Origin of the sequence: Mesorhizobium sp. YM1C-6-2 (assembly GCF_003666685.1) — a bacterium.
GTDB lineage: Bacteria > Pseudomonadota > Alphaproteobacteria > Rhizobiales > Rhizobiaceae > Mesorhizobium_K.
Genome location: NZ_RCIZ01000006.1, coordinates 227,245 through 337,011, shown reverse-complemented (window position 1 = coordinate 337,011; position 109,767 = coordinate 227,245). Strand labels below are relative to the sequence as shown.

115 protein-coding genes, 2 tRNA genes and 1 riboswitch (2 of these 118 cut by a window edge) are annotated in these 109,767 nt (G+C 65.0%); of the genes, 60 read left to right on the top strand and 57 right to left on the bottom strand.

All coding sequences use genetic code 11. The annotated features are described in order from the left end of the window. From D8676_RS17605 to rpe, 7 genes are all read left to right on the top strand, one after another. Nucleotides 1–860, top strand: the 3' portion of a protein-coding gene (locus D8676_RS17605) for a phosphoribulokinase (protein ID WP_121582382.1). Its footprint begins 13 nt before the window's first position; the window shows 860 of its 873 coding nt (coding positions 14–873); the start codon falls outside the window, past its left edge; its stop codon occupies nt 858–860. A 64-nt stretch (nt 861–924) separates the two neighbouring features. Further along, the gene (tkt, locus tag D8676_RS17600; protein ID WP_245426874.1) at nt 925–2,895 is read left to right on the top strand and encodes a transketolase; all 1,971 of its coding nucleotides are present in this window, start codon (nt 925–927) and stop codon (nt 2,893–2,895) included. Nucleotides 2,896–2,898: 3 nt separating this feature from the next. Then, nucleotides 2,899–3,978: a class II fructose-bisphosphate aldolase gene (gene fba / locus D8676_RS17595; protein ID WP_121582380.1), complete on the top strand. Its 1,080-nt coding sequence runs from the start codon at nt 2,899–2,901 to the stop codon at nt 3,976–3,978. Nucleotides 3,979–4,009: 31 nt separating this feature from the next. Then, nucleotides 4,010–5,467 carry a form I ribulose bisphosphate carboxylase large subunit gene (locus D8676_RS17590; RefSeq protein WP_121582379.1) on the top strand — a complete coding sequence of 486 codons (1,458 nt, stop codon included), beginning with the start codon at nt 4,010–4,012 and terminating at the stop codon, nt 5,465–5,467. Between the two features lie 179 nt (nt 5,468–5,646). Continuing rightward, nucleotides 5,647–6,066 (top strand): ribulose bisphosphate carboxylase small subunit, encoded by a 420-nt coding sequence (locus D8676_RS17585; protein WP_121582378.1) that lies wholly within the window; start codon nt 5,647–5,649, stop codon nt 6,064–6,066. Nucleotides 6,067–6,072: 6 nt separating this feature from the next. Continuing rightward, on the top strand, nt 6,073–7,014 hold the full coding sequence (gene cbbX, locus D8676_RS17580; protein WP_183097132.1) for a CbbX protein: 942 nt from the start codon (nt 6,073–6,075) through the stop codon (nt 7,012–7,014). Further along, nucleotides 7,011–7,697, top strand: coding sequence for a ribulose-phosphate 3-epimerase (gene rpe / locus D8676_RS17575; protein WP_121582377.1), 687 nt, complete (start codon nt 7,011–7,013; stop codon nt 7,695–7,697). The genes cbbX and rpe overlap by 4 nt, the downstream gene beginning before the upstream one ends. Nucleotides 7,698–7,773: 76 nt before the next feature. On the opposite strand, the gene D8676_RS17570 is transcribed toward rpe, so the two are convergent. Continuing rightward, nucleotides 7,774–8,154, bottom strand: a complete 381-nt coding sequence (locus D8676_RS17570; protein WP_121582376.1) for a cytochrome c family protein — start codon at nt 8,152–8,154, stop codon at nt 7,774–7,776. 349 nt (nt 8,155–8,503) lie between these two features. Between D8676_RS17570 and D8676_RS17565 the strand changes: the two genes are divergently transcribed. The 4 genes from D8676_RS17565 (at nt 8,504) to D8676_RS17550 (ending at nt 11,280) form a co-directional block, all read left to right on the top strand. Then, nucleotides 8,504–8,713, top strand: a complete 210-nt coding sequence (locus D8676_RS17565) for a hypothetical protein (protein ID WP_121582375.1) — start codon at nt 8,504–8,506, stop codon at nt 8,711–8,713. Nucleotides 8,714–8,761: 48 nt separating this feature from the next. Beyond that, the gene (locus tag D8676_RS17560; RefSeq protein ID WP_121582374.1) at nt 8,762–9,757 is read left to right on the top strand and encodes an ABC transporter substrate-binding protein; all 996 of its coding nucleotides are present in this window, start codon (nt 8,762–8,764) and stop codon (nt 9,755–9,757) included. Between the two features lie 67 nt (nt 9,758–9,824). Next, nucleotides 9,825–10,571, top strand: coding sequence for an ABC transporter permease (locus D8676_RS17555; RefSeq protein WP_183097131.1), 747 nt, complete (start codon nt 9,825–9,827; stop codon nt 10,569–10,571). After that, nucleotides 10,540–11,280: an ABC transporter ATP-binding protein gene (locus D8676_RS17550; RefSeq protein WP_121582372.1), complete on the top strand. Its 741-nt coding sequence runs from the start codon at nt 10,540–10,542 to the stop codon at nt 11,278–11,280. Before D8676_RS17555 ends, D8676_RS17550 begins: the two co-directional genes overlap by 32 nt. Nucleotides 11,281–11,344: 64 nt before the next feature. Here D8676_RS17550 and D8676_RS17545 read toward each other — a convergent pair whose 3' ends face one another. Next, nucleotides 11,345–11,698, bottom strand: coding sequence for a hypothetical protein (locus D8676_RS17545; RefSeq protein ID WP_121582371.1), 354 nt, complete (start codon nt 11,696–11,698; stop codon nt 11,345–11,347). A 740-nt stretch (nt 11,699–12,438) separates the two neighbouring features. Between D8676_RS17545 and D8676_RS17540 the strand changes: the two genes are divergently transcribed. From D8676_RS17540 to pqqE, 7 genes are all read left to right on the top strand, one after another. Continuing rightward, complete coding sequence (locus D8676_RS17540; protein WP_121582414.1) at nt 12,439–14,292, top strand: methanol/ethanol family PQQ-dependent dehydrogenase; 1,854 nt, start codon at nt 12,439–12,441, stop codon at nt 14,290–14,292. Between the two features lie 216 nt (nt 14,293–14,508). After that, nucleotides 14,509–15,009 carry a c-type cytochrome, methanol metabolism-related gene (locus D8676_RS17535; RefSeq protein WP_245426868.1) on the top strand — a complete coding sequence of 167 codons (501 nt, stop codon included), beginning with the start codon at nt 14,509–14,511 and terminating at the stop codon, nt 15,007–15,009. Nucleotides 15,010–15,011: 2 nt separating this feature from the next. Further along, the gene (locus D8676_RS17530) at nt 15,012–15,869 is read left to right on the top strand and encodes a substrate-binding domain-containing protein (RefSeq protein WP_183097130.1); all 858 of its coding nucleotides are present in this window, start codon (nt 15,012–15,014) and stop codon (nt 15,867–15,869) included. A gap of 412 nt (nt 15,870–16,281) precedes the next feature. Then, nucleotides 16,282–17,220, top strand: coding sequence for a pyrroloquinoline quinone biosynthesis protein PqqB (gene pqqB, locus D8676_RS17520; protein ID WP_121582413.1), 939 nt, complete (start codon nt 16,282–16,284; stop codon nt 17,218–17,220). A gap of 26 nt (nt 17,221–17,246) precedes the next feature. Then, complete coding sequence (pqqC, locus tag D8676_RS17515) at nt 17,247–17,975, top strand: pyrroloquinoline-quinone synthase PqqC (protein WP_121582412.1); 729 nt, start codon at nt 17,247–17,249, stop codon at nt 17,973–17,975. Next, nucleotides 17,972–18,268: a pyrroloquinoline quinone biosynthesis peptide chaperone PqqD gene (pqqD, locus tag D8676_RS17510; protein ID WP_121582367.1), complete on the top strand. Its 297-nt coding sequence runs from the start codon at nt 17,972–17,974 to the stop codon at nt 18,266–18,268. The genes pqqC and pqqD overlap by 4 nt, the downstream gene beginning before the upstream one ends. Then, on the top strand, nt 18,265–19,425 hold the full coding sequence (pqqE, locus tag D8676_RS17505) for a pyrroloquinoline quinone biosynthesis protein PqqE (protein ID WP_121582366.1): 1,161 nt from the start codon (nt 18,265–18,267) through the stop codon (nt 19,423–19,425). The genes pqqD and pqqE overlap by 4 nt, the downstream gene beginning before the upstream one ends. On the opposite strand, the gene folP is transcribed toward pqqE, so the two are convergent. Beyond that, the gene (gene folP / locus D8676_RS17500) at nt 19,414–20,193 is read right to left on the bottom strand and encodes a dihydropteroate synthase (RefSeq protein ID WP_121582365.1); all 780 of its coding nucleotides are present in this window, start codon (nt 20,191–20,193) and stop codon (nt 19,414–19,416) included. The two genes, pqqE and folP, sit on opposite strands and share 12 nt — an antisense overlap. Before the next feature lie 159 nt (nt 20,194–20,352). Here folP and D8676_RS17495 point away from each other — a divergent pair, with 159 nt between their 5' ends. Beyond that, a complete protein-coding gene (locus D8676_RS17495; RefSeq protein WP_147448214.1) occupies nt 20,353–20,886 on the top strand; it encodes a BA14K family protein in 534 nt (177 codons plus the stop codon). An 82-nt stretch (nt 20,887–20,968) separates the two neighbouring features. After that, entirely contained in the window at nt 20,969–21,259 is a 291-nt protein-coding gene (locus D8676_RS17490) for a hypothetical protein (RefSeq protein ID WP_147448213.1), read from the top strand. A 39-nt stretch (nt 21,260–21,298) separates the two neighbouring features. Here D8676_RS17490 and thrS read toward each other — a convergent pair whose 3' ends face one another. Both thrS and D8676_RS17480 read right to left on the bottom strand, forming a co-directional pair. After that, nucleotides 21,299–23,296, bottom strand: a complete 1,998-nt coding sequence (gene thrS / locus D8676_RS17485; RefSeq protein WP_121582362.1) for a threonine--tRNA ligase — start codon at nt 23,294–23,296, stop codon at nt 21,299–21,301. A 193-nt stretch (nt 23,297–23,489) separates the two neighbouring features. Next, a complete protein-coding gene (locus D8676_RS17480; RefSeq protein WP_121582361.1) occupies nt 23,490–23,675 on the bottom strand; it encodes a YegP family protein in 186 nt (61 codons plus the stop codon). A gap of 333 nt (nt 23,676–24,008) precedes the next feature. Here D8676_RS17480 and D8676_RS17475 point away from each other — a divergent pair, with 333 nt between their 5' ends. After that, complete coding sequence (locus tag D8676_RS17475; RefSeq protein WP_147448212.1) at nt 24,009–24,332, top strand: hypothetical protein; 324 nt, start codon at nt 24,009–24,011, stop codon at nt 24,330–24,332. A 33-nt stretch (nt 24,333–24,365) separates the two neighbouring features. On the opposite strand, the gene yidD is transcribed toward D8676_RS17475, so the two are convergent. After that, nucleotides 24,366–24,716 carry a membrane protein insertion efficiency factor YidD gene (gene yidD / locus D8676_RS17470; protein ID WP_121582359.1) on the bottom strand — a complete coding sequence of 117 codons (351 nt, stop codon included), beginning with the start codon at nt 24,714–24,716 and terminating at the stop codon, nt 24,366–24,368. A 141-nt stretch (nt 24,717–24,857) separates the two neighbouring features. Between yidD and D8676_RS17465 the strand changes: the two genes are divergently transcribed. Beyond that, entirely contained in the window at nt 24,858–25,898 is a 1,041-nt protein-coding gene (locus D8676_RS17465; protein WP_121582358.1) for an LLM class flavin-dependent oxidoreductase, read from the top strand. Between the two features lie 33 nt (nt 25,899–25,931). Here D8676_RS17465 and D8676_RS27365 read toward each other — a convergent pair whose 3' ends face one another. Beyond that, nucleotides 25,932–26,099 (bottom strand): hypothetical protein, encoded by a 168-nt coding sequence (locus tag D8676_RS27365; RefSeq protein ID WP_183097129.1) that lies wholly within the window; start codon nt 26,097–26,099, stop codon nt 25,932–25,934. Nucleotides 26,100–26,196: 97 nt separating this feature from the next. Here D8676_RS27365 and D8676_RS17460 point away from each other — a divergent pair, with 97 nt between their 5' ends. Beyond that, the gene (locus tag D8676_RS17460) at nt 26,197–27,099 is read left to right on the top strand and encodes a LysR substrate-binding domain-containing protein (RefSeq protein ID WP_121582357.1); all 903 of its coding nucleotides are present in this window, start codon (nt 26,197–26,199) and stop codon (nt 27,097–27,099) included. Here D8676_RS17460 and D8676_RS17455 read toward each other — a convergent pair. Further along, a complete protein-coding gene (locus tag D8676_RS17455) occupies nt 27,096–27,542 on the bottom strand; it encodes an iron-sulfur cluster assembly scaffold protein (protein ID WP_121582356.1) in 447 nt (148 codons plus the stop codon). The genes D8676_RS17460 and D8676_RS17455 overlap by 4 nt on opposite strands. A 214-nt stretch (nt 27,543–27,756) precedes the next feature. On the opposite strand from D8676_RS17455, the gene folE reads away from it, so the two are divergent. From folE to D8676_RS17440, 3 genes are all read left to right on the top strand, one after another. Next, nucleotides 27,757–28,398: a GTP cyclohydrolase I FolE gene (gene folE, locus D8676_RS17450; RefSeq protein WP_121582355.1), complete on the top strand. Its 642-nt coding sequence runs from the start codon at nt 27,757–27,759 to the stop codon at nt 28,396–28,398. A gap of 88 nt (nt 28,399–28,486) precedes the next feature. After that, the gene (gene hisI, locus D8676_RS17445) at nt 28,487–28,945 is read left to right on the top strand and encodes a phosphoribosyl-AMP cyclohydrolase (protein ID WP_121582354.1); all 459 of its coding nucleotides are present in this window, start codon (nt 28,487–28,489) and stop codon (nt 28,943–28,945) included. 81 nt (nt 28,946–29,026) lie between these two features. After that, nucleotides 29,027–29,998 (top strand): patatin family protein, encoded by a 972-nt coding sequence (locus D8676_RS17440; RefSeq protein ID WP_121582353.1) that lies wholly within the window; start codon nt 29,027–29,029, stop codon nt 29,996–29,998. Nucleotides 29,999–30,042: 44 nt separating this feature from the next. On the opposite strand, the gene recJ is transcribed toward D8676_RS17440, so the two are convergent. The 5 genes from recJ to D8676_RS17415 form a co-directional block, all read right to left on the bottom strand. Beyond that, nucleotides 30,043–31,827 carry a single-stranded-DNA-specific exonuclease RecJ gene (gene recJ / locus D8676_RS17435; RefSeq protein ID WP_121582352.1) on the bottom strand — a complete coding sequence of 595 codons (1,785 nt, stop codon included), beginning with the start codon at nt 31,825–31,827 and terminating at the stop codon, nt 30,043–30,045. Between the two features lie 25 nt (nt 31,828–31,852). After that, nucleotides 31,853–32,260 (bottom strand): hypothetical protein, encoded by a 408-nt coding sequence (locus D8676_RS17430; protein ID WP_147448211.1) that lies wholly within the window; start codon nt 32,258–32,260, stop codon nt 31,853–31,855. A 90-nt stretch (nt 32,261–32,350) separates the two neighbouring features. Continuing rightward, nucleotides 32,351–33,658: a homoserine dehydrogenase gene (locus D8676_RS17425; protein ID WP_121582350.1), complete on the bottom strand. Its 1,308-nt coding sequence runs from the start codon at nt 33,656–33,658 to the stop codon at nt 32,351–32,353. Between the two features lie 44 nt (nt 33,659–33,702). Further along, nucleotides 33,703–34,920 (bottom strand): LL-diaminopimelate aminotransferase, encoded by a 1,218-nt coding sequence (locus D8676_RS17420; protein ID WP_121582349.1) that lies wholly within the window; start codon nt 34,918–34,920, stop codon nt 33,703–33,705. An 81-nt stretch (nt 34,921–35,001) separates the two neighbouring features. Then, complete coding sequence (locus D8676_RS17415; RefSeq protein WP_147448210.1) at nt 35,002–35,355, bottom strand: hypothetical protein; 354 nt, start codon at nt 35,353–35,355, stop codon at nt 35,002–35,004. Between the two features lie 86 nt (nt 35,356–35,441). Between D8676_RS17415 and phaC the strand changes: the two genes are divergently transcribed. The 3 genes from phaC (at nt 35,442) to D8676_RS17400 (ending at nt 39,007) form a co-directional block, all read left to right on the top strand. Continuing rightward, nucleotides 35,442–37,274, top strand: coding sequence for a class I poly(R)-hydroxyalkanoic acid synthase (gene phaC, locus D8676_RS17410; protein WP_121582347.1), 1,833 nt, complete (start codon nt 35,442–35,444; stop codon nt 37,272–37,274). 209 nt (nt 37,275–37,483) lie between these two features. Continuing rightward, on the top strand, nt 37,484–38,641 hold the full coding sequence (locus tag D8676_RS17405; RefSeq protein ID WP_121582346.1) for a YcbK family protein: 1,158 nt from the start codon (nt 37,484–37,486) through the stop codon (nt 38,639–38,641). A 291-nt stretch (nt 38,642–38,932) separates the two neighbouring features. Continuing rightward, nucleotides 38,933–39,007: transfer RNA gene (locus D8676_RS17400), tRNA-Glu, on the top strand. 290 nt (nt 39,008–39,297) lie between these two features. Here D8676_RS17400 and D8676_RS17395 read toward each other — a convergent pair. Next, nucleotides 39,298–39,558 (bottom strand): hypothetical protein, encoded by a 261-nt coding sequence (locus D8676_RS17395; protein WP_121582345.1) that lies wholly within the window; start codon nt 39,556–39,558, stop codon nt 39,298–39,300. Nucleotides 39,559–39,831: 273 nt separating this feature from the next. On the opposite strand from D8676_RS17395, the gene D8676_RS17390 reads away from it, so the two are divergent. Together D8676_RS17390 and D8676_RS27360 are read left to right on the top strand one after the other, a co-directional pair. Continuing rightward, nucleotides 39,832–40,071 carry a hypothetical protein gene (locus D8676_RS17390; RefSeq protein ID WP_121582344.1) on the top strand — a complete coding sequence of 80 codons (240 nt, stop codon included), beginning with the start codon at nt 39,832–39,834 and terminating at the stop codon, nt 40,069–40,071. Nucleotides 40,072–40,525: 454 nt separating this feature from the next. After that, nucleotides 40,526–40,921 (top strand): STAS/SEC14 domain-containing protein, encoded by a 396-nt coding sequence (locus tag D8676_RS27360; protein ID WP_183097128.1) that lies wholly within the window; start codon nt 40,526–40,528, stop codon nt 40,919–40,921. 248 nt (nt 40,922–41,169) lie between these two features. Here D8676_RS27360 and D8676_RS17380 read toward each other — a convergent pair whose 3' ends face one another. From D8676_RS17380 to D8676_RS17370, 3 genes are all read right to left on the bottom strand, one after another. Next, nucleotides 41,170–41,409: a hypothetical protein gene (locus tag D8676_RS17380; protein WP_245426867.1), complete on the bottom strand. Its 240-nt coding sequence runs from the start codon at nt 41,407–41,409 to the stop codon at nt 41,170–41,172. Between the two features lie 121 nt (nt 41,410–41,530). Beyond that, complete coding sequence (locus D8676_RS17375; protein ID WP_121582342.1) at nt 41,531–41,974, bottom strand: pyridoxamine 5'-phosphate oxidase family protein; 444 nt, start codon at nt 41,972–41,974, stop codon at nt 41,531–41,533. Nucleotides 41,975–42,320: 346 nt separating this feature from the next. After that, nucleotides 42,321–42,405, bottom strand: a tRNA-Leu gene (locus D8676_RS17370). Between the two features lie 344 nt (nt 42,406–42,749). Here D8676_RS17370 and tig point away from each other — a divergent pair. Continuing rightward, nucleotides 42,750–44,234: a trigger factor gene (tig, locus tag D8676_RS17365; protein WP_121582341.1), complete on the top strand. Its 1,485-nt coding sequence runs from the start codon at nt 42,750–42,752 to the stop codon at nt 44,232–44,234. 51 nt (nt 44,235–44,285) lie between these two features. Here the strand turns inward: tig and radC are convergent, their stop codons facing one another. From radC to D8676_RS17350, 3 genes are all read right to left on the bottom strand, one after another. Then, entirely contained in the window at nt 44,286–45,047 is a 762-nt protein-coding gene (radC, locus tag D8676_RS17360) for a DNA repair protein RadC (RefSeq protein ID WP_121582340.1), read from the bottom strand. Between the two features lie 124 nt (nt 45,048–45,171). Then, the gene (map, locus tag D8676_RS17355; RefSeq protein ID WP_121582339.1) at nt 45,172–45,996 is read right to left on the bottom strand and encodes a type I methionyl aminopeptidase; all 825 of its coding nucleotides are present in this window, start codon (nt 45,994–45,996) and stop codon (nt 45,172–45,174) included. A 128-nt stretch (nt 45,997–46,124) separates the two neighbouring features. Further along, nucleotides 46,125–46,388: a DUF982 domain-containing protein gene (locus tag D8676_RS17350; protein WP_121582338.1), complete on the bottom strand. Its 264-nt coding sequence runs from the start codon at nt 46,386–46,388 to the stop codon at nt 46,125–46,127. A gap of 85 nt (nt 46,389–46,473) precedes the next feature. Here D8676_RS17350 and D8676_RS17345 point away from each other — a divergent pair, with 85 nt between their 5' ends. After that, on the top strand, nt 46,474–47,055 hold the full coding sequence (locus tag D8676_RS17345) for an NUDIX domain-containing protein (protein WP_121582337.1): 582 nt from the start codon (nt 46,474–46,476) through the stop codon (nt 47,053–47,055). Between the two features lie 64 nt (nt 47,056–47,119). Here the strand turns inward: D8676_RS17345 and D8676_RS17340 are convergent, their stop codons facing one another. Then, entirely contained in the window at nt 47,120–47,305 is a 186-nt protein-coding gene (locus D8676_RS17340; protein WP_121582336.1) for a hypothetical protein, read from the bottom strand. 277 nt (nt 47,306–47,582) lie between these two features. On the opposite strand from D8676_RS17340, the gene D8676_RS17335 reads away from it, so the two are divergent. Further along, a complete protein-coding gene (locus tag D8676_RS17335; RefSeq protein ID WP_121582410.1) occupies nt 47,583–48,026 on the top strand; it encodes a hypothetical protein in 444 nt (147 codons plus the stop codon). A 50-nt stretch (nt 48,027–48,076) separates the two neighbouring features. On the opposite strand, the gene D8676_RS17330 is transcribed toward D8676_RS17335, so the two are convergent. Next, a complete protein-coding gene (locus tag D8676_RS17330) occupies nt 48,077–48,655 on the bottom strand; it encodes a GDYXXLXY domain-containing protein (protein ID WP_121582335.1) in 579 nt (192 codons plus the stop codon). Then, on the bottom strand, nt 48,652–49,773 hold the full coding sequence (locus D8676_RS17325) for a DUF2157 domain-containing protein (protein ID WP_121582334.1): 1,122 nt from the start codon (nt 49,771–49,773) through the stop codon (nt 48,652–48,654). The genes D8676_RS17330 and D8676_RS17325 overlap by 4 nt, the downstream gene beginning before the upstream one ends. 226 nt (nt 49,774–49,999) lie before the next feature. Here D8676_RS17325 and D8676_RS17320 point away from each other — a divergent pair, with 226 nt between their 5' ends. Beyond that, entirely contained in the window at nt 50,000–50,140 is a 141-nt protein-coding gene (locus D8676_RS17320) for a DUF1127 domain-containing protein (RefSeq protein WP_121582333.1), read from the top strand. A 309-nt stretch (nt 50,141–50,449) separates the two neighbouring features. On the opposite strand, the gene D8676_RS17315 is transcribed toward D8676_RS17320, so the two are convergent. After that, nucleotides 50,450–51,061 (bottom strand): hypothetical protein, encoded by a 612-nt coding sequence (locus D8676_RS17315; protein ID WP_245426863.1) that lies wholly within the window; start codon nt 51,059–51,061, stop codon nt 50,450–50,452. A 76-nt stretch (nt 51,062–51,137) separates the two neighbouring features. Between D8676_RS17315 and trmFO the strand changes: the two genes are divergently transcribed. After that, nucleotides 51,138–52,562, top strand: a complete 1,425-nt coding sequence (gene trmFO / locus D8676_RS17310; RefSeq protein ID WP_245426861.1) for a methylenetetrahydrofolate--tRNA-(uracil(54)-C(5))-methyltransferase (FADH(2)-oxidizing) TrmFO — start codon at nt 51,138–51,140, stop codon at nt 52,560–52,562. Here the strand turns inward: trmFO and D8676_RS17305 are convergent, their stop codons facing one another. From D8676_RS17305 to yajC, 4 genes are all read right to left on the bottom strand, one after another. Beyond that, nucleotides 52,563–53,420 carry a phytoene/squalene synthase family protein gene (locus tag D8676_RS17305; protein WP_121582331.1) on the bottom strand — a complete coding sequence of 286 codons (858 nt, stop codon included), beginning with the start codon at nt 53,418–53,420 and terminating at the stop codon, nt 52,563–52,565. It lies immediately after the preceding gene. After that, the gene (locus tag D8676_RS17300; protein ID WP_121582408.1) at nt 53,404–53,793 is read right to left on the bottom strand and encodes an Mth938-like domain-containing protein; all 390 of its coding nucleotides are present in this window, start codon (nt 53,791–53,793) and stop codon (nt 53,404–53,406) included. Before D8676_RS17300 ends, D8676_RS17305 begins: the two co-directional genes overlap by 17 nt. An 8-nt stretch (nt 53,794–53,801) precedes the next feature. Next, the gene (secDF, locus tag D8676_RS17295) at nt 53,802–56,354 is read right to left on the bottom strand and encodes a protein translocase subunit SecDF (RefSeq protein ID WP_121582330.1); all 2,553 of its coding nucleotides are present in this window, start codon (nt 56,352–56,354) and stop codon (nt 53,802–53,804) included. An 85-nt stretch (nt 56,355–56,439) separates the two neighbouring features. After that, complete coding sequence (gene yajC, locus D8676_RS17290; RefSeq protein WP_121582329.1) at nt 56,440–56,775, bottom strand: preprotein translocase subunit YajC; 336 nt, start codon at nt 56,773–56,775, stop codon at nt 56,440–56,442. Nucleotides 56,776–56,957: 182 nt separating this feature from the next. On the opposite strand from yajC, the gene D8676_RS17285 reads away from it, so the two are divergent. Further along, nucleotides 56,958–57,836 (top strand): ATP-binding protein, encoded by an 879-nt coding sequence (locus D8676_RS17285; RefSeq protein ID WP_121582328.1) that lies wholly within the window; start codon nt 56,958–56,960, stop codon nt 57,834–57,836. Here D8676_RS17285 and D8676_RS17280 read toward each other — a convergent pair. The 3 genes from D8676_RS17280 to D8676_RS17270 all read right to left on the bottom strand — a co-directional run bounded on the left by D8676_RS17280 (nt 57,826) and on the right by D8676_RS17270 (nt 61,366). After that, complete coding sequence (locus D8676_RS17280; RefSeq protein WP_121582327.1) at nt 57,826–58,497, bottom strand: HAD hydrolase-like protein; 672 nt, start codon at nt 58,495–58,497, stop codon at nt 57,826–57,828. The two genes, D8676_RS17285 and D8676_RS17280, sit on opposite strands and share 11 nt — an antisense overlap. Before the next feature lie 3 nt (nt 58,498–58,500). Next, complete coding sequence (locus D8676_RS17275; protein ID WP_121582326.1) at nt 58,501–60,504, bottom strand: acetyl/propionyl/methylcrotonyl-CoA carboxylase subunit alpha; 2,004 nt, start codon at nt 60,502–60,504, stop codon at nt 58,501–58,503. 82 nt (nt 60,505–60,586) lie between these two features. Continuing rightward, nucleotides 60,587–61,366, bottom strand: a complete 780-nt coding sequence (locus tag D8676_RS17270) for a YbaY family lipoprotein (protein ID WP_183097127.1) — start codon at nt 61,364–61,366, stop codon at nt 60,587–60,589. Nucleotides 61,367–61,522: 156 nt separating this feature from the next. Here D8676_RS17270 and D8676_RS17265 point away from each other — a divergent pair, with 156 nt between their 5' ends. The 8 genes from D8676_RS17265 to gcvP all read left to right on the top strand — a co-directional run bounded on the left by D8676_RS17265 (nt 61,523) and on the right by gcvP (nt 69,875). After that, nucleotides 61,523–62,650: an S-(hydroxymethyl)glutathione dehydrogenase/class III alcohol dehydrogenase gene (locus D8676_RS17265; RefSeq protein WP_121582324.1), complete on the top strand. Its 1,128-nt coding sequence runs from the start codon at nt 61,523–61,525 to the stop codon at nt 62,648–62,650. 94 nt (nt 62,651–62,744) lie between these two features. Beyond that, a complete protein-coding gene (locus D8676_RS17260; protein ID WP_121582323.1) occupies nt 62,745–63,539 on the top strand; it encodes a hypothetical protein in 795 nt (264 codons plus the stop codon). Beyond that, nucleotides 63,539–64,018 (top strand): YaiI/YqxD family protein, encoded by a 480-nt coding sequence (locus D8676_RS17255; RefSeq protein WP_121582407.1) that lies wholly within the window; start codon nt 63,539–63,541, stop codon nt 64,016–64,018. The genes D8676_RS17260 and D8676_RS17255 overlap by 1 nt, the downstream gene beginning before the upstream one ends. Nucleotides 64,019–64,055: 37 nt before the next feature. Continuing rightward, nucleotides 64,056–64,739, top strand: a complete 684-nt coding sequence (locus D8676_RS17250) for a DUF1345 domain-containing protein (protein ID WP_121582322.1) — start codon at nt 64,056–64,058, stop codon at nt 64,737–64,739. A 143-nt stretch (nt 64,740–64,882) separates the two neighbouring features. Further along, nucleotides 64,883–65,266: a helix-turn-helix transcriptional regulator gene (locus D8676_RS17245; protein ID WP_121582321.1), complete on the top strand. Its 384-nt coding sequence runs from the start codon at nt 64,883–64,885 to the stop codon at nt 65,264–65,266. Nucleotides 65,267–65,343: 77 nt separating this feature from the next. Then, nucleotides 65,344–65,430, top strand: a riboswitch (glycine riboswitch). Nucleotides 65,431–65,577: 147 nt separating this feature from the next. Continuing rightward, nucleotides 65,578–66,678 (top strand): glycine cleavage system aminomethyltransferase GcvT, encoded by a 1,101-nt coding sequence (gene gcvT, locus D8676_RS17240; protein ID WP_121582320.1) that lies wholly within the window; start codon nt 65,578–65,580, stop codon nt 66,676–66,678. Nucleotides 66,679–66,684: 6 nt separating this feature from the next. Beyond that, entirely contained in the window at nt 66,685–67,053 is a 369-nt protein-coding gene (gcvH, locus tag D8676_RS17235) for a glycine cleavage system protein GcvH (RefSeq protein ID WP_121582319.1), read from the top strand. A gap of 11 nt (nt 67,054–67,064) precedes the next feature. Further along, complete coding sequence (gene gcvP, locus D8676_RS17230) at nt 67,065–69,875, top strand: aminomethyl-transferring glycine dehydrogenase (RefSeq protein WP_121582318.1); 2,811 nt, start codon at nt 67,065–67,067, stop codon at nt 69,873–69,875. 72 nt (nt 69,876–69,947) lie between these two features. Here gcvP and D8676_RS17225 read toward each other — a convergent pair whose 3' ends face one another. After that, entirely contained in the window at nt 69,948–71,099 is a 1,152-nt protein-coding gene (locus D8676_RS17225; RefSeq protein ID WP_121582317.1) for a GGDEF domain-containing protein, read from the bottom strand. Nucleotides 71,100–71,364: 265 nt separating this feature from the next. Between D8676_RS17225 and D8676_RS17220 the strand changes: the two genes are divergently transcribed. Then, on the top strand, nt 71,365–73,086 hold the full coding sequence (locus D8676_RS17220; protein ID WP_121582316.1) for an HAD family hydrolase: 1,722 nt from the start codon (nt 71,365–71,367) through the stop codon (nt 73,084–73,086). A gap of 46 nt (nt 73,087–73,132) precedes the next feature. Here the strand turns inward: D8676_RS17220 and D8676_RS17215 are convergent, their stop codons facing one another. The 8 genes from D8676_RS17215 to cpaB form a co-directional block, all read right to left on the bottom strand. After that, the gene (locus D8676_RS17215; RefSeq protein WP_121582315.1) at nt 73,133–73,603 is read right to left on the bottom strand and encodes a tetratricopeptide repeat protein; all 471 of its coding nucleotides are present in this window, start codon (nt 73,601–73,603) and stop codon (nt 73,133–73,135) included. A 227-nt stretch (nt 73,604–73,830) separates the two neighbouring features. Beyond that, nucleotides 73,831–74,796 (bottom strand): type II secretion system F family protein, encoded by a 966-nt coding sequence (locus D8676_RS17210; RefSeq protein ID WP_121582314.1) that lies wholly within the window; start codon nt 74,794–74,796, stop codon nt 73,831–73,833. 1 nt (nt 74,797) lies between these two features. After that, nucleotides 74,798–75,751 carry a type II secretion system F family protein gene (locus D8676_RS17205; protein ID WP_245426859.1) on the bottom strand — a complete coding sequence of 318 codons (954 nt, stop codon included), beginning with the start codon at nt 75,749–75,751 and terminating at the stop codon, nt 74,798–74,800. Nucleotides 75,752–75,753: 2 nt separating this feature from the next. Beyond that, nucleotides 75,754–77,169, bottom strand: a complete 1,416-nt coding sequence (locus tag D8676_RS17200; RefSeq protein ID WP_121582313.1) for a CpaF family protein — start codon at nt 77,167–77,169, stop codon at nt 75,754–75,756. After that, nucleotides 77,166–78,377, bottom strand: coding sequence for a response regulator (locus D8676_RS17195; RefSeq protein ID WP_121582312.1), 1,212 nt, complete (start codon nt 78,375–78,377; stop codon nt 77,166–77,168). Before D8676_RS17195 ends, D8676_RS17200 begins: the two co-directional genes overlap by 4 nt. Nucleotides 78,378–78,395: 18 nt before the next feature. Next, on the bottom strand, nt 78,396–78,668 hold the full coding sequence (locus D8676_RS17190) for a hypothetical protein (protein WP_121582311.1): 273 nt from the start codon (nt 78,666–78,668) through the stop codon (nt 78,396–78,398). Nucleotides 78,669–78,672: 4 nt separating this feature from the next. After that, nucleotides 78,673–80,049, bottom strand: a complete 1,377-nt coding sequence (locus D8676_RS17185) for a type II and III secretion system protein family protein (RefSeq protein WP_183097136.1) — start codon at nt 80,047–80,049, stop codon at nt 78,673–78,675. A gap of 102 nt (nt 80,050–80,151) precedes the next feature. Continuing rightward, entirely contained in the window at nt 80,152–81,081 is a 930-nt protein-coding gene (gene cpaB, locus D8676_RS17180) for a Flp pilus assembly protein CpaB (protein WP_121582309.1), read from the bottom strand. Between cpaB and D8676_RS27055 the strand changes: the two genes are divergently transcribed. From D8676_RS27055 to parE, 3 genes are all read left to right on the top strand, one after another. Then, on the top strand, nt 81,071–81,274 hold the full coding sequence (locus D8676_RS27055; RefSeq protein ID WP_147448209.1) for a hypothetical protein: 204 nt from the start codon (nt 81,071–81,073) through the stop codon (nt 81,272–81,274). The genes cpaB and D8676_RS27055 overlap by 11 nt on opposite strands. Nucleotides 81,275–81,288: 14 nt before the next feature. Continuing rightward, a complete protein-coding gene (locus tag D8676_RS17175; protein WP_210210733.1) occupies nt 81,289–81,876 on the top strand; it encodes a YoaK family protein in 588 nt (195 codons plus the stop codon). 90 nt (nt 81,877–81,966) lie between these two features. Next, the gene (gene parE / locus D8676_RS17170) at nt 81,967–84,036 is read left to right on the top strand and encodes a DNA topoisomerase IV subunit B (RefSeq protein ID WP_121582307.1); all 2,070 of its coding nucleotides are present in this window, start codon (nt 81,967–81,969) and stop codon (nt 84,034–84,036) included. Nucleotides 84,037–84,042: 6 nt separating this feature from the next. On the opposite strand, the gene D8676_RS17165 is transcribed toward parE, so the two are convergent. Continuing rightward, nucleotides 84,043–84,813, bottom strand: coding sequence for a pyrroline-5-carboxylate reductase (locus D8676_RS17165; RefSeq protein ID WP_121582306.1), 771 nt, complete (start codon nt 84,811–84,813; stop codon nt 84,043–84,045). Between the two features lie 209 nt (nt 84,814–85,022). Between D8676_RS17165 and D8676_RS17160 the strand changes: the two genes are divergently transcribed. Continuing rightward, on the top strand, nt 85,023–85,784 hold the full coding sequence (locus D8676_RS17160; RefSeq protein ID WP_245426871.1) for an alpha/beta hydrolase: 762 nt from the start codon (nt 85,023–85,025) through the stop codon (nt 85,782–85,784). Nucleotides 85,785–85,907: 123 nt separating this feature from the next. Further along, nucleotides 85,908–86,810 (top strand): DMT family transporter, encoded by a 903-nt coding sequence (locus D8676_RS17155; RefSeq protein ID WP_121582304.1) that lies wholly within the window; start codon nt 85,908–85,910, stop codon nt 86,808–86,810. A 168-nt stretch (nt 86,811–86,978) separates the two neighbouring features. On the opposite strand, the gene D8676_RS17150 is transcribed toward D8676_RS17155, so the two are convergent. Beyond that, nucleotides 86,979–88,100, bottom strand: coding sequence for a DUF2336 domain-containing protein (locus D8676_RS17150; RefSeq protein WP_183097126.1), 1,122 nt, complete (start codon nt 88,098–88,100; stop codon nt 86,979–86,981). A 155-nt stretch (nt 88,101–88,255) separates the two neighbouring features. On the opposite strand from D8676_RS17150, the gene D8676_RS17145 reads away from it, so the two are divergent. The 3 genes from D8676_RS17145 to D8676_RS17135 all read left to right on the top strand — a co-directional run bounded on the left by D8676_RS17145 (nt 88,256) and on the right by D8676_RS17135 (nt 90,002). Then, nucleotides 88,256–88,708, top strand: a complete 453-nt coding sequence (locus tag D8676_RS17145) for a MaoC family dehydratase (protein WP_121582302.1) — start codon at nt 88,256–88,258, stop codon at nt 88,706–88,708. Then, a complete protein-coding gene (locus tag D8676_RS17140; protein WP_121582301.1) occupies nt 88,708–89,589 on the top strand; it encodes a CoA ester lyase in 882 nt (293 codons plus the stop codon). Before D8676_RS17145 ends, D8676_RS17140 begins: the two co-directional genes overlap by 1 nt. Nucleotides 89,590–89,675: 86 nt before the next feature. Next, on the top strand, nt 89,676–90,002 hold the full coding sequence (locus tag D8676_RS17135; protein ID WP_121582300.1) for a hypothetical protein: 327 nt from the start codon (nt 89,676–89,678) through the stop codon (nt 90,000–90,002). 41 nt (nt 90,003–90,043) lie between these two features. Here D8676_RS17135 and D8676_RS17130 read toward each other — a convergent pair whose 3' ends face one another. Then, entirely contained in the window at nt 90,044–90,628 is a 585-nt protein-coding gene (locus D8676_RS17130; RefSeq protein ID WP_121582299.1) for a nitroreductase, read from the bottom strand. 216 nt (nt 90,629–90,844) lie between these two features. Here D8676_RS17130 and D8676_RS17125 point away from each other — a divergent pair, with 216 nt between their 5' ends. Continuing rightward, complete coding sequence (locus D8676_RS17125; RefSeq protein WP_121582298.1) at nt 90,845–91,828, top strand: hypothetical protein; 984 nt, start codon at nt 90,845–90,847, stop codon at nt 91,826–91,828. A gap of 182 nt (nt 91,829–92,010) precedes the next feature. Here D8676_RS17125 and D8676_RS17120 read toward each other — a convergent pair whose 3' ends face one another. From D8676_RS17120 to D8676_RS17110, 3 genes are all read right to left on the bottom strand, one after another. Then, complete coding sequence (locus D8676_RS17120) at nt 92,011–92,343, bottom strand: hypothetical protein (RefSeq protein WP_121582297.1); 333 nt, start codon at nt 92,341–92,343, stop codon at nt 92,011–92,013. 86 nt (nt 92,344–92,429) lie between these two features. Then, a complete protein-coding gene (locus D8676_RS17115; RefSeq protein WP_121582296.1) occupies nt 92,430–92,810 on the bottom strand; it encodes a RidA family protein in 381 nt (126 codons plus the stop codon). Nucleotides 92,811–92,835: 25 nt separating this feature from the next. Next, complete coding sequence (locus tag D8676_RS17110) at nt 92,836–93,429, bottom strand: TetR/AcrR family transcriptional regulator (protein ID WP_121582295.1); 594 nt, start codon at nt 93,427–93,429, stop codon at nt 92,836–92,838. A 190-nt stretch (nt 93,430–93,619) separates the two neighbouring features. Between D8676_RS17110 and D8676_RS17105 the strand changes: the two genes are divergently transcribed. Then, nucleotides 93,620–94,444 carry a sulfurtransferase/chromate resistance protein gene (locus D8676_RS17105; protein ID WP_121582294.1) on the top strand — a complete coding sequence of 275 codons (825 nt, stop codon included), beginning with the start codon at nt 93,620–93,622 and terminating at the stop codon, nt 94,442–94,444. Then, a complete protein-coding gene (locus D8676_RS17100) occupies nt 94,441–95,691 on the top strand; it encodes a chromate transporter (RefSeq protein WP_147448208.1) in 1,251 nt (416 codons plus the stop codon). The genes D8676_RS17105 and D8676_RS17100 overlap by 4 nt, the downstream gene beginning before the upstream one ends. Nucleotides 95,692–95,883: 192 nt before the next feature. On the opposite strand, the gene D8676_RS17095 is transcribed toward D8676_RS17100, so the two are convergent. Beyond that, nucleotides 95,884–96,273 carry a BA14K family protein gene (locus D8676_RS17095; RefSeq protein WP_121582293.1) on the bottom strand — a complete coding sequence of 130 codons (390 nt, stop codon included), beginning with the start codon at nt 96,271–96,273 and terminating at the stop codon, nt 95,884–95,886. Nucleotides 96,274–96,498: 225 nt separating this feature from the next. On the opposite strand from D8676_RS17095, the gene D8676_RS17090 reads away from it, so the two are divergent. Beyond that, on the top strand, nt 96,499–96,819 hold the full coding sequence (locus D8676_RS17090) for a cytochrome c (RefSeq protein ID WP_121582292.1): 321 nt from the start codon (nt 96,499–96,501) through the stop codon (nt 96,817–96,819). 89 nt (nt 96,820–96,908) lie between these two features. Here the strand turns inward: D8676_RS17090 and D8676_RS17085 are convergent, their stop codons facing one another. The 4 genes from D8676_RS17085 to D8676_RS17070 form a co-directional block, all read right to left on the bottom strand. Then, nucleotides 96,909–97,703 carry a xanthine dehydrogenase family protein subunit M gene (locus D8676_RS17085; RefSeq protein ID WP_121582291.1) on the bottom strand — a complete coding sequence of 265 codons (795 nt, stop codon included), beginning with the start codon at nt 97,701–97,703 and terminating at the stop codon, nt 96,909–96,911. Nucleotides 97,704–97,819: 116 nt separating this feature from the next. Then, nucleotides 97,820–100,162: a xanthine dehydrogenase family protein molybdopterin-binding subunit gene (locus tag D8676_RS17080; protein ID WP_121582290.1), complete on the bottom strand. Its 2,343-nt coding sequence runs from the start codon at nt 100,160–100,162 to the stop codon at nt 97,820–97,822. Nucleotides 100,163–100,301: 139 nt separating this feature from the next. Then, nucleotides 100,302–100,799, bottom strand: coding sequence for a (2Fe-2S)-binding protein (locus D8676_RS17075; RefSeq protein ID WP_121582289.1), 498 nt, complete (start codon nt 100,797–100,799; stop codon nt 100,302–100,304). Between the two features lie 149 nt (nt 100,800–100,948). Continuing rightward, a complete protein-coding gene (locus D8676_RS17070; protein ID WP_121582288.1) occupies nt 100,949–102,451 on the bottom strand; it encodes an ATP-binding protein in 1,503 nt (500 codons plus the stop codon). A 234-nt stretch (nt 102,452–102,685) separates the two neighbouring features. Here D8676_RS17070 and D8676_RS17065 point away from each other — a divergent pair, with 234 nt between their 5' ends. After that, nucleotides 102,686–103,726: a zinc-dependent alcohol dehydrogenase family protein gene (locus tag D8676_RS17065; protein WP_121582287.1), complete on the top strand. Its 1,041-nt coding sequence runs from the start codon at nt 102,686–102,688 to the stop codon at nt 103,724–103,726. A 61-nt stretch (nt 103,727–103,787) separates the two neighbouring features. Here the strand turns inward: D8676_RS17065 and D8676_RS17060 are convergent, their stop codons facing one another. Both D8676_RS17060 and D8676_RS17055 read right to left on the bottom strand, forming a co-directional pair. Next, a complete protein-coding gene (locus tag D8676_RS17060) occupies nt 103,788–104,273 on the bottom strand; it encodes a MaoC family dehydratase (protein WP_121582286.1) in 486 nt (161 codons plus the stop codon). Nucleotides 104,274–104,366: 93 nt separating this feature from the next. Then, nucleotides 104,367–105,659, bottom strand: coding sequence for a DUF445 domain-containing protein (locus tag D8676_RS17055; protein ID WP_121582285.1), 1,293 nt, complete (start codon nt 105,657–105,659; stop codon nt 104,367–104,369). A gap of 210 nt (nt 105,660–105,869) precedes the next feature. Between D8676_RS17055 and rirA the strand changes: the two genes are divergently transcribed. Next, a complete protein-coding gene (rirA, locus tag D8676_RS17050; RefSeq protein ID WP_121582284.1) occupies nt 105,870–106,334 on the top strand; it encodes an iron-responsive transcriptional regulator RirA in 465 nt (154 codons plus the stop codon). Here rirA and D8676_RS17045 read toward each other — a convergent pair whose 3' ends face one another. The 4 genes in view from D8676_RS17045 to D8676_RS17030 are tightly spaced (at most 10 nt apart) and all read right to left on the bottom strand, a layout consistent with a single transcriptional unit that may run on beyond the window. Then, entirely contained in the window at nt 106,335–107,126 is a 792-nt protein-coding gene (locus D8676_RS17045) for a heme ABC transporter ATP-binding protein (RefSeq protein ID WP_121582283.1), read from the bottom strand. A gap of 7 nt (nt 107,127–107,133) precedes the next feature. Beyond that, nucleotides 107,134–108,240: an iron ABC transporter permease gene (locus D8676_RS17040; protein ID WP_121582282.1), complete on the bottom strand. Its 1,107-nt coding sequence runs from the start codon at nt 108,238–108,240 to the stop codon at nt 107,134–107,136. Nucleotides 108,241–108,243: 3 nt separating this feature from the next. After that, nucleotides 108,244–109,140: a hemin ABC transporter substrate-binding protein gene (locus D8676_RS17035; protein WP_121582281.1), complete on the bottom strand. Its 897-nt coding sequence runs from the start codon at nt 109,138–109,140 to the stop codon at nt 108,244–108,246. A gap of 10 nt (nt 109,141–109,150) precedes the next feature. Next, on the bottom strand, nt 109,151–109,767 hold the 3' portion of the coding sequence (locus D8676_RS17030; protein ID WP_121582280.1) for a ChuX/HutX family heme-like substrate-binding protein. Its footprint extends 439 nt past the window's final position; only the last 617 of its 1,056 coding nucleotides appear in the window; its start codon lies off the right edge, out of view; the stop codon is at nt 109,151–109,153.

Here is a 109,767-nt window from a genome sequence, read left to right as displayed (position 1 = left end):
ATCCCATCATCTCGATCACCGGCTCCTCCGGCGCGGGCACGACGTCGGTCAAGCGCATCTTCGAGCAGATCTTCCGGCGCGAGAAGATCGAGGCCGCCTTCATCGAGGGCGACGCCTTCCACCGCTACGACCGCCAGGCGATGAAGGATAAGGTCGCCGAGGAGGAGAAGAACGGCAACCCCAACTTCACCCACTTCAACGCCGAGGCCAATGAGCTCGAAATCCTGGAATCGGTGTTCGAGGAATACGGCCGCAAGGGGACCGGGCGCACGCGCACCTACGTCCACGACGACGAGGAGGCGAAGCTGCTCGGCACGCCGCCCGGCAAGTTCACGGAATGGCGCGAATTCCCCGAAAGCCAGTTGCTCTTCTACGAAGGGCTGCACGGCTGCGTCGTCACCGACAAGGTCAACCTCGCCAGATACGCCGATCTGAAGATCGGCGTCGTGCCGGTCATCAATCTCGAATGGATCCAGAAGATCCATCGCGACCGCTCGACCCGCGGCTACTCGACCGAGGACGTGATGGACGTGATCCTGCGCCGTATGCCGGACTACACGCGTTTCATCGTCCCGCAGTTCTCGCAGACCAACATCAACTTCCAGCGCGTGCCGATCGTCGACACGTCAAACCCGTTCATCGCGCGCTGGATACCGACGCCCGACGAGTCGATGCTTGTCATCCGCTTCGCCAATCCGCGCGGCATCGATTTTCCCTACCTGCTGTCGATGATCAACAACTCGTTCATGTCGCGGGCGAACTCCATCGTCGTGCCTGGCAACAAGCTCGACCTCGCCATGCAGCTGATCCTGACGCCGCTGATCCTGCAGCTGATCGAACGCAAGAACCGAGTCTCGTGAGGAGGACGTCGTGAGCCAAGCCGCCATCAGAGAAGCCGCCCTCCCCGCCGTGTCGGAGCGCGACATGGCCAATGCCATCCGCGCACTGGCGATGGACGCCGTGCAGAAGGCGAACTCCGGCCACCCCGGCATGCCGATGGGCATGGCCGATGTCGTGACCGTGCTCTTCGGCCGCTTCATCAGGCTCGACCCGTCGCAGTCCGACTGGCCCGACCGCGACCGCTTCGTGCTGTCGGCCGGCCACGGCTCGATGCTGCAATATGCGCTGCATCACCTGCTCGGCTACGAGGACATGCCGGTCGAGGAACTCAAGCGCTTCCGCCAACTCGGTAGCCGCACCGCCGGCCACCCCGAGCGTGGCCATGCGCTGGGCATCGAAACGACCACCGGCCCGCTCGGCCAGGGCATCGCCACCGCCGTCGGCATGGCGCTCGCCGAGCGTATGCTAGCCGCACGCTTCGGTCCCGGGCTCGTCGATCACCACACCTATGTGATCGCCGGCGACGGCTGCCTGCAGGAAGGCATCAGCCACGAGGCCATCGACCTGGCCGGGCATCTCCAGCTCAGCCGCCTGATCGTCTTCTGGGACGACAATTCCATTTCCATCGACGGACCGACCTCCATCTCGACGTCGATGGACCAGCCGGCGCGCTTCAGGGCCGCCGGCTGGCACGTCGTGGAGATCGACGGCCACGACATGGAGGCCATCGCCACGGCGATCGAAGCTGCGCAACGTTCGGACAGGCCGTCGCTGATCGCCTGCAAGACTGTGATCGGCAAAGGCGCGCCGAATCTCGGCGGCTCGGAAAAGACGCATGGCGCGCCGCTCGGCGACGCCGAGATCGCCGCGACGCGCGAAAACATCGGCTGGCCGCATGCGCCTTTCGACGTGCCGCGCGAGATACTCTCTGCATGGCGTGAGGCGGCCGCGCGCGGCAACGCTGCACGGCGTGCCTGGGAACAGCGGCTTTCCGTGTCACCGCATCGCGACGCCTTCACCAGAGCGATGGCCACCGAGCTGCCGACCTCGTTGTTCGAGGCGCTCGAGGCCTTCCGCAAGGAGCATGTCCAGAAGGCCACCAAGGTCGCCACCCGCAAGGCGTCCGAGATGGCGCTCGAGGTGATCAACGCAGCGACCGACCTCACCGTCGGCGGCTCGGCCGATCTCACCCATTCGAACCTGACGATCACCAAGGGCATGAAGCGCCTCGCGCCCACCGACTTCGCCGGCAGCTATGTCCACTACGGCATCCGCGAACACGGCATGGCGGCAGCGATGAACGGTCTCGCGCTGCATGGCGGCCTCATCCCTTACGGCGGCACGTTCCTCTGCTTCGCTGACTACGCACGCGGTGCGATCAGGCTCTCGGCGCTCATGCAGCAGCGGGTCATCTATGTGATGACGCACGACACCATAGGCCTCGGTGAGGACGGCCCCACGCACCAGCCGATCGAGCATCTAGCGATGCTGCGGGCGACACCCAACCTCAACGTCTTTCGCCCGGCCGACATCATCGAGACGGCGGAATGCTGGGAGCTTGCGCTGAAGAGCGAGGACCGGCCGAGCGTATTGGTGCTCTCGCGGCAGAACCTGCCGATGCTGAGGCAGGCGCACACGCCCGAGAACCGCTCGGCGCGCGGCGCTTATGTACTGCGGGAGGCGGATGGTCCCCGCGCCGCGACGCTGATCGCCACCGGCTCCGAGGTCGAGATCGCCGTCGCTGCGTCCGACATCCTTCGCGAGCAATATCAGATCGAGACGGCGGTGGTCTCGATGCCCTGCTGGGAGCTCTTCGAGGATCAGGACATCGACTACCAGCGCCACGTCCTGGGCTCCGCCCCGCGTATAGCCGTGGAAGCGGCGGCTCGCCTCGGCTGGGACCGCTGGATCGGCGAGAACGGCGCCTTCGTCGGCATGACCGGCTTCGGCGCCAGCGCGCCGGCGCCGGATCTCTACCGGCATTTCGACATCACGCCGGAAGTGGTCGCCGCCAACGTCCTGCTCAACCAGCCAGCCGCAATCCGGGAGGACTGAACCATGGCCCGCATCACCCTTCGCCAGCTTCTCGACCACGCCGCCGAGCACGGCTACGGCGTGCCGGCTTTCAACATCAACAACATGGAACAGGGCCTCGCCATCATGGAGGCGGCCCGGGCATGCGATGCGCCAGTCATCATCCAGGCCTCGCGCGGCGCCCGCTCCTACGCCAACGACATCATGCTCGCCAGGATGATGGAGGCGCTGATGGAGATGCATCCGGGCGTCCCGCTCTGCATCCACCAGGATCACGGCAACGACGAAGCGACCTGCCTGTCGGCGATCCGCCACGGCTTCACCTCGGTGATGATGGACGGCTCGCTGGAGGCTGACGCAAAGACGCCGGCGAGCTACGACTACAATGTGGCGATCACCGAGCGCGTGGCCCGCATGGCGCACTGGGTGGGCGTCTCCGTCGAGGGCGAGCTCGGCGTGCTCGGCTCGCTGGAGAGCGGTCACGGCGAGGCCGAGGACGGCCATGGCGCCGAAGGCGTGCTGTCGCGCGATCAACTCCTCACCGATCCCGACCAGGCGGTCGACTTCGTGCTGCGCACGAAGGTCGACGCCTTGGCAATCGCCTGCGGCACCTCGCACGGCGCCTACAAGTTCACCAGGCTGCCGGATGGCGACATCCTCGCCATGGACGTCATCGAGGCGATCCACGAGAAGCTGCCGAATACGCACCTCGTCATGCACGGCTCGTCCTCGGTGCCGCAGGAACTGCAGGACGTGATCAACAGGTTTGGCGGTGAGATGCCCCAGACCTGGGGCGTGCCGGTCGAGGAGATCGCGCGTGGCATCCGCCACGGCGTCCGCAAGGTCAACATCGACACCGATTGCCGCATGGCTATGGCCGGCCAGTTTCGCCGCGTCGCCATGGAAAACCCGGCCGAGTTCGACCCGCGCAAGTTCCTGAAGCCGGCGATGGATGCGCTGCGCGATCTCTGCCGCGACCGCTTCGAGCGCTTCGGCACGGCAGGCAACGCCTCGAAGATCAAGGTCATCCCGATGGACGAGATGGCGAAACGCTATGCGGCCGGCAAGCTCGACCCGCAGATCGCAACGGCGAAGGCCGCCTGAGCGGCGCCGACAACCACGAAAGGACCAAGCCATGACCAAGTCTGAGACCGTCACCGGCGCCGCCCGCTACAGGTCCGGCGTCATGGAATACAAGAAGATGGGCTACTGGGAGCCCGACTATGAGCCCAAGGACACCGACGTCATCGCGCTCTTCCGCATCACCCCGCAGGATGGCGTGGATGAAATCGAAGCCGCGGCGGCGGTGGCCGGCGAAAGCTCGACCGCGACCTGGACGGTCGTCTGGACCGACCGGCTGACCGCGAAGGAGAAGTATCGCGGCAAGGCCTACCGGGTCGATCCGGTGCCCAACGCGCCCGGCCAGTACTTCGCCTACATCGCCTACGACCTCGATCTGTTCGAACCCGGATCGATTGCCAACCTGACCGCGTCGATCATCGGCAACGTCTTCGGCTTCAAGCCGCTGAAGGCGCTGCGGCTGGAGGACATGCGCCTGCCCGTCGCCTATGTGAAGACGTTCCAGGGTCCGGCGACGGGCATCGTCGTGGAACGAGAGCGGCTCGACAAGTTCGGCCGGCCGCTGCTCGGCGCCACCGTCAAGCCGAAGCTCGGCCTTTCCGGCCGCAATTACGGCCGCGTCGTCTACGAAGCGCTGAAGGGCGGGCTCGACTTCACCAAGGACGACGAGAACATCAACTCGCAGCCCTTCATGCATTGGCGCGAGCGCTTCCTCTACTGCATGGAGGCGGTGAACAAGGCCCAGGCCGAGACCGGCGAGATCAAGGGTTCCTATCTCAACGTCACCGCCGCCACCATGGAGGACATGTACGAGCGCGCCGATTTCGCCAAGGAGCTCGGCTCGACCATCGTCATGATCGATCTCGTCATCGGCTACACGGCGATCCAGTCGATGGCCAAGTGGGCGCGGCGCAACGACATGATCCTGCATCTCCATCGTGCGGGCCACTCGACCTACACGCGCCAGAAGAGCCACGGCGTCTCGTTCCGCGTCATCGCCAAGTGGATGCGGCTCGCCGGCGTCGACCACATCCATGCCGGCACCGTCGTCGGCAAGCTGGAAGGCGATCCGGCCACGACCAAGGGCTACTACGACATCTGCCGCGAGGATTTTAACCCCATGCGGCTGGAGAACGGCGTTTTCTTCGACCAGCACTGGGCCTCGCTCAACAAGCTGATGCCGGTGGCGTCGGGCGGCATCCACGCCGGCCAGATGCATCAACTCCTCGACCTGCTCGGCGAGGATGTCGTGCTGCAGTTCGGCGGTGGCACCATCGGCCATCCGATGGGCATCGCGGCAGGCGCCACGGCCAACCGTGTCGCGCTGGAGGCGATGATCCTCGCCCGCAACGAGGGCCGCGACTACGTGCGCGAAGGGCCGGAGATCCTGAACGCCGCGGCCCGCCACTGCCTGCCGCTCAAGCAGGCGCTCGATATCTGGAAGGACGTGACCTTCAACTACGCCTCGACCGACTCGCCTGATTTCGTGCCGGTCGCAACGGCGGCTGAATGAGGAGGCCAATATGCTTTTGTTGATCTTCACTTTCGGCTTGCTGTTGCCGCTTACCCTCTACCTCGGGGCAGAGCCCCGCCGACCCGCTCCTCTCCGCATCCGGGGTCTATCCCCGGAGGGAGAGAGAAAACGGTCGAGCGCGAAGCTTCATCGCCCCAACCATTGAACGGAGAGCCACCATGCGCATCACCCAGGGAGCCTTTTCCTTCCTCCCCGACCTGACCGACGACCAGATCCGCGCGCAGGTCCAGTACTGCATCGACAATGGCTGGGCCGTCAGCCTGGAGTTCACCGACGACCCGCATCCGCGCAACACCTACTGGGACATGTGGGGCCACCCGATGTTCGACAATCCTGACGCCGCGGCGCTGATGATGGAGCTCAACGACTGCCGCAAAGTCTACGGCGAGCGCTACATCCGCGTTGTCGCCTTCGACGCCTCGCATGGCTGGGAGTCGGTGAAGCTCTCCTTCATCGTCAATCGGCCTGCCGAGGAGCCGGGCTACCGGCTCCAGCGGCAGGAGGCGGCGGGACGGGCCATCCGCTACACCACCGTGCCTTACGCGGCCGACAAGCCGACAGGCGCGAGATACGGGTAACCACCGATGACCGCCGTGAGCACGATGGAAACGGAAACGCCGGAGCCAATCCCCTCCGTTATCGACCTGCGCGAGGAATTCGAAACCTCCGGCGTCAAGGAGGTTCTCGCCGAACTCGACCGCGACCTGATCGGCCTCGCCCCGGTGAAGAAGCGCATCCGCGAGACGGCGGCGCTTCTTCTGGTTGAGCGCGCCCGCCGCAGCATGGGCCTCGCCCACGAGGCCCCTACCCTCCACATGAGCTTCACCGGCAACCCCGGCACCGGCAAGACGACGGTGGCGCTGCGCATGGCCGATCTGCTCCACCGCCTCGGCTACATCCGCAAGGGACATCTGGTCTCGGTGACGCGCGACGACCTTGTCGGGCAATATATCGGCCATACCGCGCCGAAGACGAAGGAGATCCTGAAGAAGGCGATGGGCGGCGTGCTGTTCATCGACGAGGCCTACTACCTCTACCGCCCGGAAAACGAGCGCGACTACGGCCAGGAGGCGATCGAGATCCTGCTGCAGGTGATGGAAAACCAGCGCGACGACCTGGTGGTGATCCTCGCTGGTTATGCGCAGCGCATGGACCGCTTCTTCGAGAGCAATCCCGGCTTCCGCTCGCGCATCGCGCACCACATCGACTTCCCCGACTACACCGACGACGAACTTCTCGGCATCGCGGAAAAGATGCTCGACCAGCAGAACTACCGGCTCGATCCCGTCGCGCAGAAGTCGCTCGCCGACTACATCGCCCGCCGCCGCACGCAGCCGCATTTCGCCAATGCCCGCTCAATCCGCAACGCACTCGACCGGGCGCGGCTCAGGCAGGCGAACCGGCTGTTCGAAACCGCCAGGGGTCCGCTCGACGCAGCCGCGCTGTCGACGATCGCGGCGGAGGACATCACCGCCAGCCGGGTGTTCTCGATCGGCACGGGCAAGAGCAAAGGAGAAGCCAAATGAGCCCGAAGACAATCATCGCCCCATCGATCCTGTCGGCCGATTTCTCGAAACTCGGCGACGAGGTCGAGGCCGTTGCCGCGGCGGGAGCTGACTGGATCCATCTCGACGTGATGGACGGCCATTTCGTGCCCAACATCACCTTCGGCCCGCCCGTCATCAAGGCGATCCGCAACCGCACGACCAAGGTGTTTGACTGCCACCTGATGATCGCGCCAGCCGATCCCTATCTCGCCGCCTTCGCCGACGCCGGGGCCGACATCATCACCGTCCATGCCGAAGCCGGACCGCATCTCGACCGCTCGCTGCAGACGATCAGGGATCTCGGCAGGAAGGCCGGCGTCTCGCTCAACCCTGCTACGCCGGAAAGCGCCATCGAATACGTGCTCGACCGCCTCGACCTCATTCTTTTGATGACGGTCAATCCGGGTTTTGGCGGCCAGGCCTTCATCCCTGCAGTCGTCGACAAGGTGAAACGTGTGAAGGCGCTCGTCGGCAAGCGGCCGATCCACATCGAGATAGATGGCGGCGTGACGCCGGAGACCGCGCCTCTGGTCAGCGCCGCCGGCGCCGACGTTCTGGTGGCCGGCTCGGCAGTCTTCAAGGGGGGCGGAGAAACCGCCTACCGCAAGAATATAGCCGCGATCCGCACCGCCGCGGACGGTGCGTTCAGCAAGGCTGCGTGAACGCTGGTTGTGCCGGCAATCTTCGCGGGAAGAGCAGCCGGGCAGTTCTTTTTTTGCCGAACTGCCCGGGAATGGCCTACTGCGAGAACTGTTCCAGATAGGCGATGACGTTGGCGATCTCGTCATCCTTCTTGAGGCCGGCGAACACCATCTTGGTGCCCTTCACCACAGCCTTCGGATCACGCAGGTAGGACGTCAGAGTCGCTTCGTCCCAGGCAAGTCCGCCCTCTCCGGCCTCGATCATCGCCTTTGAGTATTTGAAGCCTTCATGGGTTCCCGCGGTCCTGCCCACGACACCCATCAGCGATGGCCCGATCTTGTTCTTGTCTTCGTCAGCGACATGGCAGGCCTTGCACTTGGCAAAGACTTTTTCACCGGCAGCCGCATCCTGTGCGGCAGCCTGGCCCGCGGCTAGGGGGACGAAGGCCAGGGCAGCGAAAACGGCAGTGAAGCGCATGATATCTCCTCGATTGATCCTCACGGTGCCCTGAGTGATCTTGCCCGTGCCGATGCTCGACCCGCCGGCGCAGGCATTAAGCGGGGGCGCCGTTCCCGGAAGGGATTGCGGAGCCTGCATGGCAGCGAAGCTAGATGGCAAACCGGGAATGTCAACTATACGAAAGGTGCTTTGGCCGATGCGCGACACCGGGCCGCGCCAGCCATATTGTTGACCTTGATAGGCCGAGCGCGTAGCCTTTCGTGATCGGTTTTCTGCTCGGGCACCTGCAGGAATCCGCGAACCAGCAAAGGCCCGGCACTGCCGGAATACACCGGCTGGATGTCGTTGGGCGACAGCGGGGTGCCGAATGGGTTTCGTCGATCTCATCCTCACGGTCTGCCTGATGGCGGACCCGCAGAAATGCCGGACCGAGCATCTCTATTTCGAGAGCCGGGGCTCGCTTTCCCAATGCATGTTCCTCGCTCCGCCGGAAATCGCCAAATGGTCCCAGGATCACCCGGCCCACAAGGTCGTGCGCTGGAGGTGCGCCTATCCCGATAATGGACGGGACATCTGAGGTGCCCGGACAAAGGGGGTGCGCCCAAGGGGGCGTCGGGGGAGAAGCATGACGATTTCCAGGCGTGACACGATCCGGCTGGGCGCGCTCGCGGCTTTGGCCGCGGCGATGCCGAACGGCCCCGCACGCGCCGCCCCCCGGGTCCGCATCGGCACCCTCAAATTCGGTACCGTAAGTTGGGAACTCGACACGATTAGGCATCATCGGCTCGATGTCGCCAACGGCATCGAGCTCGACATCGCCTATTTCGCCGGCGAGGACGCGACGAACGTCGCGCTACAGGCGGGTGGCGTCGACGCGATCGTGACCGATTGGCTGCTGGTCTCCCGCCTGCGTTCGGAGGGCGCGGACCTCACACTCGTCCCCTATTCGACGGCCGTCGGCTCGATCATGGTCAAGGAAGGATCCCCCATCCGAATGCTTGCCGATCTCAGGCAAAGAAAGATCGGCGTCGCCGGCGGGCCGCTCGACAAGAGCTGGCTGCTGATCCAGGCGCTCGCCAGGCGAGATCACGATCTCGACCTGCCGGCCGAAAACGAGATCGTCTTCGGCGCCCCGCCGCTGATGTCGGAAAAAGCCATGCAGGGCGAACTCGATGCGGTGCTGAACTTCTGGCATTTCTGCGCACGGCTCGAGGCCAACGGCTTTCGCCGCGTGACCGGCGCCGGCGAGGCTGCCCGCGCGCTTGGCGCGTCGGGGCCTGTATCGGCGCTCGGCTATGCCTTCCACGAAACCTGGGCAGATAAAAACCCCGAGGCGGCAGGCGGTCTCGTCAGGGCATCGGCGCAGGCCAAGGACCTGCTTGCCAGGTCGGATGACGAGTGGCTGCGCCTCGCCCCGCTCGTGCGCGCCGAAGGCAAGGAACTCGAGACGCTGCGCGACCGCTACCGTGAAGGCATTCCCAGGCGTCCGATAGGCGAAGAGGAGGCCGATGCCGGCAAGCTCTATCGGGTGCTGGCGGGCATCGGCGGCGAGAAACTGGTCGGAAGCGCGCCTGACATGGCGCCGGGCACCTTCTGGCAAGGGCCCGCCGATGGCGGCTGAGGAGGTTGGCTCACACAATTCCCGGGCAGCACGGACGGCGGTCCGCCGGGGCCTGGCGCCGCGCCTGATGCCCGCGATAACCGTGGCGGCCTCGCTGCTCGGATTTTGCCTGCTGTGGGCGCTGGCTGCGCAGGCATGGCCGAGCCGCGCGCTCCCCTCGCCCATCCAGGTCTGGCAGGTGCTGGTCAGGGAGGCGGCAAGCGGCGAGCTCCCGTTCCATCTCAGCGTTACGCTCGCCCGCGTGGCGGCGGCCTACGTGCTTGCCATGGTCATCGGATCGGTCGTCGGCATCCTGCTCGGCATCCATCGCCGCGCCGACCGTTTCTTCAACCCTTGGGTCATCCTCTTCCTCAATATCCCGGCGCTGGTGATCATCGTGCTCGCCTATATCTGGTTCGGCCTCACCGAGGCGGCGGCGGTCGGCGCGGTTGCGGTGAACAAGATCCCCAACGTCGTGGTGACGATGCGCGAAGGCGCCCGTGCGCTCGAGCCGCGTTATCAGGAAATGGCGGCCGTCTATCGCTTCAGCACGCTCGATCGCATCCGCCACATATTGCTGCCGCAACTGCAACCCTACTTCGCCGCCGCCTCGCGATCGGGCATAGCGCTCATCTGGAAGATCGTCCTGGTGGTCGAGCTGCTCGGCCGCTCGAACGGCGTCGGCTTCCAGATCCATCTCAATTTCCAGCTCTTCGACGTCGCTGCGATTCTCGCCTATACCTTGGCCTTCGTGGCGATCATGCTCCTCATCGAACTGCTTCTGGTGCAGCCCCTTGAACGACATGCATCCCGTTGGCGGCAGCGCCCCGCTTAGGGTCGACATCGCCGAAAAGACATTCAGCTCGGCGGAAGGCGTCTCGCTCACGGCGCTGCAAGGCCTGTCCTTCGAGGTCCGCCAGGGTGAGTTCGCCTGCCTGCTCGGACCGTCCGGCTGCGGCAAGACGACGACGCTGCGCATCCTGCTCGGCCTCGACAAGGAGTTTTCCGGCTCCTTCCAGCTTCCCGAAGGCGGCTCAAACCGGATCGCCGCCGTGTTCCAGGAACCGGTCCTGCTGCCCTGGCGCACGGTCGAGCAGAACGTCCGCCTCGCCCTGCCGCGAAGCGAAAGAAACGCCGACCTCGGCCAGTTGTTCGACAGTCTCGGCCTCGCCGGCATGCTTCCGCTGTTTCCTGCCGAGCTTTCGCTGGGTCTGGCGCGGCGGGTGGCGCTCGCCAGGGCATTCGCGACCCGGCCGGCAATGCTCTTCCTCGATGAGCCCTTCGTCTCGCTCGACGAGAAGACCGCCGAGCGCCTGCGTCATCTCCTTCTGTCTGTATGGTCCGCGCGGCCGACCACCGCTTTGATGGTGACGCACAATCTGCGCGAGGCGCTGATGCTGTCGGATCGAATCGTCGTGCTCTCGCCACGCCCGGCGCATGTGCAAGGCGTGTTCGACATTCGGCTGCCGCGCCAGTATCGCAACACCCAAGTCATGAGCGACCTGCTGAGGTCGTTCCACGAGAAATTCCCGGACGTCGACTGAAGTCCGGAACCACCCGTTCCGGGGTCGTGCAGAAACGCGGCCGATCCGTCCCAGCCAGAAAGAATCAGAAGCAGCGTATCTCGGCTTCCGCCTGCGCCCGCCGCAAATCAGAGCCCGCTGCCCTCGCCGGGGCGGTCTCGCGGAACAGGCTGGCGGCTTCGCCTGTCGTCAGCGCCATGCGCCGGAAGGTCTCGGCGCTTTCGTAACGCTCATAGGGAACGATGGAGGCGATCACGTCTATCGAGCAGGAGCAGCGCCTGAGCGTCTCGCGCGTCTGGCCGTTGGAGCGCATGCAGCCGAGCACATAGTCGACCACGACGTCCGTCGGGTAGTCCGCGACCGCAGCCGCCGGCCCCGCGAGCGGCACGATCGCGGCAAGGCACAAAGAGAGTTTGGCAAGTGCTGCCGGTCTCATCATTTCAATCCTCCGATCCGGTCGAGCCTATCACGAACTCCCGGCCTGTCACCCCGTTCGATCGGGTGGCGAGTCGGGGCTCGGCCATTAGACTAAAGGAGCAATGCCGCGGTCATCCGGCAGGACTCGTTCACGGAAATTCCGTGCGGCGTCGCTGCGACGCGAGGGCGATGCTGCTCTTGCATGGACGGCAAACTCGTTACCTGCTTTCCTGTCAACGGCGACGCATAGGATGCTCGTATGCTTCCCGGCCAGGATGTCATCCAAGATATGGCAAGTTGATTTTGGATATTATCCGTCAGCAATGATGCATTCGTCACTTGATAAATAAAACCAAGTGATCGTTTCGGTCGAAACAATATTACGTTGATTGAAGTTTTCGATATTTCCATCTTTATATTGCAACGCAACAACGAAAATGGTGCGACGCACAAAGAGCGCAGAAGGTTTTTGCTTGCTTACCGCATTTTATTGGCATAGCCTTCCAATGTTTCCGGCTTCAAGGGCGTCACTGTCTTAGGGAGCGGTGACTGTCTTTCGTAGGCCAAGTGAGGTGGGCAGTAACGGTGCCCTCTGCTCACCTGGCTTAGGTCGTGACACGCTGCCGGAAATACTTCCCACCACATGAATCGCTTGGGCAAGCCCTTGTGGGGCTCAGCAATCGATTCCTGATTGTGAACCTCGGGAGGATATATATGCGTGTATTCAGGAAGACCATCTGCATCCCAGTGGCCGCGGCGTTGATGACTTGCGCCTCGGCTTTTGGGGCGTGGGCCAATGACGACCTCCAAGCACTTGCCTCGGACTCCAAGAACTGGGCGATGCCTACGGGTGATTATGCCAACACCCGCTATTCGAAACTGAATCAGATCAACAAGGACAATGTGAAGAATTTGCAGGTCAAGTGGACATTCTCCACTGGCGTGCTGCGCGGCCATGAAGGCGGGCCTCTGGTGATCGGCGACGTGATGTACGTCCACACGCCGTTCCCGAATATCGTCTACGCCCTCGATCTCAACAACGACGGCAAGATCCTCTGGAAATACGAGCCCAAGCAGGATCCGAACGTCATTCCGATCATGTGCTGCGATACAGTCAATCGCGGCGTCGCCTATGGTGACGGCAAGATCATCCTGAACCAGGCCGACACCACCGTGACCGCGCTCGACGCCAAGACAGGCAAGGTTGCCTGGCAGGCGAAGAACGGCGAAGACATCGCCGGCGGCAAGGGCGAGAGCGGAACTGCCGCTCCGATGGTCGTCAAGGACAAGGTGCTCATCGGCATTTCCGGTGCCGAATTCGGCGTCCGCGGCCACATCTCGGCCTACAACCTGAAGGACGGTTCGCTTGCCTGGCGGGCTTATTCGACGGGACCCGATGCAGAAACCCTGATCGATCCCGAAAAGACGACCCACCTTGGGAAGCCGGTCGGTGCGGACTCGGGCCAGAACACCTGGGAAGGCGAGCAGTGGAAGACCGGCGGCGGCACGACTTGGGGCTGGTTCGCCTATGACCCCAAGCTGAACCTCGTCTACTACGGCACGGGCAATCCATCGACATGGAACCCGGTCCAGCGGCCCGGCGATAATCGCTGGTCGATGACCATCATGGCCCGCGATGCGGACACCGGCATGGCCAAGTGGCTGTACCAGATGACCCCGCATGACGAGTGGGACTTCGACGGCGTCAACGAGATGATCCTCGTCGACGGCATGCAGGTCGACGGCGCAGCCCGCGACGTTCTGGTCCACTTCGACCGCAACGGCTTCGCCTACACGCTCGACCGCGCAAACGGCGAACTGCTCGTCGCCAAGAAATACGATCCGACTGTGAACTGGGCGACGGAAGTCGTCATGGACAAGAACAGCGATCAGTATGGTCGCCCGCAGGTTGTTGCCCAGTATTCGACCCAGCAGAATGGCGAGGACGTCAACACCACCGGCGTTTGCCCGGCGGCGCTTGGCACGAAGGATCAGCAGCCGGCGAGCTATTCGCCGAAGACCGGTCTCTTCTACGTCCCGACCAACCACGTCTGCATGGACTACGAGCCTTACAAGGTCAGCTACACGGCCGGTCAGCCCTATGTGGGCGCGACGGTGTCGATGTATCCGACTCCGAACAGCCATGGCGGCATGGGCAACTTCATCGCCTGGGATGCGGCCAAGGGTGAGATCGTATGGTCGAAGCCCGAGCAGTTCTCGGTCTGGTCGGGAGCCCTGTCGACCGACGGCGACGTCGTGTTCTACGGCACGCTGGAAGGCTACATCAAGGCAGTCGATAAGGACGGCAACGAACTCTACAAGTTCAAGACCCCGTCCGGCATCATCGGCAACATCAACACCTTCGAGCACGGCGGCAAGCAGTACATCGCCGTTCTCTCGGGCGTTGGCGGCTGGGCCGGCATCGGTCTCGCCGGCGGCCTGCTCCAGGCCGAAGGCGCTGCCGCATGGCAGCAGGCGGTTGCGGGTCAAAACGCCCCGTCCGACGAAGCGGCAAGCATCTCCACGGCCGGCCTCGGTGCGGTCGGTGGCTATGCCGCTCTTGCCGACTACACGACGCTGGGCGGCCAGCTCACCGTCTTCGGCCTCCCGGATTGATCCGGCGGCCATAGGCAAGCCTTCGCCTCGTTGAGGCGAAGGCGACAGGAAACGAGGGCCCGGACGCTCCGGGGAATCCCGGCCGGGCTCTCGATTTCGCCGCGTCATCACACAACTGTAAACGCCGCATCCCGACCGCAAAGCTGTGTCCGTGGCGAAATGAGGAAATGAGAAGAGGTCCGTATGTCCGTCAGTAAAGCAGTCCGGGTTCTTGCCATGACCCTTTTGATAGGCCCCGCCATCGCCACCGGCATTGCGTCGGCCCAGGACAGCAAGGAAAAGGCTGCCGCCGTCACCGACGAGGACGGCAAGTATTTCGACGCCGACGGAACCCCGACCTACAAGATTCAGGCGGACGGCACTGTCGACTGGTACACTTTCAGCGGCTACCGCCGCTACCACTCCGACTGCCACGTCTGCCACGGCCCCGACGGTGTCGGCTCGAGCTACGCGCCAGCGCTCGCCACGTCGCTGAAGAACATGGATTACGGCACGTTCCTGTCGATCGTCGCCGAAGGACGCCAGAGCGTCGGCGGCGGCAAGGAAAACGTCATGCCGGCCTTCGGCGACAACAAGAACGTCTATTGCTACATGGACGATCTCTACATCTATCTGCGCGCGCGCGCCGTCGGCGAGATCCCGCGGGGCAGGCCTCCGAAGAAGGAGGACAAGCCCCAGGGGGCCAAGGACCACGAAGCCTCGTGCATGGAAGGATGACCATGACCCTTCGGCGCTCCCACATCGGATTGCTGGCCCTGGTCTTCGCGGTCGCGGCGGCGCCGTCCGCTGCCCTTGCACAGGGCGCCGGGCTCGGTGCCGCGGGCGAACTCGTGGATCCGGATGTGCTCCGGGTTTGCGCCGATCCCTCCAACATGCCGTTCACGGACGAGAGCGGCGAGGGTTTCGAAAACAAGCTTGCCGAGCTCGTGGCTGAAAAGACCGGCCGCAAGTCGGTTGCCTATACCTGGTATCCGATGGCCACCGGCTTCGTGCGCAACACGCTGAGGGCCAATCGCTGCGATATCATCATGGGCTACGCGCAGGGCGACGAGCTGGTGCAGAACACCAACGCCTACTACCGCTCGACCTATGTGATGGTCTCCAAGAAGGGCAGCGGCCTCGACGGCGTCGAAACGATCGAGGACCCGAAGCTCGCCGACAAGAAGATCGGTATCGTCGGAGGGACTCCGCCCTCGGCCAACATGGCCACGGCCGGCCTGATGAAGAATGCCAAGAACTACCCGCTGATGGTCGACACCCGCTTCGCCCCTTCCATGGCGGAGGTGATGATCAAGGACATGCTCGACGGCGTCATCGACGTGGCGATCCTGTGGGGACCGATGGCCGGCTATTACGCCCGCGAATCCGGAGCCGATCTGACGATCGTTCCCCTGATCAAGGAGAAGACCGGATCGCGCATGGTCTACCGCATCACCATGGGCGTGCGTCCGTCTGACCAGGAATGGAAGCGGACGCTCAACAAGGTCATCCGGGAAAATCAGGAGGAGATCAACAAGATCTTGTTCGAATACAACGTGCCGCTGATCGACGAGCAGAACAAGCCGATCACACAATGATTTGAATCCGATGCGGCTGGACCTATATGTTTTATTTTAAGAGCTTTCAGAACCTGCCCCTTTCATTTGTCCATTTAAATGGACGAGCCATTGCGACTCCGGTGCCTTTGCAATGGCTATCGACGATCGGATCGACCCTCACGGGCCGGTGCAAACAGGAGGAATGAATGAAAAGCTGGACCAAACCGACTATGTGCCAGGTTCCCGCGGGCTTTGAGATTTCGCGGTATCTGCCTGCTCAAATGACTCCCAAGAAGTAGGCCGCAAAGGTGCGTGTTCCGGCACACGGGGCACGCACCCTTTCGTCAGGCAGACTTCCATGAAAAGCCTTGGCGCGGACGATTTCGGCCGCGATGTGAGCGATGTTGCAACTCTCCCGGCCGATCGTGGCCCTCGCGAGGCAGAGGTGGTGTTGCGGCTCAAGATCGTTGGATCGGCGGCGGGTGGCGGCTTTCCACAATGGAACTGCAACTACCGGCTGAGCCGCGCGGCTCGAAGCGGCGCTCGAGGTGTGCGTCGCCGGACGCAGTCGAGCCTCGCAGCCTCGGCCGGCGCACGCGACTGGGTACTCTTCAACGCATCGCCCGACATATTGCAGCAGATCGCCGAAACCCCCGAACTGCAGCCCTCCCCTGAAGCGCCGCTGCGCTCCAGCCCTATCCGCGCCGTCGTGCTCACCAATGCCGATGTCGACCATGTCGCCGGGCTGCTCAGCCTGCGCGAGCGCCAGCCTTTCGCCATCTACGCGACAACGGAGGTTCTGGCGGTGCTCGACGCCAATCCGATCTTCAACGTGCTCGACCGGGTGGTGGTGCCGCGGCGCGAGCTTCCCGCCGGTGGCGAATTCGAGATTTGCGATGCGGACGATCATGGGACCGGCGTGCGCATCGAGAGCTTTGCGGTGCCCGGCAAGGTGGCGCTCTACATGGAAGATTCCAGCCGCCCGGATGCCGACTTCAGCTCCGACAGCGGCGACACGGTCGGCGTCCGTATCGCGGGCCGAAACGGCCGCGCTTCGGTGTTCTACATTCCCGGCTGCGCCAGGATCGACGACGCCCTGCGCGCCCGCCTGACAGGAGCCGCCTGCCTTCTCTTCGACGGCACCGTTTTCACCGACGACGAGATGATAACCGCAGGGGTCGGCTGGAAGACCGGGGGCCGCATGGGTCATCTCGCCATGTCCGGACCGCAGGGTTCGATAGCCGGTCTCGAAAACGTGAAGATCGGACGGCGCATCTTCGTCCATATCAACAACACCAACCCGGTCCTCGACGAGAATTCGGCCGAGCACGCCGCCGTCGTTTCGGCGGGCTGGGAAGTGGCCCATGACGGCATGGAGATCGAGCTGTGAACTTTCACGCTGCAGCCGGGAACGGCATGTCTGCAACCGACCTGGAAGCCGCGCTCCGGCAGGTCGGCGCCGAGCGTTACCACAACCGTCACGCCTATCATCACCGGATGGTTTCGGGCGCTCTCTCGAAGGGCGAGCTGCAGGCATGGGCGCTCAATCGCTACTGCTACCAGGCCGTCATTCCGCGCAAGGATGCGATGATCCTCGCCCGCGCCGAAGATCCCGCCTTCCGCGCAGAATGGCGCAAGCGCATCGAGGATCACGACGGCGACGACGGCTGGAGCGGCGGCATCGCCCGCTGGCTGCATCTGGCCACCTCGCTTGGTCTCGATGCCGATGCCGTCAAGAGTGAAAGGTTCGCCCTGCCGGCGACACGCTTCGCGGTCGGCGCCTATCTCTCATTCTGCACCAACCGCACGCTGCTCGAAGCCGTCGCCTCGTCGCTGACCGAGTTGTTCTCGCCGGTCATCATCGGCGAGCGCGTGCCGGCGATGCTCGCCAAATACGACTATGTCACCGAGGACACTCTCGCCTATTTCAGCAAGCGGCCCGAGCAGGCGTCGCGCGATGCCGACTTCGCGCTGGCCTATGTGCTGGAGCACGCCGACACGCCGAAGCGGCAGCAGGCGGTGATCGACGCGCTGATCTTCAAATGCGATATCCTGTGGGCGATGCTGGACGCGCTTCAGCACGCCTATGGCGAGGACAACAACATTCCACCCGGCGCCTTCCGTCCGGAGGAGGCCGCGAAATGACGGCGCTGCGCGAACGCGCGATGGTGTCGCCGCAGGCCGTGCCCGCGCTGCCGAAACATGTGCGCATCCAATATGATCCCGTCCGGCAGGCATTCGCCGTGCTATCGCCGGAAAACGTCTTCTGGCCAAACGAGATCAGCCTGGAGATCCTGCGCCGCTGCGACGGGCACTCTCCGATCGACAGGATCGTTGCCGATCTCACCCGCGAGTACAACGCACCGGAGGAGGACGTGGCGGCCGACGTCAACGCCTTCCTTCAGGAGTGGTCAGACAAGCTGCTGGTGAAGCTATGAGCGCCCCTCTCCTGCCCCCGATCGGCATGCTGGCGGAACTGACGCACCGCTGTCCGCTGCAGTGCCCCTACTGTTCCAATCCGACTGAGCTTTTGAAGGCCAACCGGGAACTCGACACCGAGACTTGGCTTGCCCTGTTCGACCAGGCAGCCGATCTCGGCGTGCTCCAGGTCCACCTCTCGGGCGGCGAGCCGACGCTGCGCCGCGACCTCGAGCAGTTGGTTTCCGGGCTTTCCCGGCGTGGCGTCTACACCAACCTCATCACCGCCGGCGTCGGCATCGCCGAAGGCCGCATCGAAGCGCTCGCCAAGGCCGGGCTCGACCATCTGCAACTGAGCTTCCAGGGCGCGCGTGCCGCGACCACCGCGCGCATCGGCAATCTGCAGGGCAGCCACGAAAAGAAGCTGGAGACTGCGCGGCGCGCCCGCGCGGCCGGCCTGCCGCTGACCATCAACGCGCCGATCCACCGCCACAACATCGAGGAGGTGCCGGAATTCATCGAGCTTGCGCTGTCGCTCGGTGCCGAGCGGCTGGAGATCGCCAATGTGCAATATGCCGGCTGGGCGCTCGTCAACCGCGATGCGCTGATGCCCGATCGCGCCTCCGTCGAGCGCCAGGCCGAAATCGTCGAGGCAGCGCGGGAACGGCTTACCGGCATCATGAACATCGACTTCGTGCCGCCCGACTATTTCGCCACTTATCCCAAACCCTGCATGGGAGGCTGGGCGCGCGACGCTTTCATGGTGGCGCCGGACGGCACCGTGCTGCCCTGCCACGCGGCGCAGACGATCCCCTCGCTGACGTTCGAGCAGTTCGGGTCGCGCACGCTGGCCGAGATCTGGGCGGATTCGCCGGCCTTCAACGCCTTCCGCGGCACCGACTGGATGCTGGAGCCGTGCCGGAGCTGCGAGCGGCGCGAGATCGACTGGGGCGGCTGCCGCTGCCAGGCGATGGCGATCGCCGGCGATGCCGCGGCCACCGACCCCGCCTGCATAAAATCACCCCTTCATGCACGCATGACGGCGGTCGCCACGTCCGGCCGTCCCGCCGGCGACGTGGCTCCGGGGGACGAGGGCTTCGTCTATCGCCGCATCGGCGCCGATCCGCAGCAGACAAGCCCAGCGCCGCTGAAGCCCGACCCTGCCCTAACGGCCTAAAACCTTTTCCCGCTCCAGCATGGCATCGGCGAATGCCAGCGCGTCCCGGTTCGCCGCGACGTTGTGCACGCGGAAGATCGCCGCACCCTTCAGCCTGAGGATGACGCTGGTCGCCGCCGTGCCGGCGTCGCGTGCCTTCTTGTCGCCGCCTTCGATGTCGGTGAGCAGGCGCTTGCGCGAAGTGCCGACGAGCAGCGGGAACCCCAGCGCCCGCAACTCGCCGAACCGGGCCATGAGCTGAAGGTTCTCTTCGCTGCGCTTGGCAAATCCGAAGCCCGGATCGAGCACAATCTGGGCATCCGCCACGCCCTCTTGGCGGGCGATCTCCAGCGATTTCCGAAGGAAGAGGAATTCGTCGGCGATGACGTCGGGAAGCCGCTGGCGGTCGCGCCCCGTGTGCATGATGACGAGGCCGGCGCCCGTTTCGGCCGCCAGCCGGGCGACATCGGGCTCGCGCTGCACGCCATGCACATCGTTGACGATATGGGCGCCGGCTGCGACCGCCAGGCGCGCCGTCTCAGCCCGGTATGTATCGACGGAAATGACGAAATTGCCATCCCCAGCCAGTGCCTCGATGACCGGCAGGATACGGGCCTGTTCCTCGTGCGCTGAAACCGGCGTGGCGCCGGGCCGGGTGGATTCGCCGCCGACATCGATGATGTCGGCTCCCTCGGAGGCCATGCGCCGCGCATGCTCCACGGCCCGGTCACGCTCGCTGAATTCTCCGCCGTCCGAAAAACTGTCGGGCGTGACGTTCAGTATGCCCATCAGCAAAGCTCTGGCGCCAAGCTCGATCTGTCTTCCATGGGCGAGTTGCCATTGCGTCACGTCACGTCCTCCGGCGCCGCACAAGATGCTGATGCGGAACAATAGCGATTGTTGTATCGTTGTAGTGAAGGGACTGTGTGCTTCAGCGAGGACATCGCCATGAGAAAGCTTGTTACAGGTCTCGCCGCGGCTGCGTTTGCCGTGACGTTCGCAACTCCCGGAATCTTCCATAGCGGTCAAGCCGACGCCGCGCCGATCTTCCTGCCCAAGACCGCAGCCGCGCAATCCGACGTCACCCAGATCCGCGACAGATGGCACGGAGGCGGGGGCTATCGGGGATACCCCTACTACCGCCACGGCTATCACAACAATAATGGCTGGTGGTATCCTGCCGGTGCATTCGTAGCCGGCGCGCTGATCGGCGGGGCCATCGCGAACAGCAATTACTATTATGGCGGCGGCTATTATGGCGGTTATGGCGGTGGCTACTATGGCCGCCGTTATTATGACGACAGCTACTATGCGCCACGCTATTACGCGCCCCGGTACTACGCTCCATCCCGGGTCTATTATCCACCCAGGGGGACTGCCTACAGGCAGGGCTACCGCGACGGTTACCGCGACGGCGCGAATGCACGCTACTACGGCGGCGTCACCTGCACGCAGAGGCTGGCCGATGCAGGACGGTGTTGAACCGGGCCCACTGACGAAACTCCGTCAAGCGCGAGGCTCCTTCGGGCTTGGGCTTCGCGTCCAGGCGCACTACCTATGCCTGATGAAGCACCTTTCGAATCGTGGCTGGGCCTTCGGCGCGGCATTGTCGCTGGCCATCGTGCCGACTGTCGCTCCCGCCCAGTCGATCGATCTCAATCGTCCTTTGACCACGCTCAGCCCGGCCCAGTTGCAGAACCTCAACAACCGGGAAAGACGGCTCGACTTTCAGCAGCGCCAGCAATTCAACCGCGAGATCGACAGCCTGGCCATCCAGCGACAGCCTCGCCCGCAGGTGCCGGTGATGAAGCCGAGATGTCCTCTCCAGACGTCGGGAACCGCCAGGACCTGCTGACGAAAAGCAGACGCCGGGTCTGAGGCCCGGCGTCTTTTCTCATGCAGCCATTTTCGCGGCGCGCTTGCGCTTGATGTCGGGCGGCGTCGCCTCATCGACCAGCGCTTCCATCGCGGCTGACAGCGTCATCGACTGCTGGTCGCGCGAGCCGAGGCGGCGGATATTGACCGTCCCCTCCTCCGCCTCGCGCTTGCCGCAGACGAGGATCACCGGCACCTTGGCAAGCGAGTGCTCGCGGACCTTGTAATTGATCTTCTCGTTGCGCAGGTCGGTCTCGACGCTGAGCCCCGCATCCTTGAGCTTCGTAGCCACTTCCAGGGCATAGTCGTCGGCGTCGGAGGTGATGGTCGTCACCACCGCCTGCACCGGCGCGAACCAGAGCGGCATCTGGCCGGCATGGCTCTCGATGAGGATTCCGAGGAAGCGCTCCAGCGAACCGGCGATCGCTCTGTGCACCATGACCGGCTGCTTCTTCTCCGAATCCGAGCCGATGTAGAACGCGCCGAAACGCTCCGGCAGGTTGAAGTCGACCTGCGTCGTGCCGCACTGCCACTCGCGGCCGATCGCATCCTTCAGCGTGTACTCGAACTTCGGGCCGTAGAACGTGCCCTCGCCTTCGTTGATGCCGGTCTTGATGCGGTTGTCCTCGCGCGCCATTCGGGCGAGCGCGCGGCGCAGGATGTCCTCGGCATGATCCCACGCGCCGTCGGTGCCGACGCGTTTTTCCGGGCGCGTGGCGAGCTTCACCACCACCTCGTCGAACCCGAAATCGGCATAGACCGACATCATCAGCTCGTTGATCTTGAGGATCTCGGCCTCGAGCTGCTCCTCGGTGCAGAAGATATGCGCGTCGTCCTGCGTGAAGCCGCGCACCCGCATCAGCCCGTGCAGGGCGCCCGACGCCTCGTAGCGATGCACGCTGCCGAACTCAGCCAGCCTTATCGGCAGGTCGCGATAGGATTTCAGCCCATGCTTGAAGATCTGCACGTGTCCCGGGCAGTTCATCGGCTTCAGCGCGAAGATGCGCTGGTCGGCATCTTCGTCGTCGGGATGCGTGAAGGCATGCGCGGACTTCACCGCGAACATGTTCTCCTGGTACCAGCCCCAGTGGCCCGAGGTTTCCCACAGGCTCTTGTCGAGCACCTGGGGAGCGTTGACCTCCTGATAGTCGTCGCCGAGGCGGCGGCGCATGTAGGAGATCAGGTTCTGGAACATCTTCCAGCCCTTGGCATGCCAGAAGACGACGCCCGGCCCCTCCTCCTGGAAATGGAAGAGGTCCATCTCGCGGCCAAGCCTGCGGTGGTCGCGCTTCTCGGCCTCCTCCAGCATGTGCAGATACTGGTCGAGCTCGGCCTGGTCAGCCCAGGCGGTGCCGTAGATGCGCGTCAGCATCGGGTTGTTGGCGTCGCCTCGCCAATAGGCGCCGGCCACCTTCATAAGCTTGAAGGCGTTGCCGATCTGCCCGGTCGAGGCCATGTGCGGGCCGCGGCAGAGGTCGAACCAGTCGCCCTGCGCATAGATCTTGAGATCCTGGTCCTCGGGGATCGCGTCAATCAGCTCGACCTTGTAACCCTCGCCCTTGTCGCGGAAAACCTTCCTGGCGCGCTCGCGGTCCCACACTTCCTTGGTGAAGGGTTTGTTGCGCCCGATGATCTCGCGCATCTTCTTCTCGATGACCGGAAAGTCTTCCGGCGTGAACGGCTCGTTGCGCGCGAAGTCGTAATAGAAGCCGTTCTCGATGACCGGACCGATCGTCACCTGCGTGCCCGGCCAGAGTTCCTGCACGGCTTCGGCCAGCACATGGGCGGCGTCGTGGCGGATGAGTTCGAGCGCACGCGGATCGTTGCGGGTGACGATCTCGATGCTGCCGGATTTTCCGAGCGGATCGGACAAGTCGCGCAGCGTGCCGTCCAGCGTATAGGCGACCGCCTTCTTCGCCAGTGACTTGGAGATCGATTCCGCCAGGGCCGCGCCGGTCGTGGCGGCGTCGTAGCTGCGGACGGAACCATCGGGGAATCTGAGGGAAACTTCAGCCAAGGGTCTTCTCCTATCCAGTCCCGCAAACGAGCGCGGGTGGTGTGGTGGATCGGCCGAGGCGTGTCGATGGATCTGGCTCGCCGGCGACCGGCAGGCTACATAAGCGTCGCGCCGGCGCAGGTAAAGCCCACGCCGGCGCGTTCAAACGTCTTGGGTCGGCCCTGATCCGGCCGGCGACCCCTGTCAGGGCGCCTCAGGCGTCTTCGCTGTTGTCCTCGACCGGCGCGCCGGGGCCGTTCTTCTTCATCGAGTCGATGGCGTTCTGTGCGCTTTTCTTGGTCGTGTAGCCCTCGGTCGAGAACATCACTTCGCTGTTGTATTTGAAGCGGACGCGGTACTCGCCCTTCTTGTCCTTGTAGATCTCGAACTTGTGAGCCATTCCGGCCTCCCTCTCCTGCGCAAATCCAACGAGTCGCGAGCCTGCCAGCACCTGCCGCAGCCGGCAAGCAAAAGTTGAAAGACGGCATGGAGCGGTTGCAGGCTGCGGCGTTTGGCGTCCCGTGGAGACGGGTCGGCGCCCGGCGAACCGGCTCGCGCCCATCATAGGTAGACGGCGATATCGAGGCTGGTACAATAAGTTGATCGGCAATCCTGTGGCGGGGGCGCTCGGAATCTAATAGTAAGCATGCTCACGATCTGGTGATCATTCACCTGTCGCCCGCAAAATGCCTCTCGCCCCGGTTCGGTCTCGTTGTCGTTGAAAGCTTATTTTGTGCGAAAGGCAGCAGACCATGAGGTGGTCGGGCTCTTTGTCTCGCCGTCCGCCACTGCGCTGGTCGCGCTTGTCGACGAGCATTGCGACCCGACTTCGTGCGAATATGCCACCGCCGTCCCCGGCGGGCTGGTCGTGCCTGCCCTCACAAAGGCGAAGTGGCCGATGAAGGCGGGCAAGTCGTCCGCATCCACCGGGCTGGAGGGCGCTGTCCTGACCCAGGCCTGGGAAGACGACCTCGACGCCGAAACGACCTACCTCGAATGGAAGTCCCTGAAACCAGCCTCGGAACGATTGCTTCGCAAGCTGAAACGAAGCCACTAGGACGTGCCGGAACAATTCCGGGAATGAACCGGCCTAGGCTCGCCTTCCGATCGACCAGTATCGCCACGGCGTGAACCAGCGGTAGCGGGCGTCCAGCGCCTCCGGTACTCGGTCTATGCCGTGCGTACCCCCCGGGCCACAGCGCATGACGCGGAAAAGTCCCAACCAGCCGCCGGTCCAGAGCCCGTGCCGGGCGATCGCCTCATGCGCGTATTCCGAGCAGGTCGGCAGGTGGCGGCAGGAATTGCCGATGAAGCCCGACAGCGTGAGTTGATAGAGGCGGACCAGCGACGTGCCGGCCACCCTGCCCGGCGTCTTGCGCCAGGGCCCCGGCCAGTTGCGGCCGGCCGTGCGGTTTTGCTCCCTGTGTGAATGCCCGGTCACTTGGTTACTTCGCGGTGCCTGCTTGAACTTCGCCGACAGACTGTTCACTTCATGGCGGTTTGATCGACCGTCGCGCCATACCTAAGTGTCGCGCCGTATCTTCCCAAGCCCAATCGCGAAAATCGAGCCGAAGTGAACGCCATGCCAGACAAGCAGCAGATCGAACTCGGACTAGACACGTTCGGCGACGTGACCGTCGACAAGGACGGCAAGCTTCTGTCGCAGCCGCAGGTGCTGCGCAACCTCATCGACGAAGGCGTGCTGGCCGACCAGGTGGGCATCGATTTCATCGGCGTCGGCGAACACCATCGCGACGACTTCGCCGTCTCCGCGCCGGACGTGGTGCTGGCCGCGATCGCTTCGCGCACGACCCGCATCCATCTCGGTTCGGCGGTCACAGTGCTTAGCTCGGACGACCCGATCCGCGTGTTCCAGCGCTTTTCGACGATCGACGCGATTTCCAACGGCCGCGCCGAGGTGATCCTCGGGCGCGGCTCCTTCACCGAATCGTTCCCGCTCTTCGGCTATTCGCTCAGCGACTACGAGCGCCTTTTTTCCGAAAAGCTCGATCTCTTCGCAGCGTTGCTCAAGCAGGGCCCGGTGACCTGGAAAGGCTCGATCCATCCGGGCCTCAAGGACCAGATCGTCTATCCGCAGGTCGAGAACGGCACGCTCAAGGCATGGATCGGCGTCGGCGGCAGCCCGGAATCGGTGGTGCGCGCGGTGCAGTACGAGCTGCCGATGACGCTTGCCATCATCGGCGGCGACCCGGTGCGCTTTCGCCAGTTCGTCGATCTCTACCATCGCGCCGCCGAGCAGTTGCAGAAGCCGGCGCTGCCGCTTGGTGTGCATTCGCCGGGTCATATCGCCGAGACGGACGAGGAAGCGCGCACGCAGCTCTGGCCAGGCTACAAGGCGATGCATGACAGGATCGGCGGCGAGCGCGGCTGGGGACCGACGAGCATTGCGCGGTTCAACGCCGAGGCCGACATGGGCTCGCTTTACGTCGGCTCGCCCGAGACGGTGGCGAAGAAGATCGCCCAGACCGTCAAGGCGCTCGGCGTCAGCCGCTTCGACATGAAATATTCGTCGGGCACGCTGGCGCATGAGCACATGATGAAGAGCATCGAGCTCTACGGCACGAAAGTCATGCCGATGGTTCGTGATCTGCTCGCCGGCTAGCACGACCAACGGCGATCCGGTGCGGAGGCGTCTTCATGCACGCACCGGACCCTCGAATCGCCGTTCCGATGCCGTGATCGCCCGTGGACAGTCACGGACAGTCTCTTTGACAACCGAAGCCGCCGGATATCGTTCGCGGTATCGCGGCTGGAAAGTGGCAAGCAGGACAACGTCGCTGAAGATTTCGAGATAGTCGTTCATGGCCGTGTCTCCTGGTTAACAGGAGTAGACCGCGGCTGGCGCTCTGCTTCAAACGAGTATAATTTCGGCGTTGTATGACTTGAGGTTATACGACACCATGAAGCGCGGCCGACTGCCCCTGACCGCCTTGCGCAGCTTTGAAGCAGCCGGCCGGCATTTGAGCTTCAGCCGCGCTGCGGAAGAGCTTTTCGTCTCGCAGGCCGCTATCAGCCGCCAGATCAGGGAACTGGAAGCCCAAATCGGCCAACAGCTCTTCGAACGCCTTCACCGGCGCGTCGTCTTGACCGAAGCGGGACAGGACCTTCTCGGACACCTCACGCAAAGCTTCGACACGATCGACCGGAAGCTTACCGAAATCCAGGCGAGGCCGCGCGACGAGCTGGTAAGGGTAAGCACCGAACCCTTCTTTGCCGGCACCTGGCTGATACCCAGGTTGAACCATTTCCACCGGCGGCATCCGGGCATAGACGTCGCGGTGGACGTCAGTACGCGCCTCACCGAGTTTCGAACGCACGAGGCCGACCTCGCGGTAAGGCACAGCGAAAAGCGGAGCGAGTGGCCGCGAACGCAGTCGCGTCATCTGTTCGACAGCCCGGCGACGCCGGTGGTCTCTCCGGATCTTCTGGCAAAAGGACCGCCGCTCGAAACGGTCGCGGATCTCGTAAGTCATACGCTGCTCCACGAGGAAAATCGCGACGGCTGGGCGCGCTGGCTCAAGGTCGCCGGCGCCGAAAGCGTGACGCCGGGACGAGGGCCGATCTTCGCCGACGGAACGCTGACCACGCGCGCGGCGGCGCTCGGGCATGGGGTCGCGCTCGGCGACCTGTTCATGAACGCGGCCCAGCTCAGGGAGGGTTCGCTCGTGCAGCCCTATCCTGTGACGTTGCCGTTCGGCAGCTATTGGATGGTCGCGCCTGATTTCGATGCGCTGAGCCCGTCCGCCCGCATCTTCGCCGACTGGCTGATCGCAGAGGTCAGGGCGGAGCTGGAAGCCCTCTAGGCCGCCTGCTCCTCGCGCTTCTTCTCTATCTGGCCGATGGCGTCAACGACAGCGTCGAAGGTGAGCATCGTCGATGCATGGCGCGCCTTGTAGTCGCGCACCGGCTCCAGATATTTGAGGTCGGCGAAGCGGCCTTCCGGCGGCTGGCCGTTGTCCTTGAGCATCCTCAGCATGGCCTCGCGCACCGCGCGAAGCTCCTCGGACGAGGCGCCGACGACGTTCTCGGCCATGATCGAGGACGATGCCTGCCCGAGCGCGCAGGCCTTCACCACATGGGCGAAGTCCGTGACGATGCCGTCCTGCATCCGAAGATCGATGGTGACGGTCGAGCCGCAAAGCTTGGAATGCGCCGTTGCGGTAGCGTCCGGCTGTTCGAGCCGCCCGATGCGCGCGATGTTTCCAGCAAAGCCAAGAATTTTCGCGTTGTAGACGTCGTCGATCATGATTTTCCAATCCGCCGCCGTCCGGCGACCGGTAGATGCCGCCCCGGCATCTTCCTTTCGTACTCTCCGCACATATATAATGAATACGCTCCGAAATCGACAAGGCGGCGGACCGCCTGTACGGAGCAGACTTCGCAGCTATGGGCGGTTCCCATGGAGGCTGTGATCCGTTCAACTCGTTCCTCCCTCGAGGGGAACTACGGGAGACACCCTGATGGATGCCGTCATTAAGAAGATCATGCCGCCTTCTGCCTACATGGACAGGCCGGTCACCGACCGGCCGACCGAGGCGGAAGTCGAGGCAGCCGTCGGCGTGCTGTTGCGCTGGACCGGCGACGACCCCACTCGCGAAGGACTGATCGACACGCCCAAGCGCGTCGCCAAGGCCTATCGCGAGATGTTCAACGGCTATGACATGTGTCCGGCCGACGAGCTCGGCCGCACTTTCGAGGAAGTCGCCGGCTACGACGATCTCGTCATCGTCCGTGACATCAAGTTCCACTCGCATTGCGAACACCACATGGTGCCGATCATCGGCAAGGCGCATGTAGGCTACCTGCCTGACGGCAAGGTTGTCGGCCTGTCGAAGATCGCCCGCGTCGTCGACATCTTCGCGCACCGCCTGCAGACGCAGGAGGCGATGACTGCGCAGATCGCCGGCGTCATCCAGGATGTGCTCAACCCGCGCGGCGTCGCCGTCATGATCGAGGCCGAGCATATGTGCATGGCCATGCGCGGCATCCGCAAGCAGGGCTCGACCACCCTCACCTCCACCTTCACCGGCACCTTCCGGGACAACCCGGAAGAGCAGGTGCGCTTCGTGACCATGGTGCGCGGCGGCTTCGTCGCCGGCTGAATATGGCGGGTGCCGCTGGCGTGGCATTCCGGCCCACGTGACATCTTTCCAGAAACGCGGCCCTGTCCCGGGCCGCAGGGGCTAGCCTATGACCACCATCACATTCGCCGCGCCGCCGGCCGACAAGAAGGCGCTGGAGGAAGGCTCCGTCTTCTCCCCGCGCTTCGACGCCAACGGTCTGGTCACCGCCGTCGTCACCGACGCCGGCGACGGCATGCTGCTGATGGTCGCGCACATGAACGCCGAGGCGCTGGCGCTCACCCTCGATACCGGCATCGCCCACTACTGGTCGCGCTCGCGCAGCAGCCTCTGGAAGAAGGGCGAGACGTCGGGCAACCTCCAGGAAGTGGTGGAGCTGCGCACGGATTGTGACCAGGATGCCGTATGGTTGAAGGTCAAAGTTGCCGGTCACGATGCAACTTGTCACACGGGACGGCGTTCTTGTTTTTATCGGACGGCGGGGCTGGTCGACGGCAGGGTTTCTCTTGCAACCGATGGCAGCGAGCCGCTTTTCGATGCGGAAAAGACATACCGAAGCAGCTCGTGAACCTTCCATTGACAGCCGGCACACAGATTCACCATTTCGATACGGCGTCGGGATAAACTCGGCGCGGATCAGGAGATTGTGATGCTCGATTGGGCGTCATTTCGCGGCAGGCCTGATGCCCGGGAAGCCAATGGCCCGGCATCGTCAGGTGGTGTTACCAATCCCGTGCCTCCCAAAAAGACCGGCATCTCGCTGGCCCTCGGCGGCGGCGCGGCCCGCGGCTGGGCGCATATCGGCGTGCTCCGAGCGCTCGACGAAGCCGGCATCGAGGTCTCGATGATCGCCGGCACTTCGATCGGCGCACTGGTGGGCGGCTGCTATCTCGCCGGCAAGCTCGACGCGCTCGAGGAATTCGCCCGCAGCCTGACAAAACGCCGCCTCTTCGGCCTGCTGGACTTCAATTTCGGCGGCAGCGGCCTGTTCGGCGGCATGAAGCTCGACACGAAACTGCGCGAGCACATGAACGGCGCGCGCTTCGAGGACCTGCCGAAACCCTTCGTCTGCGTCGCCTCCGAAATCCGCACCGGCCACGAAATCTGGCTGTCCAGCGGCTTGCTCATCACCGCCATGCGCGCCTCGTATGCGCTGCCCGGCGTATTCGAGCCGGTGGCGACAAACGGGCGCGTTCTGGTCGACGGCGCGCTGGTCAATCCGGTGCCCGTGTCGGTCTGCCGCGCCTACGAGCAGCCGCTGGTGGTCGCCGTGAACCTGCACTACGACCTTTTCGGCCGCGCCGCGGTCATCAAGCACAGCGCCGGCGAGCTGATGGTCGAGCAGGACTCCTCCCCGGCTGCCCGCTTCAATGCCGAGTCTCGGTCGAAGGAAGCGCGCATAGGCCTGACCGGCGTCATGGTCGAGGCGTTCAACATCATCCAGGACCGCATTTCCCGCGCCAGGCTCGCCGGCGATCCGCCGGACCTGTCGCTGCAGCCGAAACTCGGCCATATCGGACTGACCGAGTTTCACCGCGCCGACGAGGCGATCCGCATCGGCTACGAGACGACCAAGGCGCACCTCGCCGACCTGCAGCGGCTGCAGACGGTTCTGGCCTAAAAGCATCGTGCGAAGCGGTTTTCGGATGAATCCGATGCCCCGGCCTAACTCGCCAGCGCCGCGTCGATGACGCGAAAATCCACCTTGCGGTTGCCGTTCCAGTAGCTTCCCGACAGCGAGCCGGCAACGTGCACCGTCTGGCCGCGATTGGCGAAGAGGAAATCGCCGAGCACCGTGTCCGCCGCGCGGAAAGCGATCGCCTGGATGCGCCCGCCGCCGTCGGACCTGAGATCGACGCGTACGTGATTGGTGCCGACCAGGCGGGCATCCTCCAGCCTGTGCCGCGGCAGCACGAAGACCGGCGGGACGTGTCCCGCCCCGAACGGCCCCGCCTTCTCCAGCGTTTCGAGCAGGCTGAGCGTCGCGCCTTCCGCGGCGAGCGCCGCGTCGATGTCGAGAACCTCCTCGTCCTGCAGCCGGAACACCTCGGCCGCCGCGCGTTCCTCGAAGAAGGCGCGCAGCGCGCCAAGCCTCTCGCGTTCGACGGTGATGCCAGCCGCCATCGCGTGGCCGCCCCCCTTGACGATCAGCCCAAGTGCTGCCGCTTCGCGCACCAGCCGGCCGAGATCGAAGCCGCTGACCGAGCGGCCGGAACCGGTGCCGACGCCGTTCGGGTTGAACGAGATCGCGAAGGCCGGACGCCGCGCGTGCTCCTTCAGCCGCGAGGCGAGCAGGCCAACTATGCCCGGATGCCAGTTCTGGCTGGCGGTGACGACGATCGCCGGACCCGCGCCGCCCGCGAGTTCGGCGTCGGCCTCGGCGCGGGCTTCGGCAAGCATGCCCTGCTCCATCGCCTGCCGCTCCTGGTTCAGCCGGTCGAGCGTCTCGGCGATCTGCCCTGCCTCGACCGGATCGTCGGTCGCGAGCAGCCGGCTGCCGAGCGCCGCGTCGCCGATGCGTCCCCCGGCATTGATGCGCGGACCTATCAGGAAGGAGAGATGGAACGTGTTGATCGGTTCGCCGATCCGGGCGATGCGTGCCAGAGCTGCGAGCCCCTCGTTCCTCTGCTGGCGCGCGGCGATCAGCCCTTTCACCACGAAGGCGCGGTTGACGCCGATGAGCGGAACCACGTCGCAGACCGTCGCCAGCGCGACCAGATCGAGGAGCGACAGAAGATCGGGCTGCGGCGCATCCGGCCGCTCGATGCGCAGCAGCCGCGCCGTCTGCACCAGCGTGAGGAACACCACGCCCGCCGCGCAGAGATGCCCCTGCCCCGACAGATCGTCCTCGCGATTGGGATTGACCACCGCGACGGCCACTGGCAGCGGTCCACCGACCTGGTGATGGTCGAGCACGACGACTTCGGCGCCCGCCAGCAGCGCCGCATCGATCGAGGGCGCACTGTTGGTGCCGCAGTCGACGGTGACGATCAGCCTCGCGCCGCGGCTCGCCAGTTCCCGCATCGCCTCCGGATTGGGGCCGTAGCCTTCGAAGATGCGATCGGGAATGTAGATCTCGGACTCGATGCCGTAGAAGTCGAGGAAGCGCTTGAGCAGCGCCGAGGACGCCGCGCCATCGACGTCGTAATCGCCGAAGATCGCCACCTTCTCGCGGTTGCGGATCGCCCTGGCAATGCGCGCGGCGGCACGCTCCATGTCGGTCAGCGACGCGGGATCGGGCAGGAGGTTTTTGATCGTCGGGTCGAGGAACCGCTCGGTCTCCTCCGCCGTCACGCCGCGGCCTGCGAGCACCCGCGCGACGATGTCGGGCACGCCGTGCGACTGCGCCATGGTGAGCGCGATCATCTCCTGGCGCTCGGTCAGCCGGTGCTCCCAGCAGAGCCCGGTCGCCGATCTCTTCACGCCGAGGAAGGTGCGCTTGTCCGCCACTAGGACGCAGGCCCGGAAGTCGGATTCACTGCCGCGGCCATTCGATCTCGTTCAACTCTTCCGCCGTCATCGCCCAGCCACCAGTGGCGTCGGCAAGCCCGCGCACGAGATGATGGAAATAGTGGCGCGCTCCGGCGACGACGTCGCCATCGTCGAATTGTCGTTCGTCGAATTCCCACTTCGCCGTGAGCATGGGACTGTCCTTTGGTCCGTAGGCGATCGCCACCCGTACTTTCGATCCGCCGGCATCTGCCGACGGAACCGGCGTGACCTCGGAAACCCACAGGCGGTCGAGAGTTGCCTGATAGGGGATCTCGGCCACCGTGCCACAGGCCGGGCACCGTGCCTCGCGCCCCCTGCCTATCGCCCGCATCGATACTTCAAGCTGCCCGCCGCACGTCACGCATTGAAGCTGGAGCATTTCATCGGGCATTGGCGACCTCCTCGATCCGGCATGAGCGCTTGCGCCGAAGTTCGCACGCTCCTTGCCGGTCCGCAAACCGCCCGTGTCAGGATGGTTGGATCAGCCCGCCCGTTCGATGCGGATGACCTGCGGCTTGTCGGTCAGATGGCCGTCCTTGGTGATGCCGTCGGTCGCCTTGCGTACCGCCGCCTCGGTGGTCTCGTGGGTGACGAGGATCACGGTCTTCTGGTTGTCGGCGCCGGCGGAATGCTGGACGATCGATTCCAGCGAAATGTCGTTGTCGGCCATGCGTTTGGCGATCGCCGCGAAGACGCCGATCTTGTCGTGCACCGTGAGCCGAATGAAATAACCACCGGCGTGGCTGCGCATCTGTGCCTTCTTGTAGGGCTTCAGCTCCTTCGCCGGCCAGCCGAACACCGGACCGTGCTGGAAGCCCGGCCGGCTCTTGGCGATGTCGGCGATGTCGCCGACGACGGCCGACGCCGTCGCGTTGCCGCCGGCGCCCGGGCCGGAGAGCAGCAGCTCGCCAAGGATATCCGTCTCGATCGCCACCGCGTTGGTGACGCCGTGCACCTGAGCGATGACCGAAGCCGTCGGCACCATGGTTGGGTGGACGCGCTGCTCGATGCCGCTCTCGGTGCGCTGCGCGACGCCGAGCAGCTTGATGCGGTAGCCGAGTTCGCCCGCTGCGCGGATATCGGCCTGGCTGATGTTGGAGATGCCTTCCATGTAGATGTCGTCGGCCGCGATCTTCGTGCCGAAGGCAAGCGCCGTCAGGATCGACAGCTTGTGCGCGGTGTCGTGCCCCTCGATGTCGAAGGTCGGGTCCGCCTCGGCATAGCCCAGCCGCTGCGCGTCCTTCAGGCAGGCGTCGAAGGACAGCCCCTCGGCCTCCATCCGGGTCAGGATGTAGTTGCAGGTGCCGTTGAGGATGCCGAAGACCCGGCTGACCGAGTTTCCGGCCATCGCCTCGCGCATCGTCTTGATGACGGGGATGCCGCCCGCCACCGCCGCCTCGTAGTTGAGCAGAACGCCCTTCGTCTCGGCGATCTCGGCGAGCGCCACGCCGTGCCTCGAAAGCAGGGCCTTGTTGGCGGTGACGACGTGCCGGCCCGCTTCGAGCGCGGCCGTCACCGACGCGCGCGCCGGTCCCTCGTCGCCGCCGATCAACTCGACGAAAACGTCTATGTCGGCCTGCTCGGCCAGCTTCACGGGATCGACGAACCACGTCGCCGAAGAGAGGTCGACGCCGCGATCTTTGCTGGCGTCGCGCGCCGAAACGGCGGCGACAACAATCGGCCGGCCGCACTGGCGGGTCAGTTCGGCGGCCTTATCAGACAGTACCCGCGCGACCGACGCGCCAACCGTGCCCAGACCCGCAATTCCCACACGCAGTGCTTCAGCCATCTGCCGAAAAGTCCCTCAATCGAATGCTTGCCAAGAAATACGGATCAGCGCCGCGTGGCCAGCGTCACCACATTGTTCGGCTGCTTGGCCGACGACGCGAGGAAGCGCTTGATGTTGCGGGCCGCCTGGCGGATGCGGTGCTCGTTCTCTACGAAGGCAAGCCGCACATAATCGTCACCATGCTCGCCGAAGCCGACGCCCGGCGCCACCGCCACGTCCGCGTGCTCGATGAGCAGCTTGGAGAACTCCAGCGAGCCCAGATGCCTGAACGGCTCCGGGATCGGCGCCCAGGCGAACATCGACGCTGCCGGCGGCGGGATGTCCCAGCCGGCGCGACCGAAGCTGTCGACCATCACGTCGCGGCGCTTGTGATAGACCTCGCGCACCTCGGCGATGTCGGCGCCGTCGCCGTTGAGGGCGGCCGTCGCCGCCACCTGGATCGGCGTGAACGCGCCGTAGTCGAGATAGGACTTCACCCGCGTCAGCGCCGCGATCAGCCGCTCGTTGCCGACCGCGAAACCCATGCGCCAGCCGGGCATGGAGAAGGTCTTCGACATCGAGGTGAATTCAACGGTCACGTCGACCGCGCCGGGCACCTGCAGCACGGAGGGCGGCGGATTGCCGTCGAAATAGATCTCCGAATAGGCGAGGTCGGAGAGGATGATGATGTCGTTCTTCTTCGCGAAGGCGACCACGTCCTTGTAGAAATCGAGGCTCGCCACCAGCGCCGTCGGGTTCGACGGGTAGTTGAGGATCAGCGCCAGCGGCTTCGGGATCGAGTGGCGTACCCCCCGCTCGAGCGCCGGGATGAAATTGTCGTCGGGCTCGGCCTGCAGCGAGCGGATCACGCCGCCCGACATGATGAAGCCGAAGGCGTGGATCGGATAGGTCGGGTTCGGGCACAGGATCACGTCGCCGGGCGCGGTGATCGCCTGCGCCATGTTGGCGAAGCCTTCCTTCGAGCCGAGCGTCGCCACCACCTGCCTGTCCGGGTCGAGCTTCACGCCGAAGCGGCGGGCATAATAATTGGCCTGGGCGCGGCGCAGTCCAGGAATGCCGCGAGAGGAGGAGTAGCGATGCGTGCGCGGGTCGCGGACGACCTCGCACAGCTTGTCGACGATTGCCTTCGGCGTCGGCAGATCGGGATTGCCCATGCCGAGATCGATGATGTCGGCGCCGGCCGATCGGGCGCTGGCCTTCAGCCGATTGACCTGCTCGAAGACATAGGGCGGAAGGCGGCGAACCTTGTGAAACTCTTCCATCGTCAGAAATCCAGGCGCTGCGGGGCTGATTGGCGCCGCGATATATACCGATTTGCAGGCAGGGTCGAGCGTCTGCGCGGGCTATTCGCCCTCGATGACCTTCAGCGTATCGGCCTGCTCGTCCTGCGAGACCTGCAGCCGCTTGCGGCGGGCTTCCGCCGACTCGGCGGAGGCACCCGGATTCTGCCTCTGCTGCACGGCGCGCAGTTGCGCGAGCTTCGCCTGCTTCTCGTCTTCCGTGAACTGCGCGGTCGCTGCCTGCGGCGGGATGTTCAGGTTGGGGAAGGTGCCGGTGTCGGTCGGACCGCCGCTGCGGCCCTGGGCGACCGGCACATCCTCGTTGGTGGTGCTGCTGCAGGCGGTGGCGGACAATGCGGCGGCCAGCGCCACGGCCGTCAAGCCCGGGAAATACCGTTCGCCTTTACCATAAGTCATATCTTCGCCCATCCCTGCGCGTTAGGACGCATTGGACGTCCCATGCTAATATGTCAAGAAATCGCTTGAGGAGGAATGCTTCGCCCATGTTCAAGGCAGCCGCGCCGGAGAAAGGTGACGCCGGCGAAGCGCCGGAGGTCGAGCAGTACCTCGTCAAGGATCCGGAACGCTTTGCGCTGAACCTTGCCCACATGATCGAGCAGGCCGGCAAGGCCGCATCCGCCTGGGCGGAGCCCCGCGAGCGCGGCGAAATCCGTGATTCCGTCGCCGAGCCCGTGGCCGACATGGTCAAGACCTTCTCCAAGGTCACGGAATACTGGCTGTCCGACCCGTCCCGCGCGCTGGAGGCGCAGACGCGTCTTTTCGCCGGCTACCTCACGGTCTGGGGCAATGCGATCAGCCGCGCCAGGACTGGCGCTGAGCCGGCTGAGGCGATAACCCCCGAACGCGGCGACAAGCGCTTCCAGGACCCCGAATGGGGCAAAAACGCCTTTTTCGACTTCCTCAAGCAGGTCTATCTCGTCACCTCCCGCTGGGCCGCCGACCTCGTCGACAAGGCGGACGGGCTCGACGAGCACACCCGTCACAAGGCAAGCTTCTACGTGAAGCAGGTCGCCAACGCGATCTCGCCGTCGAACTTCATCCTGACCAATCCCGAACTCTTCCGCGAGACCATGGCGTCCAACGGCGAGAACCTGGTGCGCGGCATGAAGATGCTCGCCGAGGACATCGCAGCCGGAAAGGGCGACCTGAAGCTCAGGCAGGCCGACTATTCCTCTTTCGAGGTCGGCAGGAATCTCGCGACCACCCCCGGCAAGATCGTCGGCCGCAGCGATGTCGCCGAGATCATCCAGTACGAGCCGGCGACAACGACCGCGCTGAAGCGGCCGCTGCTGATCTGCCCGCCGTGGATCAACAAGTTCTACATACTCGACCTCAACCCGGAAAAATCCTTCATCCGCTGGGCGGTCGAGCAAGGCCACACCGTCTTCGTCGTCTCCTGGGTCAACCCGGACGAGCGGCACGGCGCCAAGGATTGGGAAGCCTATATCCGCGAGGGGCTGCAATACGCGCTCGACACGATCGCGCGCACGACCGGCGAGCGCGAGGTGAACGCCATCGGCTACTGCGTCGGCGGCACGCTGCTCGCCGCCGGGCTGGCCCTGATGACGCAGGAAGGCGACGACCGCATCCGCTCGGCGACGTTTTTCGCCACGCAGGTGGATTTCACCTATGCCGGCGACCTGAAGGTCTTCGTCGACGAGGATCAGGTCGCGGCCGTCGAGCGTTCGATGAACGAAAAGGGCTATCTCGAAGGCACCAAGATGGCGACCGCCTTCAACATGCTCCGCTCGGGCGACCTGATCTGGCCCTACGTCGTCAACAACTACATGCGCGGCAAGGACCCCCTGCCCTTCGACCTGCTCTACTGGAATGCCGACTCCACCCGGATGGCCGCCGCCAACCATTCCTACTACCTGCGCAATTGCTATCTCGACAACACGCTGGCGCAGGGCCGGATGGAGCTTGCCGGCCGCACGCTGTCGCTCTCCGACATAAAGATCCCGGTCTACAATCTCGCCACCAAGGAAGACCACATAGCGCCGGCGCGGTCGGTCTTCCTCGGCTCCCGGTATTTCGGCGGCAAGGTCGAATACGTGCTCACCGGCTCCGGCCACATCGCCGGAGTGGTCAACCCGCCGAGATCGATGAAGTACCAGTACTGGACCGGCGGTAAGCCGACCGGCAGTCTCGAAGACTGGATGGCCAAGGCCACGGAGACGGCCGGCTCGTGGTGGCCGCACTGGCAGCAATGGATTCTCGCGCAGGACGACCGCCGCGTGAAAGCCAGGAAACCCGGCAAGGGCGTGAAGGTGCTCGGCGAGGCGCCCGGCACCTATGTGAAGGTCCGCGTGTAACATTCTTTGAAGCTTCCGCCATTGACCACGGGGCCCAAAGCGGGCGAAAAGGTGGCTTGAAAGACATGATCCGGTCTCATTTCGCACATAATCGGGACCGGTTCGGGCGCTGCAGATTCGTCGGTTCACCCGGGGGCGAGTGAGCGAGGGCGACGAGACGCCGGACCCGCGGCAGCGCAAGCGAGTAGGGGAAACGTTTGAATTCAGGAATGCGCCCGGCGAGCGGAAGACGCAGCGCAGCCGTTGCAGCGCTTCTTGCCGTGCTGCTCGCCTCCTGCTCTTCGACCACCGAGCCCTCGATGGAATTTGCCGACGCCGGCTCGGAGGCCGGTTCCACGGCCGTTGATCTGCAACTCGGCGAAGGCGGCAAGGCGGGCAAAAGCGACGCGAGCCAGCCGGAGAAGACCGCTGCCCTCCCCGGCGTGAAGCCAGGCGAGACGAAAACCGCCGAGGCGTCCAAGGCCAACGAGCAGAGCGCCGCGGAGGCCGCCTTGGCCGCTGCCAAGGGCGAGGCCGGAACGACGAAGGCAGAAACGTCCGCGACAGCGGCCAAAGCGGCGGATCCCTCCGAACTCGGGCCTTCTCCAACCGGCCAGGTGCTCGAGAATGGCGGCCCGATCCTGACCGCCGGCACGATGCCCGTTACCCCGATCGAGCCCAAGAAGAAGAGCTTCCTCTCCTCCTTCTTCGGAGCGACGCCCGCCAGGGCTGACCCTGCCCAAGCCGCGCCAGCCGCGGCCGCGAAGCGCGAAGCCAAGGCAAAGCCGGTCATCACCCTTCCCGATCCGAACGACGAGAAGCGCAAGCAGGAGGCCGCGGTCCGCTTCGCCTCGCTCGGTGCGGCGGATGACGGCGTCGACGACGGCAGCGGCGATTTCGCGCTGCCCGGCGTGCGCAAGACCAATCTTTTCGAGATCAAGCGCAAGTCCGGCATCGACGACGACAGCGACATCGACGTCTACGAGGACATCGGTTCTTATGACGTGGCTTCCGCCGCCGGCCTCGCTCGCCTGGCCCCCAACGGCCTGCTGAAGCAGCGCGAAACCGTCGACACGGCCTGCCTGAAGCCTAATCTGGTGCGGATGCTGAAGCAGGTCGAGCGCCATTTCGGCAAACGGCTGGTCGTCACATCCGGCTATCGCAGTCCGTCCTACAACAAGAAGGTCCGGGGCGCCGAGAAGTCGCAGCACATGTATTGCGCGGCAGTCGACGTGCAGATGCCCGGCGTCAACAAGTGGGAACTGGCGCGTTACGTGCGCTCCATGCCCGGCCGCGGCGGCGTCGGCACCTATTGCCACCAGTCCATCCACATCGACGTCGGCCCGGAACGCGACTGGAACTGGAAGTGCGGCGGTCGCAAGACCTGACCCTGACTCGGTTGAGGGCCTGAGCCCGGCCTCGGCTGGTCCGCTTTGCCACCCCTCCCGTAGCCGGCTGACACGCCGACGGCCACGTCCCCGCCCTTTCAGCTAAGCAGAACCACGAGCCGCTGGTCTCATCTGTCGATGCCCTCCCACTGCCAAACGGGACACGTCAACGGGCATGCCCCTCACCTCTCCCTCATGGTCGGTCGGCATCTGCAGCAAAAAGTTTTCAAGGTGCGCTTTTCACGGGTTGCCGCATGAAGGCAACCCAACTATAAGGCGCTCGTCTTAGGCGCGCCCATCGTCTAGCGGTTAGGACACCGCCCTTTCACGGCGGTAACAGGGGTTCGATTCCCCTTGGGCGTACCAAGCTTTTCAAAGACTTAGTTTTCATCCCCGCCAAAACGTCGAATAAGCGTCGGCTAACCTGCGATTTTTGGCTGAAAGCTCGGCCACGCTTCCAGCATCGCGCAGATGAAGAACGCCGGCGGCGAATCGCGGGGCGGGCACTGCCCGGCCACATGAAGCAGCCGGTGAATTATGAAGGTCTCACGCAGCGACCGACATTCGCCACTGCGTGTCAGCGGTGAATATACACTCGGAATATTAGGCGCCCCGTACACCATCGACATTGCGACAGCGCACGCTAGGCACCGCGCCTAGAGCTTGGAGCATTCGCGTACGGTTTGGACGACACGCTTGCCGTCACGCACGACAACCCGTTGGACGAACTCACAATCACAGTTGTTGTTCCAGCCCTGGTTGCCATAGCGGATGGTCCAACAACCGTAGAAAGGCCCTATCTGGTATCGAAACCCCTTCCAGAAGTAGGGCTCGCCTGCGCTAGCCGCGTGCGTCGGCAGCACCGGCAAGACCACGGTGCCTAAGCTTATCAGCGCGGCGCAAATCATAGTCTTCATGACTATTTTCCTTCCATTGAGCTGATATTGAACTGGTTCGTGCACAACGGCGAAATGTCACCCTGATTCTACGCCGATATAGATCAGCTTGCCAACAACTTCGGCTCGAAATGGTTCCTTGTTTCTTGCCGCCAGCAACTAGTCCCGGCATTCGCTGGCGAACGCATGCGAATCCTTCTGGGGTGGCCACGGCGGCGATTGCCCAGGCTTTTGCCTCTGCCTTGCAGGTATCCGCCGACTGGCGCATCCTGTCCTCGGGTTTGGGAGGGCAACATGCGTATTGCGTTTGCTTTAGGCGCCGTGATGGGCGCCACGTGCGTCGCAGGGGCTGAGGAGTATCGGCTGGTTCACGCGATCGACAATGACGAGACGACCATTCGAAAAGGGCTCACCGATGAGGAGTGTCAGCGGCTGAAGGCACGCTTCCTCAAGAGCAAAATCATAGTGGTTGAGGTTTCCGAGGAAGATCCCGGCCGGGGGACGCTGGCCTGCCTGCCAGAGACCGGTTCCTGACTGGCGGGCGGCGGCGTATTCAACGAAGTGGCCTGGTCTCAAGATCGCACGTCACTGCGTAGACGCAGATCATCGCAATTCCCCCGAGCGTACCGACCTCCCAAACTCATTCGCGACTTCCGCGGTCCGCAGCCCGTTATATCTCTACCGTGCCGGATAACCTTTTGTTGCATTGCGCGGGACAGCGAGCCGTTGTTGAATGCTTCGGCTGGACATTGAGAGGTCTCGCGATGATGTTTCAACTCAGCCGAACGCTATTTGCACTTGTCGTGGGCATCTCGGCATGCGCCTCGGCCGGTTGCCAGGCCACGTCGACCGCCGGCGCTTATCAGCCTGCCAATTGCGCGATGGTCGGCTCCCGCTGTTCCCGCGACTGACGGAAAGCCGGGCCGCATACGCGGCGGATGAAACCAATCCCTCCCTTTCCGGTTTTGCGAGACAGGAGGAATTCGCCATGCAGATTCCGGATCACGTCCTCGTCGTCGACGCCCGCGGCACCCTTCAGAAGGCCGACATCGAACGGCTGGATCGGCAGGTTCAGGAGAAGCTCGTCCGCTACGAGCGAATCGGGCTCGTCTCCAATGTCGAGGAGTTGGAGGGAATGACGCTCGGCGCGGTGATGAAGGACATCGCTACGGAGCTAAAATATCTCGGCGACTGGCACAGGTTTCCGAGGGTCGCGGTGCTCGCCTCCGGCGGCTTCGTGAAGTCGGCGGCCGAAATCTTCGGAAAATTCCTGCCGCAGGTTCAGGTCCGCACCTTCCAGCCCGGCGAGTTGGAAAGCGCTGTCGAGTTCGCAGGCGGCTTCGATCCCGGCGAGAATCAGCAGGACGGCCCTTCCGCCCAATGATCGCCACGGGCGGTCGTGACCGATCACCGCCTGTCGTGAACGAGGTCTGCCAGGCCGGACGTGCCCTCGCGACCGCACCGGCGCCGGGACAGGCAAATTCCGCCAAAAATGGTAGAATGCACCGCGGCCAGGTGATTCTGGCCGCCTCCCAAGACTGCCCCGCAGTCGTCGCGCCCTGCGGGGCTTTTTTCTGCCTTATGAGATGACCTTGCACGACGCGCCGACTACCCGGCAGCGCGCGCTGCTTCTCAAAGTGCCAGTCTGTCCGCCCCCGCCTGTTCGTCGAACACGACGGCGCAGCCCATCCCGACCGCGACCTTGGAGATTTCGTCAGCCATCTCCTCGTCGGACGTGACGAAATCGCCGGTCAGGATCCTGAGTTCTTCAACGGCTTTCGCGGTCGAGAGCAGCAGTCCCGCATGCTGGGGAAGCACACTTGTGCGAACGGCCTCGGCCAAATCTTCCCGATTGAAGCGGTGGTATCCCATGGCGGTTCTCCAACCTTCCGATGGTTATGCCACCTGAAACTCCCGTCCGCCGCATCGGGTTCCGATGAGGACCCTCGAGATAAAGGCTTGGCGCCGATCCGCGGCGCGAACGCAGGCCCGCCTATTCGTCGACGGCCTGCCGGCCCGTCAGCCGCTCGATGCGGATGCGATAGAACAAATGCCGCGAGGCTCCCGGGCCCATAACCGGCTTCAGCCCGCCGGGCTCCCACCAGTTGGCGTGCTTGCTGAGCAGCGACCAGGCATGGTCGCGCTCGCGCTTCGATCCGATGCGATCCGGCAGTTCTTCAAAAACCCCGTAGACAACGACGCTTTTCCATCCCCGATCTTGCCCGAAATCGTCGACCTGCAGGCATACATGCGGGTTGGCCCGCATCCATTCGATCTTCTGGCCGGTCAGCGAGAAGCTGTAGATGTGGTTGTCGGCGAAGGCGAAGGTGATCGGAACGACATAAGGCCGGTTGTCGCGGGCGCAGGCGAGATGCCCCATATTGTTGGCCGCCAGGATGTTGGCGCACTCCTGCTCGGTCAGTTCCTTGACGATCATGGCTTTCCGCTTCCTTGCACTGCGAGGCCGAGATTACCGCACGGTCGGGCGAAGGTGTAGCCGAAGGGCGGATTAAAAGCCAAAGGCCGGATCAAACAAGCAAGCCGCCTTCCCGCCGGGACGCGCGAGCGGGCCCACGGGGAACGACAGCAGCCATACGGAAGCGATATCGAGCTCGCTGGGCAAGAAGCCCCGACACCTGTCCCAGCGAGCGACGCCCGGCTACGTGGACGATTACCGGCGAACAGCCGGCAATACCCACCGAGCAATTTCGATGCCTGATGATCCGTCCCGGAATGGCACACCGGGGATCGATGGAAAGATGAAGGGCGCGCACCCAGTGCGTTGGTGCGGATGAAGGGACTCGAACCCCCACGCCTTTCGGCACTGGAACCTAAATCCAGGGCGTCTACCAATTCCGCCACATCCGCGCAGGCCGCCAATCCCATGAGAGCCATCATTCTGTCAATCTCGGGGCGGAAAGCAGTTCCGTGCGCGGCGCGAAGAAGTGTTGAAAATTGACGCCGCGTATGACAAAAGGCGTGGCAATTGTGACGGGAGAGAATGAACCGCTACTGGTAGGCGTGGTAAGGGATAGGAAGAACAAAGACTTACCGAGGCTACCGCGCGTTTCGAGCGAACAATGTCCCCATCGGCCGCGGCCGCCGGGACGGGCACGCTGAACCCGCACACCACTAGCCACTCCGGCACGAATTCCCGGCAGGCTGAACGGCGAGGCCGTACAGATGCCCTTTCTGGAACGAAGGTTTTGACTATGCAGGTTACCGAGACGCTGAATTCCGGCCTGAAGCGTGAGATCAAGGTCACTGTCCCGGCCGGCGACATGGAGGCCAAGCTCCTGGCGCGGCTGAACGATGCCCAGGGCAAGGCCCGCATCAACGGCTTCCGCCCCGGCAAGGTGCCGATCCAGCACCTCCGGAAGGTCTACGGCAAGTCGTTCATGGCCGAGGTCGTCAACGACATCCTGTCGAACCAGACCCGCCACATCATCGCCGACCGCGGCGAGAAGGCCGCCATGCAGCCCGAGGTCACCATGACCGAGGACGAGAAGGAAGCCGAGAAAATCCTCGCCGGCGGCGCCGATTTCGAGTTCCAGCTCGCCTATGAGATCATCCCGACCATCGAGATCAAGGATTTCTCCGAGATCAAGGTGACGCGCCCCGTCTTCGACGTGCCGGACAGCGAGATCGAGGACCAGGTCAAGCGTGTCGCCGAATCCGCGCGCAGCTACGAGCCGAAGGACGGCAAGGCCGAGGATGGCGACCGCGTCACCATCGACTATGTCGGCAAGATCGACGGCGTCGCGTTCGACGGCGGCGCCGGCAACGGCCAGCCGCTCGTGCTCGGCTCGAAGGAATTCATCCCCGGCTTCGAGGATCAGCTGGTCGGCACCAAGGCGGGCGACGAGAAGCAGATCACCGTCACCTTCCCGGAAAACTACAGCGCGCCGCATCTCGCCGGCAAGGAAGCCACCTTCGACGTCACCGTCAACGAGGTGTCGAAGCCCGGGCCGCTCGAGATCAACGACGAGACGGCGAAGTCGCTCGGGCTGGAATCGCTCGACCGTCTGCGCGAGATCGTGCGCGGCCAGATCGAGAGCCAGTTCGGCTCGATGACTCGCCAGAAGGTCAAGCGCCAGCTGCTCGACCAGCTCGACGCCGAGTACCAGTTCGAAGCCCCCTCCAAGCTCGTCGAAGCCGAGTTCACCAACATCTGGAACCAGGTGAACCGCGACCTCGAAATGGCCGGCCGCACCTTCGCCGACGAGGAGACGACGGAAGAGGAAGCCCGCACCGAGTACAACCGGCTCGCCGAGCGCCGCGTGCGCCTGGGCCTCGTGCTTGCCGAGATCGGCGAGAAGGCCGGCGTCACCGTGTCGGACGAAGAAGTGCAGCGCGCCCTCTTCGAGACGGTGCGCCGCTTCCCTGCCAACCAGCAGCAGGAAGCCTTCGACTTCTACCGCAACAACCCGAATGCCATCACCTCGATCCGCGCGCCGCTCTTCGAGGAGAAGGTCATCGATCACCTGCTCGGCGCGGTCTCCGTCACCGACAAGAAGGTGTCCAAGGAAGAGCTGATGGCCGACGACGAGGCCGAAGCCGCCGAGGCCAAGCCGGCAAAGAAGGCTGCGCCGAAGAAGGCCAAGAAGGCCGACGAGGCTGCTGCCGAGGGAGAGGCCAAGGCCGAGGCGCCGAAGAAGAAGGCCGCTCCCAAGAAGAAGGCCGCCGACGCCGAATAGGCCGTCTCCGGAAGAACCGAACGAAAGGGCCGCCTCGCGCGGCCCTTTTCGTTAGATCAGCTTCAGGCCCTTCATCGAGGCAAAGCCCTTCTTGCCGATGATGATGTGGTCATGCACGGCAATGCCGAGCTGGCGCCCCGTCTCCAGGATCGTCCTGGTCATCTCGATGTCCGCGCGCGAGGGCGTCGGATCGCCCGACGGGTGGTTGTGAACCAGGATGATGGCCGTCGACGACAGCTCCAGCGCCCGCTTGATCACCTCGCGCGGATAGACCGGCGTATGGTCGACGGTGCCGGTCTGCTGCACCTCGTCGGCGATCAGCGCGTTCTTCTTGTCGAGGAACAGGATGCGGAACTGCTCGCGCTCCTCGAAGGCCATCGCCGCCCGGCAATAGTCGAGCACCTGCTCCCAGGACGACAGCACCTCCCTCCCCTTGATCTCGCCGCGCGCCATGCGCCTGGCCGCCGCCGCGATCACCTTGAGATCGAGCGCCACCGCCGCGCCGACGCCCTTCACCTCCTGCAGCCGCGCAACCGGCGCGCCGAGCACTTCGGAGAGCGTGCCGAAGCGCGCCAGCAGCGCCTTGGCGACGGGCTTGGTGTCCGCGCGGGGTATCAGCCTGAACAGCAGAAGCTCGAGCAGTTCGTAGTCGGCGAAGTCGTCGGCCGATGCGGAGCCCGCAAAGCGCTCTCGCAAACGCTCGCGGTGGCCGAGATAATGCGGCTTATCCTTCGCCGCGGCGTCCGCCCTGACCATGCGCGGCTCGGGCCGCTCGGCGAAAAAGCCACGCTCGTCTTCGTTTTGCCCCGTCATCCCGCCCCGCCCGAAGCATTGGACGCCGAATACTTCGACCGCCGGTCGAAATACTAAAGCATGATCCTGAAAAGTGCGAAGCGGTTTTCGAGCGCCCGCGCGCGATCGATTTACGCCAGGCCCGTTACGCCAGGCCCGGGCGGTCGAGCCCCTTCGGCGACAGCGTGAATATCTCGCAGCCATCAGCGGTGACGCCGACCGTGTGCTCGTATTGCGCCGACAGCGAACGGTCGCGCGTGACGGCCGTCCAGCCGTCCGACAGCACCTTCACATGCGGCCGGCCGAGATTGATCATCGGCTCGATGGTGAAGATCATGCCCTCGCGCATCTCCACGCCCTCGCCGGCGCTGCCGTAATGCAGGATGTTCGGCGCGTCATGGAAGAGCTGGCCGACGCCATGGCCGCAGAAGTCGCGCACCACCGAGCAGCGCTCGCTCTCGGCATAGGACTGGATCGCGGCGCCGATGGCGCCGGTGCGCACGCCGGGCTTCACCGCGGCGACGCCGCGCATCAGGCACTCATGGGTGACTTCGAGCAGCCGTTCGGCCGCGCGCTTGATCTGCCCAACCGGGTACATGCGGCTGGAATCGCCATGCCAGCCGTCGAGTATGTAGGTGACGTCGATGTTGACCACATCCCCTTCCCTGAGCGGCTTGTCGTCCGGGATGCCGTGGCAGACGACATGGTTGATCGAGGTGCAGGAAGATTTTGTGTAGCCGCGGTAGTTCAGCGTCGCAGGCATCGCGCCGTGATCCATGCCAAATTCGAAGACGAAGCGGTCGATCGCATTGGTCGTGACGCCCGGCGCGACCATGCCGGCAAGCTCGTCGAGGCATTCGGAGGTGATCGCGCAGGCCTTGCGCATGCCTTCGAACGCTTCCGGCCCGTAGAGCCGGATCTGGCCGGTATTGCGAAGCGGCGCCGTACCGGCGTCGAGATAGGTCACCATTGAAGACGCCCCGAGATGCGACGTGGGAAATTCGCGGCCCAAAACGCCGCCGCCATGATTTGGCACCGGATCGCCTCCGGTTCAACCCCGTCGGGGTCGCCGGCCATGGCCTATTCCCCGAATCGGGGTCAGTGGCGCGTCGATTCCGGCGCCAGCACGTCGGATTCCTTCGCCGCCTCGATCAGCGCCCGGCGCGCATCCTCCGTCGAGCGATGGCCTCCAAGGACCTTCAGGCAGGTTTCGACCGCGTCCCGGTGCCGCGCCCCGCGGTTGAGCGGCCAGACCGTCATCAGGCATTCCGCGGCTTCCCGCGTGCTGTCGATGCGCCGATAGTGCCCGATGCGGCCGAGTTCCAGCGTAACGGGCTTGTCGAAAGGTTTTTCGTCCATCATCGGACGCAAACGCAGGCGACACGATTAGGTTGCACCCGTATGCGGTCAGGCCGCACGGGCGGCATCTGTGATGGAGACAACGGCATTGCAGGACAGGATTCGCATCAAATCGATCGAGATATTGTCGGACGACTGGGCAAGGCTCACCAAGACGACCTTCGACTACCGGCGCAGCGACGGCAGATGGGAAACCCAGGTCCGCCAGACCTACGACCGGGGCGACGGAGCGGTCATCCTGCCTTTCGACCGCCGGCGCTCGACCGTGCTGCTCGTGCGGCAGTTCCGCTATCCGGCCTTCGTCACCGGCCATCCGGAACCGCTGATCGAGGCCTGCGCCGGCCTGCTCGACGAGCATGATCCCGAAACCGCGATCCGCAAGGAGGCCGAGGAGGAACTCGGCTATCGTCTGCGCGACGTCAGGCGTCTGTACGCACCCTATATGAGCCCGGGCAGCGTGACCGAGCGTCTCACCTTCTTCCTCGCGGACTACACGCCCGCCGACCGCATCTCTGACGGCGGCGGCGCTGCCGACGAGGGCGAGGACATTGAAGTGCTCGAAATCACGCTCGACGAGGCGATGGCGCAGGTCCGCGACGGCCGCATCATCGACGCGAAGACCATCATGCTCGTCCAGCACCTGAGGCTCGAGATGCTCGGCGAACTCTAGCGGCCCCAGTCTGGCTGCGGCCCCCCGGTCTGGAGGCGCGGCTTCACCGGCTAGCGCAGCTTGGTCAGTTCACGTTGGTCAGTTCGGGGAAGACGTAGATCGATCCTGTATTGCACTGGCCGGAATCGGCGAGGCGCGGCGGGCATTGGCGACCGCCGGTGGCCTGCGGACTTCCGGACTGCGGCCCGCTTTGGCACGCGGCGAGCAGCATCAAAGGCAGCAGCATCGTCCAGACAGGCGCACGTCGCATGGTCGCATCTCCCTCCATGTAGGAGCAGAAATAACACAAGCCGGTCCGGCTATGGAGTCCCCGCCCGCAGCGTCTTCTGGCTTGCAACCGGCTCTGAAGTAGCCAGGGACCGGGGGCAAGCGGCATCTGCTGACGGATGGCTGTCAGGAAACCTGTGCTAGCCTTCTCTCTTCCCACGACTGCCGAAAGGAAGAATGAAAGGCCTTTGACCATGACGATATCGCCGTTTCTCGCCGCCCTCGGATCGGAGGCTCCGCCCGCCGATCGGGCGAAAGACATGGACCTCTATGGATGGCTGGTCGGAAGCTGGGAAATGCAGACCGTCCGCCATCTCGACGATGGCACGACCGAGGAATCGACTGGAGAAATCCATTTCGGCTGGGTGCTGGAAGGCCGCGCCATCCAGGATATCTGGATCCGGCCGAAGCGCCCGGCCCCGTCCACCATGTACGGTACGACTTTGCGCATCTTCGATCCCGGCATAGGCGGCTGGCACATCATCTGGAGCGACCCGCTCAACCAGGATTATTCGCGTCAGATCGGGCGGGCCGAGGGCAAGGACATTGTCCAGGTCGGCGAGGACTCGCGCGGCCTGAAAGCGCGATGGCGTTTCACCGAGATAACCGCCGACAGCTTCCATTGGATCGGCGAGGAACGGCCCTCCGACAGCGATCCCTGGCAGATCACCTACGAGCATTTTGCTCGCAGAACCGGTCCCTGATGCCGTAGGCGGCTTTGGCCTGAAGCTGGCCCTCCCGTCCTCTGCTCGTCCTAATAAAGCGGCTCCTCGTAGAGCTTGGTGTCGCCATCCATCAGCGCCTTGATCTGTGCGGTGCCGTCGCTGGCGACCGCAGCGAGTATGCCGAAAGGCCGCTCGCGCATATCGGTCTCTATGGCGCGGCCCTCGCCTTCCGGCACGTAGAAGCGGTCGATACCGTAGTCGACGCTGAAGGACGCTTCGGGCCCGAGCGTCCAGCCGCCGGAAACCGTGCCGCGTATATCGACCTCGCCGCTTGGAGGCTGCTCCTGCGGCTCTCCGAGAGCGGCGGAGCGGACGCGCCAGTAACCGTCCTCGTCCTTGCCGAGCCGGACGAGGATCGGCCCCTGCTCGGTGACGAAATCGCCGGCGGGGGCGTTCGCCACCAACTTCACCGGAACGTTGCGGATTTCGTAGCCGAGGCGGACGTAGTCGCCCCGCAGCAGGTCGCGCGGATCGATCGGCGCGACCTTGAGCAGCACTTCCTGCCCGTTGCGCAGGATCGCCGCGCGGCCGGCGATCATCCAGGACAGGAAGGCGATCTGCGCCACGGCCAGGAGCACCGCCGCCAGGAGAAGCCGTTTGCCGCTCATGCCGCAGCTCCTTCCGTCAGACGCGGTTCCTTCATGCGCTTCTCGATCCGGATGATGGCGAAGGCCAGCAGTCCGAGGATCGCGCCGGCGGCGAGGAAGAAGCCTGCCGTGCCCAGCATGTCCTGGATCATCACCGCGTAGATAAGGCAAAGCTCGATAGCGAAGCCGGTATAGGCGATCCAGCGCAGGCCGCGGCTCTCCCGCCCCGCGAGGACGACCGCCGCCACGATGCCGGCCAGTCCCGCAGCCGCGGCGATGGCGAAGCCGGGGCCGGCATCTCCGCCGAATTCGAACTGGATCATGATCACCCCGGCCAGGAAACCGATCAGGGCGTGCACAGGCAGCAGCCCGTTCAGCCTGGCGATCGCCTCGGTCTGCGCGGGCATCAATACGGCAAGCGCGAACAAGATGGCCGAGACAGCCGCGAGCACGCCGGCGATGCCGACGACCTCCGCGTCGCGTTCGAACGCCAGGAGCACGGCGTAGAGGACCAGCGACAGAAGGATCAGATGGCGCGCCGCGGCACTTTCCGTCCAGTAGGAAACCAGCCAGAGAACGGCCGCTATCCCTATGAAGACGTAGGGAAAATCTGAGTCCCGCCAGAAATCGACCTCGCGCAGGATCAGCCAGGCCGCCGAGAGCGCGACCGCGGCGATCGTCAACGGTCCGGAGCGCAGGGCCGCCGCCGCCACCGCCGTGCCCGCGCACCAGACCAGCACGGCCTGCGTCTCGTCGCCGGAGAGGTGGTACATCTGGCCGATCAGCGCGATGGAGCCGCCGAACGCCGCCGCCGCGATCAGCCACACCGCCTCGCCGATCGCCGCATGGTCGTTGAGCTTCAGCACGGCTCCGCCGACATAGCCCGCGAAGATGATGGCAAAGAGCGCGCCGACGCGGGCAAGGCGCGGGATCGCCTCCCAGTTCGATGCGACGAAGATGAGGATCGCCGCGCCGAGCAGCAGGCCCGCCATGATGGCCAGGATCGACCCGAAGCTCAGCGACCTGCGTTCATGCGCGGCGACGTCGAGGATGATCGCTTCCGCGGTCTTGCCGTCGATCAGTCCGGACGCCACCCAGCGGGCAGCGTCGGTCCGGACTCGCGATGAATAGCTCGCCATTCAGTCCCTCCCGGGCGTCAATTTCCTGCCGGCTGCCAAGTCATTGAACTCGCAATTCTTTGGACCTATTTGGCCGGTTTTGTGACCCCTGCTAAAATCGATTAATGTTGCAATGCACAATTTGCATTGCTGCTATGCACCAAAAGCCATTTTAAAATGATCCGGTACAGCCTATCTACCGTTCGTACCCAAGAGATAGAACTAACCAAGACGAACGAGACGTACGATGAACCTGATCCGCAATTACCGCAACTGGCGCCGCTACCGGGACACCGTTTCCGAGCTGAGCCGCCTTTCGAACCGTGAACTCAACGATCTCGGCATTGCCCGCGGCGACATCCCCGCCGTTGCCCGCAAGTCGATCTGATCCAAGGAATTTCGTCAGGGTCGACCTCCTCCCCGACCTTGACGGATAAGGCCAGCGTTCACCTCCTCCCGATCGCTGGCCGCCGAAACGGCGCCCGCCGGATCTCCTCCCCCGGCGGGCGTTGTTACCCGAAGAAGGTTTCGCCCCTTCGAAAACAGGCGAAAGGAATTTCGTCAAAGCCGACCTCCTCCCCGGCGATGACGAATAGGGCGGTCCTACCCTCCTCCCGGGACCGTCCACCAAAACGACACCCGCCGGATCTCCTCCCCCGGCGGGTGTTGTCTTTTTGGGGATTTCTTCCAACGAACCCTAGTTCAGCGCGCCGCTCTCGAGCTGCCCGCGCACCTTCCACTGCTCGTAGGGAAAGATGTCAGGCGCGCCGCCGACGGTCGCGTACCAGGGATCGACAACCCATTTCACGCCGGACGGATCGCTGATGACCGCCGTCCAGTGCGGATAACGTCCGTCCAGGAAGAAGCCCCGACTGACATTCCTTCCGACCTTGTGGAATTTCAGCAGTCCCCGCTCGGCCAGATAGAGCAAGAACGCGCGCGTGTTGGTCGACTCGTCGACGCAGTCCATCTGACCCCGTTCTGGCTTGCCGATCTCGGTCCTCGGCCTATCCTTGAACCCGGTGGCCTGGTTGGCGCGCCTGTCGAAATATCTCACCGCCTTCGACAGCGCGGCGCGCTCGGCCTTCGGCGAGCTCGAACCGGCGCGCATGATCGAGCTGAGCTGGGTGCCGTCGGCGGCGCCCAGCATCAGCTTGGTGCGGAAACCGCAGCCATAACCGTGGCAGACCATGATGAGCTTCGGAGCGGTTGCCGACATGGCGGCCGCGGCCGGCGAAACGCCGGATGCCCCGAACGCCAGCATGGCGCCCGCGCAAATCGCCATGATATGGGCCGAAACAGACCCCATCTGAACGCCATTCCGCCGCATCGCCGCTGATCGTCTGCAATTGCAATGCTGGGGTCAAGGGATTATTGCCACGCGCATGAACACGAAGCCCATCCATATCGTCGGTGGCGGCCTCGCCGGCTCGGAAGCTGCCTGGCAGGCGGCGGAAGCCGGCGTGCCGGTCGTCCTGCACGAAATGCGCCCAATGCGCGGCACGGAGGCTCACAAGACCGACGGCCTCGCCGAACTGGTCTGCTCCAACTCCTTCCGATCTGACGATGCCGAGAACAACGCGGTCGGCCTGCTGCATGCCGAGATGCGGCTCGCCAACTCGCTGATCATGGCGTCCGGCGACGTCAACCAGGTGCCCGCCGGCGGCGCGCTGGCCGTCGACCGCGACGGTTTTTCCGCCGCCGTCACCGCGAGACTTGAAGCGCATCCGCTGATCACGATTGCACGCGAGGAGGTTTCGGGCCTGCCGCCCGCCGATTGGGACCAGGCGATCATCGCGACCGGCCCGCTGACCGCCCCGTCGCTCGCTGAGGCGATCGCCAGCGAAACCGGTGCCGACGCGCTTGCCTTCTTCGACGCAATCGCACCGATCATCCATTTCGATTCCATCGACATGGACGTGTGCTGGTTCCAGTCGCGCTACGACAAGGTCGGCCCCGGCGGCACCGGCAAGGACTATATCAACTGCCCGATGAACCGCGAGCAGTACGAGGCTTTCGTCCAGGCGCTGATCGGCGGGCAGAAGACCGAGTTCAAGGAATGGGAAGGCACGCCCTATTTCGATGGCTGCCTGCCGATCGAGATCATGGCCGAGCGCGGCGCGGAGACGCTTCGCCACGGGCCGATGAAGCCGATGGGCCTGACCAACGCGCATGATCCGTCGGTCAAGGCCTATGCCGTCGTCCAGCTCAGGCAGGATAACGCGCTCGGCACGCTCTACAATATGGTCGGCTTCCAGACCAAGCTGAAGCACGGCGAGCAGGTCGGCATCTTCCGCATGATTCCTGGCTTGGAGAACGCGGAGTTCGCGCGGCTCGGCGGCCTTCACCGCAACACCTACATCAACTCCCCCACCCTACTCGACGGCTCGCTGCGGCTGAAGTCGCGCAAGGGCCTCCGCTTCGCCGGTCAGATCACCGGCTGCGAGGGTTATGTCGAAAGCGCGGCGATCGGCCTGCTCGCCGGGCGCTTTGCCGCAGCCGAAAGGCTTGGCCTGCCGGTCTCGCCGCCGCCGGTCACGACGGCTTTCGGCGCGCTGCTCAACCACATCACTGGCGGCCACATCGTCTCAGACGACGAGCCAGGAAAACGCTCCTTCCAGCCGATGAACATCAATTTCGGCCTGTTTCCGCCGCTCGACCCTGGAACCCAGTTGAAACCGGAGGGGTTCGAGGGACGCTTCCGTGGCAAGGACAAGACGCTAGCCAGGCGCCGCGCCGTCACGTCGCGCGCACTCGCCGACTGCCGCGAATGGCTGGGGCTTCCTGCAAGAGCCGAAGCGGCGGAGTAGCTAACCCCACCCCCGCGACGCCCGGCGGAACATCAGCCAGTGCTTTCGCCAGGCGCTGATGTCGAGGCTCGCTTCCAGCAACGCCCTTTCGCGCCCCTGCATCTTCGTCAGTTGAGCGCCAGTCACCGCCAGCGGCAGGAAGGCCGGCCTCAGCGAGGGCGGCAGCGCTGAGGCTCCCCGCTCGAAAATCGACAGATGCTCGCGCCCCAGCGCGATCATTGCCGCGACGGCGCGCGGCGCGTTCTCTCCGCCATCGCCTGCGAGGAACTCCTCCGGCGATGTCCCCGCGGCCGCAAGGATGTCCTTCGGCACATAGCATTGCCCTCTTCTCCGGTGCAGCGGCAGCAGGCGCAGCAGGCCGGCGATCGCCTGCGCGCAGCCGGCATGGCCGGCCAGTTCCGCATGGCGCGCCGCCGCTTCCGGATCGAGCACGATCGACGACAGTTGCAGGATCGCCGCCGCCGTCTCGCCGCAATAGCCTTCGAGGTCGCCGCGGGTCGGCATCGGATCGTCGTAGAGGTCGAAGATGCGCGCATCCAGATAGTTCTGGAACGCCTCGCGTGGCAGGCTGCGGCGCTCGATCGTCCCGAGCAGCGCCTCTGCCACCGGATGCCCGGCTCCGGCGCCCGCATCCTGGGCCGCGATCGCGTCGCGCCACCATTGCAGCCGGATTTCGCCCGGCAGCGCCTGGCTCACGCGGTCGCGTATGCCGGATATCTCGGCATTGAAGGCGTAGAGCGCGAGGAGATCGCCGCGCCTGTCCTCCGGTGCATAAAGCGCGGCGAGATAGCGGTCGCGATCGGCGCCGCGCACCAGTTCTAGCAACGGCTCGAGCCGGCCTTCAGTCGACGGCGACAAGAGCGGCCGCCACGGCCCGGTCCTCGGCGAGAAGCACGTTGTAGGTGCGCACCGCCGCACCGGTCGACATCGGATCGGCCGAGATGCCGACCACCCTGAAAGCCTGGCGCAATGCCGGCGGCAGCGGCTTCAGCTCCTTGCCGGTGCCGACCAGCAGGATCTCGATCCCGTCGGCCTGCTGGAACACGCGCGCGAAATCCCCCTCCGCGAACTTCGTGGGATCCGCCGGCTCCCAGCCGTGGATGCCCGAAGGCAGGCACAGGATCGAGCCGCGGTGCGACATCTCGGCGAAGCGAAAGCCGCCGTTGCCGTAGGCGTCGATCGGCGCGCGGCCGGGAAAATGCGCGTCGCGGATGACGATCCCTTCGGCCACCGCAGCCGTCACGTCTTTGACGGCTGCGCCGCTGCGGGAACCGGCCCGGTCTTTGCGTCGAAGACGTCCGAGCGCAGCCTGAACAGGATGAGCAGAGGTCCGGCGACGAAGATCGAGGAATAGGTGCCGACCAGGATGCCGAAGATCATCGCGATGGTGAACGAGGAGATCACCTCACCGCCCCACATATAAAGCGCAGCCAGCGCCATCAGGGTGGTGATGCCCGTCAGGATGGTGCGCGACAGCGTTTCGTTCATCGACAGGTCGAGCAACTGCACGATCGGCATCTTCTTGTATTTGCGCAGGTTCTCGCGAACGCGGTCGTACACCACCACCGTATCGTTGATCGAATAGCCGACGACGGTGAGGATTGCCGCTATCGAGGTCAGGTTGAACTCGACCTGGAACCAGACGAAGAAGCCCACCATCATGACCACGTCGTGAAGCGTCGAGATGATGGCGCCGACGGCGAACTGCCATTCGAAGCGGAACCAGATGTAGACCAGCATGGCCAGCATCGACGCGATGACCGCGATGGTTCCGGCCCATGCAAGCTCCGACGAAACGGTCGGGCCGACCACCTCGATGCGCCGGAACTCGTAGTGGGATTCGAGCGCCGCCCTCACTTTGGTCATGGCGGACTGCTCGGCGCTGTCGCCGCCTTCCTGGGTGCCGATGCGGATCAGCAGTTCGGAATGGTTGCCGAACTCCTGCACCTGCACTTCGCCCAGGTTGAGCTCCTCCAGCGCCGCGCGCACCTCGCCGACGTCGGCGTTGCCCTCCAGGGCCTTGACCTCGATCGAGGACCCGCCCCGGAAATCGATGCCATAGTTCATGTCGACCGCCATGAACGACACGGCGGCGGCAAGCGACAGGACCGCCGAGAGGATGAAGGCGTATGTTCGCATGCCCATGAAGCCGACGGTCGGATTTGCCGGCATGTAGTTGACCAGTCCCGCCGGCATTTCGCTCGGGCGGTAGCGGCGCAGCCACACGGAGATCATCCAGCGCGTCAGCGTGTAGGCGGTGAAGACCGTGGTGATGATGCCGATGGCTAGCGTGACGGCGAAACCGCGCACCGGCCCGGATCCCAGGTAGAACAGGATGATCGCCGCGATCAGCGTCGTCAGGTTCGCATCCACCACGGTTGCGAGCGCGCGCTGGAAGCCCGAATCGAGCGACTGCACGATCGACCGGCCCTGCCGCCTCTCCTCGCGCACGCGCTCGAAGATGATGACGTTGGAATCGACCGCCATGCCCATCGTCAACACGATGCCCGCGATACCCGGAAGGGTAAGCGTGGCGCCAAGCACCGACAGCACGGCTATGATGAGCGCGACGTTGGCCGTCAGCGCGAGGTTGGCGATGACGCCGAGCTTGCCGTAGGCCAGCAGCATGAACGCGAACACCAGGATCGCGGCGACGACCGAGGCATATTTGCCGGCATCGATCGAGTCGGCGCCGAGGCTCGGGCCGACGGTGCGCTCCTCGACGATGGTGAGATCGGCCGGCAACGCACCGGCGCGCAGGAGCACGGCAAGGTCGTTGGCGCCCTGGACGCTGAAGCTGCCGGAGATCTGTCCGGTGCCGCCGAGGATCGGCTCGCGGATCTGTGGCGCCGAGATCACCTGGTCGTCGAGCACGATGGCGAACAGCCGGCCGACATTCTGCTGGGTCGCCGAACCGAAGCGCTGCGCGCCCTTGGAATCGAAGCGGAACGAGACGACCGGCTCGTTGGTGCGCTGGTCAAACGTCGCCTGCGCATCGACCAGGTTCTCGCCCGACACGATGATGCGGTTCTCGATCAGATAGGGGACCGGCGGGTCGTCGGTCGAGTACATGACGGTCGAGCCGGCCGGCGGACGGCCCTCGATCGCCTCCTGCACCGGCATGGTCTGGTCGACCATCTGGAAGGTCAGCTTGGCGGTCTGGCCGAGGATGTCCTTCAGGCGCTGCGGATCCTGCAGGCCGGGCACCTGGACCAGGATGCGGTCGTTGCCCTGCCGCTGGATGATCGGCTCGGTCGTGCCGAGTTCGTTGACGCGGCGGCCGACCACCTCGATCGACTGTGTGAGCGCCGTGCCCAGGCGATAGTCGAGCCCGTCCTCAGTGAGCGTGTAGCGCAGCACGCCGGGCTCCGGCTCGTCGAGCGCGAGCTCGGCGATCGTTCCCGCGCCGAATACGCTGGAGGCAACCGGCTGCAGCAGGCTGGCGAGCGCCGTCTTCGCGGCTTCGAGCTCTGCCTGGTCGCGGATGCGCACCTGCACGGAATTCCCGGTGCCGGTAAGGCCGGTGTAGCCGATCCTGGCGTCGCGCAGCAGCGTGCGGATGTCGTCGCGCGTGCTTTCGAGCCGCTCGTTCGCCAGATCCTGACGATTGATCTGCAGCAGGATATGCGAGCCGCCCTGCAGGTCGAGGCCCAGCGTCATCTGCCGCTTCGGCAGCCAGTCCGGCATGGCCGACAGCCAGGACTGCGGATAGATGTTCGGCAGCGCGAACAGCACGCCGATGGCGACGATCGCCCAGATCGAGAACGTCTTCCAGCGTGAGAAATAGAGCATCGTCGGTCTTCCGTGTCAGGCCGAGCAGGCGACCGGCAACTCCCGCTTCGCCCTTTCCGTTATATGGTCCGCGCCACCGGAGCGGCTATTTCTTGTTCTCGTTGGCGACCGGCTCGCCCTTCACCCGGACGTCCATGATCGTCGAGCGCACAGCCGTCACCTTGGTGCCGCCGCCGAGGTCGACTTCAAGCTCGTTGTCCGACGCCTTGGTGACCTTGCCGACCAGTCCGCCGCCGGTGACGACCGTGTCGCCGCGCCGGATCGCCGCCAGCATTTCGCCACGCTTCTTGATCGTCGCGCGCTGCGGCCGGATGATCAGAAAATACATGATCACGAAAATCAGGACAAACGGCAAAATGCTGATCAGCATATCCGGTGTGCCGGCGCCCGTACCCTGCGCATAAGCGGGTGTCACAAACATGTATAGCTCCTGATTGAGGCCTGGGGGGCCTGTGAACACAGGCCCTCCCGGCCCGAAAGTGGCCGGAATATAGAGCCTAGAGCTATGTTTGCAACCGCATAACAGGGCTTTCCGGGCGCTTTCCCCCCTCACTTCCCTGTGTTACAGCGCCACAGCGCCAAGCCCACCTGAAAGCCTCAAAAATGACCGACAAGACATTGGAAACGCTCGCCGAAAAGCTCGACAGACTGATCGAGGTGGTGGGCCGCATGGCGCCCGCGGCGCCACAGCCGACCGACCTCGCCGCGGCGGACTGCTTCGTCTGGTCGGCCGAGCAGGGTCTCCTCGAACCCGTTAGCCGGGTCAACCGCGTCGACATCGGCCTCATCCGGGGCGTCGACCGCGTGCGCGACATACTGATCGACAACACCGAGCGTTTCGCCGCCGGCCTGCCCGCCAACAACGTGCTTTTGTGGGGCGCGCGCGGCATGGGCAAGTCGTCGCTGGTCAAGGCGACGCATGCCTCCATCAACGCCGCCCGCAAGGAAGGCGAACCGCCGCTGAAGCTGGTCGAGATCCACCGCGAGGACATCGACACCCTGCCCAGGCTGATGGGGCAGCTCAAAAAGGCGCCCTACCGGTTCATCCTGTTCTGCGACGACCTCTCCTTCGACCATGACGACACGTCCTACAAATCGCTGAAGGCGGCGCTCGAGGGCGGCGTCGAGGGCCGGCCCGCCAACGTCATCTTCTATGCGACGTCCAACCGCCGGCACCTCCTGCCACGCGACATGATCGACAATGAGCGCTCCACCGCCATCAATCCCGGCGAGGCGGTCGAGGAGAAGGTGTCGCTGTCGGACCGCTTCGGCCTCTGGCTCGGCTTCCACAAATGCTCGCAGGACGATTATCTCGACATGGTCGAGGGTTACGCCCGCTATCACGGGCTGGGGATGGATCCCGAGGAGCTTCGCGCCGAGGCGCTGGAATGGGCCACGACCCGCGGCGGCCGGTCAGGCCGCGTCGCCTGGCAGTTCACGCAGGACCTCGCCGGCCGGCTGGGCAAGCCGCTCAGGGATTGAGCGCCCGCGCCGCGCCCAGCATATCGCCGACCATCTCGGGCAATTCGGCCGGGCTGGCCGCGATCCTGGCGGCGCCCGCCCCTTCCAGTTCGGCCCTGTCGCCGAAGCCCCACAGCACGCCTATGACCCGGACGTCGTTCCGGGCGGCGCCATGCGCGTCATGCAGCCGGTCGCCGATCATGACCGTCCGCGACGAATCGAGACCTTCGGCGTCCAGTATGTGACGGATCAGCTCGCCCTTGTCCGCCCGTGAGCCGTCCAGCGCTGAGCCATGCACACGGCGGAAGAAGCGCGTCAGGCCGAAATGGTCGATGATGTCGAGCGAGTAGGTTTCCAGCTTCGACGTCGCGACGAACAGCGTGTGTCCGGCGTCCGTCATCGTCTGCAGCACGTCCTCGATGCCGGGGATGAGTTCGTTCTCGAACTTGCCGACCTCGCCGTAACGCTGCCGGTAGTAGCCGACCGCCTCGGTCGCCATCGCCTCGTCGCCGAGCATCTCCACGAAGGCGGCTTGCAGCGGCGGCCCGATATGGCGGCGCAGCGCCTGCGGCGGCGGCGGCTCCCGTCCCATCTGTCGCAACGCATGCTGCATCGAGCTGGTGATGCCGATGAAGGGGTCCGTCAGCGTGCCGTCGAGATCGAAAAGAACAGTACCTTGCATCCTTCAGGCAAACTCCATGATCACTGCATCGACTGCCAGGCTGTCGCCCGGCTTGGCGAGGATTTTCGCCACCGTGAGGTCGCGCTCGGCTCTGAGCACGTTCTCCATCTTCATTGCCTCGACGACGGCGAGCGTCTCGCCGGCCTTCACCTCCTGGCCTGCCGCCACCCCGACCGAGACGACGAGGCCCGGCATCGGGCAGAGCAGGAATTTCGACGTGTCGGCGGCGGCCTTCTTCGGCATCAGCCTCTCCAGCTTCGCCACATGCGGCTCCATCACGAAGGCGTCGACCGACATGCCGCGCCAGGCGATGTTGATGGCGTTGAGGCGCGGCCGGAGCTGCGCTTCCACCGTCCTGCCTCCGACCGTGCCGCGCCAGACGGGCTCGCCGGGCAGCCATTCGGACGCGACGGAAAGCGGCTTGCGGCCGTCGATCGCGATTTCGGCGTTTGGCTCGCCCTCGCCGGTGATCGACGCCGCCAGATAGGCGTCGCCCAGCCTGACGACCCACTCGCGGCAATCTTCCGCCGTGGCCGGCCTGAGGCGGCCGGACAGGCTGCCCAGCCGCCGGCACCGCCGAAGTTCGACGAAGGCGGCGACCGCCGCCAGCATGGTCCTTTCATCGGCATCCGGTTCGACCGGATGGAAGCCGTCAGGATATTCCTCAGCGATGAAGCCGGTCGAAAGCCGCCCTTCCCGCCAGCGCCGATGGCGCATCAGCGCCGAAAGAAACGGCATGTTGTGCTGGATTCCGTCGACCACGAAACCGTCGAGCGCATTCGACATCGCCTCGATCGCCTGCTCGCGCGTCGGCGCCCAGGTGCAGAGCTTGGCAATCATCGGGTCGTAGAACATGGAGATCTCCGACCCCTCGGTGACGCCGGTGTCGTTGCGCACGACGATGTCGCCGAAACGCCCCTCCTCCGGCGGCCTGTAGCGCGTCAGACGGCCGATGGACGGCAGGAAGTTGCGGTAGGGATCCTCGGCGTAAAGCCGGCTCTCCACCGCCCAGCCGTTAAGCTTCACATCCTTCTGCTCGATCGCCAGCTTCTCGCCCGCCGCTATCAGGATCATCTGCTCGATCAGGTCGACCCCTGTTATCAACTCCGTCACCGGGTGCTCGACCTGCAGGCGCGTGTTCATCTCGAGGAAGTAGAAATTGCGGTCCTTGTCGACGATGAACTCGACGGTGCCGGCACTCTGGTAGTCGACGGCCTTCGCCAGGGCGACGGCCTGTTCGCCCATGGCGCGCCGCGTGTTCTCGTCGAGGAAAGGCGACGGCGCCTCCTCCACGACCTTCTGGTTGCGCCGCTGGATCGAGCATTCGCGTTCGCCCAGATAGACGACGTTGCCGAACGCGTCGCCCAGCACCTGGATCTCGATATGCCTGGGATCGACGACGAACTTCTCGATGAACACGCGGTCGTCGCCAAACGAGCTTTTCGCTTCCGATCGCGCGCGCTCGAAGCCGTCGCGCACTTCTGACGCATCCCAGGCGATGCGCATGCCCTTGCCGCCGCCGCCGGCCGAGGCCTTGATCATCACCGGATAGCCGATCTCGGCGGCGATTTTTTCCGCATGCGCGGCATCCTCGATGACTCCGAGGAAACCCGGCACCGTCGATACTTTCGCGGCGTTGGCGAATTTCTTCGATTCGATCTTGTCGCCCATCGCCTCGATCGCCCTGGGCTTCGGGCCGATGAAGACGATGCCCTCCTTTTCCAGCGCCTCGCAGAAGGAGGCGCGCTCGGAGAGGAACCCGTAGCCGGGATGCACCGCTTCCGCGCCGGTGGCCTTGCAGGCCTCGATGATCTTCTCGGCGACCAGATAGCTCTGCGCGGCCGGCGGCGGTCCGATATGCACCGCCTCGTCGGCCATCTCGACATGCACGGCGTCGCGGTCGGCGTCGGAATAGACCGCGACGGTGGCTATTCCCATCTTCCTCGCCGTCTTGATGACCCGGCAGGCGATCTCGCCACGATTGGCGATCAGGATCTTCTTGAACATGCGGTGGCGCGTTCCCCGGGAGAGTTCCCACGTCTATACGTGACTGTGCGGCGACGGCTCAAGCCGGATGATGCCTATGCGTTCACATGGCGGAGAAGCGTGCAATCGCCTTCCCGGCGCCATCGAGCAGCACGAGCTTCCGCTCCAGCGGATGGATCCGGAATGCCTTCGTCGCGACGAGCGCGGCGTGAAACTTCTGTTCCTGGTCCATCACCGCCGGCGAACACGCCATCTCCGTCGAGACAAGCGGAGAGAACGAAATCGTGTCGCCGGAAATCGTGGCCTTGCCGGCGAAGCGGTTGCAGCCGCCCGAGCCGGAAACCGCGCCGTCCTCGCTGATCTCCAGGACGGTCTGGATGCGATCTATGACGCCGCCGCCCTGAATGTCTTCTGCAAGCCATTTGCCGGTGGGAGACTGGATTGCGCCGTCGCTGCCGCCGGCTCGCACTACCTGGATCTCCATCTCGCCCGAATTGCCGGATTCGAACGGATGGTGCGTGTCATTGATGAACAATAACTGGTCGCCGATGGTGATCCGCGCCTGAAGCGCATATCTGGCCCGATCCTTGATTTCGCCGGGGTCATATTCCAGCCTGTACGCGATCGGGCTGCCGGTGCCGGCCGAGACGGTCGTCTCCGCAAGCGTCCGCGACGGAGCGTCGGCGAGCGAAACGTCGACCAGTCTCACATTCACCACCGCGCCAGGCGGAAGCGCCATGCGCTCCCGATAAACGACATGGCCGCTGATAGTGCCCGACTGCGCAGTGCCCGACTGCGCCCCGGCGCGGCCGGCCGGGATGGCGATCGCGGCGATGCTTGCTCCGACAAAAATGCGACGTGTGATCGAGTTACGGTCCGACACTGTCCGAGATTTCCTTATGTTGCCCTGGCCGCGTACAGCCGACGAATATGTGCTGCACACGAACATTGCGACCATTTGCGGGTCGTCGCCCGTGATGCACTTGTTTATCGAGGGCTTTCCTGAAACCTTGCCCGCCGAATCGAGAGGAAATTGCTCATGAAAACCCGCGCCGCCGTGGCCGTTGCTGCAGGAAAGCCGCTTGAGATCATGGAAGTGGACCTTGAGGGTCCGCGCGCGGGCGAGGTGCTGGTCGAGATCAAGGCGACCGGCATCTGCCACACCGACGAGTTCACGCTCTCGGGCGCCGATCCGGAGGGCATCTTCCCGGCCATCCTCGGCCATGAGGGCGCCGGCGTCGTCGTCGACGTCGGTCCCGGCGTCACCTCGGTCAGGAAGGGCGACCACGTCATCCCGCTCTATACGCCCGAATGCCGCCAGTGCCCGTCCTGCCTGTCGCGCAAGACGAACCTCTGCACCGCGATCCGCGCCACGCAAGGCCAAGGGCTGATGCCCGACGGCACCAGCCGCTTCTCGATCGGCAAGGACAAGATTTTCCACTATATGGGCTGCTCGACCTTCTCGAACTTCACCGTGCTGCCCGAGATCGCGGTCGCCAAGGTCAATCCCGACGCGCCCTTCGACACGATCTGCTACATCGGCTGCGGCGTCACCACCGGCGTTGGCGCCGTCTTCAACACGGCCAAGGTCGAGATGGGCGCCACCGCGATCGTCTTCGGGCTCGGCGGCATCGGCCTCAACGTCATCCAGGGCCTGAAGCTCGCCGGCGCCGACATGATCATTGGCGTCGACTTGAACAACGACAGGCGGGAATGGGGCGAGCGCTTCGGCATGACGCACTTCGTCAACCCGAAGGAGATCGACGGCGACATCGTCCCCCATCTGGTCAACATGACCAAGCGCGGCGCCGACCAGATCGGCGGCGCCGACTACACGTTCGACTGCACCGGCAACACCAGGGTGATGCGCCAGGCGCTGGAGGCCTCGCATCGCGGCTGGGGCCAGTCGGTCGTCATCGGGGTGGCAGGCGCCGGCCAGGAGATCTCGACGCGGCCGTTCCAGCTGGTCACCGGGCGCACCTGGAAGGGCACCGCCTTCGGCGGCGCGCGCGGCCGCACCGACGTGCCGAGGATCGTCGACTGGTACATGGACGGCAAGATCCAGATCGACCCGATGATCACCCACAGGCTGACGCTCGACGAGATCAACAAGGGCTTCGACCTCATGCATGCCGGCGAAAGCATCAGGAGCGTCGTGGTTTACTGAGGCATGAAATGCCGCGGCATGGAGAAAACAGGGCCGTCGCGCGTTTAGGGGTCGCCCCTGGCCGCTGCGGCCGCCCCCTGCGAGGATGACGCCTATGCTCCGCCCTTTCCTGACCGCCTCCGTCGCCGTCCTGGCCTTGACGCTCGCCGCCTGCAGCGACAGCGACGAGACCGCCGAGAAACAGCCGCCCGCGCAAACGGAACCGGCCGAGCCGGCGCCCGAACCCTCCCCGCAGGAGCGGGTGGACGAGGCTGGCCGGCAGCTTCGCGATGCGGCCAGGCAGGCTGGCGAGGCCGCCCGCGAGGGGGCAGACGCGCTGATCCAGCAGGGCCGGGAGGCACTGAAGGACGCCGGCCCGATGCTCGATCGCGCCAACGAGATCGCAGGCCAGCTCGGCCAGTCCATGCAGGAGCTTGCGGAGCGCGCTGGCCGCGACTTCGACACGGCAGTCGCGGATCTGGAGAAGCGGCTGAACGAGGCTGGCGTCCAGACGCGGCCGGAAGCCAGCGATCCCGCAGCAAAGCTGTCGCCGCCCGACCAGCTCAGGGCGGATACCCGCGCCGCTGCACGCGCACACCCGGCTGGCATCGGGCCGGCCTATGTCGGCGTCTGGGCGCTCAACGCGGAAGAATGCGGCCGCATCGACCGCGAGGCGGTCGAGAATTTCGCCGTCATCACCCCGACCACGATCCGCCGATCCGAGGCGGTCTGCAATTTCGCCGCGACCGACATGACCGACGGCAAGGCCACCGTGACGGCCAGTTGCATCGCCGAGGGCGAGGCGGAAGAGCGGCAGATCACCTTCTCCATGCCCTCGGAGGACAGCCTTTCGATCAGCACCGCGCCGGTCTCCATCGCGGTCCAGTTCGTCCGCTGCCATCTGCCGTGATCGAGCGCTCGCCCCCGGCCATCTATGTCGATGCGGACGCCTGTCCGGTCAAGGACGAGGTCGTCCGCGTCGCCGAGCGCCACGGCCTCGTCGTCACCTTCGTGTCCAATGGTGGACTGCGCCCCTCGCGCGATCCGATGATCCGCAACGTCGTGGTGCCGAAAAGCGCCGATGCCGCCGACGACTGGATCGCCGAGCAGGCGAAAGCCAACGACATCGTGATCACCGCCGACATCCCGCTGGCGGCGCGCACCGTCGCGCTCGGCGCCCATGTCATCGGCCCGACCGGAAAACCCTTCACCCCGGAAACGATCGGCATGGCCGTCGCCATGCGCGACCTGAAGCAGCATCTGCGCGAGACCGGCGAGAGCAAGGGCTACAATGCCAGCTTCTCGCCGCGCGACCGCTCCGCCTTCCTCTCCGCACTCGACCAGGCCGTCAGGAGAGCGCTGAGGGTCGTCGATTCGGCAGGCACATAGGTGGCGCCGTGACCGCCTGGCATGATAGGCATCCGGCGTGAGCCCGATCCGTCGCTACGCTCCCTTCTACACCGCCCTCGCCTGCGGCCTCGCCACGCTGGTGTTCGCCTGGTGGCTCTGGCCGACACTCATCATCCAGAGCACCGCCAACGTATTCTTCGCCGTCTATCTCGTGCTGGAGCTCTTGAAGTTCCCGCAGCTTTCGCCAGGCTTCCTGAAAAAGCACGCGGCGAGCACCGACGAACCGGCCTGGATCATCGTCGCCGTCACATTCGTCGCGGTGATGGTGGCGATCGGCTCACTCTTCGTGCTCCTCAACAAGGGCGGCAAGCCGAACGGCTTGGAACTCGTGCTGTCGCTGACCTCGGTCGCGCTCGGCTGGTTTTCGATCCACACCATGACGGCGCTCCACTATGCGCATCTCTACTGGCGTCCCCGGGACCGGCGGCGGGAAATGTTGTCCCGCGGCGAGCATGAGCATGCGGACGGCGCCGGCGACGAGCATGGCGGGCTCGATTTTCCCGGCGACGACGAGCCGAGCGGCCACGACTTCCTCTACTACGCGCTGATCATCGGCATGACGGCGCAGACCGCCGACGTGAACATCACCAAGACAAGCATGCGCAAGCTGACGCTTCTCCATGCAGTCGTGTCCTTCTTCTTCAACACGGTGCTGGTCGCGGCTGCGGTCAACGTCGCCGTGTCGCTTGCGGCAGGATGATTCGACGACGCACAAAAAGCGTCGTATCCGACTGAATCTATTCGGTTACTCATCTTTTCTTGTGCCCTCGCCCTCAGTGGTTAAAATGGTCGCCCGGCGCAATTTCGCGCCGCGCATCCAACAAAACGCAGGAGGCATTTCTGGTGTCCGACACCACGAACATCTTTGAAGAAGCTCCAGACATGGACACGATGGGCGGGCGCATCTCCCGCGCTCGAGAGGCAAGTGGCCTGAGTGTGAAGGAATTCGCTTGGCGTCTCGGCGTCAAGATCGCCACGATCAACGCCTGGGAACGCGACCGCTCCCAGCCTAGTTCTCACCGTCTCGCGAACATGGCGGGACTTCTTCAGGTAAGCCTTTCGTGGATCGTTCACGGCGTCGGCATCGGCCCCTCCGATTCATTGGCCAGTGAAACCAGCGAGGAAATGACCGCAAAGCTCAACCAGTTGCGGCTCCTGCATGTGGAGACCGGGCTGCTCCTCGAGAAGCTGAAAAGCGAGGTCGACCGCATAGCAGCGGCTCGCTAAGTCACGTTGCATCAGGCAGGTGACAACAGGGCGGATATGAGCTAGCGTCGATTCGTCTAGGGCCTCTTCGGAGGCTCTACCTGTTTGCGGGAGAGAGCAGCGAAAGCTGCCGCCGAAGGGGAAATCGCCCGAAATCTCTCAGGCAAAAGAACCGTAGACGGGAAGGACGCTCTGGAAAGTCGGGGGAAACCCCGCGCCGAAGGTGTAAGCGCCGCCGACAGAGTTCCGGCTGCGCGAGTCTCTCAGGCTTCAGACAGAGGGGCACGGAGCGGTCGCATTCGCGGCCGGCGGCGTGCGTTTCTGGAGAAGTCATGACGGGCGAAGATCTGAAATCCCTACCACTCGAAGATTTGCACAAGGCTGCCGGCGCGCGCTTCGGCGGTTTTGCCGGCTGGTCGATGCCGCTCACCTATCCGCCGGGGGTGATGAAGGAGCATCTGCACACGCGCGAGCATGTCGGCCTGTTCGACATCTCGCATATGAAGCTGTTCGAGGTGTCCGGCCCCGACGCCGCAGCACTTCTCGACCGCGCCTGCCCGTTGCAGGCAGCGGCCCTCGAGCTTTCCCAATCGAAATACACCTTCCTGCTCACGGAACAGGCGGGCGTCGTCGACGACCTGATCGTCACGCGGCTCGGGCCAGAGCGCTTCATGGTCGTGGCGAACGCCGGCAACGCCGCCGCCGACGAAGCGCATCTGAAAGCCCTCGCCAGGGATTTCGACGCCACCGTCACGCCGCTCGACCGCGTCTTCCTCGCCATACAGGGGCCGGAAGCGGCCGCGGTGCTCCTCAAGGCCGGCATCGAAACCGATGCGATCACCTTCATGCACGGGTTGGAGCTGCGGCACGACTGGTTCCTGAGCCGCTCGGGCTACACCGGCGAGGACGGTTTCGAGATCGGCCTCCCGGAAGCCGACGCGCGCGCGCTGGTGAAGGAACTCACCGCCGACCCGCGCGTCATGTGGATCGGCCTTGCCGCCCGCGACAGCCTTCGCCTCGAAGCCGGGCTCTGCCTGCACGGCCAGGACATCACGCCCGACACCGACCCGGCGTCCGCCGGCCTGATGTGGGCGGTCCCCAAGGAGATACGCGCCCACGGCGCCTTCATCGGGGCCGACGCCCTGCGCGACATCCTCGCCAGGGGTCCGACGGAAAAGCGCGTCGGCCTGAAGCCCGAGGGACGCCAGCCGGTGCGTGCGGGAACCGTGCTCACCGACGCCGACGGCAAGCCAGCCGGACGAGTCACCTCCGGCGGCTTCGGCCCCTCCACCGGTTTCCCCGTCGCCATGGGCTACGTTGCGGTTCCGCTCGCCAAGCCCGGCTCACGCCTTTTTGCCGACGTTCGCGGGACCAAGGTTCCCGTCGACGTCCATCCCCTGCCCTTCACTGCGCATCGCTATCGCAAAGGATAATATCTCATGGCAACGACCTATTTCACCGAAGACCACGAATGGATCCGCGTCGAAGGCGGCGTGGCCACCGTCGGCATCACCGACTACGCACAAGAGCAGCTCGGCGACCTCGTCTTCGTCGAACTGCCGGAAGCCGGCAAGGCCCTGAAGAAGGGCGATGTCGCCGTCGTCGTCGAATCGGTCAAGGCCGCGTCCGACGTCTATGCTCCGGCTGACGGCGAGGTCGTGGAGGCCAACGGCGCGCTCTCCGGCGACCCCGCGCTGGTCAACTCGGCGGCCACCGGAGACGGCTGGCTGTGGAAGATGAAACTCGCCGACGAGAGCCAGCTTTCCGGCCTGCTCGACGAAGCCGGCTACAAAGCCCATATCGGCTGACGGATAACAAGATGACCACGGCACCCTACGCTTTCACGGATCGTCACATCGGCCCCGGCGACGACGACATCCGCGCCATGCTCGCCCGGATCGGCGTCCCCTCGGTCGAGACGCTGATCGACCAGGCGGTTCCGAAATCGATCCGGCTCGGCCGTCCGCTCGACCTGCCGGCTCCGGCCACCGAGGCCGAGGCTCTTGCCGAGCTTTCGGCCACCATGTCGCGCAACACCGTCATGAAGAGCTTCATCGGCGCCGGCTATCACGGCGTGCAGGTGCCGCCGGTCATCCAGCGCAATTTGTTCGAGAACCCGGCCTGGTACACCGCCTACACGCCCTATCAGGCCGAGATCAGCCAGGGCCGCCTGGAAATGCTGTTCAATTTCCAGACGCTGGTGGCCGAGCTGACTGGCCTGCCGGTCGCCTCCGCTTCGCTGCTCGATGAAGCGACCGCCGTCGCCGAGGCCGTCGGCATCGCCGTCCGTCACCACCGCGACAAGCGCAACAAGATAGCGCTTGCCGGCGTGCCGCTGCCGCAGACGCTCGACGTGTTGCATACGCGCGCCGAGCCGCTCGGCATCGAGATCGACGGCGAGACCATCGATGACAATACCGCCGCCCTCGTCGTCTCCTGGCCGGACGCCAACGGCGTCTATGGCGACCACAAGGGCGCTATCGAGAAAGCCCGGACCGGCGGCGCGCTCGTCATCTTCGTTTCCGATCCGCTGTCGCTGACCGTCACCAGCCCGCCCGCCAGCCTCGGCGCCGACATCGCCGTCGGCTCCATGCAGCGCTTCGGCGTGCCGATGGGTTTTGGCGGTCCGCACGCGGCCTATTGCGCGGTATCGGACAAGCTCACCCGCCTGATGCCCGGCCGCCTCGTCGGCCAGTCGGTCGACGCGCATGGCCGTCCCGGCTACCGCCTCGCCCTGCAGACGCGCGAGCAGCATATCCGCCGCGACAAGGCGACCTCCAACATCTGCACCGCGCAGGCGCTGCTCGCCAACATGGCCGCCGCCTACGCGATCTGGCACGGCCCCGCCGGCCTGCAGGCCATCGCCGGCCGCATCCATGCGTTGGCGAACGGGCTGGCCGAAGGCCTTGCCGCGGCCGGCGCGAAGGTGCTGGGCTCCAGCCGCTTCGACACCGTGACCGTCGAGGCCAAGGGCAAGGCGGAGGCGATCGCCGCCGAGGCTGAAAAAGGTGGCCGCCTGCTGCGCGTCATCGACGCCGACCATGTCAGCGTCGCCTTCGACGAGACCTCGACCGAGGCCGATCTGGAAGCCATCGCCGCCCTGTTCGGAGCCAAGGCCAAGGCATCCAGCGCCAGCAGCCTGCCGGGCAAGTCGCGTGGCCAGGAGTTCCTGACCCAGCCGGCGTTCCACGAGAACCGCTCGGAAACCGACATGATGCGCTTCCTGCGCAGGCTGGCCGACAAGGACCTGGCACTCGACCGCGCCATGATCCCGCTCGGCTCCTGCACCATGAAGCTCAACGCTGCGGCCGAGATGATGCCGGTGAGTTGGCCGAACGTGGCCAACCTGCACCCGTTTGCCCCCAGGGCGCATTCGGTCGGCATGCGCGCCATGATCGACGAGCTCGAAAGCTGGCTGGCCGAGATCACCGGCTTCGATGCGGTGACTCTGCAGCCCAACGCCGGCAGCCAGGGCGAATATGCCGGCCTGCTCGCCATTCGCGGCTATCACAAGTCGCGCGGCGAAGGGCATCGCAACATCTGCCTCATCCCCTCCTCCGCGCATGGCACCAACCCGGCCAGCGCCGCCATGGCGGGCATGAGCGTGGTGGTTGTCCACTGCACCGATGACGGCAACATCGACATCGAAGACCTCGAGGCCAAGGCCGCGCAGCACGGCGCCAATCTCGCCGCTCTGATGTTCACCTACCCGTCCACGCATGGCGTGTTCGAGGAAGGCGCCAAGGACATCTGCGCCCTCGTGCACAAGCACGGCGGCCAGGTTTATTTCGACGGCGCCAACCTCAACGCGCTGGTGGGCCTGGCTCGTCCCGGCGACATCGGAGCCGACGTCTGCCACATGAACCTGCACAAGACCTTCTGCATCCCGCACGGCGGCGGCGGTCCTGGCGTCGGCCCGATCGGCGTCAAGGCGCACCTGCAGCCGCATCTGCCGGGCCATGTCGCGGAAGGCTCGGAGCACGCCGTGTCTGCCGCCCCCTTCGGCAGCGCCTCGATCCTGCCCATCACCTGGATGTACATCCGCATGATGGGCCCGGCGGGCCTGAAGAAGGCGACCGAGATCGCCATCCTGTCGGCCAACTACCTGGTGGCGCGGCTGGGCAACCACTATTCGGTTCTCTACCGGGGCCGCGGCGGCCGCGTAGCACATGAGTGCATCCTCGACACCCGCGTGCTCAAGGACCGCTCCGGCATCACCGTGGACGACATCGCCAAGCGGCTGATCGACTACGGCTTCCACGCGCCGACCATGTCGTTTCCGGTGGCGGGCACGCTGATGGTGGAGCCGACCGAATCGGAGCCGAAGGCCGAGGTGGATCGCCTCTGCGAGGCACTGATCGCCATCGCCGACGAGGCGGGCAAGGTCGAAAAGGGCGAGTGGCCGGCCGACGACAACCCGCTGGTCAACGCCCCGCACACGGCGGCGGAAACGCTGGCCGACGCCTGGGCGCACCCCTATTCGCGCATGGAAGCCGCCTATCCGACCGGCAATGCCGACACCTTAGTGAAGTACTGGCCGCCGGTCTCGCGCATCGACAACGTCGCGGGCGACCGCAACCTCGTCTGCTCCTGCCCGCCGCTCAGCGACTATGTGAGCGCGGCGGAATAAACAAAAAGGGAGGCCTGCCGGCCTCCCTTTTTTCTTCTGCCTAACACCGTCGGGGACAGATCGGCCCGCCAGTCAGCTGGCGAGGCGCAGTTCTCCACTCACCACGCGATTGCGGCCCGCGCGTTTGGCGGCATAGAGGGCGTGGTCGGCGCGCGCCATGACATGGTCGATCGCCGCGCCCGTGGTCACGCCGAACGCGATCCCCGCGCTGGCGGTGCAGCGGAAGCGCTCGCCCGTCGGCGACACGATCTCGACAGCGGCGAAGGCGGCCAGGATGCGTTCGGCTATGCCTCTGGCCTCCTGCAGCGAGACGTCGGCCATGACGATCGCGAACTCCTCGCCGCCGAGACGCGCCTTCGGGTCGGTCGAGCGCCCGTGTTCGCGCAGCGTCTCGGCAAAGCCCTGGATGACCTGGTCGCCGATCGCATGGCCGTAGCGGTCGTTGATCTGCTTGAAATGGTCGAGATCGAACAGCACCACCGCTTCGTTTTCGAGCAGCGTCTCCGAACGCGCCGAAGCAAGGCCACGCCGGTTCAGGAGCCCGCTCAGCGGGTCGCTCATGGCGGAAAGCTGGTTGCGCTTGGCCAGCCGCATCTGGTCGACCGACAGCGTCATGGCGCCGGCCCCGGTCAGCGCCAGGATCGAGACGACCACGTTCAGTTCTTCTGCCCAGTTCTGCGGCGGATAGCCGATGCTCCACTGCCCGTTCGCCAGGATCACCGCCCCGCACAGGGCAAAGCTCAACGCGGTCACCAGATAGAGGAAGGCGAGGCTGCCGATTGCGAACGGCGAATCCCGCCACCGCCTGAGATAGTTGAGCCCCCCGAGCGCCAGCAGGGTGGCGGTGAGCGCGTTCTGCAGCACCAGCGCCACGCCGTCATAGCCGAGGGCAAAGATCGGCGGCGCGATCAGCAGATATGGAATGGCAACCCGCAGGACCAGCCGCGGCGGCTTGACGCTTTCGTCGAAATACTGGCGGACCGACGCGTAGAGATAGGCCGCGCCGATAGGTTGTAGCGCGCAGGCCAGCACCCCGGCGACAAGATATCCTTGGCGCGCGTAGAACCAGTAGGCGAAAACGTGGAGAATCATGAATCCGACGCCCACCGACCAGCCCACCTTGTAGTAGGCCGCGCGATCGGTAGACCACATGGACAGCATGGTCAGGCAGAGGCCGATCCCTGCTACCGCCGCGCCCAGCAGCATTGAAGTTATGTCGAACATCGGAGTTTTGCCTTCAGGTCCCGGTGGTTTTCTGGGCTTGGATCCGGCCCTGCGCTTACGAAAGGGAAGCGCTGTTTATCCTACAACCATCGCGCGCTCTACATCGAACTCCACGTCTGTCCACAGTCTTGGTTTCCAAATCGTCAATTACGCGATCACGGAAGCTCGACCGTTTTCGCCGCCGGGTGAACCCTTTTCCAAACCACGCGTTGAACCGTGCGGCCGCTACCCCGTCGCCGCGTCCGTGCACGGAGGATCGGCTGATATGTATTTCATGGCGCTGGCGGCGGATTATGACGGCACGATCGCCCATGACGGCGCCGTCGCCAAGGCTACGTTGGCGGCCTTGCAACGTTTCAAGGAGAGCGGACGCAGGCTTGTGCTGGTCACCGGACGCGAACTGCCCGACCTCAAACGCGTGTTTCCCGAGCTCGGCATCTTCGACAAGGTCGTCGCCGAGAACGGCGCGCTCCTCTACACGCCGGCCAGCGAGGAGGAGAAGCCGATCTCGACCGCCCCCTCGCCCGATTTCGTCAAGGCGTTGAAGAAGCGCGGCGTTAAGCCGCTATCGGTGGGCCACTGCATCGTCGCCACCTGGGAACCGCACCAGGCCTCCTGCCTGGAGGTCATCAACGATCTCGGGCTGGAACTCGAGATCATCTTCAACAAGGGCGCGGTCATGGTGCTCCCCTCCGGCGTCAACAAGGCGACCGGGCTGGCGGCGGCGCTGAAGGAACTCGGGCTGTCGCCGCACAATGTCGTCGGCATCGGCGACGCCGAGAACGATCACGCCTTCATGCGCGCCTGCGGACTTAGCGTCGCCGTCGACAATGCCCTGCCCGCCGTCAAGGACACCGCCGACCTCGTCACGAAGGGGAAGCGCGGTAAAGGCGTCGAGGAACTGGTCGGGAAGCTCATCAAGCACGACCACGATCTCGGCATCAGCCGCCGCGACGGCATCCGCATCGGCGCGGAGGACGACAGCGACGTCGCGATCTGGCCGACCGACACACTGCTCATCGCCGGCAGTTCGGGGGTCGGCAAGTCGACGCTGGCGACCGCGCTCACCGAGCGCTTCATCCAGGCCGGCTACCAGTTCTGCATCGTCGATCCCGAAGGCGACTATGACGGGCTTGCCGGCGCGGTCGGCGTGGGCGACGGCAAGACGGAGCCGACCGCGGCGCAGGCAGTCTCCCTGCTCGAAGCGACCGACACCAACGTCATCCTCAACATGCTGGCGGTCAAGGTCGAGGAGAGGCCGGATTTCGCCGCCGACGTCCTGCCGGAGATCGCGAAGTTCCGGCTGAAGACGGCACGGCCGCACTGGCTGATCGTCGACGAGGCCCACCACCTTCTGCCGCAGAACCACCAGGGCGTCGGCCAGATCGTCTCGGGCAAGCTGCCCGGCGCCGTGCTCATCACCGTCCATCCCGACATGATGTCGGCCGACGCCCTGAAGCTCGTCTCCGCCGTCATCGCCATAGGGCCGAAGGCCGACAAGGTGGTCAAGGCGCTGTGCAAGGCCACCGGCCTCAAGCCGCCGGCCGGGATGACGCCGCCAAAGGACAAGGACAAGCATGTGCTCTTCTGGCGTCCCGGCGGCAACAGGAAGCCGGTGCCGGTGAAGGTGATCGAGCCAAAACAGTCGCTGAAGCGTCACAGCCGCAAATATGCGGAAGGCACGCTGGACGAGAAGGGCAGCTTCTATTTCCGCGGCCCCGGCAACCGGATGAAGCTGCGCGCCCAGAACCTGATGATCTTCCAGCAGATCGCCGAGGGCATCGACGACGGGACTTGGGAACACCACCTGCGCAAGGGCGACTATTCCGACTGGTTCCGCAACCAGATCAGGGACAAGAAGCTGGCTGCCGAGACCAGGGAAGCCGAGAAGGACGAAGGGCTTTCCGCGAGGGAGAGCCGTAGGATCGTGCTCGACGCGGTGCGCAAGCGCTATACCGCGCCGGCCAATGCGCCCGACGAGAAATAGCAGCAGGCCGTCTCCACCGACGCCGCCTTGGTCGACCTCGTCTGTTTCAGGCCCTGTTGAGCAGCGCCAGGTTCGCCTCGACGACCGCCGGGTCGGCCATGCCGCTTCTGGCCTCGTTCAGCAGTTGCCGCGCCTTTTTCTTGTTGCCGCGCAGCAGCTGCGAATAGCCCATGTTGTTGAGGATTTCCGGCCGCCGCCCGGCGACCTTCAGGAGCTGGTCATAAGCGCGGTCGGCGAAGTCGAAACGGCCGAGCTGGTCGTAGGACGCGGCCAGCCCCATCCACGCCTCGGAATTGTCGGCGCGCAGTTCGACCGCCTTGCGGAAATGCTTTTCGGCGAGCCCGTAATTGGCCTCCCGGAACTGCGCCTTGCCGGCCGAGAGATCGGCCGCACTGATATCGGCCGTCACCGGCGCGATCGATGTCGTCGCCGTCTTGTCGACCCCTTGCGTCGTACACCCGGTCGTCATCAGGGCCGCAAGAATCGCGGCCGTCCCGAAGGAAGAAAGCTTGCCCATTGTCCCTGTCCCGCCACGCCCGGTTTTCCGGGTCGTCTTGCGAGCATCGGACCGAAAAAGTGGTTGCCGGTTTTCGGGACTTCCGATGCTCAACTCTAACAGCGACACATTAGATCGAAGGCATTTAAACTTCGGTGCCCAAGCGCGCTTAAGATTAACTTATCGGGCTACGTTTCGTTTACCGCGCTGCGGTGCGGAGCCTGTCATTTGCGGCCCCATCAGCTGAATCACTCCGCCGTCATCTTCACGATGATCGGAATGATCGCCACCATCAGCACCACCGGCAGGATGCAGACGGTCACCGGCACCGACATCTTGGCCGGCAGCGCATGCGCCTTTTCCTCGGCGAGCGACATGCGCTTGTGGCGCATCTCGTCGGAGAACACGCGTAGCGCGCCCGACAGGCTGGTGCCGAGCTCCTTCGACTGCTGCAGCAGCGTCGCGAAGGAGCGCACTTCATCGAGGCTCAGCCGGTCGGCCAGCGACTTCAGCGCATCGTCGAGGCTGCGCCCTGCCCTCAGCTCCAGCGAGACGAGCTGCAGGTTCTGGCTGAGCGAGGGATAGGTCGTCGCCAGTTCCTTCGACACGCGCTCGATGCCCGCCTCCATCGCCATGCCGGCGTCGGAGCAGACGATCATCAGGTCCATGAAGTCGGGAAAGCCGTTGCGGTATTCGCGCATCTTGCCCTTGATCAGCTGCCCGAGCGCAAGGCCCGGCAGGAAATAACCGATCGCGCCTGCGATGATAACAAAGGACCATCGGCTGAAGGTGGTGGCCTCCGCGCTGGCCATCCAGTTATTGACCAGGAAGGCGCCAACGGCGCCCAGGAAGAAGCAGCCGAAGCGGATGAGGAAGAAGGTGCCGACCGCGCCGGGGTCCATGTAGCCCGCCTGGATCAGCTTGAGGCGCAGCCGCGCGACGTTTTCCGGATCGCTCTTGGCGTAGAACTCGTGCGCGGTCTTGGCCGCCTTCTCGCGCACCGCGTCGACATTCTTCTTTTTCGCCGGCTCCGTCGCGGCAGCCGCCGGCAGTTGCGCCTCGACCTTGAGACGCCGCTTCACGTCGTTCTGCTCGCCGCGCGCCGCAAGCGTCGACCAGCCGACGGCAAGGCCCCCGCCGGCAAGCAGCAGCAGCGCCACCGGCATCAGCGATGTCGGGCGCAGCGAGGCGAGGAAGACGATGAACTCTTCCATGTCAGAACTTGAAATTCGACATTTTGAACATCATCGCGTTGCCGAGCATCAGCCAGACGAAGGAGCCCCCGAGCAGCATCCAGGTCATCGGCTCATCCCAGACGCTGGTGTAGAAATGCGGCATCAGCACCATGATCGCCGCGCCGAGCAGGCAGGGCACCGCGGTCAGGATATAGGCCGACATGCGGCCTTCGGTGGAGATCGCGCGCACCTTGCGCTTCAGCTTGCCGCGCTCGCGGATCGTCGCCGACAGGCCGTCGAGGATTTCGCGTAGGTTGCCGCCGGACGAGCTCTGGATCGACACCGCCGTCACGAACAGCGGCAGGTCGTCCTGGCCGACGCGCTCATGGAGATTGTGCAGCGCCGAGACGAGGTCGGAGCCGTAGGTCACCTCGTCGGCGACGACGCCGAACTCGGTGCCAACAGGATCGGGCATCTCGCGCGCCACCATGCCGATCGCGACCGGCACCGGATGGCCGGCCTTCAGGCTACGCGTGATCAGTTCCAGCGCTTCGGGCAGTTGCACGCCGAAGATCTTGTGCCGGCGGTTGCGGCGGAACTTCAGCACCTGCACGGGTATGATCGCCGAAAGCACCGGAAAGACGATGAAGGCGAATAGCAGCGGCAGACCGTAGACGAAGCCCGTCACCGAGACGCCGAACGCGACCGCCGAGGTGATGCCAAGGAACTTCGCCATCGGCATGGTCACGCCCGACTGCACGCGCAGCTTCTTCAGCGAATCCATCGACAGGAACGACCGCCCTTCCAGGCCGCGCTCCTTGCGCAACTGGATCAGCACCTGCTCCTGGCTGATCTTCTTTTCCTGCAGCTTGACGCGCCGGTTGATCGCCGCGCGGCGGTCCTTTGTGCCGGCATAGAGCAGGTAGACCGCCTCGGCGATCATGATGCCGAACAGAGCCGCTCCGGCATAGACGATGTAGAGCGCGCCCGACATGGCTATTCCAGCGGCCTTCCGGGCTCGAAATATTTGCCCGGGAATTCGATCCCCATCGCCCGCATGTCCTCGAGGAAGCGCGGGCGGATGCCGGTCGCCTCGAAATGGCCCGTTATCTTGCCGTCCGCCTCCATGCCTGTGCGCACGAAGCGGAATATCTCCTGCATCTGGATGACGTCGCCTTCCATGCCGGTCACCTCGGCGACGCTGGTCACCTTGCGCTTGCCGTCGGAAAGGCGCGTCAGCTGCACGATGATGTCGAGCGCGCTGGCGATCTGGCTGCGGATCGACTGCACGGTCATCGGCATGCCGGTCATGCCGAGCATCTGCTCCAGGCGGCTGATCGCGTCGCGCGGCGTGTTGGCGTGGATCGTCGCCATCGAGCCTTCATGGCCGGTGTTCATCGCCTGCAGCATGTCGAAGGCCTCCTCGCCGCGGCACTCGCCGAGGATGACGCGGTCGGGACGCATGCGCAGCGCGTTCTTGACGAGGTCGCGCTGTTTCAGCTCGCCGTGGCCCTCTATGTTGGCCGGCCGCGTCTCCATGCGCGCCACGTGCGGCTGCTGAAGCTGCAGTTCCGCCGCGTCCTCGATGGTGATCAGCCGCTCGTCCTCGGGGATGAAGGCCGACAGCGCGTTCAGCATCGTCGTCTTGCCGGTGCCGGTGCCGCCCGAGATGATCGTCGTCTTCCTCGCATGCACGGCCGCCGCCAGCACCTCCGCCACGTTCTGCGGGATCGCGCCGAACTCGACGAGCTTGTGCAGGCCGAGCTTGTTCTTGGAGAATTTTCGGATCGACACCAGCGGTCCGTCGACGCCGACCGGCCGGATCGCCGCGTTGAAGCGCGAGCCGTCCAACATGCGCGCGTCGACCATCGGCTGGCTCTCATCGACGCGCCGGCCGACCGCCGCGACGATCTTGTTGATGATGCGCAAGAGATGCGCCTCGTCCTTGAACGGGATATGCACCTGCTGCAGCTTGCCCTTGCGCTCGACGAAGCAGTTCTGGTGCCCGTTGATCAGTATGTCGTTGATCTCCGGGTCCTTGAGCAGCGGCTCCAGCGGCCCGAGCCCCACCATCTCGTCGACGATGTCGTCGACCAGCGCCTCGAGTTCCGCCACGTTGATCGCCATGCGCTCCTGGCGGGTCTTCTCCGAGACGAACTCATGCACCTGCTGGCGCATCTCGTCGCGCGGCAGCCGCTCCAGCGCGACGAGGTTGATCTCCTCGATCAGCATCCGGTGCAGGCGCGCACGCGCGTCGATGACCTTGTTGGTCGTCTTCGGCGCCATGTCCTGCCTGGGCTGCGCCCTGCGGGTGTTGGGGATGACGACCGCGTGATGCTGGTTCGCTGCCGGCTCCGGCGCGGCCGCCGGACGGGCATCGCGCTGCTGCAGCGCGGAAAAGCGGCTGGTCATGCCGACTTCCTCCAAAGGCTGCGGCCGACGTTGAACAGCGAGAGCGACTTCTTCGGCGCGGCGATCGCCTCTTCCGGCAGAATGATGCGCTTCAGGTCGTTGATGACGTTGGCATTGGCGTCGACCTCCTGCAGCGGGACGCCGCGGTCCACCGCTTCGCGCACCAGCCGGTAGTTGTTGGAGATGCCGCCGACAAAATGATCGCCGAGGATTTCCTCGACATCGGCCTGCTTGATGCCGTTCTCGAACATGCGCTGCTCGAAGCGGTTGATGATGACGTTCGGCTTCACTTCCCTGCCGACCGTCTCGTAGATCGCCTGGATCAGCCGCTGCGTGTGCCTGAGGCACGGCACCGTCATCTCGGAGACGACATAGAGCTTGTTCGAGCCGAGCAGCACGGTCTCCGTCCACGGGAACCAGGTGCGCGGCATGTCGATCACGACATTGTCGAAATAGGCCGAGACGAGGTCGAGCATGCGCACCACCACGTCAGCGTTGAAGGAGCGCATCTCGGACGGCCGCGTCGGCGCCGCCAGCACGCAGAGCCCGCTCGAATGCTTGGACAGCATCACGTCGAGCAGCTGGCGGTCGAGACGTTCCGGCTGGTTCTCGATCTCGGTGATGTCGAAGCGCGGCTCGAGGTCGAGATATTCGGCGCAGGCCCCCTGCTGGAAGTTGAGGTCGACGACGCAGGTGGACGCGCCGCGCGTCACCGAGTGATGCAGCTGGAACGCCGTCTGCAGCGTCAGCGTCGTGCAGCCGACGCCGCCGGCCGCCGGCATGAAGGTGTAGATCTGCGATTCCGTGTTTTCCTCGCGGCCCGGTCCCTGCAGCACTCGGATGCAGGAGCGCACGAGGTCGGCGGTCGTCAGCGGCTTCACCAGGAAGTCGGCGACCTGCAGCTGCACCAGGATGCGCACGGCCGCCGCGTTGAACTCCTGCGTCACCACCAGGATCGGCGACCTCCCCTCCAGGCGCCGCGTGATGCGCTGCAGCGCCTCGACCTCCTCCAGCTTCGCCGCATCCATGTCTATGATGACGGCGTCGCAGCCGGACTCCTGGATTTCGCCGCGCAGCTCGACGACGCTCTTCTCGACCGTGGCGAGCTGGATCAGGTCCGAGGACGCGAACGCCGCCTTGCTGTCCTGCACGAAGGTCATGTCCGTCGAGACGAGGACGATCCGCTTGGTCTTGCTGGGAGTGGCCATGCTCTATTACCCGTGTGGTTAGCTGCTGCTGCCGCTCATCGTCTGCGATTGCCCGGCGTTCGACGCACCCACGGCATCTGCCGGCGCAGTTGCGCGCGCCGCCGGCACCATGAGCTTGGTGTCCTGCACGCCGTATTGCCAGGGATCGACCATCTGCATGACCGTGTTCCCGGCCAGTTTGTCGCCGGCGCCATCGGTAAGGCCGTCGGCGCGCCGGTATGCGTCGCTCATGCAGCCCGAGCCGAGGCCGGCGAGGCCGATCAAGAGCGCCAGTTTCGCGTGCGTCCTCATCGCTTCATTCCCCCGGCAGGTCGAGGATGTGGCCCGAACCGACCTGCGCGGCGACGGCGCCCGGCTTGGTCAGGGGCATGCCCGCATCCGAAACACGGATTTCTTCCTTGTTGCCGAGGAAGTATTCGACCGGGCTCGCCGGCAGCGTGGCGTCGGTCGGAACGCCGGGCTTCTTAGACGGGTCGATCGGCTTGACCAGATACGGCGTGACGATGATCACCAGGTCCGTCTCGCGTCTCTGGTAGGCTTTCGACGAGAACAGCGGTCCAAGCACCGGCAGCTTGCCCAGCCCCGGGATGCTCTGGTTGATCATGTTGTTCTCGCTCTGCAGCAGGCCGGCCATCATGAAGCTCTGGCCGTTCTTCAGGTCGATCGAGGTTTGTGCGCGGCGCACGACGAAGCTCGGCACGGTGATCCCGTTTCCGATCGCGACCGACGCCGACCTGTCTACCGACGAGACTTCCGGCGCGATGTCGAGCGAGACCAGCCCGTCGGCAAGCACGGTCGGGGTGAACTCAAGCCCGACGCCGAATTTCTTGTACTCGACGGTGATCTGGCCGTCGTCGCCGGAGACGGGGATCGGCACCTCGCCGCCGGCCAGGAAGCTCGCCCTCTGTCCCGAGCGTGCGATCAGGTTCGGCTCGGCGAGCCTGCGGGCGACGCCGCGGTCCTCCAGCGCCTTGATGGCAACATCGATCGTCCAGCCGTTTGTCAGCAGGGCGCCGATGATCTGGCCGGCCGGCGCATTGGACGAGGCAGACGGGCTCGAGTTGAACGAGACGCCGCCGTCATGGCCGAGATATCTCACGCCGATCTTGGTGCCGAGTTCCTGCCCGACCTGGCGGTTGATCTCGACGAAGCGGACATTGAGCTGGACCTGCTGCGAGGAGGAGATGTTGACCGAATTGATCACGTCCTCCTGGCCGGAGAAATTGCTGGCGATCTTCGACGCCTTGTCGGCCGCGACCTGGTCGTTGGCCGAGCCCGACAGCACGACGCGGCCGTTGGCTGAGCTGACCCTGATGTCCTCGCCGCCCGGCACGCTGTTGCGGATCGTCGTGGCGAGCCGGTCCGTATCGAGCGTCACCTCGATGTCGACCGTGCCGACGAGCTGCTTGTTCTCGTCGAAGAGCGCGATGCCGGTGGTGCCGAGATTGCTGCCCAGCACATAGAAGGAGGAGTCGGTCAGCGGGTTGACGTTGGCGATCTCCGGATCGCCGATGACGATCTCGTAGAAGGGCACGTTGGTCTTGATCGTCTTCGGTTTGCCCTTGGCGATCTTGATCGACGTGTTCTTGCTGGACGAGATATGGATCACGTCGTTGCCGGCGGCGCTCGCCGGCGCGCCATGCATCCCGGCCGCGGCCGCAAGCATCGACATGACGAGCGCCAACGCACGCCGCCTCGTCTTCCCCGTCCAAGCAAACATCACTTCCCCAATGCCCGTTCCTGCCCGGTGTCCCCGCCGGGTTCACTTCAACGTTCAGTTCGACGTCTCGCCGCGCGCGCTCGGCTTTTGCGGCGTCACGACTTGATAAGAGTGCGGCTGCAGGCCGCGCGTCACGATCACCGTCTTGAATTTCGGCCCTTCCGGCTCGGCCGTCAGCTTCCCGAAGAACCCGCCTGCTGCATCCATGGCGTCCGCCGCCACCGAGCCGCCGAACGACGAGATCGTCGTCACGCCGTCGCCGGCCGAGCTGGCGTCATTGGAGGAGCGCAGCGACAGCGACAGCGAGCCGACATTGCGCGCCAACGCGATCTTCCTGGCCCCCGCCGCGTCGACCTCGACCGTCACCGAATTGACGACCTGCGGGCTGGTCTGGCGCACGTCGGCGCCCTGCCCGACCGTCAGCACCTTGGCGTTCTCGACCACCACCTCGGTGGTGATCGTCGAGCCGGCGGCGCCTGCCGCGTTGTCCGAGACCTCCTGGATGGCGCCGGCATCGCGCGTCAGCACGATGTCGACGCGGTCGCCCGGCGTGACGAAGCCGCCGACGCCGGCGATCTCGTCCGTCCTGACGGTCACGGCGCGCATGCCCGGCGACAGCAGGTTGGAGAGCGTGGCGCGGCCGTTTTCGCCCGAAAGCTTTGCCAGAAGCACCGGTTCGCTGGTCTCCATCGGCGACAGCACCACGCGCGAGCCATCGGCGAACAGCTCGTCGATCGAGCCGAACGCGCCCTCGGGAAGATTGTCCTGCGGCCACGGGATCTCGCTGAGCTGCGTGCGGTCGAGCTCCATGCCGAAGCGCAGCGGCGCAGCGGCGACCACGATGGTCTTGAACTCGACCTTCGGCACATCCGGAACCGGCACGCTGACCTCTATCGGGTCGATGCGTGCTTCCGCCGCGCTTTTGACCCAAAGGTCAGCGGCAAATATCGAGATCGCGCCGAAAACGGCGGCGATGCCGATCATCGTGACAGCCTTGCCCCGCACCCCGAAAATCCCTGTATTGCCTGTTCTTTTGTTATTGGGGTCAGGCTACGTTGCTTTGTTAAAGATTCAGGAATCGGGCCGCGCCCACGGGCTTCATTTCGGCATCGTTGGTTATCGAATGGTTTGGATTGAACAGTTGCTTTCAATTCAAATGCCGGCCTGGGCACCATGATCCGGCGGGTCGCCATGGCCGTCGCCCTGTCCTTGCTGGCGGGCTTCGTCGACGCTTTGGGCTTCATGCATCTCGGCGGCTATTTCGTCTCCTTCATGAGCGGCAACTCGACCCAGATGGCCGCGGTGCTGCCCGATGGCCTTGCCGGCGCCATCCTTCCGCTCGCGCTGGTCGTTCTCTTCGTTCTGGGCGTCATGGTCGGCACCCTGGCGGAGCAGCGTCTTTCGGCATCGCTCGGCCTGCTCGTCCTGGCGGCGCTGCTCGGCGTCGCGACGGCACTTGCCGCGATGCGGCTGGACGATGCCGCCATAATGGTCACGCCGTTCGTCATGGGGGCGATGAACACCGTCTTGCGGTCCGGCCAGGGCGCCATGGCGGTCACCTACATGACAGGCAATCTGGTCAAGCTGGGGCAGACGATCGTCGCAGCCGTTCAGGGCGGTCCGCGCTGGGCATGGCTGCCTTACCTCCTGCTGTGGCTCGGCCTGCTCGTCGGCGCACTCTGCGGAGCGCTCGCCTATGGCGAAATCGGGCTCGTCGCCTTGTGGTTGCCCGCAGTCGGCCTTATTGGCTTGGCATTCATGAAGCTAGCGCCTAGATAGGCACTGCCTGCCGAACGGAACGGGAACTCTGTTCTTCACATGGCTCTCCGTGGCAGTATTCAACCCTGATTCGCTGACTTGAAAAATCCTATGGACGACAGAGACGACCTCTTCTCCCGTGCCGAAAAGCCCGCGCCACGCTCGGTGTCGCGGCCGCTCGACCCCATCCTGCAGGCCGCCGCCAAGCGCAGCGCCCAGTCGGCGGCCCCGGCCAAGGACGGCAGCGAAGGCTATTCCGCCGCGGACATCGAGGTCCTGGAGGGTCTCGAACCCGTCCGCCGGCGTCCCGGCATGTATATCGGCGGCACCGACGAGAAGGCGCTGCATCACCTCTTCGCCGAGGTCATCGACAACTCCATGGACGAGGCGGTCGCCGGCCACGCCACCTTCATCGAGGTCGACCTCTCGGCCGACGGCTTCCTTACCGTCACCGACAACGGGCGCGGCATCCCCATCGACCCGCACCCGAAATTCCCCAAGAAATCCGCGCTTGAAGTCATCATGTGCACGCTGCATGCGGGCGGCAAGTTCGACTCCAAGGTGTACGAGACTTCCGGCGGCCTGCACGGCGTCGGCGTCTCCGTCGTCAACGCGCTGTCCGATGTGCTGGAAGTCGAGGTGGCGCGCGGCCGCCAACTCTACCGCATGCGCTTCGCGCGCGGCATCCCGCAGGGCAAGCTGGAGCAGGTCGGCGAGGTCCACAATCGCCGCGGCACGCGCACGCGCTTCCACCCCGACCCGGAAATCTTCGGCAAGAACGCCCATTTCGAGCCGGCGCGCCTCTACCGCATGGCGCGCTCCAAGGCCTATCTGTTCGGCGGCGTCGAGATCCGCTGGAACTGCGATCCGAAGCTCCTGACGGAGAAGGACGAGACGCCTGAGAAGGCCGTCTTCCATTTCCCCGGCGGCCTGAAGGACTATCTCGCGGCCTCGCTCGGCAGCGACTTCCAGGTCACCCGCGAGATCTTCGCCGGCAAAAGCGAGAAGCAGAGCGGCCACGGCTCGGTCGAATGGGCCGTCACCTGGTATGGCGGTGACGGCTTCCTCAACTCCTACTGCAACACCATCCCGACCCATGAGGGCGGCACGCATGAGGCAGGCCTGCGCAACGTGCTGCTGCGCGGCCTGCGCGCCTACGCCGATCTGACCGGCAACAAGCGCGCCTCGATCCTTACCAGCGACGACGTCATGATCTCGGCGGCCGGCATGCTGTCGGTCTTCATCCGCGAGCCGGAATTCGTCGGCCAGACCAAGGACAGGCTGGCGACGACCGAGGCGATCCGCATCGTCGACGCCGCGATCCGCGATCCGTTCGACCATTGGCTCGCCGCCAATCCGCAGGAAGCCTCGAAGCTGCTCGACTGGGTGATCCAGCGCGCCGACGAGCGCGTCCGCCGCCGCCAGGAACGCGAAGTCTCGCGCAAGACGGCGGTGCGCAAGCTCAGGCTCCCCGGCAAGCTCGCCGACTGCACCCAGAACGCCGCAGCAGGCGCCGAGATCTTCATCGTCGAAGGCGATTCCGCCGGCGGCTCGGCCAAGCAGGCGCGTGACCGCGCCAGCCAGGCGGTGCTGCCGCTGCGCGGCAAAATCCTCAACGTCGCCAGCGCCGGCAACGACAAGCTCGCCGCCAACCAGACCATCTCCGACCTGATCCAGGCGCTCGGCTGCGGCACCCGCTCGAAATACCGCGACGAGGATTTGCGCTACGACCGCGTGATCATCATGACCGACGCCGACGTCGACGGCGCGCACATCGCCTCGCTGCTGATCACCTTCTTCTACCAGGAGATGCCGCAGCTGATCCGTGGCGGCCATCTCTACATGGCGGTGCCGCCGCTCTACTCGATCCGCCAGGGCGGCAAGGTCGCCTATGCGCGCGACGACGCCCACAAGGACGAGCTCTTGAAGACCGAGTTCACCGGGCGCGGCAAGATCGAGATCGGCCGCTTCAAGGGTCTCGGCGAGATGATGGCCGCGCAGCTCAAGGAAACCACCATGGACCCGAGGAAGCGCACGCTGCTTCGCGTCGAGGCCGACGACACCGATCCCGAGGGCACCAAGGCTTCCGTAGACGCGCTGATGGGCACCAAGCCGGAATTGCGCTTCCGCTTCATTCAGGAGCGCGCCGAATTCGCCGACGCCGAAGCGCTGGATATCTAGTCGGGATCAGTCCGCCAGGATGCGCCGGTGCACGCCGTCAAGGCTTTCGGCCAGCGCCTCGAACATGCCTCGCGACGTGAGTTCGCGTAAAACCTGTTCGTTGATGCCGCCGCGCGTCGCATAGTCCGCTGCCAGGTGGGTGAAGTCGGCATCCGGCTTCGTGTCAGGAGCCTGCGCCAGGGCCTTGAAGAGGGTGGCGATATAGTCGCGCCCCTTGTCATCCGGAACGCCCTGGCCCTTCAGCCAGGCATGGATCGTCTCGAGATATTTGAAATAGGTGGCGTATGTCGCGGTGACGACGCTCATCGCGTCGAACTCTCCAGAACTCTCGACTTCGATCGCCTTGCCGAGACTGCCGAACAAGGCCGCCATGCTTCGATCCGGCGGACAGATGATCGTCGCCCCCTGCCCGCGGGCGATCATCGGCATCGGAAGCGCTTTGGTCACGCACTCGGCGGGAGCGGCCAGGGCGGCTATCTCCTCGCGCGATACGGTGGCGATCAGGCTGACGACGTGATGGTCGCGGCGAAACCGCAATCCGGAAAGCACCTCATGTGCGACCTGCGGCCGAACCCCGAGCATGACCGTGTCGCAACCGTCGAGGACCGCCTGGTTGTCGTCTGCGACACGCACATCCGGGTAGCGGGCAGCCAGATCGGCCGAGATGCTCTCGCTGCGCGGCGACAGCAGGATCGGCGCCGGATTCTTCGCTACGGATTTGAGCCCGGTGACGATCGCCGATGTGAGCGCGCCCGTGCCGATGAAGCCGAGTTTCATGGGATGTCCCGCTGGTTCGATGTCGCCGTCACTCGGCGATGACGCCGACTCTATCGCCTGTGCACTTCCGCTTCACTAGCGAACATGCTGAATTCGGTCCGTCCGGGATCGAGCCTCCTGGACCGAGTGCGGAGGACGCAGCCATCGGAAAGTCACTGATCACCTTTCTGCTGATCGCGCTCGTCGGCTACGCGGCGCTCGTCGTCTTCATGTATTTCTCCCAGCGCTCCATCCTCTTCCCAGGCGCCGGCTCCGAGCCGCCACCCGCCCCGCAATGGGGCGAAGCGGTCGCAATAACCACACCCGACGGCGAAACGCTGCATGCGCTGTACAGCGCGGCCCGGCCGGGCAAACCTTCTGTGCTATTCTTCCTCGGCAATGCCGACTGGCCGGGCAACTTCGCCTTCCTGGCCAGGGCGCTCGGCTCGCAGGGCATCGGTCTTCTGGCGCTTTCCTACCGCGGCTATCCGGGATCGACGGGCTCGCCGAGCGAAGCGGGACTGCTGACGGACGGCCTCGCCGCCTTCGACTGGCTGTCCGCGAAAGACGGCGGCGGTATCGTGCTCGTCGGCCAGTCGCTGGGCAGCGGCGTCGCCGTCAACACCGCCGCCGAGCGGCCGGCTGCGGGCGTCGTCCTCATCTCCGCCTATCTGTCGGTCCTGTCGGTCGCGCAGGCGCAGTACCGATTCCTTCCCGTCGCCCAGCTGATCAGGGATCCGTTCCGCTCCGATCTGCGTATCGCGAAGGTGAAGCAGCCGAAACTCTTCATCCATGGCCGGCGCGACACCGTCATCCCGCTGTCCTCCGGCGAGGCGCTCTACCGCATCGCACCAGAACCCAAGCGTATGCTGATCGATGACGCGTCGGGCCACAATGACATCTGGAGCGACGGTCTGACGACGGAGATCGTCAACTTCGTCGAGGCGTCCGCCAGCGGTGGTCGCATCCCGGGCGACCCGTCGTCTCCTTAGGTCGGCCCCCATGCGGGAGCATGCCCGACCCGGCAACGTGGGCTGGCTCGCACGGTCTGGCTCGATAGTTCGGCCTCTCTGCTGACATGGCGTTGGCGGAAGCTCCGTCTATATGGTGGCCGCATGAGCAGCCAAGCCACCGTTTCATCCTCCAACACGGCGCCTGTCGCCGGGCACAGCCTGGGCGTCGGCCTGATCGTCGCTTCGGCGGCTTTCTTCGCCATGGCCGGCATCTTCACCAAATCGATCTCCAGCGACCCGTGGACGATCGCCTGCTGGCGCGGCCTGGTCGGCGGCCTGCTGATCACCGGCTATGTACTGTGGCGGTCGGGCCGGAGCGGGCTGAGCCTCGCGCTCGGCTGGCGCGGCTGGACAATGGTCGCCGTAGGCGTGCTCGCCTCCTTGGGCTTCATCGCTTCCTTCAAATACACCTATGTCGCCAATGTCGCGATCATCTACGCGGCTGTCCCGCTGATGGCCGCCGCGCTGGAATGGGCCTTCCTGCGCGTGCGCCCGCAGGCCGCCACCATCGCCATGTCCCTGGTTTGCCTGCTCGGCGTCGCCATCATCGTATCGGGCGGGCTCGGCGGCGGACACTTTTTCGGCGACCTTGTCGCAGTCACCATGACCGCCGGCGCCGCGCTCTACATGGTTATGATCCGGGCCTTCCGCGACACGCCGGTCGTCTGGGTCGGCGCGGTGTCGGCCTACATACTCTTCGCCATGGGATGGTTCATCGTCGATCCGTTGGCGGTCTCGACGGCCGACGCCTGGCGCATGATCGGCTTCGGCTTCACCTTTGCCTGCGCCGTGGTCTTGTGGACGGAAGGCACGCGCCTGGTTCCGGCGTCCGAAGCCGGCGTGCTCGGTTCGGCAGAGGTCCCCATCGCCATTCTCTTCGCCTGGATGTTCCTCGCCGAACTGCCGCCCGCCGCCAGCATTGCCGGCGGTGCGGTGGTCATGGCGGCGGTCGTCGTGCATGCCTTCCGCGCCCGCAGGCCAACACCGCCGCTGCCGGCAGGCTGACGGCCAGGCGTTCGGCTATACCCGTGGGAGGCTTGTCGAGATTCAGGTCAGGGCGAGTCGAAAATGGTGGGTTTCGAGAACCGGAGCGGAGCGTACTTTGGTACCTGAGCACCGGAAGCGGAGAAAACCGCCATTTGCAGGCCGGCCTGACCTGAATTTCGGTAAGCCTCAGGCCGCCGCGATCGCCAGCGCATGCTCCCGCGCGTTCTCCCGCAGCGCATCGAGGTGGATCGACTTCAGCAGAGTCCCGAGATCGCCTTCGGCCGCCTGGCCGCCAAGTTCCTGCAGCATCAGCCAGGAAACCTCCTGGGCGCCGGCGACACGTTTGCCGTTGGCGACCTCCCGCCACACTTTGAGCGCACGGATCAATATGCCGTGGACGGCTTCCGAGAGGCCCGCCTTGCGGAAGACCGCCGACAGCGCGACGTCGCTCCCCGCCGCAAGCAGCGAGCGCACGCGTTCTCCCGACTGGCCGGCCAGCGCCACCAGCGCCGAGCCGAAGAAGTCGACCTTGCCGTGCGCCAGCGCCCGGATGATGAAGCTGGCCGTCAGGTCGCCGCGCACCCTGAGATGCGTGATCAGTGCGGCATGATCCGCGGAGCCTGTGCCGTCGATCAGCGTCAGCGAAGCCTTCACGCAGGCGTCCCTGAGCACGCGTTCGGCGCGCGACGTGCCCATCAGCGCGACCACCAGCGGCGAGCCCTTCAGCGCCTCGCCGAGTTTCACGAGCAGCATGTGGCGGCAGTCGGCAGGGAGCCGCCGGTCGCCGATCAGCACCTCGCGCAGCGCGCCGTTGTGGCCAAGGCGCTCTGCCATGCGGCGGAAGGAAAGCGCCGCGATCTCGGCCCCTTCGTTGGCGACGAGCGCACGGCAGGCTTCCGCCTCGCCGACCTCGGCGAGCGCCGCCGACAGTTCCATCGAGACGGCCGGTCGGTCCGCTATGAGTTTCTGTATCCCCTTCTGGCCGGACAGCACCCGCTCGATCAGGTCTGCGTCGGTCAGCAGCGGCGAGCGCGCCAGCACCACCGAGGCCACCTCGGGCTGGTCGGAGGCAAGCGCGCTGACGACATGCAGCGGCGCATGGCGCGACAGCGCCAGCGCCTCGGCCATCGTCTTGCGTACCTTCACCGAGGGATCGTCGAGCAGCAGCGTCAGCGCCGCCTCCGCGGCGCAGCGGTCCTCGAAGGGCAGGTCATGGTTGACATAGGCGCGCGCGAGTGCGGCGGCGGCGGCCGCGCGCTCGTTCGCCTTTGCCGTGTTCACCCATTTCAGAAAATGCGAGACGACCATCAAAGCCTGCGCCCGGACCCCTTAGCCAACCCCCTTGGCTTTGGCTTCGAACCCTAGGCAGAAATGGTTTACGTTTGGTTCACCATATTTTTTAACTAGCTTGCCGGAGGACGCTGCTGCGCCTATTCCGGTGGCGGATACAGGGAGGATCGCGGATGGCCGGGCTCTATCTCGAGGAATTCCAGGTCGGTCACGTTTTCCGTCACAGCCTGACCAAGACCGTCACCGAGAGCGACAACATGCTCTTTTCGACGATGACGCTGAACCCGCAACCCTTGCACATCGACTTCGATTTCGCCTCCAAAAGCGAATGGGGCAAGCCGCTGGTCAACTCGCTCTTCACGCTCGGCCTGATGATCGGCATCTCCGTGCACGACACGACGCTCGGCACCACGCTCGCCAATCTCGGCATGACCGAGACCGTCTTCCCCAACCCCGTCTTTCTTGGCGACACGATCCGGGTCGAGACCGAAGTGCTCTCGGTGCGCGACTCGAAGTCGAAACCGGACCGAGGCATCGTCGAGTTCGAGCACCGCGCGTTCAACCAGAACGGCGCTCTGGTGGCCAGATGCATCCGCCAGGCGATGATCAGGAAGATGGCCGCCTGATGCGCTCGCTGCTTTTCGTTCCCGGCGATTCCGAGCGAAAGCTCGAAAAGGGTTTTTCGGCCGGCGCCGACGTGGTGATCGTCGATCTCGAGGATTCCGTCGCGCGCGACAACAAGCCCCTCGCCCGGGGTCTCGCGGCAGACGCGATCCGAGCCGCCCCGCGCGGCGGCTCTTCCCTCGTCTATGTCAGGGTCAACGATCTCGCGAGCGGCCTCATCGGCGACGATCTGGAAGCAGTCGTGGCGGCCGCCCCTGACGGCATCATCCTGCCCAAATCGCAGGGCGGCGCCGACATCCAGCACCTGGCGACCAAGCTGCGCGTCGCCGAGATCGAGAACGGCCTCGCCGACGGCGGCATCAGGATCATCCCGATCGTCACCGAGACCGGCCTCGGCACGCTCTCCACCGCGACCTATCCGAACTGCAGTCCGCGCCTCGCCGGCCTGACCTGGGGCGCCGAGGACCTTTCCGCTGCGGTCGGCGCCCGCGCAGCGCGCGACGAGAACGGCCGCTATACAGACGTCTTCCGCTACGCGCGCGCCGTCACCATTCTCGCCGCCTCCGCGTCGGAGGTGCCGGCCATCGACACCGTCTTCGTCAATTTCCGCGATCTCGACGGCCTGCGCGCCGATTGCCTGGAGGCCGAACGCGACGGCTTCACCGCCAAGCTCGCCATCCACCCGGCGCAGGTCCCCGTCATCAACGAGGTGTTCACCCCGTCCGCCGAAGCGGTGGCGCATGCGAACGCCGTGGTCGCAGCGTTCGCCAACGCCGGCAACCCGGGCGTCGTCGCCATTGACGGCCAGATGTACGACATCCCGCACCTGAAGCGCGCCGAGCGGCTGCTTGCGCGGGCCAAGGCGGCGGGCGTGACGGCTTAATCGTAGCGCGACACGCGATTTACGCTGCGTTATGTTGGGGGCGGACGACTGATGCGACCCATGCGAGCTAACAGGAGCGATCTGCGATGATGAAATATCGGTCGAAGGGTGTGCTGTTGACGTTTGCGATCCTTGGCTCTGCTCTGGCCCAGAGCGGATACGCAGCCGAGGAACCCGGCTTGGGAACCGTGGTTCCCCAGGCCGAAATGACCATGTTCTGCCAGAACGCGGCAGCGGAAAGATTTAGGGTGCAACTCGACGCCATCACGACGGATCCGCCGGTCGAGCGTGAGGGGAAGCTTCTGGTGTTGGGCACGGTCGACAGTGAAGACAACGACCGCGATGCCGGCTTCGACTGCCGCTTCGAGCAGAACGGAGCCTATCTCGGGATAATCGGCGCCCCCGCCGACTGACGAGTCGGCAGGCGATTCGCCGCGACCTTGGATGCTGTCGTCTATTCCTTCCAGGGCCCGGAATAATCGGCATAGAGCGCGGAGACATCAGGGCGCGGGCGTTCGAATCCCGGCCCCTCATGCGTGCCGATGTGCACGAAGCCGATCACCTGCTCGTCCGGCGCCAGCCCGAGCAGCGCGCGGCCCTCTTCCGTGCCCGAATACCAGTTGGTGATCATGTTGGTGCCGTAGCCCAGCGCGTTGGCGGCGTGCATCAGGTTCATCGCCGCCATGCCGCCGGACAGGAACATCTCCCATTGCGGGATCTTCGGGTTTTCCTTCGGGCTGGAGATCACGCCGATCACCAGCGGCGCGCGCGAAAATCGCGTCAGTTCCTGGTTCCGCCGGCCCTCCGGCAGCGGCCCTTCGCGCTTCTCCGCGATCTCCAGCAGCTTTTCCCCAATTCTTTCGCGCGCCTCGCCGCGGTAGAGGATGAAGCGCCACGGCGCCAGCCTGCCATGGTCGGGGACCCGCGTCGCGGCGGTCAGGATCGTCGCGATCTCCGCGTCGGAAGGCGCCGGCTCCTTCAGTTCCTGGATCGGCGCCGAGTTGCGGCTTAACAGGTGGTCGAGGATGGTCGAGGCCATTGGGCACATCTCCGGATTCTTTGGCTGAAGCGCGGCGCCGGGCTTGGCCGGCGTGCGGCGGGGGCGCAGGCCCCCGAAAATCGGAATCGATTTCCGGACAGGATCATGCGCGGACGAAAAAATCCACTGCGTCCTTATCCACCCGTTCCGGAGGCGCGGCGCCATGGATGGCGAATTGGTCTTGAAATTGCCATCTGGTTGAGGGAGAAGGCAAGCATGACTGGAGGGGTTGCCCGTCTTTTTGTCGTGCTGCTTGGTGCGGCCGTCTTCACGGCCCTGCCCGCCTTGGTAAGCGCGCAGGAATTCGGCGGTGGTACTGCCGCCCCGGCCCTCGACCTGAGCCTGCCCTCCATCTCCAGCTTCGCGCCCGCCACCGATCCTTCCTCGCCGCTGGCGCTGCAGACGAGCGGCGAGATCACCCTGTCGGCCAAGCTCACCGAGGAAGGCGAGGACATCTCCCGCGGTCTCGTCTGGCGCGTCTTCGGCCAGCAGGCCGGCCCGGACGGCAAGCTGCCGCTCATCGCTTCGTCCGAAGGCGGCACCAGCGTCTTCAGCCTCGCCCCCGGCGGCTACCTCGTGCACGCCTCCTACGGCCGCGCCGGCGCCACCAAGCGCATCACCGTCGGCCGCGATTCGAAAAGCGAGAGCCTGGTGCTCGACGCTGGCGGCCTCAAGCTCGACGCCACGCTCGCCGGCGGCGTGCGCATCCCGTCCGCCAAGCTGAAATTCTCCATCTACGAAGCCGACGCCGACACCAACGGCGAACGCGCGCTGATCATCCCCGACGTCAGCCCCAACTCGGTGGTGCGGCTGAACTCCGGCATCTACCACATCGTCTCCACCTACGGCGCGGTGAACGCCGTCATCCGCTCCGACATCCGCGTCGAGGCCGGCAAGCTCACCGAGGCGACCGTCGAGCATCACGCAGCCGAACTCACCATGAAGCTTGTCCGCGAGGCCGGCGGCGAAGCCATCGCCGACACCTCCTGGTCGATCCTGTCGGGATCTGGCGATCCGGTGCGCGAAGTGGTCGGCGCCTTCGCCTCCCTGGTGCTCGCCGAAGGCGACTACACCATCATCGCCAAGAACAAGGACCGCATCTACCAGCGCGACTTCACCGTGGTCGGCGGCCGCAACCAGGACGTCGAGGTCCTCGCCACCGAGGCCAACGCGGTGGAAAACATCGAAGGCGCCGACTAGAGCAGTTCCGGCAAACCGGGAGCAGTTCCGGTAAACCGGGAACCGATTTCCCCTGGGAATTGCGTAAAAACAAGGCGCTAGAGCATTTCCTTGATTCGAGGAGAAACGCTCCAGGCCAGGTTCAGCCAGCCGTCAGCCTGGCTCGACAGGCCATCGCCCGCAACGCCGACGCCCTTCGCCCGTCACTCCTGGCACTTGTCCTCGTCAGCCGTGGCGGCGGCGGTCTTGTCGCCTTCCTGCTGCGCCTCGACATCCTGCTCGGAGGTGGCGAGATCCTTGTTGCCGCCGCCCTGCTCGGTCGCGAGCGGCATGGTGGAGCCGTCCTTGGCGACCTTGTTGGCTCCCGGCTCCGCGCCCTCGAGCGGCGCGGTGGTGCCGTCCTTGGCGATCGCGCCGGTCTTGTTCATGTCGGTGCCCGGCTCGGTGGCCGCCGAGGTGTCGGGGCATGCGGCGATTGCCGTACCGGCGGCGAAGGAAAGCGCCGTCGCCAGCATCAATGAATACATCAGCTTCATGTCGATCTCCTTTCTGCAAGGGTGCCCGAAAACCTAACCGGCGTCCTTCGGCTTTGGTTCCCGGAAACACGACATGAGCCACGGCTCTAAGCCGCCGCCACCGCCTCGATCTCGACCAGCAGCGGCGGCGCGGCCAGCGCCTTGACGACGAGCAGCGTGGTGGCCGGCGGCGGCGAAGGCAGCGCGTCGCCCGCCGCTTCCATGAAGCCGGGGATCAGGCTTTCGTCGGTCAGGTAGATCGTCACCTTGGCCAGATTTCCGGCGTCCATGCCGGCCTCGGCCAGCACTGCGTTCATGTTGGCGACGGCGATCTTCGCCTGCTCGGCGATCCCCTGCCCCATATTGCCTTGTGCGTCGACGCCGACCTGCCCGGAGATATAGAGCGTGCGGTTCGGCGACCGCACCTCGGCGCCCTGGCTGTAGTGAGGCGACTTCGCATAGCCGGCGGGGTGGATCATGGTGATCATGGCAGCTCTCCTCCGTTGGTTTGTTTCAGTTCCGGTTTTTTTCGCGGGCGCCGTCGCGCAATGCCTTGAGCCGCGCGAACTCGGCGCGCACCATTGCGGCCATCGCCGCTGTCGGCACGCGGCTGCGCGAAAGCGTCAGCACACCGTGGTAGAGCGTCATCAGATGCAGCGTCGCCGCCTCCGGCGTCGCTGGCCCCAGTTCCCGCGCCAGCACGTCGCCGATCGCCGTCTCGGTCATCACCAGCGTGTCGGCTATGTCGGCCGACGCCAGGCCCTCCTCGCGGCCGAACTCGACGATCGAATTGGTGACGAGGCAGCCGAAACCGTCGGAAAGCGGCGGCTCCAGCGTCGAGAGGATCAGCCCTTCGAGGTCCTCCAGCGTCGCGCTCTCGCCCGCGAAGGCGTCGAGCCGCTGCTTCACGAAGCCGTGGACGTAGTGGTGCAAGGCGGCGCGGAACAGCCCGGCCTTGTCGCCGAAAGCGTTGTAGATGCTGCCCGAGACCAGCCCCGTCGCCTTCTCCAGCTCGGCGATCGAAACATCGCGAAAGCCGCGCTGCCGGAAAGCATTGGCGGCGGCGAAGAGAACGGCATCCCTGTCGAATGTGCGTGTACGGCCCATACGCCAGATATTAGAACACACATTTTAAAATGCAAGTTCTAAAATTACCAAGCAACCGATCTCAGACGCCGGACTGCTTGACAGCTGTCGTTTCCGGCGCGATTCATTTGCGCATGGGGATAGCGATCTCCCCACGAGGCGACAGCCCAAGAATCGCGTCCATGCATCCCGGTTAACGGAAGGACGCGTTATGTCATCCCCGACAACGATCACCATCGATAAGCTTTATCGTCTGATTGGTACGCCCGGTTGCCCGGCACTGATTGACGTCCGCACCGACGAGGACTTTGCGGCCGACCCGCGGCTGGTGCCTGGTTCGATGCGCCGGGAGCATGACCGGGTGCAAAACTGGGCCCCTGCCCTTGGCAAAGCCTCGGCGACGGTGATCTGCCATCGAGGCAAGAAACTCAGCGAAGGGGTCGCTGCGTGGCTTCGTCATTTGGGCGTAGCAGCGGAATCCTTGGAAGGCGGTTATGAAGCGTGGATAGCCGCCGACTATCCTGCCGTACCGGTTGCCGCGCTGCGCGGATCCAATACGGCGGGTAATACGCTCTGGGTAACTCGAGCCCGCCCGAAGATCGACCGCATCGCATGCCCATGGCTGATCCGCCGCTTCGTTGATCCCGGTGCCATTTTTCTGTTCGTCGCTCCTCAGGAGGTCGCCGGGGTAGCCGAGCGGTTTGGCGCCATCCCCTTCGATGTTGAGGACGTATTCTGGAGCCACCGCGGCGAACTTTGCACCTTCGACGTAATGGTCAGTGAGTTCGGCCTCTCGACGAAACCGCTGCTGAAATTGGCAAGGATAGTCCGCGGCGCCGACACAGCCCGGCTCGATCTCGAGCCCGAAGCCTCCGGCCTCCTCGCGGTCTCTCTCGGTCTGTCACGTATGTACTCGAACGACCTTGCGCAGCTCGATGCCGGGATGACGCTCTATGATGCATTCTATCGCTGGTGCCGGGACGCCACGGACGAGACGCACAATTGGCCCTCCGCAAAGTCGGGAGCGGTTCCATGAGCGCCGCGCCATCGACTGAACCGGCAATTCCGGCCGAACAATCGCCGCCTGTTCTGTCGCCTGGGCAGATATTTCTTCGGTTTCTCCGCTTCGGCCTGCTCGCCTGGGGCGGCCCCGTCGCGCAGATAGCGATGATCCGCCGCGAGTTGGTGGAAGAGGAGCGTTGGCTTTCAAGCGGCCGCTTCAACCGCCTCCTTGCGGTCTATCAGGTACTGCCTGGACCCGAGGCGCACGAACTGTGCGTTCACATTGGCATGCTTGCAGGAGGACGGCCCGGCGGGCTTCTGGCCGGCCTGGGCTTCATGATGCCCGGTTTCGTGCTGATGTTTGCCCTCTCGTGGCTCTATTTCACCATTGACATCAGCCAGTCGGCGCTGGGCCCGATGTTCCTTGGCGTTCAGATAGCGGTAATCGCACTGATTGTCCGGGCTGTTCATCGCATCGGCCAGCATGTCCTGCTCGACCACTGGCTTTGGGCAATCGGGATTGGCAGTGCCGCCGCCACGATCCTTGGCACTGCGTTCTGGGTTACCTTACCCGCAGCTGGCCTCGCCTACATGCTTGTCCGACGCGGACAAATTGCGTTCTCAGTATTCGTGCTAGCAGGCGCGGCCGTACTTGCCCGGCTGCTCGGCGCCGATAACCAGATCGAGCCCCTCCAAAACCTCGTTGCTGATCAAACAACCGCAGTCGCTGAGCCAGCGCTATTTGGTCTTTTCCTGTCGGGCCTCAAGGCCGGACTGCTGACCTTCGGTGGTGCATATACGGTCATACCGTTCCTGCGCGACGACGCGGTTGGCAATGGCTGGATGACGGACGCTCAATTTCTGGATGGGCTAGCTCTGTCCGGCATCCTTCCCGCACCACTCATCATATTCTCCACTTTTGTCGGATATTTTGTCGGCGGCCCGCTCGGCGCGGTCGCAATGACAGTGGGGATTTTCCTGCCCGCCTTCGGCTTCTCGCTGCTCTTCCACGACCGCCTTGAGAAGGTCATCACGAACAACACCTTGCACAGCTTTCTGGAAGGGGTCGCCGGCGCGGTTGTGGGCCTGATTGCCGCCACGACACTGGAACTTGCCGCCACCGTCATCCAGCGGCTGCCGTCCCTGTTGGCCGGATTTCTGCTTTTTGCCTTCGCGCTGGCGATTGTCTATTTGTGGAAATCCAAGCTGAATGTCGTTCTGGCGGTCGTTGGAGCCGGCCTCTTGGGCTGGTTGCTGTTCGGTGCGCTCGATTGGCTTTAGTAGTGGTAGGAGAAAATCCTGGTCAGTAGTGCCGCCTCTGTGGCGGCTTTTGCCTGCTCACATCCCCGCGACGCGCCTTGGATGAACACGCCGGCGATCGCATGGTGCGATACAGGTTTCCGCAGGCCGCTTTTTCCGCGGCCTTGAGGCGCACGACGGCGATGATCTCGTTTCGTGCGGGAAATTCCTGGCTTACCGGTAGGGCGACCGGCACTGCTTTCTTCGTCCGCTATACGCGACGAAGGAATTGTCTTCCGGGCGGTAGGATACGTAGGTGGCGCGGCACCATTCGAGATGTGCAGGCGTGAGCCTCACCGTGCGATATTTCCGCTGTGGGACGCGCGGTCTGCCCGGCTCGTGGAAATGGTATCCGAAATAAAGCGAGCGGTCGTGGAAGTCCGGTGGCGTATACCAGCCCAGCTCAGGCAGGTAATAGGGAGGGCGCAGGTGGTAGCCCTCGTAGCTCGGCTTGTAGCGAACGCTGCGCTCGCCGCCTTGCCCACCCGAAAGCGCCGCTTCCGGGCCGATGAACATCCAGATGGCGGCCAGGCCGATCGAATACAGAAGTCGCGCGCGTCGCATGCCAACCCTCACGATGAGCTACCTAATACCCTATCGCCCGCTGCCGTTCCGCCGGATCGGAACCTAGCCTTAACAGATTGGAAACCCGTCGTCTCACGGCCGCGCGGCGCAGGGTCGCGGCACCGATTGTCCTGGATCAAGGCCGGCGAGCGATTTCACCGCCATCTTGGGATCATGCGGGAGAGATACGCTTCGATTCTGGCGGCTGGCAGAAAGGATTTTGAAATGAAGACCCTGAGACTCGGCCTGGCGTTTCTGGCATCGGTGGCGGCGGTCGATGCCGCGCTGGCGCTCACCCCGTCCGAACAGCGCGGCCTGGTGTTCGCAAAAACCAATTGCGCGCAGTGCCATTCGATAGACCCTGCCGGCCCGAGTCCCCTGCCGCTCGCCCCGCCCTTCCGCGATCTGCACAAGCGCTATCCGGTCGAGGACCTCCAGGAATCCCTTGCCGAAGGCATCCGCACCGGCCATCCCGGCATGCCCGAATTCAGGCTTGAGCCCGACCAGATCGGCGACTTCATCGCCTTTCTGAAATCTCTGGAGTGACGGCCGGCCAGCAGGCGAGAGTCGAGGCTCCGGTTTGAGCGGAGCCTCGCTTAGACGGCTGGAGAAGCAATCCCTGGGGTGACGGTCCTTTACCCCGCCTTTGCCACCGCGCGCTTGGCCATCACCTTCACCAGGTTGGCGCGGTATTCGGACGAGGCGTGGATGTCGCTCATCAGCCCGTCGGCCGACACCGAAATCCCTTCCACCGCCGATGCTGCGAAATTCTTGGCCAGCGCGGCCTCCATGTCGCCCTGGCGGAAGACGCCGTTCTCGCCGGCTCCCGTCACCGCGACGCGCACGCCGGAGCCCGTCCTGGCGACGAACACGCCGGCGATCGCATAGCGCGAGGCAGGGTTGCGGAACTTTTCGTAGGCCGCCTTCTCCGGGGCTTCGAAGCGTATGGCGGTGATGATCTCGCCGTCCTCCAGCGCCGTCTCGAAGAGGCCGGTGAAGAAGTCGTCCGCCGCGATTTCCCGGCTGTTGGTCACGACCGTGGCGCCGAGCGCGAGAAGCGCGGACGGATAGTCCGCCGCCGGGTCGTTGTTGGCGACCGAACCGCCGATCGTGCCCCTGTGGCGCACATGGGGGTCGCCGATCATGCCGGCGAGTTCGGCGACCGCGGGCGCCGTCTTCTTCAGCTCGGCGCTCGACGCGACTTCGGCATGCGTCGTCGCCGCGCCGATCGTTACCGTCCGGCCAGACACCTTGATGCCCTTGAGCTCGCCGATGCGGGCGATGTCGACCACATCCGACGGCGCCGCCAGCCTGGTCTTCATCGCCGGAAGCAGCGTCATGCCGCCCGACAGCGCCTTGGCGTCGCCGCTCTTCAACAGCGTTGCCGCCTCGGCGACCGAGGAGGCGCGATGGTAGTTGACTGAGTACATCTCTCTCTCCCTCTGGGGTGAGGTTAGCAAGGGAGATAGGGGAACAGGTTAGTAGGGAAAATGCGTTTCGGCACTCGTCTTCCCTACTCCCCTACTCCCTTACTCCCCCACTCCCTTCAATGTTTGCGCAGCGCGTTCCAAACCTTCAACGGTGTCGCCGGCATGACCAGATCCTCATGCCCGAGCGCATCGGTGATGGCGTTGATGACGGCCGGTGGCGAGCCGATCGCGCCGGCCTCGCCGCAGCCCTTGATGCCGAGCGGGTTCGACGGACACGGCGTGTTGGAGGTCGACACCTGGAAGGACGGCAGGTCGCTGGCGCGCGGCATGGTGTAGTCCATGTAGCTCGCGGTCAGGAGTTGCCCGCCGGCGTCATAGACGGCGCCCTCGAGCAGCGCCTGGCCGACGCCCTGCGCGATGCCGCCATGCACCTGGCCCTCCACGATCATCGGGTTGATGATATTGCCGAAATCGTCGGCGGCGACGAACTGCACGATCTCGGTGACGCCCGTCTCGGGATCGATCTCGACCTCGCAGACATAGCAGCCGGCCGGGAAGGTGAAGTTGCTGGGATCGTAGAAGGCCGTCTCCTTCAGCCCGGGCTCCATGCCCGCCGGAAGGTTGTGCGCTGTATAGGCGGCGAGCGCCAACTGGAACCACGGCACCTTCTTGTCGGTGCCGGCGACCTTCAGCTCGCCGTTCTCGATGACGATGTCGCCCTCGTCGGCCTCCATCAGGTGCGCCGCGATCTTCTTGGCCTTGGCCTCCACCTTGTCGAGCGCCTTGGCGATCGCGCTCATGCCGACCGCGCCGGAGCGCGAGCCGTAGGTGCCCATGCCCATCTGCACCTTGTCGGTGTCGCCATGCACGATCGACACGCTGTCGAGCGGCACGCCGAAGCGCGAGTTGACGAGCTGTGCGAAGGTCGTCTCGTGGCCCTGGCCGTGGCTGTGCGATCCGGTCAGCACCTCGATCGTGCCGACCGCGTTGACGCGCACCTCGGCCGATTCCCACAGGCCGACGCCGGCGCCGAGCGAGCCCACCGCCGCCGATGGCGCGATGCCGCAGGCCTCGATGTAGCAGGACAGCCCGATGCCGCGCAGCTTGCCCTTGGCCTTGGCGGCCTCCTTGCGGGCCGGGAACCCGGCATAGTCGGAAGCCTTCAGCGCCGCGTCGAGCGAGGCGTCGTAGTCGCCCGCGTCATACATCAGGATCACCGGCGTCTGGTGCGGGAACTCGCGGATGAAGTTCTTGCGCCTGAGTTCCACCGGGCTCATCCCGAACTGTCTGGCGGCCACCTCCATCATGCGCTCGACCACGAAGGTCGTCTCCGGGCGCCCTGCCCCGCGATAGGCATCGACCGGGGCGGTGTTGGTGTAGATCGCCTTCACGTTCGCATGGATCGCCGGGATGTTGTACTGGCCCGACAGCAACGTAGCGCACAGGTAGGTCGGCGTCACCGAGGAGAACAGCGACATGTAGGCGCCGAGATTGACCTGCATGCCCACCTTGAAGCCGAGGATCTTGTGGTCCTTGTCGAACGCCATCTCGGCATGCGTGTGGTGGTCGCGGCCATGCGCGTCGCACAGGAAGCTCTCGGTGCGGTCGGCGGCCCATTTCACCGGCACGCCGGTCTTCTTGGAGGCCCACAGGCAGACGATCTCTTCCGGGTAGATGTAGATCTTCGAGCCGAAGCCGCCGCCGACGTCGGGTGCTATCACCCTCAGCTTGTTCTCCGGCGCGATGTTGTAGAAGGCGCTCATCACCAGCCGTGCGACATGCGGGTTCTGCGAGGTCGTCCAGCAGGTGTAGTGGTCCTCGGCCTTGTCGTAGACGCCGAGTGCCGCGCGCGGCTCCATCGCGTTGGGGATGAGCCGATTGTTGATCAGGTCGATCTTGACGACATGGGCGGCCTTCGTGAACGCGGCCGCCGTCTCGTCGCCGTTGCCGATCTCCCAGTCGAAGATCAGGTTGTTTTCGGCCTCGGGATGGATTTGCGGCTGGCCCGCGTCCATCGCCTTCGAGGCGTCGGTGACCGAAGGCAGCTCCTTGTATTCGATCTGGACCGCTTCCGCGGCGTCGCGCGCCTGGCCCTTGGTGTCGGCCACCACGACCACCACCGCGTCGCCGACATAGCGCACCTTGCCGACCGCGAGAGGCGACCACGCGCCCATCTTCATCGGCGTGCCGTCCTTGGAGTGGATCATCCAGCCGCAGATCAGGTTGCCGATGCCGTCGGCCTTCAGCTCCTTGCCGGTCAGCACGCCGATCACGCCCGGCATCGCCTGCGCCGCCGACACGTCGATCGACACGATCTCCGCGTGCGCATGCGGGCTTCTCACAAACACCGCGTGCTTCATTCCGGGCACCACCATGTCGTCGACATAGCGGCCGAGGCCGGTGATGAACCTCTTGTCTTCCTTTCGCGCGACGCGCGCGCCAATTCCCTCAATTCCCATCAGAATTCTCCTCCAGAACCATGATGTGAACAAAAACCGCGGGGTCTGCGGATGCGGCGCGTGCCAAGCCTTTGGAGGGGCTCGGCAATTTCAGGTCGCGCTGCGGCCGGTTGCGGATTCTTGTCCACGCCGGAAATCCTCAGGCCGCTTTCGCGCTGCCCGCTCCGCCCTTCGCCATCACTTCGGAAGCCGCCAGTATCGCCTTGACGATATTGTGGTATCCCGTGCAGCGGCAGATGTTGCCCTCGAGTTCGGCGCGCACCGTCTTCTCGTCGAGTCCACCCGGATGCCTGGCGATCATGTCGGTCGCCGCCATGATCATGCCGGGCGTGCAGAAGCCGCACTGAAGGCCGTGATTCTCCTTGAAGGCAATCTGCACCGGATGCAGGTCTGCGCCGTTCGCAAGCCCTTCGATCGTAACGATTTCCGAGCCCGAAGCCTGTGCCGCGAGTATCGTGCAGGACTTCACCGCCTTGCCGTCGACATGCACCACGCAGGCGCCGCACTGCGACGTGTCGCAGCCGACATGCGTTCCCGTAAGTCCCAGATTTTCCCGGAGAAACTGGACCAGAAGCGTCCGGTCCTCCACCGTCGCGCTGACGCTCTTCCCATTCACCACCAACGAAACGTCGGACATACTTCCTCCCTTGGTCTCTACCTAGGTACCCTGCCTTGCCGGCCGTGTATCAGCCTATATCCATAACGCACTGCAAGAAAAGCGTTATTCGCATTTCGCTATAATGCCGTCGCCGCCCGACGGCAGATAGTGAACTTTCGGTGATACGCCTACTCAGCGGCTTCGGCGATCGACGCGTCGTCCGCATCGGGATCGCCGGGCGCGGTTTCGCAGCCGAGATCCGGGAAGGCGACGACGCGTCGGCCGTGGAAATCGGTACGCACGACCGCCACGCCCTGCTCCTCGAAATAGGTGAGCAGCCGCCGTGCACGCCGTGCCGAATGGGTGCCGTAGGCGCGCGCAAGCGCCGTGTCCGGCGGGCATGGCTCTCCCGATACGGCCGCCTTGGCGACGATCAGGAACACCGACTGGAGGTCGTCCGGCAGGCCAGCCGACAGCGCGAGCGCCTGCTGCCACGGCTCTCCGGCCGCGAGTTCGCGGTCGATGCGGGCCTTGGCGACGGCGAGCCGGCGCCGGAACTCCGGCAGGCCGACCGGCTCTCCCTGCAGCCGCCGGATGCGGCAACGCACGAGGAAATCCTGGAACAGCACCGCATCGGTGCGGAACGCCGCGTCGGGATCGTCGACCATCTCGCTGACGATCGCGGCGAGCGTGTCCTCGCGCTCGGCCTCGTCGATGACGGCAAAGATGGGCTCCGGCGACGCCTCTGGTTCCGGTTTAGACCGCGCCAGCTGCGCCATGATGTCGGCGGTGGGGGCAGGCGGCGGCGGACGATGCCGCCGGACCGGCTGCCGCATCTCCTCCGGGCTCGGCGTCAGGATGAGGCTCTGCACGTCCTCCACCGCCTCGGGCAATGGCGTCAGCTTGGGGCTGACCGAGCGGGCGGAGGTCTCCACCGCGCCGATGGCGATCGGCAGCGGACGCCGCGACAAGGCGGGGCCGAGCGCGACGAAGTTGCCGCGGCTGAGGTCGCGGAACATCTCCGCCTGCCGCCTATCCATGCCGAGCAGGTCGGCCGCCCGCGCCATGTCGATGTCGAGGAAGGTCCGCCCCATCAGGAAGTTGGACGCCTCCGCCGCGACGTTCTTGGCGAGCTTGGCGAGGCGCTGCGTGGCGATCACACCGGCAAGTCCGCGCTTGCGTCCGCGACACATCAGGTTGGTCATCGCCCCGAGCGATGCCTTGCGCGCGTCGTCCGAAACCTCTCCGGCAACGGCCGGCGCGAACAGTTGCGCCTCGTCGACGACGACGAGCACCGGGTACCAGAATTCGCGGTCGGCATCGAACATGCCGTTGAGGAACGCCGCCGCGCCGCGCATCTGCTGCTCGACATCAAGCCCTTCGAGATTGAGCACGGCCGAAACGCGATGCTGCCTGATCCGCGCGGCGATGCCGGCGAGCTCCGCCTCGGTGCGCTGGGCGTCCACGACGACATGGCCGAATTTGTCGGCCAAAGTGACGAAGTCGCCCTCCGGATCGACGACGATCTGCTGCACCCACGGTGCGCTTTGCTCCAGCAGGCGGCGCAGAAGGTGCGACTTTCCCGAGCCCGAGTTGCCCTGGACGAGCAGACGCGTGGCGAGCAATTCCTCGAGATCGAGCATGGCCGCCGACCTTCCGGCGGCGGTTCCCATCTCGATATCAACCTTCATTCCGTCCCCCTTCGAGTTCGGCCCGTGCTACCGCAGGCGATCTAGCATCTCGCAAGCGGGGATGCGCGCCTGATCGGAGGAAACCCACAGGAGAGCGCCTGCAAGCCTGGACCAATGGCTTTGGCGAAAGCGTCAGCGCGGCTACCCTTGCGAAACCTGCCGGCTGCATTACTGCTGCCCGCAGGCCTCAACGCTGCTGCCCCTGCGGCAGCAAAAAGCGAGCGGAGTCAGACCATGAAAGCTGTTGTTTTCGACGCATTTGGCGAGACACCGTCCATCCGTACGGTGCCCGACCCGGCGCCCTCCCCGGAGGGCGTCGTCGTAAAGGTGGAGGCGACCGGCCTCTGCCGCAGCGACTGGCATGGCTGGATGGGACACGACCCCGACATCCGCCTGCCCCACGTCCCCGGCCACGAACTCGCCGGCATCATCGCCGCCGTCGGCAGCCGTGTTACCCGCTGGAAGGAAGGCGACCGCGTTACCGTGCCTTTCGTCGCCGGCTGCGGCCGCTGCTTCGAATGCACCTCCGGCAACCACCAGGTCTGCGAGAACCAGTTCCAGCCCGGCTTCACCGCCTGGGGCTCGTTCGCCGAATATGTCGCGCTCGACTTCGCCGACACCAATCTCGTCGCCCTGCCCGAGGGGATGGACTTCGCCACCGCCGCCAGCCTCGGCTGCCGCTTCGTCACCTCGTTCCGCGCCGTGGTCGACCAGGGCCGCGTGACCCCGGGCGAATGGGTGGCCGTGCACGGCTGCGGCGGCGTCGGCCTGTCAGCCATCATGATCGCCAGCGCCATGGGCGCCAATGTCGTCGCCATCGACCTCACTGACGAGAAGCTCGACTTCGCCAGGAAGATCGGCGCGGTCGCCACGGTCAACGCCTCGAAGACACCGAGCGTCGTCAAGGCCGTCAAGGAAATCACCAATGGCGGCGCGCATATGTCGGTCGATGCGCTCGGCCACCCCACGACCAGCTACAACTCGATCTCCAACCTTCGCCGACGCGGCCGCCACGTCCAGGTAGGGCTGATGCTCGGCGAGCACTCCAAGCCGCAGATACCGATGGCGAAGGTGATCGCCTACGAACTCGAAATTCGCGGCAGTCACGGCATGCAGGCCTTCCGATATCAGGCGATGATGGAGATGATCCGCACCGGCAAGCTGAAGCCGGAACTGCTGATCGGCAAACGTATCGGTCTCGATCAGGCGCCTGAAGCGCTAATGGCGATGGGCGGCTTCGAGGGTATCGGCATCGGCGTGATCGACAGGTTCTGACCGGAGCAATTCCAGGAACGGTGGAAACCGGTTTCCCTGGGAATTGCGGCAAACGAGAAGTTCAAACCTGCTGCCTTTTGCGCCGTTCGTAAAAGACGATCAGCACTTCGGCGGTCAGCGCCGGGCGCTCGTCGCCTTCCACCTCGACGACGTTGGCGCACCGGGCCAGATATTGGCCCGGCCCGCGGTCCTCCATGGAAACCAGCGTGCAGTGCATGCGCACGCGGGCCCCCGACCTGACCGGCGCGATGAAACGCACCGAATCCAGTCCGTGCACGAAGGCTGCCTGGGTGTTTTCGGGAGCCATGTCGATGTCGAGCATCATGGCGCTGACCAATGACAGCGTCAGATAGCCATGCGCGATAGGCTTGCGGAAAGGGCTTTCCTTTCTCGCGCGCTCGGGGTCCACGTGGATCCACTGGCGGTCGCCGGTACAGTCGGCGAACTGGTCGATCTTCTCCTGGTCGACCGTGATCCAATTGGAAACGCCGAGCTCCTGGCCGACCAGCGCCCGAAGCGCTTCGAAAGTGAGACCTGGTCTCGACATGCACCAACCTCGCGCAGGTGTCGCCAACGTCTGGCATTCGAACCTGCGTCGAGACCATGAACGGACATGGCTTGTCAACCGAGCAAAGGTTGGTCAGCCGGCAAGGAAGAGACGTTCGACGATGTGGAGGGCAATGCCCGCAAGCCCGCCGATCAGCATGCCGTTGAACCGTATGTATTGGAGGTCCCTGCCTATATTGATCTCGATCAGCCGGGTGAGTTGGCCGAGGTCCCAGCGCTTGACCTGGTCGGCGATGAAGGACGAGACGCCGCTCTTCTGGCTCTCGACGAAGGACGACAGCGCGACGACGAAGCCTTCGTTCATGTCGGCGCGTATGCGGGGGTCGGTAGCGAGGTGCCGGCCGACATCAACGAACATCGACGCCAGATGCTCGCGGATCATCGAATTGTCGGCTGTCGCATCCTGTTCGATGAGGGCGCGCATGCTTTGCCAGAGATCCTGCACCAGTTCACCAAGCTCCGGCCGCGCCAGCAGATCGCGCTTCATCTTCTCGGCGCGCCTGGCGTAGTCGCGCGAGTTGCGCAGCCGGTCTATGAAACCGTGCACGAAGCGGTCGAACTCCTGCCGCATCGGATGGTCGGGATCCGCCCTCACCTCGTCGAGCAGCGAACTTGCGGAAGCGACGATCTTCTTCAGCAGATAGGCATCGGCGCGGAACAGGTTGAAGAGCGACGGCAGTTCTTCGCGTATCCGCTCGCGCATCGTGGCAAGCGCCTGCTCGTCGCTCAGGAACCGGCCGACCACCTTGGTGAACTCGTCGAACAGTTTCTGGTGCCTGCGCTCGTCCGTGAAGCTCGACAGGAGATCGGCCGCCAGCGGCGCGACCTTGACCTTGTCGATCTCGGCCAGGATGCGTTGCCTGACGAAGTCGCGCAGGCCTGACTGCTCGACGGCGGTCAATGTCTGCGGGACGAGTCGTATGACGAAGCGCGACAGGCCGGCCGCCCGCTCCGGACCGGAGAGCCAGTCGGCCACGAGTGCTGCGAAATCGACCTCCTGCAGCTTCTCGCGCACCGGTCCGGGCGCCAGGAAATTCACCTCGATGAAGCGGCCGAGATTGTCGGCGATGCGGCTCTGGTTGGACGGGATGATGGCCGTGTGAGGGATCGGCAAGCCGAGCGGCCGCCTGAACAACGCCACCACCGCGTACCAGTCGGCTATGCCGCCGATGGTCGCGGCCTCGGCGAACGCCGCGACGAAGGAGAGCCAGGGCCACTCGGTCTCGAAGGACTTCGCCAATGCAAACACCGCCACGCAGAGGCACAGGGCGCCGGTCGCGACGGCCTTCGTGCGCCGGAGCGCCGCAAGTTTCTCCGCATCCGCCACGCCGGAAGGCGTGGCGGCGTATCCGGCCGTTGAAGACATGACGTCCGCTCCGCTCGATATTCTCCCTGCAAGATATGGACCGCGAACCCGGTTTGCGAAACAGGCTGCCGGATTGATCGGCGGCGAACGCAGATGGCTGCCGGACAAAAGTTGATCGCTAAAATCAACTTTTCTGGCTTCCTGTCTGGAATTGTTCTAAAGAATGGGTCATATTCCGATCTGACCCATGTTTCCCAGGGAACTTGCCAAATGAGGCTGACGCGACAGACCAACTACGCGATGCGCATACTCATGTATTGCGCGGCCAATGACGGCCGGCTGAGCCGGATACCGGAAATCGCCAGCGCATATACCGTGTCCGAACTTTTCCTGTTCAAGATTCTCCAGCCGCTGGTCGAAGCCCGACTCGTGGAGACGGTGCGCGGCCGCAACGGCGGCGTCAGGCTCGGCCGGCCCGCCGACCAGATCACGCTGTTCGACGTGGTGCGCGTGACGGAGGAGAATTTCGCCATGGCGGAATGCTTCGAGAACGACGCCACCGAATGTCCGCTCGTCGATTCCTGCGCGCTGAACTCGGCGCTGCGCGAGGCGCTGAATGCCTTCTTCGATGTACTGATGCGCCATTCGATCGCCGACCTCGTGGCGGAAAGGCCGAACATGCGCGGCCTGCTCGGCATCGAACTCCCGGCGCAGCCGCAGGCCTTGGCCGGATAGCTATAGGCCGGCCGACTGCGGCAGCACGAAAGGCGTGCCGGCCGCCGGCAGCACGCCGACCTTCAGCCTGCACTCGAATACCCTGGAGATCAGCTCGTCGGAGAGCACTTCCTGCGGCGAGCCTGCCGCCGCCAGCCGGCCGCGATGCATGACGAAGATGCGGTCGGCGAACATGGCGGTCAGGTTGAGGTCATGCAGGATGGCGATCACCCCTCCCCCGCGCGCGGCGAAATCGCGCGCCAGGTTCATGATGATGAGCTGGTGCTTGATGTCGAGGCTGGAGACCGGCTCGTCCAGGAACAGATAGCGCGGCGTGCCCTGCAGCACCGGCGCCCAGACCTGGCAGAGCACGCGGGCAAGCTGCACCCGCTGCTGTTCGCCGCCGGAAAGCTCCTGGTAGAACCGGCCGGCGAAACCTTCGAGATCGACGCGGGCCAGCGCCCGTTCCGGAAGCCCTTCCTCCTCGCCCGCCAGGACGCCGGTGCGCCCGCCGCTCAGGCCGAGCTTCACGATCTCGCGGACCGTGAACGGAAAGGACAGCGCGGTGGCCTGCGGCAGCACGGCACGGACCGATGCGGCCTCCCAGGCCTTCATCGCGGCAAGGTCGCGGCCGTTCATCGTCACCCGGCCGGCATAGGCAAGCTCGCCCGAGAGCGCCTTGAGGAACGTCGTCTTGCCGGAGCCGTTGGGGCCGACGATCGCCGCCAACTCGCCGGGCTTCACCTCGAAATCCACGTCCGAGATGATCTTCTTGGTGCCGATGGAGACGGATACGTCGCGCGCTTCGATCATGGCCGGCTCACAGGTCGAGGATCCCGCGGCGGCGCAGGAGTATCCAGAGGAAGAAGGGCGCGCCGACGGTTGCCGTGACGATACCGATCGGCAGTTCTGCGGGCGCCACGATCGTCCGGCTGACGGCATCCGCCAAGAGCAGCATACTGGCGCCGAGCAGCGCCGAGGCCGGCAGCAAATAGCGGTTATCAGGACCGATCAGCAGGCGAAGCAGGTGTGGCACGACGATGCCGACGAAGCCGATGCCGCCGCTGACCGCAACGGATGCGCCGACGGCGGCGGCCACCGCGACGATCGCGACATATTTCAGCCGCTGGACCGGTATGCCGAGATGGTTGGCGGTCGCCTCGCCGAGTGCCAGCGCATTCAGCCCGCGCGCCAGGAACGGCATCGCGGCAAGCGCCACGATGATGATCGGCGCGACGGCGCCGATCTTCTGCCAGGTGGCACCGGCGAGCGAACCCAGCGACCAGAAGGTCAGGTCGCGCAACTGCCTATCGTCCGCCATGAAGATCAGAACGCCGGTGAAGGCCATCGCCATCGCCGCCAGCGCTATGCCAGCAAGCAGCATGGTCGCCACCGAAGTACGGCCCTGCCGCGTGGAGATCCGGTAGAGCACGAGCGTCGTCGCGAGGCCTCCAGCGAAGGCGGCGAGCGGCAGGGTGAAGGTGCCGAGAACCATGGTCAGCGGCGCCAGCACCGTCGCCCCGAGCACGATGACGGAGACCGCGCCCAGGCTCGCCCCGGCCGATACGCCGACGAGGCCGGGATCGGCGAGCGGGTTGCGGAACAGCCCCTGCATCACTGCGCCCGACACGGCGAGGGCCGCGCCGATGAGGACGCCCATGACGACGCGCGGCAGGCGTATATCGTAGACGATGACGCGGTCGCGCAGCGAGAGCGCATCGGTGGCCGAGAACGACGGGAACAGCCAGTCGCGCACCACGGCGAAGGCCGAAGCGTCGGATGCGCCGGAGGCGAGGCTGAACAGCACCGTCGCGGCGAGAAAGGCGGCGAGGACGAGGATCGCAAATTTCGCGCGGACCGAGCGGTCGCCTTCCGGCGCCAGGCTTCGCCTCATGCCGAACAGGCCGGCTGCGGAATCGAGGGCCATCCTTCAGCCCTTGATCTGGTCGCCATAAAGCAGGACTGCGAGCTCGCGGATGGCGCTGGCGGTGCGCGGGCCGAAGCCGAGCAGATAGCCGCCATTCATCCGGATCAGCTTCTTGCCCTGGCCGGCCGGCGTCGGGGCGATGGCGGGATGCGAAAACAGCTCCGCCTCGCTGACGCCCTGGCCGTCGCCGCGGTCCATCATCAGGACGATGTCGGGCCTGGCGAGGATAGCGGCCTCGTCCGAAAGCTGCTTGTAGCCGGAATAGCCTTCCACCGCGTTCACGGCGCCGGCGAGCTCGATGATGCCGTTCGCGGCCGTGTCGGAACCCGCCGCCAGGATCTTGCCGCCCTGCATGGAGAGGATGAAGAGCACGCGACGCTTCTCCGGGATGCCCGCCGTCATCTTCTCGGCGGCTGCCAGATCGGCATCCACGCTGGCGGCAAGCTCCGCCGCCTTCTCGTCGGCGCCGAAAGCCTTGCCGACGACGCGTATCTTCTCGAGGATGCCCGCATGGTCGAAGGTTTCGGGCACCGTGATGAAGGGGATGCTCGCCTTCTTCAGGACGTCGATCGTCTCCTTGGGGCCGCTGCCCTCGGCCGCCAGGATGCCGGTCGGGTTGACCGACAGCACGCCCTCGGGCGAGAGCTGGCGCATATAGCCGACATCGGGAAGCTTCAGCGCCGCCTCTGGATAGAGGCTGGTCGAATCGCGCGCCACCAGCCTGTCCTCTTCGCCGAGCGCATAGACGATCTCGGTGACCGCGCCGCCGATGGAAGCGATGCGCGACGGGTCGGCGAAGACCGCTTGGCCTTCCTCGGCCGCCGCCGCTCCCGTCAGGCCGAACGCCGCGACCAGAAGCCCGGCGCGAAGACCGCGCGACAAAACGTTGAAGCGACTCATGGATTGCTCCTCAGGCGGCCGTCTGCACCGGGACCCGCGGCAGATTTTCCGCCAGCAGGCGCCAGTCGTCGCGCTCTGTCTCGCCTTCATGACGCTCGCCGAAGAACTGGATGATGAGTTCGTGGTTGGCGTCATAGGCCTCGAGCGAGGTCACGTTGCCGTCCTTGGTGGGTTTGCGCACCGCCCACAGCTCGCGCACATGGTCCGCGCGCAGATGCAGATGGAAGGTCTCGTCGAGGACGTTGATCCACGGGCCCATGGTCTTCACGTTGGCGATGGGGCCGGTATGGATCTGGATGCATCCCCGGTTGCCGGCGAAGCACATGATCGGCAGGCCGTCCGTCGCCGCATGGTTGAACATCGCCGGCAGGCTTTCGTCGGCCAGCTTCCACGCGTAGTCGTTGCCGACCATGCGCACCGCCTGGTGACGCGACAGCTTCAGTGTCTTCAGCATGCCGAAGAACTGGTGCACGTCGGTCATGCGGCTCCAGCGGTCGCGCAGGTCCTCCGCGCTTCCCGCTTCGCCCGCCTCCGGTTCGCTGATGGTGATTCCCTTCAGCGCGACGCTCGGCGACTGGTCCGGCGAGGCGAGTTCCGCGACGAGCTTCTGGTACGCATAAAGGTTGG

What these genes read in the sequence shown, in the direction of transcription:
- D8676_RS17100 (WP_147448208.1), top strand. Translation starts at nt 94,441, where the DNA reads ATGAGCGCCGCGCCATCGACTGAACCGGCAATTCCGGCCGAACAATCG.
- D8676_RS17125 (WP_121582298.1), top strand. Translation starts at nt 90,845, where the DNA reads ATGACTGGAGGGGTTGCCCGTCTTTTTGTCGTGCTGCTTGGTGCGGCC.
- D8676_RS17535 (WP_245426868.1), top strand. Translation starts at nt 14,509, where the DNA reads ATGACCCTTTTGATAGGCCCCGCCATCGCCACCGGCATTGCGTCGGCC.
- rpe (WP_121582377.1), top strand. Translation starts at nt 7,011, where the DNA reads ATGAGCCCGAAGACAATCATCGCCCCATCGATCCTGTCGGCCGATTTC.
- parE (WP_121582307.1), top strand. Translation starts at nt 81,967, where the DNA reads ATGGACGACAGAGACGACCTCTTCTCCCGTGCCGAAAAGCCCGCGCCA.
- D8676_RS17395 (WP_121582345.1), bottom strand. Translation starts at nt 39,558, where the DNA reads ATGAAGACTATGATTTGCGCCGCGCTGATAAGCTTAGGCACCGTGGTC.
- D8676_RS17570 (WP_121582376.1), bottom strand. Translation starts at nt 8,154, where the DNA reads ATGCGCTTCACTGCCGTTTTCGCTGCCCTGGCCTTCGTCCCCCTAGCC.
- D8676_RS17390 (WP_121582344.1), top strand. Translation starts at nt 39,832, where the DNA reads ATGCGTATTGCGTTTGCTTTAGGCGCCGTGATGGGCGCCACGTGCGTC.
- D8676_RS17120 (WP_121582297.1), bottom strand. Translation starts at nt 92,343, where the DNA reads ATGAAGCTGATGTATTCATTGATGCTGGCGACGGCGCTTTCCTTCGCC.
- D8676_RS17330 (WP_121582335.1), bottom strand. Translation starts at nt 48,655, where the DNA reads ATGAGCGGCAAACGGCTTCTCCTGGCGGCGGTGCTCCTGGCCGTGGCG.
- cpaB (WP_121582309.1), bottom strand. Translation starts at nt 81,081, where the DNA reads ATGATCGGCATCGCCGCCGTTTTCGGCGCGATCTCGATATTTGCCGCT.
- radC (WP_121582340.1), bottom strand. Translation starts at nt 45,047, where the DNA reads ATGACGGGGCAAAACGAAGACGAGCGTGGCTTTTTCGCCGAGCGGCCC.
- cbbX (WP_183097132.1), top strand. Translation starts at nt 6,073, where the DNA reads ATGACCGCCGTGAGCACGATGGAAACGGAAACGCCGGAGCCAATCCCC.
- D8676_RS17085 (WP_121582291.1), bottom strand. Translation starts at nt 97,703, where the DNA reads ATGTACTCAGTCAACTACCATCGCGCCTCCTCGGTCGCCGAGGCGGCA.
- pqqD (WP_121582367.1), top strand. Translation starts at nt 17,972, where the DNA reads ATGACGGCGCTGCGCGAACGCGCGATGGTGTCGCCGCAGGCCGTGCCC.
- D8676_RS27365 (WP_183097129.1), bottom strand. Translation starts at nt 26,099, where the DNA reads ATGAACGACTATCTCGAAATCTTCAGCGACGTTGTCCTGCTTGCCACT.
- D8676_RS17220 (WP_121582316.1), top strand. Translation starts at nt 71,365, where the DNA reads ATGTATTTCATGGCGCTGGCGGCGGATTATGACGGCACGATCGCCCAT.
- fba (WP_121582380.1), top strand. Translation starts at nt 2,899, where the DNA reads ATGGCCCGCATCACCCTTCGCCAGCTTCTCGACCACGCCGCCGAGCAC.
- D8676_RS17165 (WP_121582306.1), bottom strand. Translation starts at nt 84,813, where the DNA reads ATGAAACTCGGCTTCATCGGCACGGGCGCGCTCACATCGGCGATCGTC.
- gcvH (WP_121582319.1), top strand. Translation starts at nt 66,685, where the DNA reads ATGGCAACGACCTATTTCACCGAAGACCACGAATGGATCCGCGTCGAA.
- D8676_RS17460 (WP_121582357.1), top strand. Translation starts at nt 26,197, where the DNA reads ATGAAGCGCGGCCGACTGCCCCTGACCGCCTTGCGCAGCTTTGAAGCA.
- gcvT (WP_121582320.1), top strand. Translation starts at nt 65,578, where the DNA reads ATGACGGGCGAAGATCTGAAATCCCTACCACTCGAAGATTTGCACAAG.
- D8676_RS17105 (WP_121582294.1), top strand. Translation starts at nt 93,620, where the DNA reads ATGTCATCCCCGACAACGATCACCATCGATAAGCTTTATCGTCTGATT.
- D8676_RS27360 (WP_183097128.1), top strand. Translation starts at nt 40,526, where the DNA reads ATGCAGATTCCGGATCACGTCCTCGTCGTCGACGCCCGCGGCACCCTT.
- D8676_RS17340 (WP_121582336.1), bottom strand. Translation starts at nt 47,305, where the DNA reads ATGCGACGTGCGCCTGTCTGGACGATGCTGCTGCCTTTGATGCTGCTC.
- pqqE (WP_121582366.1), top strand. Translation starts at nt 18,265, where the DNA reads ATGAGCGCCCCTCTCCTGCCCCCGATCGGCATGCTGGCGGAACTGACG.
- D8676_RS17130 (WP_121582299.1), bottom strand. Translation starts at nt 90,628, where the DNA reads ATGGCCTCGACCATCCTCGACCACCTGTTAAGCCGCAACTCGGCGCCG.
- tig (WP_121582341.1), top strand. Translation starts at nt 42,750, where the DNA reads ATGCAGGTTACCGAGACGCTGAATTCCGGCCTGAAGCGTGAGATCAAG.
- D8676_RS17430 (WP_147448211.1), bottom strand. Translation starts at nt 32,260, where the DNA reads ATGCCCGATGAAATGCTCCAGCTTCAATGCGTGACGTGCGGCGGGCAG.
- D8676_RS17415 (WP_147448210.1), bottom strand. Translation starts at nt 35,355, where the DNA reads ATGACTTATGGTAAAGGCGAACGGTATTTCCCGGGCTTGACGGCCGTG.
- D8676_RS17560 (WP_121582374.1), top strand. Translation starts at nt 8,762, where the DNA reads ATGACGATTTCCAGGCGTGACACGATCCGGCTGGGCGCGCTCGCGGCT.
- D8676_RS17540 (WP_121582414.1), top strand. Translation starts at nt 12,439, where the DNA reads ATGACTTGCGCCTCGGCTTTTGGGGCGTGGGCCAATGACGACCTCCAA.
- D8676_RS17405 (WP_121582346.1), top strand. Translation starts at nt 37,484, where the DNA reads ATGCGCCCGGCGAGCGGAAGACGCAGCGCAGCCGTTGCAGCGCTTCTT.
- D8676_RS17465 (WP_121582358.1), top strand. Translation starts at nt 24,858, where the DNA reads ATGCCAGACAAGCAGCAGATCGAACTCGGACTAGACACGTTCGGCGAC.
- secDF (WP_121582330.1), bottom strand. Translation starts at nt 56,354, where the DNA reads ATGCTCTATTTCTCACGCTGGAAGACGTTCTCGATCTGGGCGATCGTC.
- D8676_RS17275 (WP_121582326.1), bottom strand. Translation starts at nt 60,504, where the DNA reads ATGTTCAAGAAGATCCTGATCGCCAATCGTGGCGAGATCGCCTGCCGG.
- D8676_RS17150 (WP_183097126.1), bottom strand. Translation starts at nt 88,100, where the DNA reads ATGGTCGTCTCGCATTTTCTGAAATGGGTGAACACGGCAAAGGCGAAC.
- D8676_RS17210 (WP_121582314.1), bottom strand. Translation starts at nt 74,796, where the DNA reads ATGGAAGAGTTCATCGTCTTCCTCGCCTCGCTGCGCCCGACATCGCTG.
- D8676_RS17195 (WP_121582312.1), bottom strand. Translation starts at nt 78,377, where the DNA reads ATGGCCACTCCCAGCAAGACCAAGCGGATCGTCCTCGTCTCGACGGAC.
- D8676_RS17135 (WP_121582300.1), top strand. Translation starts at nt 89,676, where the DNA reads ATGATGAAATATCGGTCGAAGGGTGTGCTGTTGACGTTTGCGATCCTT.
- D8676_RS17585 (WP_121582378.1), top strand. Translation starts at nt 5,647, where the DNA reads ATGCGCATCACCCAGGGAGCCTTTTCCTTCCTCCCCGACCTGACCGAC.
- D8676_RS17455 (WP_121582356.1), bottom strand. Translation starts at nt 27,542, where the DNA reads ATGATCGACGACGTCTACAACGCGAAAATTCTTGGCTTTGCTGGAAAC.
- D8676_RS17440 (WP_121582353.1), top strand. Translation starts at nt 29,027, where the DNA reads ATGCTCGATTGGGCGTCATTTCGCGGCAGGCCTGATGCCCGGGAAGCC.
- D8676_RS17315 (WP_245426863.1), bottom strand. Translation starts at nt 51,061, where the DNA reads ATGGGGTCTGTTTCGGCCCATATCATGGCGATTTGCGCGGGCGCCATG.
- phaC (WP_121582347.1), top strand. Translation starts at nt 35,442, where the DNA reads ATGTTCAAGGCAGCCGCGCCGGAGAAAGGTGACGCCGGCGAAGCGCCG.
- D8676_RS17045 (WP_121582283.1), bottom strand. Translation starts at nt 107,126, where the DNA reads ATGATCGAAGCGCGCGACGTATCCGTCTCCATCGGCACCAAGAAGATC.
- D8676_RS17335 (WP_121582410.1), top strand. Translation starts at nt 47,583, where the DNA reads ATGGACCTCTATGGATGGCTGGTCGGAAGCTGGGAAATGCAGACCGTC.
- D8676_RS17260 (WP_121582323.1), top strand. Translation starts at nt 62,745, where the DNA reads ATGCTCCGCCCTTTCCTGACCGCCTCCGTCGCCGTCCTGGCCTTGACG.
- D8676_RS17055 (WP_121582285.1), bottom strand. Translation starts at nt 105,659, where the DNA reads ATGTCTTCAACGGCCGGATACGCCGCCACGCCTTCCGGCGTGGCGGAT.
- yajC (WP_121582329.1), bottom strand. Translation starts at nt 56,775, where the DNA reads ATGTTTGTGACACCCGCTTATGCGCAGGGTACGGGCGCCGGCACACCG.
- D8676_RS17205 (WP_245426859.1), bottom strand. Translation starts at nt 75,751, where the DNA reads ATGTCGGGCGCGCTCTACATCGTCTATGCCGGAGCGGCTCTGTTCGGC.
- D8676_RS17095 (WP_121582293.1), bottom strand. Translation starts at nt 96,273, where the DNA reads ATGCGACGCGCGCGACTTCTGTATTCGATCGGCCTGGCCGCCATCTGG.
- D8676_RS17110 (WP_121582295.1), bottom strand. Translation starts at nt 93,429, where the DNA reads ATGGGCCGTACACGCACATTCGACAGGGATGCCGTTCTCTTCGCCGCC.
- rirA (WP_121582284.1), top strand. Translation starts at nt 105,870, where the DNA reads ATGAGGCTGACGCGACAGACCAACTACGCGATGCGCATACTCATGTAT.
- folE (WP_121582355.1), top strand. Translation starts at nt 27,757, where the DNA reads ATGGATGCCGTCATTAAGAAGATCATGCCGCCTTCTGCCTACATGGAC.
- D8676_RS17565 (WP_121582375.1), top strand. Translation starts at nt 8,504, where the DNA reads ATGGGTTTCGTCGATCTCATCCTCACGGTCTGCCTGATGGCGGACCCG.
- D8676_RS17225 (WP_121582317.1), bottom strand. Translation starts at nt 71,099, where the DNA reads ATGTTCGACATAACTTCAATGCTGCTGGGCGCGGCGGTAGCAGGGATC.
- map (WP_121582339.1), bottom strand. Translation starts at nt 45,996, where the DNA reads ATGGTGACCTATCTCGACGCCGGTACGGCGCCGCTTCGCAATACCGGC.
- D8676_RS17530 (WP_183097130.1), top strand. Translation starts at nt 15,012, where the DNA reads ATGACCCTTCGGCGCTCCCACATCGGATTGCTGGCCCTGGTCTTCGCG.
- D8676_RS17145 (WP_121582302.1), top strand. Translation starts at nt 88,256, where the DNA reads ATGGCCGGGCTCTATCTCGAGGAATTCCAGGTCGGTCACGTTTTCCGT.
- D8676_RS17350 (WP_121582338.1), bottom strand. Translation starts at nt 46,388, where the DNA reads ATGATGGACGAAAAACCTTTCGACAAGCCCGTTACGCTGGAACTCGGC.
- D8676_RS17545 (WP_121582371.1), bottom strand. Translation starts at nt 11,698, where the DNA reads ATGATGAGACCGGCAGCACTTGCCAAACTCTCTTTGTGCCTTGCCGCG.
- D8676_RS17590 (WP_121582379.1), top strand. Translation starts at nt 4,010, where the DNA reads ATGACCAAGTCTGAGACCGTCACCGGCGCCGCCCGCTACAGGTCCGGC.
- D8676_RS17040 (WP_121582282.1), bottom strand. Translation starts at nt 108,240, where the DNA reads ATGGCCCTCGATTCCGCAGCCGGCCTGTTCGGCATGAGGCGAAGCCTG.
- D8676_RS17495 (WP_147448214.1), top strand. Translation starts at nt 20,353, where the DNA reads ATGAGAAAGCTTGTTACAGGTCTCGCCGCGGCTGCGTTTGCCGTGACG.
- D8676_RS17200 (WP_121582313.1), bottom strand. Translation starts at nt 77,169, where the DNA reads ATGACCAGCCGCTTTTCCGCGCTGCAGCAGCGCGATGCCCGTCCGGCG.
- D8676_RS17060 (WP_121582286.1), bottom strand. Translation starts at nt 104,273, where the DNA reads ATGTCGAGACCAGGTCTCACTTTCGAAGCGCTTCGGGCGCTGGTCGGC.
- D8676_RS17215 (WP_121582315.1), bottom strand. Translation starts at nt 73,603, where the DNA reads ATGGGCAAGCTTTCTTCCTTCGGGACGGCCGCGATTCTTGCGGCCCTG.
- D8676_RS17185 (WP_183097136.1), bottom strand. Translation starts at nt 80,049, where the DNA reads ATGTCGATGCTTGCGGCCGCGGCCGGGATGCATGGCGCGCCGGCGAGC.
- D8676_RS17550 (WP_121582372.1), top strand. Translation starts at nt 10,540, where the DNA reads ATGCATCCCGTTGGCGGCAGCGCCCCGCTTAGGGTCGACATCGCCGAA.
- D8676_RS17375 (WP_121582342.1), bottom strand. Translation starts at nt 41,974, where the DNA reads ATGATCGTCAAGGAACTGACCGAGCAGGAGTGCGCCAACATCCTGGCG.
- pqqC (WP_121582412.1), top strand. Translation starts at nt 17,247, where the DNA reads ATGTCTGCAACCGACCTGGAAGCCGCGCTCCGGCAGGTCGGCGCCGAG.
- folP (WP_121582365.1), bottom strand. Translation starts at nt 20,193, where the DNA reads ATGGGCATACTGAACGTCACGCCCGACAGTTTTTCGGACGGCGGAGAA.
- D8676_RS17265 (WP_121582324.1), top strand. Translation starts at nt 61,523, where the DNA reads ATGAAAACCCGCGCCGCCGTGGCCGTTGCTGCAGGAAAGCCGCTTGAG.
- D8676_RS17070 (WP_121582288.1), bottom strand. Translation starts at nt 102,451, where the DNA reads ATGAAGGTTGATATCGAGATGGGAACCGCCGCCGGAAGGTCGGCGGCC.
- D8676_RS17325 (WP_121582334.1), bottom strand. Translation starts at nt 49,773, where the DNA reads ATGGCGAGCTATTCATCGCGAGTCCGGACCGACGCTGCCCGCTGGGTG.
- D8676_RS17140 (WP_121582301.1), top strand. Translation starts at nt 88,708, where the DNA reads ATGCGCTCGCTGCTTTTCGTTCCCGGCGATTCCGAGCGAAAGCTCGAA.
- gcvP (WP_121582318.1), top strand. Translation starts at nt 67,065, where the DNA reads ATGACCACGGCACCCTACGCTTTCACGGATCGTCACATCGGCCCCGGC.
- hisI (WP_121582354.1), top strand. Translation starts at nt 28,487, where the DNA reads ATGACCACCATCACATTCGCCGCGCCGCCGGCCGACAAGAAGGCGCTG.
- D8676_RS17160 (WP_245426871.1), top strand. Translation starts at nt 85,023, where the DNA reads ATGTATTTCTCCCAGCGCTCCATCCTCTTCCCAGGCGCCGGCTCCGAG.
- D8676_RS17035 (WP_121582281.1), bottom strand. Translation starts at nt 109,140, where the DNA reads ATGAGTCGCTTCAACGTTTTGTCGCGCGGTCTTCGCGCCGGGCTTCTG.
- D8676_RS17555 (WP_183097131.1), top strand. Translation starts at nt 9,825, where the DNA reads ATGCCCGCGATAACCGTGGCGGCCTCGCTGCTCGGATTTTGCCTGCTG.
- D8676_RS17090 (WP_121582292.1), top strand. Translation starts at nt 96,499, where the DNA reads ATGAAGACCCTGAGACTCGGCCTGGCGTTTCTGGCATCGGTGGCGGCG.
- D8676_RS17480 (WP_121582361.1), bottom strand. Translation starts at nt 23,675, where the DNA reads ATGGCTCACAAGTTCGAGATCTACAAGGACAAGAAGGGCGAGTACCGC.
- D8676_RS17380 (WP_245426867.1), bottom strand. Translation starts at nt 41,409, where the DNA reads ATGGGATACCACCGCTTCAATCGGGAAGATTTGGCCGAGGCCGTTCGC.
- trmFO (WP_245426861.1), top strand. Translation starts at nt 51,138, where the DNA reads ATGAACACGAAGCCCATCCATATCGTCGGTGGCGGCCTCGCCGGCTCG.
- D8676_RS17320 (WP_121582333.1), top strand. Translation starts at nt 50,000, where the DNA reads ATGAACCTGATCCGCAATTACCGCAACTGGCGCCGCTACCGGGACACC.
- D8676_RS17080 (WP_121582290.1), bottom strand. Translation starts at nt 100,162, where the DNA reads ATGGGAATTGAGGGAATTGGCGCGCGCGTCGCGCGAAAGGAAGACAAG.
- D8676_RS17280 (WP_121582327.1), bottom strand. Translation starts at nt 58,497, where the DNA reads ATGCAAGGTACTGTTCTTTTCGATCTCGACGGCACGCTGACGGACCCC.
- D8676_RS27055 (WP_147448209.1), top strand. Translation starts at nt 81,071, where the DNA reads ATGCCGATCATCGTGACAGCCTTGCCCCGCACCCCGAAAATCCCTGTA.
- D8676_RS17075 (WP_121582289.1), bottom strand. Translation starts at nt 100,799, where the DNA reads ATGTCCGACGTTTCGTTGGTGGTGAATGGGAAGAGCGTCAGCGCGACG.
- D8676_RS17065 (WP_121582287.1), top strand. Translation starts at nt 102,686, where the DNA reads ATGAAAGCTGTTGTTTTCGACGCATTTGGCGAGACACCGTCCATCCGT.
- D8676_RS17175 (WP_210210733.1), top strand. Translation starts at nt 81,289, where the DNA reads ATGGCCGTCGCCCTGTCCTTGCTGGCGGGCTTCGTCGACGCTTTGGGC.
- D8676_RS17425 (WP_121582350.1), bottom strand. Translation starts at nt 33,658, where the DNA reads ATGGCTGAAGCACTGCGTGTGGGAATTGCGGGTCTGGGCACGGTTGGC.
- D8676_RS17420 (WP_121582349.1), bottom strand. Translation starts at nt 34,920, where the DNA reads ATGGAAGAGTTTCACAAGGTTCGCCGCCTTCCGCCCTATGTCTTCGAG.
- D8676_RS17115 (WP_121582296.1), bottom strand. Translation starts at nt 92,810, where the DNA reads ATGATCACCATGATCCACCCCGCCGGCTATGCGAAGTCGCCTCACTAC.
- D8676_RS17155 (WP_121582304.1), top strand. Translation starts at nt 85,908, where the DNA reads ATGAGCAGCCAAGCCACCGTTTCATCCTCCAACACGGCGCCTGTCGCC.
- D8676_RS17490 (WP_147448213.1), top strand. Translation starts at nt 20,969, where the DNA reads ATGAAGCACCTTTCGAATCGTGGCTGGGCCTTCGGCGCGGCATTGTCG.
- D8676_RS17285 (WP_121582328.1), top strand. Translation starts at nt 56,958, where the DNA reads ATGACCGACAAGACATTGGAAACGCTCGCCGAAAAGCTCGACAGACTG.
- tkt (WP_245426874.1), top strand. Translation starts at nt 925, where the DNA reads ATGGCCAATGCCATCCGCGCACTGGCGATGGACGCCGTGCAGAAGGCG.
- D8676_RS17190 (WP_121582311.1), bottom strand. Translation starts at nt 78,668, where the DNA reads ATGAGGACGCACGCGAAACTGGCGCTCTTGATCGGCCTCGCCGGCCTC.